Source organism: Limosilactobacillus rudii (genome assembly GCF_014145455.1).
Classification (GTDB): domain Bacteria; phylum Bacillota; class Bacilli; order Lactobacillales; family Lactobacillaceae; genus Limosilactobacillus; species Limosilactobacillus rudii.
In genome coordinates this window covers 170,721-259,248 of the sequence record NZ_JACIVB010000062.1, presented here as the reverse complement: position 1 = coordinate 259,248, position 88,528 = coordinate 170,721, and the positions used below count along the sequence as shown (strand labels likewise).

General features: G+C 38.1%; 94 protein-coding genes, 1 tRNA gene and 2 pseudogenes (1 of these 97 running past the window's edge). 7 read left to right on the top strand and 90 right to left on the bottom strand.

Annotated elements, in window-relative coordinates; translation table 11 throughout:
* The 22 genes and pseudogenes from ltrA to H5S39_RS10495 all read right to left on the bottom strand — a co-directional run.
* On the bottom strand, window positions 1-1,347 hold a 1,347-nt coding region (gene ltrA, locus H5S39_RS10600; RefSeq protein ID WP_182595404.1), incomplete at its 3' end, for a group II intron reverse transcriptase/maturase.
* 487 nt (window positions 1,348-1,834) lie between these two features.
* Window positions 1,835-3,376: an IS66 family transposase gene (gene tnpC, locus H5S39_RS10595; protein WP_182595405.1), complete on the bottom strand. Its 1,542-nt coding sequence runs from the start codon at window positions 3,374-3,376 to the stop codon at window positions 1,835-1,837.
* A gap of 66 nt (window positions 3,377-3,442) precedes the next feature.
* Window positions 3,443-3,799, bottom strand: a complete 357-nt coding sequence (tnpB, locus tag H5S39_RS10590; RefSeq protein WP_182595406.1) for an IS66 family insertion sequence element accessory protein TnpB — start codon at window positions 3,797-3,799, stop codon at window positions 3,443-3,445.
* On the bottom strand, window positions 3,789-3,977 hold the full coding sequence (locus H5S39_RS10585) for a hypothetical protein (RefSeq protein ID WP_182595407.1): 189 nt from the start codon (window positions 3,975-3,977) through the stop codon (window positions 3,789-3,791). The genes tnpB and H5S39_RS10585 overlap by 11 nt, the downstream gene beginning before the upstream one ends.
* A 325-nt stretch (window positions 3,978-4,302) precedes the next feature.
* Window positions 4,303-4,683, bottom strand: a pseudogene (locus H5S39_RS10580) (SDR family oxidoreductase); the annotation flags it as partial.
* 52 nt (window positions 4,684-4,735) lie between these two features.
* On the bottom strand, window positions 4,736-5,785 hold the full coding sequence (locus H5S39_RS10575) for an NAD-dependent epimerase/dehydratase family protein (protein WP_220477118.1): 1,050 nt from the start codon (window positions 5,783-5,785) through the stop codon (window positions 4,736-4,738).
* Between the two features lie 49 nt (window positions 5,786-5,834).
* Window positions 5,835-6,563, bottom strand: coding sequence for an IspD/TarI family cytidylyltransferase (locus H5S39_RS10570; protein WP_182595410.1), 729 nt, complete (start codon window positions 6,561-6,563; stop codon window positions 5,835-5,837).
* 39 nt (window positions 6,564-6,602) lie between these two features.
* Complete coding sequence (locus H5S39_RS10565; protein ID WP_182595411.1) at window positions 6,603-7,424, bottom strand: glycosyltransferase; 822 nt, start codon at window positions 7,422-7,424, stop codon at window positions 6,603-6,605.
* Window positions 7,425-7,525: 101 nt separating this feature from the next.
* Window positions 7,526-8,378, bottom strand: a pseudogene (locus tag H5S39_RS10560) (IS982 family transposase).
* Between the two features lie 118 nt (window positions 8,379-8,496).
* Window positions 8,497-9,462, bottom strand: a complete 966-nt coding sequence (locus tag H5S39_RS10555; RefSeq protein ID WP_182595412.1) for a glycosyltransferase family 2 protein — start codon at window positions 9,460-9,462, stop codon at window positions 8,497-8,499.
* A gap of 34 nt (window positions 9,463-9,496) precedes the next feature.
* A complete protein-coding gene (locus tag H5S39_RS10550; protein ID WP_182595413.1) occupies window positions 9,497-10,969 on the bottom strand; it encodes a flippase in 1,473 nt (490 codons plus the stop codon).
* A gap of 47 nt (window positions 10,970-11,016) precedes the next feature.
* Window positions 11,017-11,745, bottom strand: a complete 729-nt coding sequence (locus H5S39_RS10545) for a glycosyltransferase family 32 protein (protein WP_182595414.1) — start codon at window positions 11,743-11,745, stop codon at window positions 11,017-11,019.
* 20 nt (window positions 11,746-11,765) lie between these two features.
* Window positions 11,766-12,884: an EpsG family protein gene (locus tag H5S39_RS10540; RefSeq protein ID WP_182595415.1), complete on the bottom strand. Its 1,119-nt coding sequence runs from the start codon at window positions 12,882-12,884 to the stop codon at window positions 11,766-11,768.
* Window positions 12,884-13,870 (bottom strand): glycosyltransferase family 2 protein, encoded by a 987-nt coding sequence (locus H5S39_RS10535; protein WP_182595416.1) that lies wholly within the window; start codon window positions 13,868-13,870, stop codon window positions 12,884-12,886. Before H5S39_RS10535 ends, H5S39_RS10540 begins: the two co-directional genes overlap by 1 nt.
* A complete protein-coding gene (locus tag H5S39_RS10530) occupies window positions 13,863-14,681 on the bottom strand; it encodes a LicD family protein (protein ID WP_182595417.1) in 819 nt (272 codons plus the stop codon). Before H5S39_RS10530 ends, H5S39_RS10535 begins: the two co-directional genes overlap by 8 nt.
* A gap of 283 nt (window positions 14,682-14,964) precedes the next feature.
* The gene (locus tag H5S39_RS10525; RefSeq protein ID WP_220477117.1) at window positions 14,965-15,795 is read right to left on the bottom strand and encodes a glycosyltransferase; all 831 of its coding nucleotides are present in this window, start codon (window positions 15,793-15,795) and stop codon (window positions 14,965-14,967) included.
* A gap of 5 nt (window positions 15,796-15,800) precedes the next feature.
* The gene (locus tag H5S39_RS10520; protein WP_182595419.1) at window positions 15,801-16,463 is read right to left on the bottom strand and encodes a sugar transferase; all 663 of its coding nucleotides are present in this window, start codon (window positions 16,461-16,463) and stop codon (window positions 15,801-15,803) included.
* Between the two features lie 41 nt (window positions 16,464-16,504).
* Window positions 16,505-17,260, bottom strand: coding sequence for a CpsD/CapB family tyrosine-protein kinase (locus H5S39_RS10515; RefSeq protein WP_182595420.1), 756 nt, complete (start codon window positions 17,258-17,260; stop codon window positions 16,505-16,507).
* A gap of 18 nt (window positions 17,261-17,278) precedes the next feature.
* Entirely contained in the window at window positions 17,279-18,154 is an 876-nt protein-coding gene (locus H5S39_RS10510; protein WP_182595421.1) for a YveK family protein, read from the bottom strand.
* Between the two features lie 19 nt (window positions 18,155-18,173).
* Window positions 18,174-19,172 (bottom strand): LCP family protein, encoded by a 999-nt coding sequence (locus tag H5S39_RS10505; RefSeq protein ID WP_182595422.1) that lies wholly within the window; start codon window positions 19,170-19,172, stop codon window positions 18,174-18,176.
* 528 nt (window positions 19,173-19,700) lie between these two features.
* On the bottom strand, window positions 19,701-20,099 hold the full coding sequence (locus tag H5S39_RS10500) for a winged helix-turn-helix transcriptional regulator (protein ID WP_182595423.1): 399 nt from the start codon (window positions 20,097-20,099) through the stop codon (window positions 19,701-19,703).
* A gap of 109 nt (window positions 20,100-20,208) precedes the next feature.
* Entirely contained in the window at window positions 20,209-20,937 is a 729-nt protein-coding gene (locus H5S39_RS10495; RefSeq protein ID WP_231832832.1) for a hypothetical protein, read from the bottom strand.
* Between the two features lie 214 nt (window positions 20,938-21,151).
* Here H5S39_RS10495 and H5S39_RS10490 point away from each other — a divergent pair, with 214 nt between their 5' ends.
* Together H5S39_RS10490 and H5S39_RS10485 are read left to right on the top strand one after the other, a co-directional pair.
* Entirely contained in the window at window positions 21,152-21,730 is a 579-nt protein-coding gene (locus tag H5S39_RS10490) for an RNA polymerase subunit sigma-24 (protein ID WP_182595424.1), read from the top strand.
* Between the two features lie 9 nt (window positions 21,731-21,739).
* Window positions 21,740-21,976 (top strand): hypothetical protein, encoded by a 237-nt coding sequence (locus tag H5S39_RS10485; protein WP_182595425.1) that lies wholly within the window; start codon window positions 21,740-21,742, stop codon window positions 21,974-21,976.
* Between the two features lie 69 nt (window positions 21,977-22,045).
* Here H5S39_RS10485 and H5S39_RS10480 read toward each other — a convergent pair whose 3' ends face one another.
* The 4 genes from H5S39_RS10480 to H5S39_RS10465 form a co-directional block, all read right to left on the bottom strand.
* The gene (locus tag H5S39_RS10480) at window positions 22,046-22,546 is read right to left on the bottom strand and encodes a hypothetical protein (protein ID WP_182595426.1); all 501 of its coding nucleotides are present in this window, start codon (window positions 22,544-22,546) and stop codon (window positions 22,046-22,048) included.
* Between the two features lie 68 nt (window positions 22,547-22,614).
* Window positions 22,615-24,123 carry a glycerol kinase GlpK gene (glpK, locus tag H5S39_RS10475; RefSeq protein WP_182595427.1) on the bottom strand — a complete coding sequence of 503 codons (1,509 nt, stop codon included), beginning with the start codon at window positions 24,121-24,123 and terminating at the stop codon, window positions 22,615-22,617.
* A 135-nt stretch (window positions 24,124-24,258) separates the two neighbouring features.
* Window positions 24,259-24,444, bottom strand: coding sequence for a 2-hydroxymuconate tautomerase (thmT, locus tag H5S39_RS10470; protein WP_003663508.1), 186 nt, complete (start codon window positions 24,442-24,444; stop codon window positions 24,259-24,261).
* 81 nt (window positions 24,445-24,525) lie between these two features.
* The gene (locus H5S39_RS10465; protein WP_182595428.1) at window positions 24,526-26,355 is read right to left on the bottom strand and encodes a cation:proton antiporter domain-containing protein; all 1,830 of its coding nucleotides are present in this window, start codon (window positions 26,353-26,355) and stop codon (window positions 24,526-24,528) included.
* A gap of 136 nt (window positions 26,356-26,491) precedes the next feature.
* Here H5S39_RS10465 and H5S39_RS10460 point away from each other — a divergent pair, with 136 nt between their 5' ends.
* Window positions 26,492-27,895, top strand: a complete 1,404-nt coding sequence (locus tag H5S39_RS10460) for a C69 family dipeptidase (RefSeq protein WP_182595429.1) — start codon at window positions 26,492-26,494, stop codon at window positions 27,893-27,895.
* Window positions 27,896-28,086: 191 nt separating this feature from the next.
* Here H5S39_RS10460 and H5S39_RS10455 read toward each other — a convergent pair whose 3' ends face one another.
* The 8 genes from H5S39_RS10455 to H5S39_RS10420 all read right to left on the bottom strand — a co-directional run bounded on the left by H5S39_RS10455 (window position 28,087) and on the right by H5S39_RS10420 (window position 40,117).
* A complete protein-coding gene (locus tag H5S39_RS10455) occupies window positions 28,087-33,156 on the bottom strand; it encodes a mucin-binding protein (RefSeq protein WP_182595430.1) in 5,070 nt (1,689 codons plus the stop codon).
* Between the two features lie 740 nt (window positions 33,157-33,896).
* Complete coding sequence (locus H5S39_RS10450) at window positions 33,897-35,564, bottom strand: FAD-dependent oxidoreductase (RefSeq protein ID WP_182595431.1); 1,668 nt, start codon at window positions 35,562-35,564, stop codon at window positions 33,897-33,899.
* A gap of 13 nt (window positions 35,565-35,577) precedes the next feature.
* Window positions 35,578-36,141: an alkyl hydroperoxide reductase subunit C gene (ahpC, locus tag H5S39_RS10445; RefSeq protein WP_182595432.1), complete on the bottom strand. Its 564-nt coding sequence runs from the start codon at window positions 36,139-36,141 to the stop codon at window positions 35,578-35,580.
* Between the two features lie 100 nt (window positions 36,142-36,241).
* Window positions 36,242-37,123 carry an L-serine ammonia-lyase, iron-sulfur-dependent, subunit alpha gene (gene sdaAA / locus H5S39_RS10440; protein ID WP_182595433.1) on the bottom strand — a complete coding sequence of 294 codons (882 nt, stop codon included), beginning with the start codon at window positions 37,121-37,123 and terminating at the stop codon, window positions 36,242-36,244.
* A 17-nt stretch (window positions 37,124-37,140) separates the two neighbouring features.
* A complete protein-coding gene (gene sdaAB / locus H5S39_RS10435; protein WP_182595434.1) occupies window positions 37,141-37,803 on the bottom strand; it encodes an L-serine ammonia-lyase, iron-sulfur-dependent subunit beta in 663 nt (220 codons plus the stop codon).
* Window positions 37,804-37,871: 68 nt separating this feature from the next.
* On the bottom strand, window positions 37,872-38,564 hold the full coding sequence (locus H5S39_RS10430; protein ID WP_182595435.1) for a hypothetical protein: 693 nt from the start codon (window positions 38,562-38,564) through the stop codon (window positions 37,872-37,874).
* Between the two features lie 290 nt (window positions 38,565-38,854).
* The gene (gene rpsN / locus H5S39_RS10425; RefSeq protein WP_003667006.1) at window positions 38,855-39,124 is read right to left on the bottom strand and encodes a 30S ribosomal protein S14; all 270 of its coding nucleotides are present in this window, start codon (window positions 39,122-39,124) and stop codon (window positions 38,855-38,857) included.
* Window positions 39,125-39,265: 141 nt separating this feature from the next.
* The gene (locus H5S39_RS10420; RefSeq protein ID WP_182595436.1) at window positions 39,266-40,117 is read right to left on the bottom strand and encodes a metallophosphoesterase family protein; all 852 of its coding nucleotides are present in this window, start codon (window positions 40,115-40,117) and stop codon (window positions 39,266-39,268) included.
* A 278-nt stretch (window positions 40,118-40,395) separates the two neighbouring features.
* Here H5S39_RS10420 and H5S39_RS10415 point away from each other — a divergent pair, with 278 nt between their 5' ends.
* Both H5S39_RS10415 and ubiE read left to right on the top strand, forming a co-directional pair.
* On the top strand, window positions 40,396-41,619 hold the full coding sequence (locus tag H5S39_RS10415; RefSeq protein ID WP_510610100.1) for an MFS transporter: 1,224 nt from the start codon (window positions 40,396-40,398) through the stop codon (window positions 41,617-41,619).
* 21 nt (window positions 41,620-41,640) lie between these two features.
* Complete coding sequence (gene ubiE, locus H5S39_RS10410; RefSeq protein WP_182595438.1) at window positions 41,641-42,342, top strand: bifunctional demethylmenaquinone methyltransferase/2-methoxy-6-polyprenyl-1,4-benzoquinol methylase UbiE; 702 nt, start codon at window positions 41,641-41,643, stop codon at window positions 42,340-42,342.
* Window positions 42,343-42,470: 128 nt separating this feature from the next.
* On the opposite strand, the gene H5S39_RS10405 is transcribed toward ubiE, so the two are convergent.
* Complete coding sequence (locus H5S39_RS10405; protein WP_182595439.1) at window positions 42,471-43,382, bottom strand: prenyltransferase; 912 nt, start codon at window positions 43,380-43,382, stop codon at window positions 42,471-42,473.
* An 80-nt stretch (window positions 43,383-43,462) separates the two neighbouring features.
* Between H5S39_RS10405 and H5S39_RS10400 the strand changes: the two genes are divergently transcribed.
* Window positions 43,463-44,443 (top strand): polyprenyl synthetase family protein, encoded by a 981-nt coding sequence (locus H5S39_RS10400; RefSeq protein WP_182595440.1) that lies wholly within the window; start codon window positions 43,463-43,465, stop codon window positions 44,441-44,443.
* 46 nt (window positions 44,444-44,489) lie between these two features.
* Here H5S39_RS10400 and H5S39_RS10395 read toward each other — a convergent pair whose 3' ends face one another.
* Entirely contained in the window at window positions 44,490-46,406 is a 1,917-nt protein-coding gene (locus tag H5S39_RS10395; protein ID WP_182595441.1) for a sugar MFS transporter, read from the bottom strand.
* 162 nt (window positions 46,407-46,568) lie between these two features.
* Window positions 46,569-47,582 (bottom strand): LacI family DNA-binding transcriptional regulator, encoded by a 1,014-nt coding sequence (locus H5S39_RS10390; RefSeq protein ID WP_182595442.1) that lies wholly within the window; start codon window positions 47,580-47,582, stop codon window positions 46,569-46,571.
* A gap of 183 nt (window positions 47,583-47,765) precedes the next feature.
* Between H5S39_RS10390 and H5S39_RS10385 the strand changes: the two genes are divergently transcribed.
* Window positions 47,766-48,245 carry a hypothetical protein gene (locus tag H5S39_RS10385; RefSeq protein WP_182595443.1) on the top strand — a complete coding sequence of 160 codons (480 nt, stop codon included), beginning with the start codon at window positions 47,766-47,768 and terminating at the stop codon, window positions 48,243-48,245.
* Window positions 48,246-48,291: 46 nt separating this feature from the next.
* On the opposite strand, the gene H5S39_RS10380 is transcribed toward H5S39_RS10385, so the two are convergent.
* The 53 genes from H5S39_RS10380 to H5S39_RS10125 all read right to left on the bottom strand — a co-directional run.
* Window positions 48,292-49,119 (bottom strand): exodeoxyribonuclease III, encoded by an 828-nt coding sequence (locus H5S39_RS10380; protein ID WP_182595444.1) that lies wholly within the window; start codon window positions 49,117-49,119, stop codon window positions 48,292-48,294.
* On the bottom strand, window positions 49,119-49,460 hold the full coding sequence (locus H5S39_RS10375; protein ID WP_182595445.1) for a MazG-like family protein: 342 nt from the start codon (window positions 49,458-49,460) through the stop codon (window positions 49,119-49,121). Before H5S39_RS10375 ends, H5S39_RS10380 begins: the two co-directional genes overlap by 1 nt.
* Before the next feature lie 931 nt (window positions 49,461-50,391).
* On the bottom strand, window positions 50,392-51,351 hold the full coding sequence (locus H5S39_RS10370; RefSeq protein WP_182595446.1) for a GH25 family lysozyme: 960 nt from the start codon (window positions 51,349-51,351) through the stop codon (window positions 50,392-50,394).
* Between the two features lies 1 nt (window position 51,352).
* Window positions 51,353-51,826, bottom strand: coding sequence for a phage holin, LLH family (locus tag H5S39_RS10365; protein WP_182595447.1), 474 nt, complete (start codon window positions 51,824-51,826; stop codon window positions 51,353-51,355).
* A complete protein-coding gene (locus tag H5S39_RS10360; RefSeq protein ID WP_182595448.1) occupies window positions 51,810-52,229 on the bottom strand; it encodes a phage holin family protein in 420 nt (139 codons plus the stop codon). Before H5S39_RS10360 ends, H5S39_RS10365 begins: the two co-directional genes overlap by 17 nt.
* 122 nt (window positions 52,230-52,351) lie before the next feature.
* Entirely contained in the window at window positions 52,352-52,606 is a 255-nt protein-coding gene (locus H5S39_RS10355; protein WP_182595449.1) for a hypothetical protein, read from the bottom strand.
* Between the two features lie 2 nt (window positions 52,607-52,608).
* Window positions 52,609-52,794 (bottom strand): hypothetical protein, encoded by a 186-nt coding sequence (locus tag H5S39_RS10350; protein ID WP_182595450.1) that lies wholly within the window; start codon window positions 52,792-52,794, stop codon window positions 52,609-52,611.
* Window positions 52,787-58,693: a peptidase gene (locus H5S39_RS11680; protein ID WP_231832833.1), complete on the bottom strand. Its 5,907-nt coding sequence runs from the start codon at window positions 58,691-58,693 to the stop codon at window positions 52,787-52,789. Before H5S39_RS11680 ends, H5S39_RS10350 begins: the two co-directional genes overlap by 8 nt.
* Before the next feature lie 15 nt (window positions 58,694-58,708).
* Window positions 58,709-59,065 carry a DUF6711 family protein gene (locus tag H5S39_RS10340; RefSeq protein WP_079376042.1) on the bottom strand — a complete coding sequence of 119 codons (357 nt, stop codon included), beginning with the start codon at window positions 59,063-59,065 and terminating at the stop codon, window positions 58,709-58,711.
* A gap of 15 nt (window positions 59,066-59,080) precedes the next feature.
* Complete coding sequence (locus H5S39_RS10335) at window positions 59,081-65,290, bottom strand: lytic transglycosylase (protein WP_182595451.1); 6,210 nt, start codon at window positions 65,288-65,290, stop codon at window positions 59,081-59,083.
* Window positions 65,290-65,583, bottom strand: coding sequence for a hypothetical protein (locus tag H5S39_RS10330; RefSeq protein ID WP_182595452.1), 294 nt, complete (start codon window positions 65,581-65,583; stop codon window positions 65,290-65,292). The genes H5S39_RS10335 and H5S39_RS10330 overlap by 1 nt, the downstream gene beginning before the upstream one ends.
* 86 nt (window positions 65,584-65,669) lie before the next feature.
* Window positions 65,670-66,080: a DUF6096 family protein gene (locus H5S39_RS10325; protein ID WP_182595453.1), complete on the bottom strand. Its 411-nt coding sequence runs from the start codon at window positions 66,078-66,080 to the stop codon at window positions 65,670-65,672.
* A gap of 73 nt (window positions 66,081-66,153) precedes the next feature.
* A complete protein-coding gene (locus H5S39_RS10320; protein ID WP_182595454.1) occupies window positions 66,154-66,648 on the bottom strand; it encodes a phage tail tube protein in 495 nt (164 codons plus the stop codon).
* A gap of 4 nt (window positions 66,649-66,652) precedes the next feature.
* On the bottom strand, window positions 66,653-67,021 hold the full coding sequence (locus H5S39_RS10315; protein ID WP_182595455.1) for a hypothetical protein: 369 nt from the start codon (window positions 67,019-67,021) through the stop codon (window positions 66,653-66,655).
* Window positions 67,022-67,570: an HK97-gp10 family putative phage morphogenesis protein gene (locus H5S39_RS10310; RefSeq protein ID WP_182595456.1), complete on the bottom strand. Its 549-nt coding sequence runs from the start codon at window positions 67,568-67,570 to the stop codon at window positions 67,022-67,024.
* On the bottom strand, window positions 67,563-67,916 hold the full coding sequence (locus tag H5S39_RS10305; protein WP_182595457.1) for a hypothetical protein: 354 nt from the start codon (window positions 67,914-67,916) through the stop codon (window positions 67,563-67,565). Before H5S39_RS10305 ends, H5S39_RS10310 begins: the two co-directional genes overlap by 8 nt.
* Window positions 67,913-68,212: a phage head-tail connector protein gene (locus H5S39_RS10300; protein ID WP_220477122.1), complete on the bottom strand. Its 300-nt coding sequence runs from the start codon at window positions 68,210-68,212 to the stop codon at window positions 67,913-67,915. Before H5S39_RS10300 ends, H5S39_RS10305 begins: the two co-directional genes overlap by 4 nt.
* 28 nt (window positions 68,213-68,240) lie before the next feature.
* A complete protein-coding gene (locus H5S39_RS10295; RefSeq protein WP_182595458.1) occupies window positions 68,241-69,290 on the bottom strand; it encodes a major capsid protein in 1,050 nt (349 codons plus the stop codon).
* A gap of 14 nt (window positions 69,291-69,304) precedes the next feature.
* Window positions 69,305-69,679, bottom strand: coding sequence for a hypothetical protein (locus tag H5S39_RS10290; RefSeq protein ID WP_182595459.1), 375 nt, complete (start codon window positions 69,677-69,679; stop codon window positions 69,305-69,307).
* 18 nt (window positions 69,680-69,697) lie between these two features.
* Complete coding sequence (locus H5S39_RS10285) at window positions 69,698-70,357, bottom strand: DUF4355 domain-containing protein (protein ID WP_182595460.1); 660 nt, start codon at window positions 70,355-70,357, stop codon at window positions 69,698-69,700.
* A gap of 147 nt (window positions 70,358-70,504) precedes the next feature.
* Window positions 70,505-71,563 (bottom strand): minor capsid protein, encoded by a 1,059-nt coding sequence (locus H5S39_RS10280; protein WP_182595461.1) that lies wholly within the window; start codon window positions 71,561-71,563, stop codon window positions 70,505-70,507.
* Window positions 71,564-71,573: 10 nt separating this feature from the next.
* On the bottom strand, window positions 71,574-71,861 hold the full coding sequence (locus H5S39_RS10275) for a ribosomal-processing cysteine protease Prp (protein ID WP_182595462.1): 288 nt from the start codon (window positions 71,859-71,861) through the stop codon (window positions 71,574-71,576).
* Window positions 71,797-73,290 carry a phage portal protein gene (locus H5S39_RS10270; protein ID WP_182595463.1) on the bottom strand — a complete coding sequence of 498 codons (1,494 nt, stop codon included), beginning with the start codon at window positions 73,288-73,290 and terminating at the stop codon, window positions 71,797-71,799. Before H5S39_RS10270 ends, H5S39_RS10275 begins: the two co-directional genes overlap by 65 nt.
* A 15-nt stretch (window positions 73,291-73,305) precedes the next feature.
* Window positions 73,306-74,580, bottom strand: a complete 1,275-nt coding sequence (locus tag H5S39_RS10265) for a PBSX family phage terminase large subunit (protein ID WP_182595464.1) — start codon at window positions 74,578-74,580, stop codon at window positions 73,306-73,308.
* Window positions 74,567-75,424 (bottom strand): terminase small subunit, encoded by an 858-nt coding sequence (locus H5S39_RS10260; protein ID WP_182595465.1) that lies wholly within the window; start codon window positions 75,422-75,424, stop codon window positions 74,567-74,569. Before H5S39_RS10260 ends, H5S39_RS10265 begins: the two co-directional genes overlap by 14 nt.
* 63 nt (window positions 75,425-75,487) lie before the next feature.
* The gene (locus H5S39_RS10255; protein ID WP_182595466.1) at window positions 75,488-75,766 is read right to left on the bottom strand and encodes a hypothetical protein; all 279 of its coding nucleotides are present in this window, start codon (window positions 75,764-75,766) and stop codon (window positions 75,488-75,490) included.
* Entirely contained in the window at window positions 75,759-75,932 is a 174-nt protein-coding gene (locus H5S39_RS10250; protein WP_182595467.1) for a hypothetical protein, read from the bottom strand. Before H5S39_RS10250 ends, H5S39_RS10255 begins: the two co-directional genes overlap by 8 nt.
* A gap of 108 nt (window positions 75,933-76,040) precedes the next feature.
* Window positions 76,041-76,163, bottom strand: coding sequence for a hypothetical protein (locus H5S39_RS11675; protein WP_255316930.1), 123 nt, complete (start codon window positions 76,161-76,163; stop codon window positions 76,041-76,043).
* Between the two features lie 193 nt (window positions 76,164-76,356).
* Window positions 76,357-76,797: a restriction endonuclease subunit S domain-containing protein gene (locus H5S39_RS10245; RefSeq protein ID WP_182595468.1), complete on the bottom strand. Its 441-nt coding sequence runs from the start codon at window positions 76,795-76,797 to the stop codon at window positions 76,357-76,359.
* A complete protein-coding gene (locus H5S39_RS10240) occupies window positions 76,794-78,071 on the bottom strand; it encodes an N-6 DNA methylase (RefSeq protein ID WP_182595469.1) in 1,278 nt (425 codons plus the stop codon). Before H5S39_RS10240 ends, H5S39_RS10245 begins: the two co-directional genes overlap by 4 nt.
* Window positions 78,072-78,249: 178 nt before the next feature.
* Window positions 78,250-78,645: a hypothetical protein gene (locus H5S39_RS10235; RefSeq protein ID WP_182595470.1), complete on the bottom strand. Its 396-nt coding sequence runs from the start codon at window positions 78,643-78,645 to the stop codon at window positions 78,250-78,252.
* A 2-nt stretch (window positions 78,646-78,647) separates the two neighbouring features.
* Complete coding sequence (locus H5S39_RS10230; RefSeq protein ID WP_182595471.1) at window positions 78,648-79,277, bottom strand: DUF4417 domain-containing protein; 630 nt, start codon at window positions 79,275-79,277, stop codon at window positions 78,648-78,650.
* A gap of 119 nt (window positions 79,278-79,396) precedes the next feature.
* A complete protein-coding gene (locus tag H5S39_RS10225) occupies window positions 79,397-79,558 on the bottom strand; it encodes a hypothetical protein (protein ID WP_182595472.1) in 162 nt (53 codons plus the stop codon).
* A gap of 168 nt (window positions 79,559-79,726) precedes the next feature.
* Window positions 79,727-79,813 (bottom strand) — tRNA-OTHER (locus H5S39_RS10220).
* 646 nt (window positions 79,814-80,459) lie between these two features.
* Window positions 80,460-80,984 carry an ArpU family phage packaging/lysis transcriptional regulator gene (locus H5S39_RS10215; protein WP_182595473.1) on the bottom strand — a complete coding sequence of 175 codons (525 nt, stop codon included), beginning with the start codon at window positions 80,982-80,984 and terminating at the stop codon, window positions 80,460-80,462.
* Between the two features lie 97 nt (window positions 80,985-81,081).
* Window positions 81,082-81,225, bottom strand: a complete 144-nt coding sequence (locus H5S39_RS10210) for a hypothetical protein (RefSeq protein ID WP_182595474.1) — start codon at window positions 81,223-81,225, stop codon at window positions 81,082-81,084.
* 68 nt (window positions 81,226-81,293) lie between these two features.
* Window positions 81,294-81,599 carry a hypothetical protein gene (locus tag H5S39_RS10205; RefSeq protein WP_182595475.1) on the bottom strand — a complete coding sequence of 102 codons (306 nt, stop codon included), beginning with the start codon at window positions 81,597-81,599 and terminating at the stop codon, window positions 81,294-81,296.
* Window positions 81,596-82,009 carry a RusA family crossover junction endodeoxyribonuclease gene (locus tag H5S39_RS10200; protein ID WP_182595476.1) on the bottom strand — a complete coding sequence of 138 codons (414 nt, stop codon included), beginning with the start codon at window positions 82,007-82,009 and terminating at the stop codon, window positions 81,596-81,598. The genes H5S39_RS10205 and H5S39_RS10200 overlap by 4 nt, the downstream gene beginning before the upstream one ends.
* Before the next feature lie 13 nt (window positions 82,010-82,022).
* On the bottom strand, window positions 82,023-82,364 hold the full coding sequence (locus H5S39_RS10195) for a hypothetical protein (protein ID WP_182595477.1): 342 nt from the start codon (window positions 82,362-82,364) through the stop codon (window positions 82,023-82,025).
* Window positions 82,365-82,607, bottom strand: coding sequence for a hypothetical protein (locus H5S39_RS10190; protein WP_182595478.1), 243 nt, complete (start codon window positions 82,605-82,607; stop codon window positions 82,365-82,367).
* Entirely contained in the window at window positions 82,607-82,948 is a 342-nt protein-coding gene (locus H5S39_RS10185; protein ID WP_182595479.1) for a crAss001_48 related protein, read from the bottom strand. Before H5S39_RS10185 ends, H5S39_RS10190 begins: the two co-directional genes overlap by 1 nt.
* Complete coding sequence (locus H5S39_RS10180; RefSeq protein ID WP_182595480.1) at window positions 82,948-83,190, bottom strand: hypothetical protein; 243 nt, start codon at window positions 83,188-83,190, stop codon at window positions 82,948-82,950. The genes H5S39_RS10185 and H5S39_RS10180 overlap by 1 nt, the downstream gene beginning before the upstream one ends.
* A complete protein-coding gene (locus H5S39_RS10175; protein ID WP_182595481.1) occupies window positions 83,187-83,426 on the bottom strand; it encodes a hypothetical protein in 240 nt (79 codons plus the stop codon). The genes H5S39_RS10180 and H5S39_RS10175 overlap by 4 nt, the downstream gene beginning before the upstream one ends.
* Window positions 83,427-83,593: 167 nt before the next feature.
* Entirely contained in the window at window positions 83,594-84,061 is a 468-nt protein-coding gene (locus H5S39_RS10170; RefSeq protein WP_182595482.1) for a class I SAM-dependent methyltransferase, read from the bottom strand.
* Window positions 84,048-84,560, bottom strand: coding sequence for a hypothetical protein (locus tag H5S39_RS10165; protein WP_182595483.1), 513 nt, complete (start codon window positions 84,558-84,560; stop codon window positions 84,048-84,050). The genes H5S39_RS10170 and H5S39_RS10165 overlap by 14 nt, the downstream gene beginning before the upstream one ends.
* A 112-nt stretch (window positions 84,561-84,672) precedes the next feature.
* Window positions 84,673-84,951, bottom strand: a complete 279-nt coding sequence (locus tag H5S39_RS10160) for a hypothetical protein (protein ID WP_182595484.1) — start codon at window positions 84,949-84,951, stop codon at window positions 84,673-84,675.
* 123 nt (window positions 84,952-85,074) lie between these two features.
* A complete protein-coding gene (locus tag H5S39_RS10155) occupies window positions 85,075-85,536 on the bottom strand; it encodes a hypothetical protein (RefSeq protein ID WP_182595485.1) in 462 nt (153 codons plus the stop codon).
* An 11-nt stretch (window positions 85,537-85,547) separates the two neighbouring features.
* Window positions 85,548-86,240 carry a Rha family transcriptional regulator gene (locus tag H5S39_RS10150; protein WP_182595486.1) on the bottom strand — a complete coding sequence of 231 codons (693 nt, stop codon included), beginning with the start codon at window positions 86,238-86,240 and terminating at the stop codon, window positions 85,548-85,550.
* The gene (locus H5S39_RS10145; RefSeq protein WP_182595487.1) at window positions 86,237-86,530 is read right to left on the bottom strand and encodes a hypothetical protein; all 294 of its coding nucleotides are present in this window, start codon (window positions 86,528-86,530) and stop codon (window positions 86,237-86,239) included. Before H5S39_RS10145 ends, H5S39_RS10150 begins: the two co-directional genes overlap by 4 nt.
* Window positions 86,527-86,868 (bottom strand): hypothetical protein, encoded by a 342-nt coding sequence (locus H5S39_RS10140; RefSeq protein WP_182595488.1) that lies wholly within the window; start codon window positions 86,866-86,868, stop codon window positions 86,527-86,529. Before H5S39_RS10140 ends, H5S39_RS10145 begins: the two co-directional genes overlap by 4 nt.
* The gene (locus tag H5S39_RS10135) at window positions 86,865-87,191 is read right to left on the bottom strand and encodes a hypothetical protein (protein WP_182595489.1); all 327 of its coding nucleotides are present in this window, start codon (window positions 87,189-87,191) and stop codon (window positions 86,865-86,867) included. The genes H5S39_RS10140 and H5S39_RS10135 overlap by 4 nt, the downstream gene beginning before the upstream one ends.
* Window positions 87,184-88,125 carry a DnaD domain protein gene (locus H5S39_RS10130; RefSeq protein WP_182595490.1) on the bottom strand — a complete coding sequence of 314 codons (942 nt, stop codon included), beginning with the start codon at window positions 88,123-88,125 and terminating at the stop codon, window positions 87,184-87,186. The genes H5S39_RS10135 and H5S39_RS10130 overlap by 8 nt, the downstream gene beginning before the upstream one ends.
* 3 nt (window positions 88,126-88,128) lie before the next feature.
* Window positions 88,129-88,528, bottom strand: the 3' portion of a protein-coding gene (locus H5S39_RS10125; protein ID WP_182595491.1) for a PD-(D/E)XK nuclease-like domain-containing protein. The gene runs 425 nt beyond the window's last position; the window shows 400 of its 825 coding nt (coding positions 426-825); its start codon lies beyond the right edge, outside the window; the stop codon is at window positions 88,129-88,131.

Here is an 88,528-nt window from a genome sequence, read left to right as displayed (position 1 = left end):
ATTGATTAGTCCGAGGTGCTCCAATTTTCTATTTGTTAGAGAATAATTTAGGGTCTTACTGTGTGCAGTCCGCCAGTAGCCCTTACGGGTACTAGCGAATTTATACGCATCCTGATAAGACAAGCCTAACTTCTGTAAGTTAGTAACTTTAGTTTTGAATTTCTTCCATTGTTTCCAAATGTACTGCCTTATTCGCGCCCTCAACCATTGGTCAAGACGCTGAATAAAGCCAGTTAATTTCCCGATAGAATAGTATTGAAGCCACCCTCGCATTTTCTGATGAATCTCCTCAAATATTCTTGTTAGAGATACCCCACGATTACGCTTGGTTACTAACTTCAATGCTTGCTTCACACGCTTTTGCGATTGCTTAGCTGGTCGAGCGTAGGCACCATTCCGGTCTACACCTAGTGAGAAGCCAAGAAACTTCAATCTTAGGGGACTACCAACTTTAGTTTTATCTGGATTAACTTTAACCTTCAACTTTTTCTCAAGAAACTGAGTAATACTTCGCATTACTCGTTCTCCGGCCCGTTGACTTTTAACATAGATGTTACAATCATCCGCATAGCGCACAAAGTGGTGACCACGTCTGGTCAATTCTTTGTCCAACTCATTCAGATAAATATTTGCCAGTAATGGTGACAATGGTCCACCTTGCGGAGTTCCTTTGTCGCTTCTAGCGAATAGCCCATGGTCTAAGACTCCACTCGTTAGAAATTTGCGAATAAGTCTTAATGTCCATGGATCATCAATATATTGTTGGAGGTATTTAATCATTAAATCATGATTGACATTGTCAAAGTAGGCTTTTAGGTCTAGGTCGACTACTCGTCGATAACCCTGATTATATAGATCAACTACCCTTGTGATTGCGTCTTGGGCTCCCCGATGAGGGCGAAAGCCAAAACTATTATCGGAGAAAACACGTTCAAAGATGGGCGTGAGGACCTGGGCCAATGCTTGTTGGACCATTCGGTCTACAACTGTTGGGATCCCAAGTTTTCTTACTCCACCATTGGGTTTCGGAATTTCCACTCGTTTAACTGGTGCCGGCTTGTAACTACCATCACGTAGACTGGTGATTAATTCCGCCTTGTTTTCTCTAAGGTACCGCAGAAGGTCAAAGACAGTCATGCCGTCAATGCCCGCTGCTCCTTTATTTCTCTTAACTCGCAAATAAGCCTGATTAAGGTTATTGCGATCCAAGACTAAGTCTTGGATAGTGACACTCATACCTTTACCTTCACCATAATCGGTACTACGCGCCCTTGTGTACTTTCGGTTTTCCAAACCTATCCTCGACAAGCGGTCAGCTTGTGGTTCTGTTTTCTGCGATTGTCGCACCTGATTACACCTCCGATATAAGTTACAAGTTATTGTCGTTCAGTCCTTCGTCTGATTAATCAGACTACTATGACCTCGGCTGACTTCTGACTTACTCAACGCTACATCACTGCATCACTTGTTTCTGTGGAAATTAAGTTATTCCTCTTGTCGGAAACGTGTAAGCCAGACCTCCCCGGGTAAGAATATTAACTTTCGTACCATGTCACCGTTAGCTTTACTGAAAGTAACTTCGAGTAGTATCGGACTTTAGTTTGATTAGCAACCTTATCCAGTTACTTTCAGCCTTATAGCTACTTCTTGTTCATAGGTGCAGTACTTTGCCTTAGACTTCCTTCAGATTCCACCTCGCAGTGGACACCCTTGTCCTTAGCTCATGGTTCCGACTACTACGGCCCATGGCGGTAAGCAGTCGTTATTGATACGTATTGACAAAAAAGGCGCCCAAGGCTGAATCATTCTGATTTAGTCTTGGGTGCCTTCCACTTTATTCATGACAGTTTTCTTGAACTTGTTTTGCCCATGGTAAATAAGCCTCAAGTCCTTCGTTCTTGCGGTTGGGTAGATGATCAAACAAGTACTCAAAATACTTATAAAGATTCAAATGATTTAATTTTGCAGTGGCAGTTAAGCTGTAGAAAACCGCGCTCGCTTGCGCACCGCCAATACTTTTAGCGAATAAGCTATTTTTACGAATCAAGGTTGAAGGCCTGATCGTTTGTTCCACCGGATTATTAGTTAACGGAACTTGCCCATTTTCAAAGATTCGGTATACTCGCTCTTTAAGTTTCAAGGCATTATTAATAGCTGCTTTTAATTTTCCCTGGGGGAAATTAATCGCTTCAAGATAACAGTACAGTTGATCTACTAAGGGCTTAACTAACAACCTTCGTTGTTGAAGCTTTTCAAGTTGATTGTGATACTTTAACCGATTCTCGTAATAAAAAATCGGCCGCATCAATTTTAATACTTGATATGCTTTGGAATGTTTTAGTTGATCCTTTTTTAGTAGACGTGTTATCCGGTAGAATTCACGCCGAATGTGGACCAGACACGAGCCAAACTTTGCTCTAGGATATAGTCGATTACTATAACCACAATAACCATCACACATAATAATCCCGCCGTAATCATGCCCTATAAGTTTGCCGATTATCTTGCCTGAACGAGTATTAAAATAGTGAAACATCGCAATTTGGTGCTTACTAAATTCTTTCGTAGTTCTAGTTACCCAGAAATAGCTAGTTTCATTACGCTCGTCAATTACCTTAAATGGTGTTTCATCCATATGAACAACCGGTTCTTGTTTAGTTAAGTTAAGCAAATGTTGATATAGGGGTTCTAAATAGGTTTGACTTACCTTGATAATATTGGTTGCTAATTGACGTCCTTTTACTGGCAAACCTAAGGCTTGCCAGAGCTTTATTTGACGATGAAATGGTAATGCTAAGTTAAACTTGTATTCCGCTACTTTAGCTAAAATTGAACCGGAAAAATAACTATGAGGTAAGAGACTCTGTGGCATCTTACTACTAAAAATTTTGTCGCCACCTTGATGGCAACACTTATTGCAACGATAACTTTCCTGATAGTAATTTACACATAAAAGCTCTGCTGGCTTTAGCTTGGGTTCACGACTATACAGGTGTTTCCCAATTAGGTTCATTTCTTGGTGACAATCTGGACAAAGATTACTTTCGAGATGAATAACATGATTAACTTGAGGTAAAGTATTCAAAAAAGTAGTCCGCTGACCGCTTGCCTTGGGTTTGCGGTGACGCACTACTTTTCTTGGTGTCTGTTCAATCACTTCCGTGATTGATACGTCATTATCCTGGAGTTGTTCCAAGTCTTGGTCACTAAAAAGTGACTGTTGACCCTCAACTACTTTATCGATAACTTCAGTTTTTTTCCCAAACATTTGGTTTTGTTGAAGTTTAATGATTGCCGTTAGCTTATTAACCTGTTCCCTTAAAGCCTTAACTTGTTGCTTAAGCTCACGATTTTCTTCAGCTAAATCTTTATTCATTGTGCGTCACCTCCTTTGATGCCTTTGATATTATATCAAAGAACCATCATTTTAAAAAGGAGTGATTTAATAAAAACTACCAGGTTTAGCAGGTTTGATTTGCTTTACCGGAAGCGGATCAAGGCCTGCTAGTAGCCATTTAATTTGTTTATTGGATAATTGCTTTGCCTCCTGACTATACCTAGGCCACTTAAGTCGGCCATTTTCAAAGCGTTTGTATAAAAGAATGAATCCTTCACCATCCCAAAATAGTCCTTTGAATCGATCGTTCCTACTTCCACAAAAGAGGAAAAGTGAATTATTGTAAAGCTCTAAGCCATAGTTCTCGGCAATTACCATTGCCAAACCATCAATCCCCTTTCTTAAATCTGTTTTACCACATACCAGATAGACATAATCTGGAGCTGTCCAATTAATGAGCATAGCGAATAATTACCTTGGCTATCTCACTTACCAAACTGGGATTAGCTCCACGAAACGCAGTTAGTCTTATATCATTAACCTCCATTCTTACTGCAGGTCGTGAGGCCATATACTTTCCTTTATTAAGCGGGCTCTTATTCTTAAAAACTGGAGCAATAACTTCCGATTTTTCTCCCATTAAAAAATGCCTCCTATACTGGGATAACTTCAGTATAGGAGACAAATGTGGTAATTCATAGACGTGTTGTTATTGACTGCTTACTGTCAAATTTCATTATGATCTCCAATCAATTAGATATTTCCTATCAATAAAAGTCCTTTATTAAACGTATGTTCAATATTATGCCTATGCCGTATAGAAAGCTAGCTACACACTATTCTTCAATCTCACTCATAAACTGCTTTAACGCTCTCTACCAATCCATAATCTCAAACCCAAGCGTTCTTTGCATTCTTCAAGCTCATAATCAAATGGCTGGTTATTATCAATATGTCATTCAGCTAAATTGCTTATTTGCAACTATCAATTTACCATGATCCTTGGCAAGTCGTAACATAGTGTAAACAAAGTTCTTACTATACTTACCAAAGACCCAAGAAATGCGGATAATGTAGTAATCATCAAGAATTGTCTTAACCGCTTCTTCGCCTGCTAACTTGGCCTTACCGTATTCATTCTTTGGGTTGACCGGAGTATCAACCTCATATTCACCTTCATTAGTGCCATCAAAAACATAGTCCATACTAATGTATACCAGCTTAGCACCAACTTTTTTAGCAGCTTCGGCATTATCAACGGCAGTATAAACTGCACAATGGTAAATAACAGTAGGGTTCGATGAATCGATTCTTTCATTTACCATTGCCTTATCAGTAATATCCATCTACTTAAAATTAACAGATATCTCAATACCCCTTTTCTGTCATACATTCATATTAATAATCAAAGCCAGATTTAAGCCATTGAATTAACCTATTATATGAATCCACTAAATCATAAGAAGGTTTCCAACCTATGTTCATAAGTTTCTGACCACTAAGACTCATATGAACTTCTGGTGCATACCCCATATTTTCCTTAGGAATATCAATAATAACTTTTTGTTTGTCAGAGCCAAAATTATTTACTACTAAGTTAGCCATTTGTCTTATTGACATATGGTTTTGTTCGTTAACGATATTATAAGCTTGGCCTTTATCACCATTCAATAATAAGAATAGAATTGCATAAATAGCATCTGAAATATAAACATAGTTTCCTTCTGAATGACCCTCAGTATGTAAAACGATATTTTCTTCATTAATAATGCTTCTAGCAAACTGAGCAAACACTCTATTTTCTCCTGGCAAAACTCCTGCTCCAAAAGTTTGAGCCAATCTTGCAACTTTTACATTTAGGTTATATTGAGTAGCATATGCTGTACATAATGATTCGCATAATCGTTTGCTCTCTGGATATCCAGATCTTGGATTAGTTAAATCGATATAACCAAGCTTATCCTCAGTAGTTTTTTCAGAATCATCCGGTTGCCCATATACTTCCATAGATGAAAGGTATACTACCGAGTATACATTTTTTTCAGTTGCTAGTTTTAAAATCTTTTCGGTTCCATTAACCGCAGTTTCTAATGACTCTACTGGCGATTCAATTAGCAACTTGGAATTAGTTACAGCTGCAGCATGAATTATGTAATCAATATCACTATCAATTTTAATTAGATCTTTCCCTAAATCTGCAATTACATAATCTAAATTTCTTTGTGAATAATTTGCAAAAATTTTATCAGCTTTTCTTTTATTACGAACTAATGCGATAACTCTAACGTTTAAATTAACTTTTTTATTACAATATAAGAAGAACCTAGTTAGCATTGAGCCAACTAAACCAGTTGCCCCAGTTATTAAAATTGTCTTTCTTCGGAATATATCTATATTAGGAAATTCTTTTAAAATGTTGTTATAATCTTCAAGTAAAATATTATTCAATTTATACGTCCCCATTTCTTAATAAAAAAGGACTGAAGCTCATTCAATCCTACTCATCCAATCCATAAATTTGTGCATTTTCTTTTGCATCAAGCAATGCTCGCATTGTATAAAAATCATCAGGTGTTGTAATTTTAATGTTTTCCTGTGGTCCCTGTACCAAATATAACTTTTTGCCATAATACGTCATCATCGAACATGAATCAATAAAGTCAAGTTTCTTTTCCTTAACTGCTTTTTCATGAGCAGATAAAATATCATTTAAATAAAAGCTTTGAGGAGCTCTAGCTAATCGTGACTTAGACCTATCATTGACAGACTTAATTGCCTCATGATCATCAACAACTATAATAGTTTCCTTAGCCTTTACACTAGTTATAGCCGACCCATGCTCTTTAACACTTTTAATATTGTCATGAATTGTTTTTGAAGTAATTAACGGCCTTACTCCATCATGAATTAAAACAATATCACTTTTACGATCACCAATTAACTCGGCCGCTTTTAGACCATTATAAATTGATTCCTGCCCTGATTTTCCACCAGGAACTATCTTTTGAACTTTTTTCAGATTAAATTTAGAAACTAATTTGTTTAAATATCCAATATAATCACTTAAACATGATACAACAATAGCATCAACTTCTGAATTATCTTCAAACAGTTCAAGCGTATGAATTATTATTGGTTTGTCATGAAGCTTCAAAAATTGTTTTGGAATATCCTTCGAGTGCATTCGTTTTCCGACTCCACCGGCAAAAATAACTGCAATATTCAAGAAATCACCTTACCTATCTAAATAAATATATTATTAATATCAAAAACTCATACATAACTTTCTGTATTTACTAAAATCAAGTACAAACGATCCTACACCTTTTACAGATTTAGTTCTCTTTATAAGAGATAAAGATATGTGAATACAATACTTCATACAATCTACATTTGACATAGTCCATGGCTTTGCTTTTCCAACATAATGAATTACCTTTATAGGTAACTTAACTAGTTTCCTACTTAGATAAAATCCTTCATACGAAGCAAAAGTATTATACTCTTCACCAAGGTGTAAAGAAGGGCATTTACACCAGTTAGGATATGCTATATGCAATACATCTTGATCTCCAATATTATTTAATTTTTTTGACTCTATCAAGTTATTCATTAAATTGAATAGCCTTTTATCTTCTCCTTCTTTAGGTACTATAACCATAATACCAGAATTCAAATTTATCCAATTTGAATTTCCAGGAAACTTTCTTCCAGCACTAACAGCCGTTAAATTATCTTTTTCAAATAATTCATCTATATTCTGTTTAACAAACATATCCGAATCAAGAAATACTATTTTATCAAATTTAATCATTCCAAAAACAAATAATTTGCTGAATGTATTCTTCCAATACGATAGGTTATCATTATTAGTAATTTCTACATTAACATCAGGGATTTTCATGTGTTTTATATTATAATTATCCAAAATTCCAATTACATTATTATCTATATTATCAGTTGTTAATACAGTTAAAGGATATTTAGAGTCATTCTTTTTCAGCATATAATTTAGTGCTAAAGTTCCCTTTAAATAATTACTTGAATTTAATAATGTTAAATATGTATAATTCTCTTTATGTTTCATAAAATTCCTTTCTAATTCGAAACAAGTTCACTTTACCATATCTAACCTTTACCAAAACAAACATCTGATCAATATTCATTATTATCATAATACGCATGGTACTAGTGAAACTTTTCTAAGCAATATTCAATATTAGATGCTAGAATTGCTACTTCTAATCGTTCTTGAAAGCCTGCCAAACTTCGAGCGCGATTATTTTCGGCATTATAGTATTTAAATAACGAAAAATCTGTTTAATTGTTTGACAAATTGCTTTTAGTATTCAGAAGTTACACTCTTTAGCTCTAGCCATGTTTTAACGAAATGGCGTCCAAAGCTCATAGCCATTATTTTTAGTGCCATATGAAGTTGACGGCTAACATAGATAACGTCTACTAATAAAAAGTACTCAAGTGGCAGTGTATTTAAGATTAATCCTTCAGCAACTTCTATCATGAACGAAAACCTTAGTAACAATGTAATTAACCAAATCCCCATCGCTATTAACAATCATGTAAACTTTGAATCCATAATAATATTGTCTTTTCTTAGCGTTATATTCAATATTGGTACTACCCTGAAAGATCCTAGCTCAATGGTACGAATAGGATGATAAACTGGCACTGGAATGCTATCAATAATCAGAAATTGTCCATATAAATCAACTTCTTGATTTTGCTTTTATCTAATTAAACTAAGCAACGGTAGTAGTTGACAAGTGCGCCGGTTAAAACACGGCCGAAGAATGGAACCAAAAATCATACAAAAGCGTCGTTAAGACTCGATTTCCAACTGAGCTTGACAAATTATGAGAGCAATTAGAGTACTATCACCAACTTTAACTTGATTGATATTTGGTCGCCGAGAGAGCTTCTTTGGTGAATAAAGCTTATACCAACGATGGCAAGAACGTTTTAGTTAGGCAAAATTGACTTGTAAATGATGACAATAGTGGTTAGGCTTAAGAAGGTTCAATATGATTAGACTTTAAGTTTGATTACTTAATGTCTCATTATGTTGGGCTTTTTTGTAAAATCAAACACATTAGTTAAGTACTAGCATCACGCATATCATAATATTTATTATTTTAAGTTTATCCTAATTTTATTGCTTTATATCTAATATTATCAAAATAACAAATTAACCATGGTAGGAACAATGCCAATAATACTTTTAATTTTAGTCTAATTGATCCATTCATTATAATAAAAGTTAGATTATCCATTAATATTTTTTGACAAATACTTTTTTCTTTGCCTCTATAATCATTCAATAACGCTTTTCTATAGCAATTAAGTGTTAATACTATTAACTTTAACTTAACCAACTTTATTATATTATTAAATTTCACTTTACTTACTAGTGATAAAATTTGCTCATATGCCTTAATGACATTGAATGATCTTACAACATCATCATTTTTTATACTAAACAATGAACTCAAACTATTTCTACTATCTGTATAAAAATATTTTGATAAACCTGTTAAAAGAAATGTTCCATGACAACTGAGAGCATATGTAATACAGAATAAAGTATCTTCACCTAAAAATATATCATTTTTAAAATGAATTTTTTGATTTCTTATAATCTGCATATCAAATACTTTTCCCCATACACTACTATTAATTTTATCAGTAACTAAATCCTCAATAAACTCTTCATTAGTTTTATAAACTTTAGAAACACTATTTTTACCGTGTTGCTCACACATGCTTAATGAAACTCCCTTATGAAGCACGCGTAATAAGGCTTTGGTATAATCCGGATCTACATAATCATCTGAATCTACGAAAGTTACCCACCTAGTAATTACATTTTTTAAACCAATATTTCTTGCTTTTGAAGGCCCAACATGCGATGTCGTTATTAATGTTACGTTATTATTACAATGTTTTTTTATTATATCTACAGTTCTATCCACAGAACCGTCATCAACAAAGATTAATTGTGCTGGCTCTTCCTGTACTAATAAGCTTTTAATACAACGTTCTATCGTTAATTCAGAATTATAAGTAGGTATAATGATTGTTAATTTCAGATTACTTTTGTTGTTCATTTATTACTTACAACTCCTTATATTCTATAAAAATTCAGAATCTTCTTTTTACATAGTCAAAAAATAATTTAATGTCATCATCATTAAATATTAAAAGAATAACAATATATCCTATTAATGAAAGTACTATTGATACTATTATACAAAGGATAATATGTGTATATAGAAGTGATTGGCAAACATAACAAATTAATATTATAAAAATACACTCACTTAATATCACAATTAATTTTGATTTAACTACATTCATTATTGAACTTTTTATCAAAATATCTTTAGAATATAAACCATTTAATACCATACTTGTAAATTCAGAAATTACAGTACTTAAAGCTGTTGCATTAAAAGAAAACTTAGGAATTAATATAAAATTAAGAATTATATTCAACAAAGCTGTAATAATCGTACTTCTTAACACAAATTTTTCTCTTTTTGACGGTATTAGAATACAATCTGAAAATAACCAACTAAAAGTTGAAAATATAATTGCAAATGAAATAACTCTAAGAGCTACAACACCAGGCAAGTACTTCGCACTACCTAATATAATGATTATTTCTTTAGCAAGCATCATTAATCCAAAAGATGCTGGAACAGCTAACATTAAAAATAACTTTATTACATTACCCAACAAACTATAATATTTATCCATTAATTTTTTACCATATAACATTGCTAATCTAGGAATCATTACCGTTAGCATTGCAGTTAAGAGTCCTTCGGCCATTGTATATATTTTTACTGTTATACTATATATGCCAACGTCATAGTCCCCCTTTAACAGACCTAATATAGTATTATCAGAGGAAACATAAATAGTAACCGATACTGCCGAAGCGAATATAATCAATATAGGTTTTAAATGATATTTAAAATCTATATGCCTAGTCAAACGTATTTTTACTATTGACTTCGCATGAATAAAATTAAGTATATTTGATCCTACAGTAGAAAATACTGTAATCAAAGCATAAGCAATATAATCTGAAGAATCTTTGATAAATAAAAAGATTAAGATTACAGATATAATCTTAAAAGAGATACTTCTTAAAGTAATATAAGCATAATCTTCGTAAATAACATATAACCATTCAGTTCCAATAGTTGTAAAAATAAGTTGAAGGCTAAATACTAGAATACAATTGGCATAACTTCTTATGTTACTAAATAATATTAAACTAAAAATTAACAAACAATAAGAAAAAACAGTAGAAATAATATTAATAGTGAAAATTTGACTTGAAAATTCTGATAATTTTGATACATTGTCACGATATTTAGCACCCTCTCTAATAGCATAGGTGCTAATTCCAAGCCCAGCTATTAACAAAAAATAACTAATATAAGTATTTGAAAAATTATATATCCCAATACTTCTTACAGAAAGTACTCTGGATACATACGGAAAAGTAATAAGAGGAAAAATTAAATTTAAAGCATTTTTTAAACCATTTAATAATGCATTTAACCCTAATGAATGTTTATTATTCTTTTTTCTATTTACCATACATTCTCTCATCTATAAATATAATAATTAACTAAAAATAAATACTATTAATTTTTTACAAATTTAAACAATTTCTTTGCAAAAAGATAACTTGAAGGAAAATAAAAATACCATTTTTTCATGATCTTTTGTCTACAAGAAATTTCTAAATTTGCTCCCCAAGAATTTGCATAATAATGAATTCCCATAGTATTTCTTCTTATATGCCCACCTCCCCACCAGTGAAGTGGTGCAAAATAGCTAGAAGGTAAAATTAATTGATCACGGTCTAAAATTTGTTTACTATTTTTTGCCTTCAATCCATGTAATCTAAAATAATTAGTAACAATTGTCGGTGACTTTAAGTAATGCTCAGCATTCTTCTCAATAAACTTCATATTTAAATATATTTGGTAAATATTTTTTAAATCCTTATCTTGAGGTTGGGCCCCTATAATAAGTCCTGGAGCAATGATACCAGGTGCTTCCATAGCCCAAACACTAGAATATTTTGCTAGTTTATCTAAAGATGTTAATAATTTGACATCTGTATCTAAGCAAAACCCACCAAACTTATACAATAAACTTATCTTAGCCATATCACTTACAAATGCCCACATCTTTTGATTATACGCTTCTCTGGTAAAATCATAATTTTGCCATTTAAAATTATACTCATTAATTTCTATAATTCTATAATTAGGATTTAATTTTTTCCAACTCTCTATATTTTTCTTTACATTATCTGGCTTAGGTGCTTCCCCAAACCAACAGTAATATATTACATGAGGAATCATTATATATTTCCCTTCTTAATTTAAATATTTGTTATAAATTGGTTAAAGTAAGGAATTACATCGTTATTATTATGAGTAATCATAATAGTTGTTGCAGCAATAAAACAACATATTATACAAACATTAACAATCAACCTTAATGCTTTATTTTCAATTGTTGTTAGAGTCTTTGGATAATAAATAATCATTATAGGAGTTATTAAATATATAACTCTATACGCATTACCCGAAATAAAATAACTACTAATTAACAAAAGAATAACGCATAAATTAGCTAAAATATATGATTTAGCAGCTTGGTTTACTTGTACTCTTGCATAATTTGCAAAAATAATTATTAAAATTAAACTTACGCTATAACTTAATATCATTAAAAACGTCCATCTATAATGAAATAAAGAATAGGAATTATCTAAAAATTTTCCAAAAATGGTATACCTTAATATTAATTTAAATAGTGGTATGGCTAACAATATAAATGGCGAAAATAAAACTAATAGTATAGTATTTATTCTTGTAAAATTAAATTTTCTGAAGATGAAGAGAATTACTAAAAATATATCAAAAATAATAATTGATGGATGAATCAAAAAACTGATTATATTAAACGTAATTCCTATATAAAAATGGTGTTTACTATATAATAAATAAGCTATTAATAATACTCCCATAGCAATAAATTGCCTTACCATATTCATACTTACAAAGAAATCTTCCATTATAAAAAACATGAATAATGATAAATGAGGAACCTGTGATAACAAAACAATTGCTATAAAATAGGTAAATAATATAAAAAATGATGAAAGTATAAAAAAGCCTGAAGCAGTTAATCCAAATTTCGATAAAAAAATAAGTATGTTCTTAAAAAATACAGGTATTCCAATATAACCAATTGGATTTTTAGCCATTAAAACATATGACATATAGTCTGTACCAACATTAATTCTATACGCCGAAATAAAAAAAGGAAAAGCAAATGATAAACACATTAAAAATAAATACGGCAAACTCTTTATGCGCTGCAAATTAATAATGTCGCCTTTCTCATTAATATGTAGTTTATCAGCACACCACAAGAATAAGGTTGATAACATAATTATTATAAAGTATGTTAGTAGTGATTTTGCAATACTCACTAGTCGTCACTCCTCCGTTTACTATGTAGATAAACTAACCTATATAGTTTGGGACTAAGAAAAAAGAATATAAATTGTATTCTTTTACTTATCGTAAGATTATTATTGAAAAGCATTAAAAAAATATTAACATTACTTTTTTCTTTTACCAATTGCGTGCTTCTTAAATATACACTTTTGTTAACTGAACTCCTATGTAATAAACCAATAGCCTCAATAATAAAGCGCCCATAAGCTGCAAAAATAGACTTTCTATCTTTTAATCTTTTTTTTGCAACCTGTACAATCTCTGCAGCTGCTATAACACCATAAAAAAATTCTTCACCATTATCAGAATGTAAAATACTTCCAGGACGCTGGATATAATGATAACTAGCTTTATTTCCAATAGCAACTTTACCAGAATTAAGAATTAGCTTATAAGTTGTCCCAACATCTTCATTTAACATTCCTACAGGAAAAGGATACTTTAATAACGACTGGCGACTATATAGTTTTCCCCAAGCCATAATCGGAATTGTCTTTCCATAACATAAATATTGAAATGCCTTCTTAGATGAACACGTAATTTCTATGGGCGAAACAACAGTATTGTTTACGGAACCGTTAATTGACTCAGTAATATATCCTGAAATCGTTAAATCACTATCATACTTTCTTTTTAATTTTACTAAATATTCTACGTAATCTGGATCAACATAATCATCGCTATCAATGAAAATTATATTTTCATATTTTGCTTTTTTTACACCAAAATTCCGTGCATCTGATAATCCACCATTTTTTTTGTGATACACTTCTATAATATTAGACCTCTGCGCAAAAGTATCACAAAGTTCTCCACTGCCATCTGTAGATCCATCATCGATTAAAATTATCTCAAATTTATTATACGTTTGCTTCACTAAGGAGGTAACGCATTTTTTTAAATACTTTTTTACATTATAGACAGGTATAATTACCGATACTGTAATATCATTAATCATCCTTTTCTCCTTTAAAATATAAAATGTAATCATGATGAGGAATCCTCTTTTCTTTTGGAGGCAATGTATTCCAATTTCCATAATCATGTTCTAGCATTTTCTTATAATTTGTTATTACAGACATATCATAACCTTCAAACTTCAATGAAGTATAGGACTCAAACCATTTTTTAGGAAAATAATTTTTATTCTTATAGTCATGCCAAGTGCCGTCTACCAAATAATCTGAATGATTATTATCTACATATTTTACTGCTAGTTCCCATAATGCATTTCTTATTTCCCGATAATCAAAAATTTTTGACTCAATTTTTGATATACCATTTCTAATTTTTGATCTATTTTTTCCATCAATACCTGCAAGCATAATTTTAAGAAACCGTGCTTTTTTATTATATAAATACCATTTTTTCTTATTTAATGGCAGAGGGGTCATAGGAAAAATATCAATAAATGCACTACCTTGATCATTTGTCTTTAAATATTTTGCCTTTGTAAAAGAATCTTCCAGTTTAGAAAAGGGATAATAATAATGTTCACCAAATTTTTCCTCAGTTTGCAATGAATGTAATTGATATCGATTTTCTAGAGGAACATTATCCATTAATTCTAATAATTTCTTATAATCATTTATTGGCATTTCAATATCGATATCGTCATCCCATGGTATAAAGCCATGGTGCCTAGCTGCCCCGAGTAAAGTTCCATAAGCTAAAGTATAATGTAAATTATTTTTTTTACAAAATTCATCAAAATAGATTAAAATATCTAATATAATTTTTTTTGCTTGCAACGCATCTATCTCTTTCATATCTTTCCTCTTCCTACTTTTTTCGACACTATAACCTATTTTTATTTTTTACTTGATGATCACTAGAGGGTATAGAAATTGTAAAATTAATATCTCCTGCATTTTTAATTATTAAGGCACTTGTTTTTTGATTATTACTCAATAAAAAAGTTTATTAAAAATCCTGTGTTTTAATTTTGTCAATATAACACTATTTAATTTATAGATACACCTAACTTAATATACAAATTAAATATTTTGATGCTAATTCAAAAATTTATTAAAAATCTACTAAATAATACTATTATTTTTGTCTTTTTCTAAGAAAAAGTGAATATACTAACCTTCTAATATTAACAGGTAAAATAATATTTCCTGTCATTAATACATCAGATAAAACAAGAGACTTGATATTACCAATACCCATTTTATACCATTTCCATTTCATCAAAATATATTGACAAAGATATTTTACTCCCCCTCTTCTTTTATACATTTGCTTATTTACACGCATATTTACCAGATTGTATGGTAAATTAATTATCTCTAAATTGTTAACTAAAAATCTTATGCAAAGGTCATAATCTTCCAACACATTGAGCATAGGGTATCCTCCAATTAAATCCAATGCTTTTTTATTAAACATTAAAGTTGGATTATTAATTGGACTTCGATATCTAGCAAATTTTTCTATTTCCTTAAAACTAAGTGGAACTTCTCTTTTACCTGTTATATTTTGAGGCATATCTTGGAATTCTGTAATTTGTCCACCTATCATTTTTATATTATGGTTCTTTTCAAGAGCTTCTAATTGAAGCTTGAAACGGTTCTTATAACATATATCATCGGAGTCTACCCTTGCGACCCAATCAGTTGAGATATATTTCAAACCCAAACGTGACGCAAGTCCCCTCCCACGATTCACATTACTTTTAATTATCTTAAATTTATTTTTAAATTGTCTTTTATGAATTTCTATAACCCTTTCAAGTTCATCTGTAAGAGGACCATCCTCTACGAGTACAATCTCTTGGGGAAGTAATGTTTGCTCTTCTATACTACTTAAAGACTGGTTTAAATACTCTGGCTTTTCCATTTTATATACAGTCATTAATACCGAAAATTTATTATCCATATATTTCACTTACTTCTGCCTTCATGTACTCCTTTACTCCGTACAACATCTAATACAGTTTTAAAAAGAATAGAAAGATCTAATAATAAACTCATATTTAACGCATATTTACCATCATAAGCAGCTTTATTCTCATCTGTTATTTCATCACGACCATGGACTTGCGCTAGACCTGTTATTCCCGGTAAGATTTTGTTAGCTCCATATTCATCACGTAATTCTAAAACTTTTTTTTCTTTAGAGATTAGAGGACGAGGACCTATAATACTCATATCCCCCTTAAATACATTAAAAAGTTGAGGCAATTCATCTAAACTAGCTTTACGTAAAACTTTTCCTACAGGGGTGATAAATTTTTCTGGATTTTCAAAATTTTGAGTTGCCATCTCATGAGGAGCATCTTGACTCATTGACCGAAACTTTAGAATAGTAAATACTTTATCATTTTTACCGATCCTCTTTTGCCTAAATAAAATTGGTTCTTGAGGAGAGTTAATTTTTATAATCAAAGCAATAACCATCATTGGAATAGCCAACATAACTATTCCTATTCCACTAAAAAAAATGTCGAATCCCCTTTTATAAAAATCGCGATACCAACTAAATTGTTTTATTTGTGGATAATTCATATTTTGATGATGTTCTCTGACTTTTAATTTTTCATCCATAACGACTAATTTTTCCCCCCCCATTTATCTTCTAACATTTACTATTCTGTATTTTCTCTGTAACCATAGCCATAGCCGTAGCCGTAACCATAACCATACGCTGCATCACCGTCAGCGTTGACATCATTCATCACGTATCCCAGTAAATTAGCATGTGCCAGCTTTAATAACTCAACTGTTCGTTTAACAGCTAACTTTTGTGTCTGTTCTTGCTTTACTACTAAAACTACTGCATCAAGATGCCGTGACAAAATTTGCGTATCGGTAACCTCTAGCATTGGCGGTACATCGACAATTACCATGTCATAAATCGACTTAACAGTGTCTAGTAATGTCCGCATTCGTTGAGAATTTAATAATTCCGCTGGGTTTGGTGGAATTGGTCCAGAAGTTAAGATATCTAAATTCTCAACCCCACTTGATTGGATAATCTCCCGCAAGTCAACGGAATTATTCCCACTAGTTAAAATTGTGGTTAACCCCCGCTGATTACTCTTACTGAATGTCGCATGTAATGTTGGTCGCCGTAAATCAGAATCAATCAGTAATACCCTTTGACCAGTTTGTGCCCACACTACTGCAACATTATCAGTAACCGTTGACTTACCTTCAGAAACATTTGCTGAAGTTAACGCTAACGTCTTAATTGGCTTATCAATTGCCATGAAGTTAATATTCGTCCGAATCGTTCGGAACTGTTCCGAAATCGGGCTCTTGGGGTGAGCAACAGTAATCAACTTGGCTCCATTATCCATTGTATCAGTCGATTGTTTTTGTGTTCGATGAAATAATGACATATCTATTACTCTCCTCCCTTATACCCGGCGACTGCCAGATTCACGGCGCCGATTTTCTTGCTGATTAACTTTAAAGTTATTGCTCATGTTAATGTGGTTGACTTGCCCAAGATTGGTTAACCCTAATTCATTCGTCAAGTAATCATCATCATGGATACTGGTATCCATTAAGTCACCAAGCACGATGTACAAGAAACTTAGAATTAATCCAAGAACTGCGCCCGCTAACGCAAATAACTTCTTGTTCGGAAATGACGGCGAGTCAGGAGTACTTGCCCGGGAAACGATTGTCACGTTATTAACACTCATAATCTTCTTGATTTGTCCTTTGAAGACATTGGCTACCGTATTGGCAACGGCAGCTGACTTTTCCGGACTATCAGTCTTTACCTCTAATGAAAAGACCTGAGAATTTTGCTGGGTAGCAACATTGATAGCCTTCTTTAATTCTGCCGTCGACATATCATAGCTCTTACCACCCCGTTCAATCACGGCTGGTTGGGCTTCTTTAATCAAACGACGAGTACCATCGGCATTCCGCCGATATTCAGCCTTTTGAGCCGGTTTGATTACCTTAACCGGATTCTTTAGCTGTTTACTTGCCTTTCCCAGAATAACCTGGTTAGTAATAATATCCTTATAAGTATTGATCATTTGGATATCTGCTTGTTGGTTATTATAAGCTTGCCCATTATTATCATTAGTATGCTTCTGGTTAACCAGAATTTCTGTAGTGGCGGTATATTTAGGTACCACCACAAATTGGGCAACGACAAAACCTAAAATCCCGGCTAATAGGGTCCAGACGATAAGCATCTTAATATGTTTGCGACAAAGCATCATTAAGCGATGCAAGTCAATCGTATTATTTGCTGTTTGTTGTGAACTATTCACGACTTCTACTCCTCAATATTTAGTTTTTTAAGCTATTTTGTAACACGTCAGTAATTCGTTGTTGCTCACTAGTTGGCACAACTTCAAAGGCTTGACCACCTTCATTTTGACTCCGCCCCTGAGCATGGTCTTGGACAATATGTTCATTTGTATCACGATAACCTTGTGCTAACTTAACCATATCATTAAAGGTTAAGTCTGTCTGGGAACTATCGGAAACTGATCGTAAGAATGATTTGTTAAGAACCGTCTTATATGATACGGACTTCTTTAATAAGGCCATAATTACTAACCGTTGACGTAACTGCCGACCGTAATCACCATTCGGGTCTTCGTGTCGCATCCGGCTAAAAGCCAATGCTTTTTTTCCATTCATATGGTAGGTTTCACCTTTTTCAAAGCTATAACCTTCATAATCAAAGGTCAATGGTGACTTGACATCAACCCCGCCAACTTGGTTAATTGCTTTTTCAAGACCGCCCATGTTAACTAATACATAGTAATCAATCGGAATGTTGAAGTGTTCTTGGATCGTATTGATACTTTCCTTTACCCCCCCGTAAGTATAAGCAGCATTAATCTTTGCTGGTGAATACTGGGGGTAGTCTGGCAAGTTAACCTTCATATCCCGGGGAAGACTAACGATGGTCGTCGTCTTTGTCTTTGGATTCAAGGTCATTACCATAATTGTATCTGTCCGTCCCTTATAATCCCGACCAAGGGCACCAGTATCTGTCCCTAATAAGAGGATTGAGACCGGCTTCTTCTGGTCAAGCACCTTTTGGGCATCCCGGGACTTATTAGCTCCGGCATTGCTATACATATCATCAGTCGTAGACTTCAAATTATGCCATGCCATCCCCGCAAAGAAGAGGGCAATCAATACCAGTACACCAATAACGGACCAAAAGATCTTCCATCCCCGGTGTCGCCGATGATGTCGGTGGTGGTGATGGTGATGCTCATGTTGGTGAATATCTTCATCATTATTGAAGGGTTGATTATTTTCGTCTGACATAAATAAATTCTCCCATATAGTAGTTAGCACTAAATCTTTACACTGTCTAACTAGATAATTTGATAATTACTTAATATATTATTAAGAATGTAATCTTCTTAGTCAAGAATAAATTTCATAACTTTTTCACATTCTTGTCGAAAGATAAATTCTTTAATTAAGAAAAGTGCTGATTTATCAACTCTCACCAACGATTAGTACTAGCCTTTTACCCTCTCCCCGCTATTTTGTTTCATTTTAATTACAATTTCGACATTAGTTGTAACAAACGTTAAAGAGAGTGAGAAAAAACACCCAAAATCGGCTGACAAGCTGATTTTGGGTGTTTGTCTTCGAACCTCCGCAAGGATGGCTACGACGCGCAGCTAGCCTATTGGGGTGGGTCAAATGCTGATTTATCAGCGTTTGAACTGCCAGCCAGCTACTGCGCCTGTTGCATTCTTACTTTGTTAAAGGGCATTTCTGGCCTCTTTACAATGTCATAGTTCTCTCTCAATACAATAACTACGACAAGCTGCTAATCCCCCGTTACAAGTACTTGCCAAGCTTTTCATTGTACTTAATCAACTCGGCCATACTTGCATTTGCTTCTGGTTCGACAATCTGGGCTGAAGCTTTATCTGCGGAATCATCCATTTGCTGACGACCCCAGACGCCCATCGTCACTACCATATTACGGAGGTCATTGCCATCCTCCGTCAATGAATACTTGCCTTCATTATTTTTGACAGGGTTGACAATCCTTAAGTTCTGCAAGGAAGCTAGTTCGTCATTAAGTGCGACAGCTGTTAAATCCGGCAGCAGCTGCTGTAATTCATCAATGCTAAACGGCCGAAAACCAAGCCAATAGATGATCCGCGGTTGCCACTTATCCTCTAAAACATCTAATGTGTAGCCTACACCACACAGATCTTTCTTTTCAGTCATAATAACGCTCCATTCCATTACTTAAAGCTACATCTCTTCCTTTCGATTACTATTATAACAAGCTAATGGACTAATGTTTAATTATTGTGCATTTTTACTTAAAATTACCTCAGAAGCTATTTATCACCCGTTTAATCCGTTCCGCAAATTCAGGACTGATCTCTTCACCAAAGGTTTCTTCGTAAGCTGCATTTACAATGTATAAAATCGTTGCTAGCAATACTTCTTCACTTCGTCGTTGATGTGCCTGAATAACACAATAATCACTCTCATATGGTCGCTCCTGAACATTTCGTGAATTCACTTTTCCGTACTGGTAACGGCAATACTCGTAGATTTGTAATTGAATTTTTGCAACTTGATCGGCCGCTTCAACAATTCGCCGAAATGTCCGGTAACTCGTGTCGACCTGAACATGATAAGTCTCGTTCTTACCCTTTAAAAGCATCTCGACTCTCTTATCATCTACTAACTCAGCTGCATTATCTAAGCAATGAACCATGTAGTAAATAACTTGATCATTCGTTCGCCCACACGTCGGTACTAACCGGTAATGACCAGCAACATATCCCCGGGTCCGGCAGCCAACCAGTTTATAAAGGGCGTGCATTTCGTGACTATGGATCGAATTTTCACGGGCAAAACGAGCTAAGACGTCCCGTAATCGCCGTCGCAAAATGAGCTGTTCCCCGTCAACCGTCAAAATAAAGGTCTGTTCCTGATCATAAGCGGTAACTATTAGCGTATTATCCCACCGCACCTGAAAATTATCCGTTACGCCATCAATCCGCAAGTTCGCTACATCCGTCATATCAATCTTTCTTCTCAAGATCAACACTCCTCCACATAATACAAATTTTAAATTAGTCAGTACCGCCCGTAAAACGATTGACTTTTAACATGAATTATAAGATACTGGCTTATTTCACTCCTGTCAACGTCTTTTTACGCGACTTTTCGACTATTTTATCGTTCGCTAAGATATTCTCTCTACGATAAATTAATGGTACTCAAGAGCTCTTGAGAATATTTCTAAAGGATGTTCTCAAATTATGGATTATAAAAAAATTTCAGCAGGCTTATCTTTCCTGATGACTGATAAGCGGATCACTATTGTCCACGGGGTATTAAAGAGTCTTGGAATTTCGCCGCGCCGTGATGATTACGATGATTTTGTCCAGGAAGCATCGATTATCTTTGCCCAGGCTTATGCCGACTACCTTAGCAATAATGACGGCCACGTCAAAAATGAACGTGACCTAATGTGTTTTGCCTATCAACGAATCCGCTGGCGCTTACTTGATTCCTTGCGACGTCAGCAACTCGAAAGTCTACTCTTCACCTACTCCCTCGATAACGAAGAAACAGATAATGACTATGAGGGCATATTAGCAGATCCCCAGGCAGCTAACCCCTTTACCCACCTCGAAAATAGTGACTTCCTTGGCTATCTCTACCAGCATAGTACTATTAACCAGCAACGCTATTTGGTCGCAAAACTCAATTACCATCTTAGCGACTGTCAGATTGCTAAAGAATACGCCGTTACCCGGGCAGCTGTTTCCTATTGGCGCCGCGGGGTCATTACCCGTGCCCACCAGCTTCGTGCTAAAATGAAGGGAGAGTTTTGAGGTGAAAATGTGGAAAAACATGAGATTGACCGCCAGGCTAACTGGCTGCATATTAAATATGATGGTGAAGATCGCGATGATGAGTGTGTCAATGAGCTTAGTATTTATCAGAACGCTAATGACACTGAACTGCAAATGCTGGTGTCAAATATTGATTTTGATAATATCAGTCATGATAATACTTTTGCTTTAACTAAGGACGATGCTAAAATGCTCGTTGCTTACTTGCAAGATTGGCTTAAGTAAGGGCGCTGCTAGGAAACAATAAGGGACTGGTGAAAACAATGTATGTTTTCACCAGTCCCTTATTTTTATTTATGCTAATTCTTTATCGAGGGCATCCCCCATAAATTTCCAGTAATCCATAATCATCGCAAAATCAATTGGCCCCTGTAATTCGAGGTCGAGCTTGGTAAACTTACGGACTTCATTACCTAATAATACCCGAAAATCAGTTAATTTAATAACTGCATCATGCGGATACTGTGGTAGCAAGCTCAAAACATGGCTACTGAGGTCAGTAATTAAGCCCGCATAGAAGTTTGCAAGGTCAAGACTAGGCATGGCCGCTGGCTCCAGCAGGTCCTCGCGCTCATTATCAAAGACTTCATACCACCTCGTCATTGATGACCAATAAGCTTGGTAAAGTTTCTTACTTTGTTCATCAGCATATTCAAGCTGATAGTTGCTCAGGACTTTCCACTGTTCTAACAAATCAACGTATAGTGACTCATGAGGAAAAGCGACATCTTCGCGACTTTCCTTAATAAATTGTGCTAAATCATCAGTCATTTGAACTGGCGTCTTACTTTCCATTTTGCATTTTCCTTTTTATATTAGTTTGTTAAATGGTGAATAACTAGGGGTAGAGAAGCAAATATCTATTACTTCTTTTGTCGGCCATAAAACTGGGCTGCTGAGATTGCCTGCTGCCACCCCTGATAGAGTTTGTCAGCTTCTTTGCTGTCCATTTGCGGTTCAAATTTGTCGCCAATCCGCGAAAGCTTCCGCAGTTCTGCCTGGTCATCCCAAAAGTCAACGGCTAATCCGGCAAGGAAAGCCGCACCCAAGGCAGTCGTCTCTTCCATGGCCGCACGCTTAATCGGTGTTTGTAAAATGTCTGCTTGGAACTGCATCATAAAATTATTCCGTGAAGCCCCGCCATTAACGGTCAATGCTTGTAACGGTAAGTTAGTATCCTTAATCATTGTATCAACCACGTCCTTGGTCTGGTAAGCAATCGCCTCCAGAGTAGCACGGATGATATGTCCACGATTAGTACCACGGGTGAGGCCAAACATTGCTCCCCGGACCTCTTGATCCCAGTAAGGGGCACCCAAGCCGGTAAAGGCCGGTACCACGTAAACTCCGCCGGTCGTTTGTGCATCGACCGCCATTTGTTCAGATTCGCTCGCCTTATCAAACATTTTAAGGCCATCCCGGAGCCATTGAACAGCTGAGCCAGCAACAAAAATACTACCTTCTAAGGCATAATGAATCTGGCCATTAAGACCATAGGCAATCGTCGTCAGCAGGCCATTATTTGATAGGGTTGGCTTGCGACCCGTGTTCATTACAATAAAGGCCCCCGTCCCATATGTATTTTTGATTGACCCTTTATCATAGGCTGCTTGCCCGAAAAGTGCTGCCTGCTGGTCACCAGCAATCCCCGCAATCGGAATCTGCACCCCGTAAAAGTGGTAATCACCAGTGTAACCATAAATTGCCGAACTCGGCTTAACCTCAGGCAACATTGACCGCGGAATATCGAGTAAGTCCAAGATATCCTGGTCCCATTCAAGCGTGTTGATGTTAAACAGCATTGTCCGGCTGGCATTGGTTACATCGGTCGCATGGACACGGTGACTCGATAGGTTCCATAATAGCCAGGTATCAATCGTCCCAAACATCAAATCGCCATTTTTAGCTTTTTTACGCGCACCCGGCACATGGTCGAGGATCCACTTGATCTTAGTAGCGGCAAAGTAAGAGTCAATCACGAGGCCGGTCTTTTGATGAATCATCTCTTTATAACCGTCCTTAATCAATTGTTCAGCAATATCACTAGTCTGCTTTGATTGCCAAACAATTGCGTTATAAATCGGCTTGCCTGTATGACGGTCCCAGATTACGGTCGTCTCCCGTTGGTTAGTAATCCCGATTGCCGCAATTTTATAGGGCTTAATCTGAGACTTGATCATTACATTAGAGATTACTGACTGAACACTATCCCAAATCTCCAGCGGATCATGTTCGACCCACCCGGGTTTAGGAAAGTATTGAGGAAATTCTTGCTGACTGATTGCCACCTTGGTTCCCTGATGATCAAAGATAATGGCCCGTGAGCTTGTCGTTCCTTGGTCAATCGCCATAATATATTGTTGTTCGTTCAATTTATTTCATCCTTTCGCTGTTAATTGCGAGTAGTCTCTACCTATATTAATAGGAAGAAACTTGATGGATTTTAATGATATAAAAAAGCCATCGTGAAAAGACGCTTACTGCCCTCCCCGATGACTCTCTTGTTGTTACTTGTCGCTGACCATCTTACCAGCTACACTATAGCGGTCTTTGCGCATCTCATTCAACACGATATGCACCCGTTCGGCAGGAACATTGGCATCCTTTGAAATTGCTGCTGTAACATCCTTTACGAGAGCCTTTAACTGCTCATCGGTCCGGCCTTCAATTAAGTCAATATGAACTAATGGCATAATCCGTGCCTCCTTATAAATTCATTTAAAATCTTACCATAAGAGCGCTTTTACGGCAATTACATTGGTCAAATTCTTTAATTAATTTGGTCGCCGCAAATCTTCCCGAACTTGTTGAGCGGCTTTGCGATCCCCCGTAAAGAGAATGTGGTCGCCATATTCAATAATCGTATCACCATGCGGGTCAATTGGCTTCCGCTTCCGGAAAATTCGACTAACTGTAATATGGTTAATAAATGGTAAGGTGTGGAGTTCACGTCCAGTATAACGCGAATTGAGGACGGTTGCTTCGTATAAGCCCGCCTCTGTATCGGTCAACATCCGTAAAATTAATGGCGATTCAATGAGCGCCCGCAAGACACTGCTCTGCACATTATAACTATTGAAGATTTCTACCCCTTTATCACGTAAGGCTGTCACATCCTTCGGGTCAAGCCGCGGATTATTTTGACTGGCAATTACCCGTTTGACCCCGTGTTCCTTCGCAATTTGCGCTAACCGTGCTGATTTGTGATCATTTAAGAAACCAACCACCATAATATCGCAATCGAAATAGTGCCCCTCTTCAAGCGTTTCTGCTGTCAGGTTAGGTAGGTAGGTTAGGTCCTTAACCTCACTATTATACGTCTTGTAGTTATTTTCATTATCAGTTACCATCCGGACTTCATACCAGTTTTTATATAACTGCTGCGAGATAGGCACTGTTAAGGTATTGGTACCGATAAAGTTAACCTTTTGCTTAATCATATCAGCCTTTTCAAGCTTAAAGACGGAATTAAAGACAACTGGTGCAATAATACAAACAATGATCGCCGCTAAGGTAAAAGCATCCGACTGTGCGGTAGTAATGGCATGTAAATTTCGGGCAACTTGTAAGGTTGGTAAGACCAGCGTAATCGTTGTTACCACCAGGAAACTCCCGGCAAAAGAATTCCGTGGCTTAAAGCGCCGTCTGAAGATTATCATCGTCGGAAGCTTAGCAAGGATAAAACCAATAACTAAAATTGGAATTAAAGCTAGGGCCTGCCGGTTAGCAAAGAGGTTTTTCAAGTCGAGCCGGTCCCCAGTCATAATGAAGAAGAAGGGAATCAAGAAGCCATAACCAATCGAGTTTAACCGATCCTCCGTGGATTCACTTGGTTCAAGGAGTTTCATGACCATCCCTGCTAAAAAGGCCCCTAGAATATTTTCCGCCCCGACTGTTTCGGCAATCGTTACCAGGGTAAAAATAAGGAAAAAGGCCAACCGAATATCAAGTTGGGTCGTCGCCTTTGAAACCTTATTAAACCAAATAAAGGGTTGCTTAAAGCGGTGGAGCAGAAAGATTGCCGCTAGGAATAGAAAGACAATCAGCCATAAACGACCAGCATTGTTCCCATTAATCGACGCGTAAAAGGTCAACGCTAACATCGGGACAACTTCACCTAAGACAGCCGTCAGTAAGATCGTTTGCCCGACTGGCTTTTGCAAAATATCCTTTTCTTTTAAAGTTGCAATTACTACACCAAGGGCAATCGTCGAGAAAAGAATGGTCGCTAATAAAATATCATTAAATAAATGTAACTGGCTAATAATAATAGCAATTACAAATGAAGTCACAATTACCAGGCCAAATGCCTGTGATGCCATGATTACCGGTGAATTAGGGGATCGTTTCTTGCCGGGTGTCTTGCGAAAGAGGTCGAAATTAATCTCCATCCCCGACAAAAACATCAGCATAATCACCCCCATGGACGATAATAGGTTTAGCGTCCAATTAGGATTAACTACATTTAAACAACTTTTACCGAGAATAATACCGGTAAGGATTTCGGCAACGGCGGTCGGAATCGATGAGACTTTAAACCGTGCCATAATAATAGGAATAATTAGTGCTGCTAACATGACAATTAGCATCGATAATTGTTGCATATTATCTGCTCCTCTCCTAAATTTATACAGCAATATTATATACTTCTAAACATAAAATTAAAATATTCTGACTAAATCGACTTACTACTTTGTTCGCGGTACAATTGAACCAATACATAAAAGGAGAAAGTTATTTATGGGGAATAAATTAACTGCATGTACAAGTATCTTAATTGGGAAGAAAGCTAGCATTGACGGCACAATCATGATTGGCCGTAATGAAGATGCTAAGGCTGCCTGGCCGAAGCACATGGTTGTCCACCAACATGGTGAGATGCCGACTCGCTTCGTCTCTAAGGATACCCGTTTGGAACTTGACTTGCCAGCAGAAAGTGCGCGCTATACCGCAACACCGGAATGGACTGACAAGGACGGCCTATTCGAAGAGGACGGAATTAACGAATATGATGTTGCCATGAGTGCGACTGAAAGTGCCTACTCCAATGCGCTCGTTCTGGGCTATGATCCCTTAGTTGAAAACGGCCTGAACGAAGAAGCAATGATTACTGTTGTCTTACCTTATGTCAAGACTGCCCGAGAAGGAGTCCAACGGTTAGGAAATTTAATTGCTAAATATGGAACTGGCGAAACTAATGGGGTCTTATTCGCGGATAATGATGAAGCGTGGTATTTTGAAACCGGCGCTGGCCATTACTGGGTGGCCCAACGGATTCCCGATGATTGCTATGCGGTAGTTGCAAACCAATTAGCAATTCAAGAAATCGATTTTACCGATACCAATAATTTCATGTTCCACCCTGGTATTCAGGAGTTTGTTGAAAAACACCATTTAAATCCTGATCCAACGACCTTTAATTTCCGAAAGATTTTTGGGACCGCTGACCGTTCCGATGCTATTTACTCAGAGCCCCGCGTGTGGGCAGGTCACCAAATGTTTAGCCCTCTGCAGGCAGCTAATGAGACGCCAGAATCAACCGACCTGCCCTTCATCATGAAGCCAGACCACAAACTATCGATTTTTGATGCGCAACAGTATCTCAGTAACCACTTTGAAGGAACTGAATTTGATCCCCTTGGTCACGGCAAAAACGCCCATAAGTACCGGCCAATTAGTCTAGCCAAGACCCAGGAATCACATATATTACAGTTGAATCGCCCAGGAGCTAATATTCATTGGTTAGCAATGGGAGTGGCAGCTGAAAGTACCTATGTACCATTCTTTAACGGGATTACTGACACGCCCGCACCATATAAGCGTGGTAAACTCCCGGCACAACTCAACTCTGCCTACTGGATCTTTAAGCATGCGAGCGTATTAGTAGATAGTCACTTGCACGATTTCCTGCCATTATTGCGGGACGTCCAAAAAGAACGAAATACTGCGGCGATTAAGATGATTGCCGAAACTGATCGTAGGTTACCGAGCTTGAAGGGGGCTGCCCGTGATACGTTCCTTACCCGACAAAGCGATGGATACGCGACAGATACCCTAAATGCATATAAGAAGCTGAGTCTAGAATTGATTACAAAGATGACAGATTACTGTGAACTGAACTTCAATACTGATGAAAATCTCTAAATAAAAGTTAAATTACTAAGCTACTAAGGCATGATTTCGGTATTTTATCGGAATCATGTCTTTTATTATTAGTGTTTGTAAATTTACCCCATAGAAAAAGCGTCCCCCGCTTATTAGCCTTTTCGCCAATAATTGGAAGACACTTTTTTCATGTTCTCTCTATAAGAAGCCGAGAAAATACTTTTTAAAAACTATTTTACTTTTCTCTTTCTACCAAGGACTATTCCGAATAGACCAAGGAAAGCACCAACAATCACCTGCCACAAACTACGGTGTTGATTTCCTGTTTGTGGTAACTTTTGGTTTGTTTGCTGGGCAGGTTGTGCCGCGCTATTCTCTACTGGTTCAGCTGTTGCAGCATGAACAGTAACCGGTACAATCTTTTCTTCACTTGCCGGATGTGCTACGACAGGTTCTTCTTGAACATTCGCCGTCGATGCAGCTGGCACACTTGAAGCAGATTCTTCAGAAGAATTTGACACGCTCGCTGAGAAAACCGGAACTGCCGAACTAGCTGGTTCTGCCAGCTGATTAGAATCCGCTGGACCGTCCGAACTTGGTCTAGCTGACGATTCTGGAACACTCGCTGATGAAGCCGGTGTCTCCGAGCTTGGCACCTGACTCGGCTCAGCAGGAGTATTACTTGTGGCTGAACTACTTGATGTTGGTACCGTCGGCTGTGGCGTTGCCGGCGTAACTGGCTGCGTTGGTTCCTCCGGTGTAGAATGCGGTACTACCGAGTTCTTTGAGTACATGACAATGAAGTGCAGATCAGCACTGCCTTCGTTTACCAGTTGCTCGTCAATCTGCGCAACTGACGGACGATATCCAGCAACACTAGGCGAGACAACCGCCTTAAATTCCGCACCGGCTGGTTGCCAATTCTGCCATTCGGTTTTACCGGTAACTTGATCGATTTCCCCATTCCGTGTGAACTTAATTGGCGCCGCTTCATATGTCGGGGCCGCCGTTCCGCCATCGACAAACTGATACTTAACTTCTTCATTTACCGCGTGTTCATCAGTTACTTGCTTTATGCCATGGGTCAAATGAATAACAAGATCTTGATCATGACTGGCAAAAGCAGTCGGTAGCGTGTCCTGACTAACCAGCTCATAGCCTAACTGCTCATAATGTGCTGGAACACTATTGTATTCATGACCTGTCTTTACAGACAATTGTTCATCAGTAAATCCTTCTGCCAGGTAATAATGATTAATCAGCGTTAAACCAGTCACATCATCAATTACAGAATACGTAAGCCGATGTGGTTCAGTCGTATAATTAACCGTTACTTCAATTGGCTTTTGATTATGAACAGCAGCAATACTATTTACTACTAGTTGATCCGCGGTATAGTCGGAAATACTTGGTGAGGTTACCGCCGCAAATTGACTATTTACATCATTCTTAATTGTTTGATTATCATTAGCTGTAATTGATGAAACTGCCTGCCAATCACCATATGTCTTTTGCTTAGTCACTTCGTTAGTCATCACTGGACGTTCAAACGTAACACGCTGCCGCACATCCCCGGCTGCTCGTTGGCCGTGGCGTGGCCCATTAGCATAGATATAATGGATAATCCGTTCCGCAGTTGATTGCTCCGTTCCGGTTTCATGACGTGCTCGGTAGTACACTTTCACACTCTCGTTTGGTGTGGCAGCGGTTGGTTCTACCGCTCCAACAACCGGATAGGCTTTACCTGCTTCATTTTCTGCCGGACCATATCCATAGTAATCTAAATCAGGATTTGGTGAGGCAACCCAGCCATTACCAGCCATAATCCATGCCTGATCAGCATTCTTCACAGCAACTTCAACAAGATAATTGCCATTGTGGTCGCGCTTGCCATCAAGGTTGTATCCTACCAATTTTTGCTCAGGGCCAACCACAACACCATGGCGAACAAACTTGGCTTGTTGAATTACCGGATCAGTGATGCCATCAATCATGATTTGCTTTCCCGTATCACGGTCATAATAAGTAATCGTGCGAGTCGTCAATTGCTGATCAGTCCGTAATGCATTCTTCATTAGTAAATGAATAATTACGTTCTGATCTTGGTGGGTAAATAATCCCGGCAGTTTATCTTGACTAACAATGGTATAACCAAGATTCTGGTAATGCTTTACAACGGCTTGGTAGTCATCACTAGCACTTGCAGGCACCTGTTCACCGGCAAAACCGTCGACTAATGACTGGTGGTCAATTAGGGTCTTGTCAGTTGTGTCATCAATTACCGTATACGTAACTGCATTAGGTGCCGTCTTGTAAATAACGGTAACCGTCGAATCTTGATCAGCTGGATCGACCTTCACTGCCGCTACCTGGGTTTGGCTAGGCGTGTAATATTCAATTGCAGGAGATTTTACTGCTGCAAAGCTATCATTACTTGTTGTCCACTCACTATAAGAAACATCATTCGTCACCTGGTTAGTCCGCTTATCACGTTTAAACGTCACCGTTTGCTTAACACTTGGTGCTGCTTCTTTACCCTTTTGTGGGCCATTGCCATAAACATATTTAATGGTTCGGATAATCGTACTATTTTCTGGTGATACAACTACTTTTTCAGGATAGAATACTTTAACTTCTTCATCGCTAGAATCATAAGTTGGCTGGCCTACTGCTACTTGTGGATAAGCTTGCCCTTGTGTATCTTCAGCCAGGCCATAGCCGTACTTGATTAATAGTGGGTTAACCGCTGATCCCCATTTACCAGCGGTTTGTTGCCAAGCACGGTCACCATTAGCAGTAGACAATTCGAGGAGGTAATTACCATTTTGATCCTGCTTACCATCAAGATTGTAACCCAGAACCTTGCCATCAACCCCACTAGTTACCGCATTTCGTGCAAATGTAACGGTCTGCTTAACTGGGTCGACACCCTTAATTGCAATTTGCTTACCAGTGTCGCGGTCATAATAAGTAATCGTCCGGGTAACCTGACGACTTTCCTTCTTTAATTGATTCTTCTTTGCCACATAAATAGTGACGTTTTGGTCAAAATCATCATCAGAATCAAATGTCGCAGGTAATTGGTCGGCCTTAACCAGATAATATCCTTGATCAAGGTAGCCCTTAATAATTTGCTGGTAGGCAGTTGCCGTCTGAGCGGGAATTTTTTCATTACTATTACCCTTTACTAGTGGCACCTTATCTTCTAATATCTGGTTAGTATCATTATCAATTACCGTATAAGTTAATAGTTGTGGGTCAGCGACGTAATAAATGGTCGTATCAATATCGCTTGAGTTATGGTCCACTTCAACCGCTGCCACTGCCTTCACCGCAGTGCCGGCATTATCAACTGCATGATAGCCCGGAACAACTGGGACCGTTACTTGTTCAAATGTATCACTAGCCGGCGTCCAGTCTTGCCAGGTCCCGTTTTGATTAATTCGTGCAAACCCGAGCTTTTTAGTATAAGTTGGGGCCGCTTCTTTACCAGTATCCTTAAAGAGATAGTGAATAGTTTCCTTAACCTCACTATTTTCAACATTATTAACTGTGCCATTAAGAATTCCACTATTAGAAACAGTATCATCACGGTAAGTATATGGTTGTAAGTAATAACCAGCATTAGCATTATAAAGGTCTTGTCCATTATCATTGGTAACTTTTAATGACCACGAGTGTTGTGCTAGGAAGTTTTGCAAAGCACTGTTTTGAAGCATTACCCCTTCATACCAGCCGTCATTAATCATCTTGTCTTCTACTGGACTATTAATATTTTCAGGTGGCAACACGTCGGTCGGATTCTTTGGCCGCCAGTTAATTAAAGCAATTCCTTTATCTTTTCTAAAACCAGCATAATTATTAGCAACCGTGACCGTATAAGTCCGAGTTAAACCATTATTACTATCAGTACTAGTGACGTTAATATCAGGAACAGGAGTTGTCACCAGTTCTCGTGTGACATATGTGTCTTTTACCCCATTAACCGGGTCAAGGTCATAGTTGCGGTAGTTAGCAACCATACTTTTTTCAAGATCAGCCTTCACATCGGCATCACTGGCAAATTGATAATCAACGTATTCATTATCAGCTGGCTTGGTTACCGTAATTGTAAATTTATTTCCTAATTGGGTACCGTCTTTTGTTTTACTTGCTAGTGCAACCGCTTCGGCATGATCGGGGTAGCGAAGTGCTTCATCACCTTTTCCCCACTTACCAGTGTTCTGGTCATAATACCAAGTATGGGTAGCGTATTGACTAGAACTTTCTGGTATGACTGTTTGATTAAAGTTATCTTGATAATCAGCCTTAGGCATTACCTTAACCTTTAGTCCACTAGTAAAACGCTGGTTACCAATCAAAATATCATTTTGCGGGGTGTAATCAACGGGGGTAGTCGCGTTAGCCGAATAAAGATGGAAATAGCGAGTATCAATTGGCGCTTCATCAAGGTTAAAGCCGGTGATATTATGCCATGTCAAATTAAAATGCATCCGGGCAAGTGATAAATTGGCATCACCATATTGCTGCTTAATATTTTCTAACTCATCATTAAAGACAATTTGATAACTGTCATTTGAGCCCCCATTACCATCACTCGTCAATGTATTTTTATTCTGCATTGATTGCCATTTTACATTTTCAACGTTATCCACTGGGTTTTCATGCCCTGATACCGCATAGGCACGAGTGTTAGTCGACACTGGACGCATATAGCCAATCACCGCGGAATGATTTTCCCCGGTTACGGTGTTGTAATTAATGTTGATTGCCATCGGCTCACTTGCACTACCACCATAAGCCAAAGTATGCTCTTGATCATCGGCTGTTAGCTTATAGGGAATTCCCATTGAAACATTGAGGTAGTCACCCTTATTGATTGTGTGATGAGCAACGTCAATATTCATATCAAAAGATAAGTTAGTTCGCCCAATCCGATCGGTGCCATTTCCCGGCTCTGAACTAGCGCTAACATTCGTGATGGTATATGCTGATGGATCGACTGGTGCAGTAGCCTTTACTTGTTCATCAGCATTATTATTAGTTGCCGTCAAAGTCGTAATAGTCGAAGCTGCTGACTGACTTGCCGCTGAGGTTGGGACAGGCAGCTGTTGCGTTGGCACTGATTGGTTTATGTCAGTATTAGAATCAGCAGAAGCGACCTTACCATTAAGTCCCATCATTATACTGGTACCTAATAATACCGAGGCAACACCAACGCTCAACTTACGTAATGCAAAGCGCTGCGTTAAGGGCATACTCTTGGTTAACCGCTCTACTTGATTATTTTTTGAAGTCAATTTAAACTCCTCCCACATTACTGAGATGTCACTTCACTCAAAGTTGACTAATCATCTCATTAATAAATTGTGGCTAATTTGACATTAAACGTACCCTAATAGTAGGCACTTATTAATGGATAGTTGATATAAGTGGCTTATACATCAATTCAGCAATATAATAAATCAAATTAAATATAATTACAAGATGATAAATGAATTTTATATCTAAAAAAGAGAACTCACGACACCACTATCGTAAGCTCTCTTTTTAAATACAATGCATCGAGTATTGCTGTAAGTAATTAAGCAAGCATTGCATAAGTGTTAAGTCATTGCAATAAACCTTTGCTCTCAGCATTGTTATCTTATAATTACCATGTGATAAATTATATATAACTTATCTACATTTATAGAATATCAGGATTTGAATAAATATCAATATATAATTAAAACTTTTCGCCTTTTTTCAGCAATTAATGGGATTGAAGGTTCCCTTAACCTTGATAAATAAAACTTTTTAGAAAAATTATCAAAAAATTTAGATTTATTTTCTTATTCAACAAATGATAACTATTTCATGTATTGGCCAGTAAAATTTATATTAGGCTGTTTTATCAATTGATATATGTTTACTTCTATATGTGGCGCTGTTATTATTCGTTGCTCAACCTTGCTTAATTTTATTTATTAATTATTTTACTTATTGCCTTTAAATAAAAAAGAAGACCCTCGCTTTAGGATCTTCTCACGATAAACATTTATTTTTGATGGTGCTTCTCAACAGCTGCCACTAATTCATCTAATGACTGGCTCCCAAAAATAACGGGATCATCACCAATCATTGTTGCGGGAACGCTCATGATTTTCTTTTCCTTACGTAAATCAGGAAAATGCTGTAAATCAATCATTGTTGCCGTGATGCCAGGGTTTAGTGAAGCCATCCGCTGACAAGCGGCAACTACATCTGGACAAAAGTGACAAGTTAGCGATACACCAATCCGAATATTCGTAGCTGGTAATTGCTTAATTCGTTCAACCATGTCTGGGGCAATCGTCTGACCAGGACCCGCAACATTGTATACCCCCAGCACGAGTGAATTTAATTCGTGACCTGTTGGGATTCCAGCATAATGGAGTCCCGTATCATTTCCTGCCGCATCAATTAAACGTAATTGCGGTAAGTATTGAATATCTGCAGGTGCTGGCTTACTTTCGAAATGAAGATGCTTATCAAGCGCGGCAAATTCATTTACAAAACTAACCAATTGATCGCTAAGTTGGGTGCCGTTAGTTAAGACCTGTAGCTGAACATCCTTAGTTAACCGTGCAAAAATCGGCTTCAACTGTTGGTCAATTTCAGCCGGCAACCAATTACCCTCATGAGGGGCCGCAACCTCCTGCTGATCAAGATTACTAGTTTGTCCGACAGGCTGGGTAGGCTGCTTATCCGTATCAGCGTGAATTGGTACTCCTTGTCGTTCCTTTTGAAGCATTATATACCGCTCGGCTGCTGTTGCTGCTACTGCCCCGTCAGAAGCCGCTGTTACAATTTGACGAAGGTTCTTATGGATAACATCACCGGCAGCATAAATACCCTTAATATTAGTTTGACCATCTTCATCAGTCTTAATGTAACCACGATCATCTAAATCAAGGATTCCTGTTAGTGACTTAGTTGCTGGCTGGGTACCAACATAGATAAACATGCCAAAGGTTTGATCACCGTCATCGACATGATACACGGTTTCCTTACCGGTCTTGTTGTTAATGAAAGTAGCAGTAGTAAGGTAATCATCCCCGTCAACTTTCTTAACTTCCGTATTATACTCAACACTTACTTTGGGATTATCAATAGCACGCTTAGCCGTCAATACCGGACACTTGAAACGATCACCACGAACGATAACCGTTACATGCTTAGCGAAACGACTTAGGTAATCTGCTTCTTCGGCGGCCGCATATCCGCCACCAACAACAAAGACTTGTAATCCTGTAAATAATTCACCGTCACAGGTTGAACAATAAGCAATTCCCCGTCCACGAAATTCGTTTTCACCAGGGAAACCAACTTTTCTTGGATTAGCACCGGTGGCAATAATCACACTGCGCGCATGATATTCCTGCCCACTCTTACCTGTCAGCTTCTTGATCTCGCCGTCAAGGTCAAATGCTTGAATTTTATCATGCTTAATTGCGACCCCAAAATCCGTAACTTGTTTTTGCATCTGGTTCATCAGCTGAGTACCATCAATCTTTTCAACAGCTGGATAATTATATACTACGGAGGTCGTTGTTACTTGTCCGCCAACTGTATCTCCTTCGATAATGAGGGTATCAAGGGTAGCCCGACCAGCATATAAGCCGGCAGACAACCCCGCTGGACCAGCACCGACAACAATTAAATCATATAAATGTTGCTCTGCCATCTAAATCACCAGATTAAAGTTTACCAACTAAGTCAAGGCTTGGTTTAATTGAATCTTGACCAGGCTTCCAGTTAGCTGGGCATACGCGGTCACCATGTTCACGAACAAATTGGGCTGCTTGAAGAGTCCGCAAAATCTCATCAGCGCTCCGACCAATTCCCATGTTGTTAATAGTATATGATTGGATAATACCATCAGGATCAACGATAAATACACCACGGTATGCTTGACCAGCATCTTCATCAAGAACATCAAACATCCGGGCAAGCTTACCTGCTGGGTCCGCTAACATGTGGTACTTAATTTTACCAATCTTTTCAGAAGCTTCAGCCCATGCCTTATGAACAAATTCAGTATCTTCTGAAACAGAATAAATGTCAGCGTTGGCTTGCTTAAATTCTTCGTACTTATCTTGTAATGCCTCTAATTCAGTAGGACAAACAAATGAAAAATCTGCTGGGTAGAAGAAGAAAATACTCCACTTACCTAAAACATCCTTCTTTGATACTTCAGTTGTTTCACCATCTTGATAAGCATTTACCTTAAAGTCTTCAATCTCGTGTCCAACAAAATTCATATATATCCTCTCCTTAATTAGAATCATTCTTAACTACATCTACAGTATAAACCTTTCATTTAAACTTGCAAGGGTTTTATTAGAATTATTCTAAAAAGCTTTAGATCGGTTTGCCAAAAATACGCGTCTTGATTGCCTGACCAGTTGGCGTGCCCGCTAACCCGCCAATTCCGGTTTCGCGTAATTCTGTTGGCATCGAACGGCCAACACGGTCTAGTGCCATAATACATTCATCAGCCGGGATTTTGCTCACACATCCCGCTAGTGCCAAGTCTGCAGCGATTAATGCATTACCAGCACCAATTGCATTCCGTTTAACACATGGGATTTCAACAAGTCCCGCAATTGGATCACAAACTAATCCTAACAGGTTGCTTAATGCAATTGCTAACGCTTGACTACTCTGTTCAGGAGTTCCACCAGCTGCCTCAACAGCAGCCGCAGCCGCCATTGCTGAAGCCGAGCCAACTTCTTCTTGACAGCCACCAGTTGCTCCTGCGATTCCCGCGTGATTGGCAATAATTAATCCAAAACCACCGGCAGTAAACAGGAAGCGAATCATTTGTTCTTCTGTTAAATTTAACCGTTTTTCTAACATAAATAGCGTTCCCGGTAAGGTACCTGATGAACCAGCCGTAGGAGTCGCACACACTACCCCCATTGCCGCATTAACTTCATTCGTTGCGATCGCATTTTCAACGGCCGCCATCATTGCATCCCCTGCTAGTGATTTGCCGCTTTGCCGATACTTCTTTATCTTGATTGCTTCCCCACCGGTTAACCCAGTTGGCGAATAGGCTCCTTTACCACTTTCGCCATGCTTGATTGCCTGGCGCATTGTCTGTAAGTTTACCTGCATACGCTGCCATACTTTATCACGGCTTACTCCTGAATCATGACATTCCATTGCTATTATTAACTCTGACAACGGCTTTTTACGATTTTCTGCAGCACTCACTAATTCTCTTACACTCTCATACATCGTTAATTCTCCATTTTCTACAGGCATATTACATTAGGATATTTTTCTTCAAAGTACGCAATAGTTGCTGGTTGCATTTTATTTTGAATATCATAAACATAAATATCACAATTTGACGCACGCAATACCTGCCGCCTGGTAAAAGGGGCCTTATCTTCTAAATCATTATTAATCGCCAGTGCATTAGCCATTTTCTTGCTATAATCACGAAAAATTACAATTGGCAATGGTCCGGCAGGTAAAATTTCAACGCCTTCCAAGTTAATTTCACGAATTTCAACTGCGCCGCCCCCAATTGAACAACCAGCTACCCTAATCTGTTTATTATCATCTGTCATTACTAGTACCGCAGTATTAGGATGGTGAATTGGACTGTCACCATTTTCTTCAACAAAGCGTAAGTCAACTCCCTGCTTCCGGGCAATCTGCGGTGCAAGTGGCACTCGTGAGTCATGCGGTAAAAAGCCTAAAATTCCAGCTGCAATTGCATAATCAGTCCCATGTCCACGATGGGTTTGAGCAAAGGAACCATAATAATGAACAGTTACTTTGGGTGGGATTTTACCAAACAGCTTATTGGCAATTCGACCTATTTGAACCGCCCCTGCTGTATGGGAGCTTGATGGTCCAATCATAATTGGCCCGATGATATCAAAAACACTCTTATATTTATTGCTCATAATTTATCCTCGTAAAGTTTAAAATTAAAAAGGAGTAGGACAGGCTTGTCTTCAACTCCCTATTATAATTATTTTTGCTTTTTATGAAAACCAAGAAATGACCAAAAGCCATGTAATCCACCAGACTTTTTCTTATTGGTTTCCTTCTTATTCTTATGTTCTCGTGCCGCCTTTTCAGCAAGTGCCTTTTGTTTAGCAAGGACTGCTTCGCGCTTTTTCCGTTCTTTTTCTGCTTCTTTACGAGCCGCAATTGCTTTCTTTGCCCGTGCTGCACGTTGCTGAGCTGCCTCTTTAACCAATTGTGGTCGCATCTGCTCCATTGTATCAAACATCGTCGCAACTTTAATCGCCGTCTTATTTGCTAATGCTTGGTCAGTATTAGAGGCAACATCAATATTATGAGCTGCAGCAATCTCTCGTTCCCAATACTGCTGAGTCTTGATAGGAAGACCGGTAAATTCCTGACTACGCAAGAATTGTCCAGCTCGTGATAGTTGCATCTGTAATGAATGCTTATCAGTATGTTGACCATTTAACGCTTTTCGCGAGTTATAAATTGCTTGATCAACCAGATCAACCATCGCCTGCGGTTCATCATGTCCTTCTTTATGTTCTTTAAGGACATCTTCACCCATCCTAATAGCTTCATCATAAAGCCCTTTAGAGCGATCCGTACCATTAAAGTACTTATATGTCTGCCTTACTCGTGCTTGATCAGCAACATCCTTATTCAGTTGATCAAAAACTACTTTTTCATTCATTAGATTTCCACCGCCCGATTTTACTCGTCATACTAATCATAGTATAGCAGTTATTGACACCAAACGACGCGAAAAAATCGATTTTTTTGTAAGATTATTAATTTTTTAGTGTCAAAACTGATTATTTTTGCCTAATATTTAGCTTTCAGCATATAAAAGTTAGCGATAAATTAGTTAATTGGCAACCGATCTTTATCGATATACTATTTCGATATTATACCAATATTCATTCATAAAAAATAAGGACAGAGATTTTTTTCGCTTTCTCTGCCCTTAGCTTAATAACATTATTACCAACTTGCTTTGCGAACGCCAGGAATCTGACCCTTATGTGCAAGTTCACGGAATTTAATTCGTGACATTCCAAATTTACGCATATAAGCATGTGGACGACCATCATAGCGATCCCGATTGTGAAGACGAACCGCACTTGAATTACGAGGTAGTTTTGAGAGGCCAATATAATCGCCCTTGGCCTTTAATTCTTTCCGTTTTTCAGCATACTTCTTAACTAAAGCTTCTTGGTGATGTAATTTAGCAATTTTTGATTTTTTTGCCATTCAGTAGTTCTCCTTTTAATTTATAAACTTTATCGACCATTACTACTTATTAATTAAAACATCTGCGAATTCTTTTCATTATATTATTATCACTGATACTTACAAAAAATACAAGAAATATGCCTTGACTTTTATTTTTCCTTAACTATTAATTTTCTTGGCGTAATTCCGATACTCATCCGCGTAATTAAACTGCTTATTATATTTTGTTAATAGTTCATCATCATGAGTATAAGCACGACCGGTTACCATCATTTTTTGATAAAGCTCCTTGTAAGGGACATCACTCTGCGCAGCAATTTCTTTTTCTCGTTCCCGATTATACGAAACATGGCGGAAACTTGTTTCTGCTAGCCCGGTTTCATCTACTTCAAGCATCAAATAATGGGCACGTAAATCGCGCTGCAGCGGTTGCCAGTGATTAAATGGCTCCCCAACTGCTCCTGGGTTTAGTATCACGCGTTCATCGCTAGCATAACGTAAGAGGTCATGATGAACATGAGCATAAATTGCAACATCGACAGGTTCACCAGCAATGTTAAAAAGCTTGTCAAAGTTTGCAGTTTCCTGAGTTGGAAACAGGGCCTGCCCCATATTAAGCCATGGCAAATTATGGGAAACCCCAAAATTTAAAGCACCAACTCGTTTTGTGACATGTAACGGCCAGCTTGCAATCGTATTAATTACCGTGGGTGACACATGTTCAGCAACGTATTGCGCCAGCCGGGCAAAATAAATATGCGATGGACGCTCCATATCCATCATCCCGCGGGCTCCCCGAACAACAAGGTCATCCCAATTACCACGGACAACTACCGTGGGATTCATTTTTTGAAAAATATCCCAGATCGCTTCAACACTTGGACCAGGCATTAATAAATCACCAATAAACCAGTATTCTTCCGCGTGCTGCTTAATACTATCTTGATACATTGCTTGAAGTGCGCTTAGATTACCATGTATATCTGAAAATACCGCAATTCTCTTTCTCACGGGCAAGATCCCCCTTCCTATTCCCTTAATAATATAGCAGAGTTTTGCTAAGAAGTGCTAAACTATTTTATGACTTTATTTCTTGGTACAGCCTCTAGTAGTTTTTTAATTACCGGCTGAAACTTGAATTAATACTTCTATGCAGTGACAGTAGCGTCTCATTTTATTTAAAGTAAGAACTAATTTTCCCATTATTGTTCGACCAAAAGTAAACAATTAATTTTTTTGTTATAATAAGGTTTTATTTATCCAAACTAACTCAGGAGATGATAATTTATATGGATTCAGAAGTCGAAAACGGTAATTTTCCTCGTGGGTGGCATCGAACTTTTTACACCCTTTGGTTAGGAGCATTTATTACGGGAATGGGGTATTCAATGACAATGCCATTTATTTCCCTCTTTATTGCCGAACTTGGTAATTTTACCCGCTTTCAACTAAATATCTACTCTGGACTTGCCTTTGGAGTTACTTTCATTAGCCAGGCAATTGTATCCCCGTTTTGGGGCAGCCTAGCTGACCGTAAGGGACGAAAATTAATGTGTATGCGTGCTTCTGGCGTAATGGCTTTGACTATTTTTTCAATTGGATTTGCCCAAAACGTTTGGATGATTATTGGAATGCGCTTTTTGCAAGGAGTCTTTTCTGGATATATCAATAATGCTACAGCGATGATGGCCGGAGAAACTCCCCATAGTCGCTCCGGTTGGGTGATGTCAGCAATGACAACTGCCGGGGTAGCAGGTAACCTCGTTGGTCCATTACTCGGCGGTGTATTATCCGGTGCTTTTGGCTACCGAATTCCATTCTTTATTACCGGATTCCTCATGTTCTGTGTATTTCTCAGCACATGGTTTTTAACGGTTGAACATTTCATGCCCATTAAAAAAGAAGCGATGAAGCCAATGAGAGAAATTATGCATAACCTAGAAAACCCACCGTTAATCATTGTAATGTTTTTAACTACGATGATTGTTACTTCTTCGACAATGTCTATCGACCCCATCATTAGTTTATATGTCCGGCAGCTCATGGATGGTCACGGAAATATAGCACTGGTTGCCGGGATTGTTGCTGCTACCCCTGGACTAGGAACGATGATTGCCGCTTCTAAAGTTGGTCATACAATGGATCGCATTGGCCCGGAAAAAGTTTTACGAATTGGTATAATGACTGCCTTTATTCTTTTTATCCCCATGACCTTCACTCACTCGCCATGGGCACTGGCATTTTGGCGTTTCCTTCTCGGGTTAGCAAACGCTGCCTTAATGCCAGCCACCCAGACAGTCTTAACGTTAGATGTACCAACCGAAGCATTTGGACGGATATTCAGTTACAACCAGTCCTTCCAAGCAGCTGGAGCAGTTCTTGGATCAATTTTAGGCTCATTTATTTCAGGAATTTCCAGTTACCAAATGGTCTTTATCATCACCGGCTTAACACTTCTTATTAACTTTATCTTAGTAATGCTTGTTAAACCAAAGAAAACACTTGCAGAATAATTAAAAGAAAGAGAAAAAATTATGGTTCAAACAAATAAATTATTAAATGAACACCAGGTTAATGCCTTGTTTTCACGAGTAGCTCCCAATTACGATCTTTTAAATAACGTCATCAGTCTTGGAACCCAGAAATTATGGCGAAAAACTCTTTTTAATCAATTAACGATTAATCCACATGCCAACGCTCTTGACGTTTGTTGCGGCACTGGCGACCTGACAATTGAGTTAGCTAAACGAATTCCCCGTGGCCGAGTTACTGGATTAGATTTCAATCAAAAGATGCTGGAATTAGCATTTGAAAAGACAAAGTCAATTGGTAACCTCTTCTTAATTCAAGGGGACGCCATGAAGTTACCATTTGATGACAATAGCTTTGATATTGTTACAATTGGCTTCGGGTTACGGAATGTTCCCGATGCCGACCAAGCCCTTAGTGAGATTTACCGGGTATTAAAACCAGGCGGGCAATTCGTTAGCCTTGAAATGTCACAACCAACTAATCCGATAATTAAATTAGGCTGGAAGGCATACTTTACGGCTTTCCCTGTCATGGCATCACTAGCTGGCGGCCATTTTAAAGACTACCAATACTTAAAGAAAACCAGTCAGCAGTTTGTTTCTGCCCATCAATTAGCCAGAATGATGAGGGCGGTCGGCTTTAGGAAAGTCCATTACCAGCCATTAAACTTTGGCGCAGCTGCTCTGCACTTTGGTGATAAATAAAATGAAGAGCAGTTTATATTATCAAAACTGAAATGAGCTCCAGTGTATCGGCAACACTGGAGCTCACTGTATTTGCAAGAGCGTGAAAAAGAAGCTATCTTCTACCATGCTCTTTTTTACGAATAATATTAAGATATCCTAAAAAGTAACCCAATTGCATAAGTTACTACCTGCACCAACGAACCAATAAACAAGATTTTAATCGCACAAGGAAAAGTTTCTTTTTTGACTTGCTTTGCAAATAATAACCGGGTTTGCTTAATAACAAATGGAATAATGAATAATGTTAATAATACCGTCCACGGTGCAAGGTGAAGGATTGCGGAAAAAATAATTGCTAGAAATGCTAGAACGTTCTTAATGGCAAATGAATACAACCCATTACGCTGCCCAATAAAGTGAATTATCGTATGACGATGATTATCTTCATCCTCCCCCGCATCACAGATATTATTAGCTAATAGTAAATTAGAAATCCATAACTCATCCGGCAAGGCAACTAGAAAGACAACACCAATATTGGTCCATGTCCATGCAAACTGTTGAAACGCATTAATATAGACTGAAATTAAAACGATCATAAAACCCATCGTAAATCCAGAAGCAAATTCACCAACCGGTAACCCGGATAAGGGAAACGGCCCCGACGAATAAAAGATCCCAACAGCAAAGCAAAAAATTCCCATCCATAAGAGCGGCAAGCCAACAATTGTTACCAAGTAAATTCCAATTAAGCCAGCAACAGTACTAAAAGCCAGCAGTAACCCTAATACTAACCGTGGCGATATGTTTTCCCGACCAATAATATTGGTATTTTGCTTATAATCAACTGTATCCACCGCATGATTATAATCATTATAGTTATCCATCATGTCAACAGCCATATTAAACAGCAGCATGGCAATAAAAAAAAGAATGGAATTTACTATACTTAAGGAATGAAAATAGTATACACTAAGACAGACCCCTAGTAGCATCGGTAAAATACTAGCAGTTTTGGCCTTAATTTCTACCAATTCTAAAAAAACATTTAATGACATTTAGTAAATTTTCCTTTCATAATTTGTTAGATATTCGGTACAATATAAATGGTACACCATAACAAAGGAATTATCGATTAATGAAACAACATTTTTTCCATGCTTATCCAGCAATTGATCGTGCACTTAATGAAGTAAACCAAATTATCAATAGCCGGATAACTATTAACAATTCTTCTCTCAACAATGCTCTCCAACAGATGGCCTCTAATGGTGGAAAATATTTACGTCCAGCTTTCTTTTTATTATTTGCTGATATTAATAATAAGCAATCTGAGGAGCGCAACCAGCTTATTAAGATCGCTGCATCCCTTGAAATCCTCCACATGGCCACCCTCATCCATGACGATATCATTGATGATTCGCCTAAGAGACGAGGAGCGGTTAGTATCCAGTCAGCTTTTGGAAAAGATACCGCTGTCTATAGTGGTGATTTTCTCTTCACTATTTTTTTCAGCTTACTAGTTGAAACGATGAGGACAACCCCTTATCTTGCTCGTAACGCTCAAACAATGCGAAAAATTTTAACAGGTGAATTAGGACAAATGGCTAATCGCTTTGATCTTAACCAGTCACTACTCGACTATTACCGTAACGTTAACGGTAAAACAGCGGCACTCTTTAGCCTCGCTGCCGAAGAAGGAGCTTACTTTGGGCAAACATCACGACGGACAACTGCCCTAGCTAAACGCATTGGGCAAAATATTGGAATTAGTTTCCAAATTCTTGATGATATTTTAGATTATTCTGGTGACAAACACCTCAATAAACCCGTTCTCGAAGACCTTGCAACTGGTGTTTACTCCCTCCCATTACTGCTAACCCTTCAAAATCATCGTGATGAGCTTCAACCGTTACTCGACAAACGCCGGCAAATGACAATCGCTGACATGGAAAAAGTCCAGCGCCTAGTAATTCAATATGGAGGCGTTCAAGAAGCACAGCAAATTGCTGAAAAGTTTACGAAAAAAGCCCATGAAGAAATCCAAGCATTGCCAAATTCAAAATCAAAAAGATTATTAGCTAAATTAGCACAAAAATTATTAACAAGGGTAAATTAAAAGACTGCTGAGAAATTTCTCAGGAGCCTTTTTATTTTAACCTTATCTATTTAAATTCAACCGTTATTACTTCATCGCCGTGCTTAACTCCTTGTCCCGGAGTAAAGGCTGAAACCTGATCAATATCATGCGGTTGAGCGAAGAAAGTAATTACCCAGTCTTGGTGTCCCTCTTGCTTAATAAGGTCGCGATCAAAATCAAAGAGGAGCTGTCCTTTCTTTACCTGTTGACCATCAATATAATGGGCATTAAGGCCTTCACCGCGCATCTTAACGGTGCCAACTCCAATATGAACAATTAGCTCTAAGCCATTAGCCGAGGTGATTCCAAACGCATGACGTGTTCCAAAGGTAAAATTGATTTGCCCGTCAAATGGTGCGTACAACTTATTTGATGACGGCTTAATGGCAAATCCCTTCCCAGGAAATGGTTTACCATCACTATCAACAACGTCTGTCATTGCCATTAATTGGCCATCAACTGGTGCGTAAATTATTTCCTCTTTAGTTTCTGATGAAACCTCTGCGTCAGCTTGGTCACCATTAGCAAGTTTATCCTTCAATTCTTCAACTACTTCGGCATGCTTTCGTTCACTTAGTTTAACCTTAAGAAGAAAAACAAAGATAGATAAGACTGCTAATACGAGCGGAATATAGAAAGCCATACCATCAAACGTGCGGATATCATGATTAGTCATATCAGCCGCAGTAGCGCTACCATTCATCCCAGCGGCAATCGCAATATAACCGACTAACCCATTTGAAATTGCCCCAGTTAATTTATCAATCATTGGCCGCACAGCAAGCACAACCGCTTCATTCCGTTGTCCAGACTTTAATTGTCCGTATTCAATTGCGTCAGTTAAGGTAAGGACAGTAACTAATTGGGCAAAGTTAACGTTAAAAAGGATTAGGCCAAGGTCCATTACAAGTATATTCGACCGGAAAAAGATAAAAATGATGTAGGCCACAGCCATGGAAACCTGCCCGCCGATAAATAACCATTTCCGTGGAATAAACTTATTTAAGATAGGAAACAGCGGATTAGTACAAAAAGCAACAATTGTAGCAATAACCCCAACAATCCAAAACTCACTAGGCTTACCGATAACAAACTTATAGAGGTAAAAAAGAACCCCATTGGTGATGACATTGGCACAAGAATATAACAGGTATGCCAAACTTGGCCATAAAATTTGATCATTATGAAAAATAGCAGAAAAAACTTCTTTAATCGTTGTTTTATCCTGAGCGGAGTTACGAATTATATTATGCTTCTCTTCAGTCCCTGCACATACAGCAAACGCACTAAGCAAGGCGACAATTGATACAACCGCCGCAAAAGCAAGCCACCCAATGGGACCCTCCTCATATTTGCCCGTTGAAAGAAAAGTGAAGTAAGTAACGATGGGGACAACGATAATTGTTATCCCGTTCCACCCAATTGTTCCTGCAAAGGCACCAAGTGAAGTATAAATCCCACGTTCAGCAGAATCCTCACTAATCGCTGGCACCATTCCCCAATAAGATACATCAGACAAAGAATAGAAAACATCAAAGGCAATAAAAATAATAACAAACAAAATCGCAAATAAAACCCAATTGTATTTTGCTAACCCAAAGATGCCAGTAAATAAAACCAAGAGTAAAATCACACTAACAATATTGCCGATCATTATCCAGGGCTTGAATTTTCCCCACCGTGACTTCGTATTATCAACGATATTTCCTAATAACGGGTCAACCAATAATTCAAGAATCCGCACCCCAACAATTAACCCCGTAATCAAGCCAATTAACTTTGTCGAAATTGCTTTTGGCAAGCCACTAAACATTCCACTAGTTACAAAGATAATAAAATAGGTACTCATCACCCCATAGAATGCCGAATGGCCAACGTTACCAAAACAAAATGCTGCTCGAGATACTATTTGATTCTCAGTGAGCTTATGACTTCCTGCCATATTTAAATCCTCCAAATATTTGCATTTCTGTAATCGCTTACAAAGATATTATAATCTTTTATTTTTATTTAGTAAATATTTATTTAAAAAGTAAATGCATTACTAAAAAGAAAATAAAAAAGCTAACATCACTTAAACCTAGATTTAGCAAGTGATTGTTAGCTAATTAGTATTTGGAAAACTTTTGCGGTAAATAATATTGGTATTTACCTTCAAGTGGACATGAGGCCGATCAGGATGAATTATTAAATCTTGAAGAAGCTCAATTGCCATTCGGCTAAGCGTCTGCTGGTTAATATTGTAGGACGTTAATGGTGGTGAAACGTACCGCGCAATCTCACTATTGTTAATACTTATCACTACTGCATCACGGGGGATGAGGATGCCAGCTTCATTAAATGCTTGAAGAACGCCTACACTCAAAGTATCTGAAGCAATAATAAAGGCTTCGGGGAGCCTCTCTTTACCTTGCTCAATTACCTTTTTACCAAGCTGATAACCATTTTTAACATTAAATGGTCCCTTAACAAACATCGGTGCTTCTGTAACGTCTTGAAGACTAGTAAACTCACGAAAAGCAATTTCCCGTGCATCTGGTTGTTGAATATTATCAAGCTTTAACCCTGTCCCACCAATAAAACCAATTCGGTGATACTCAGCTTTAATTAACCGCTGAATCGCATCCTGAATTGTTAATTCAAGATTTGGTTGAACTGAATCAAATAGCCGTGGAGTAGGATTAATATCAGCAAAAACGCCATTAGGCAAATGTTGATGTAATTTAACTAATTGGTCGTACGTCACGCGATCTGCCCCTACGCCGATAAAGCCTTGAAACGATTTTGCTGCTGCAATTAAACTATTAATACTATTAAAAACTTCAATTTGTAACCCAGCCTTATCTGTTTCTTCAATAATTTTGTCGCGTAAAGAAGTAAAATACTCATCTTGGAGCTGTTCTTTACCACTAACACGATATAATAGAGCAATATTAGGCCGAATAGGATTTTTATCACGCTTTTGACGATTATTCCAATAACCTAGTTCATTAGCCACTGTCATGATCTTATTACGAGTCGCAGGGCTAATTGATAAATTTTGGTCATTATTTAATAACCGTGACACTGTTGCCGGTGAATAACCAGATTTTGCCGCAATTTCTTTAATTGTTGCCAAATTATTTCACCTCTTTTAGTAATGGATTTAGTAAATATTATACTACTTTTGCAAAGAAGAAAAAAACTACCTTGATTGAATAGGTCTTTTAAAGAATAAAATTCATTCTTTATACTTGTTTATTTTCTGCAAAATGCGCATAATTGAAGATGTTATATTTATATATATGAGGAGATTTAGACCATGCGTAAAATTTCAAAGGGTCTAGTACTTGCTATTACAGGAATCACCGTTGGTACAAGCGCCGGACTAACTACTAATCTTTTTCAACCATCGACAATCGCTTACGCTGCGGAAATGACTAAGGAAAAGAATGATTTAGCTAACCGTTATATTGCAGACTACCTTGGCAATTGCCAGCAATATGAACAAAATGATAAGACTTTTAAGGGCTTTTCATGTATTAAAGATATTACCTATACTCGTGACAATAAAATTAAAATTGATGTAAATGATGATATCTATCAATTGCCTAAAGCTCGTCGATCATTATTAGTTCAAAATTTACAAAATGGTGTTTATGGCACTCTTGCTGACAACGATTTAAAGAAGTTATCTGAAAAGGATATTCAAAAGGGATGCAAAACAACCATTTACCTTAACGGACACGTTATTGGTCATAGCGCTAATAACGACACTCGTCACATCATTTGGAATAAATAAAATAAGAGATTATGAATCGCCAAGTTGGTTCATAATCTCTTTATTTTTATAAATCAATATCTAATTCAATCGGCGTATGGTCACGACGTTCACCACTATCAATCATCTCTGAAGACTTAATCTTATCGGCTAAGCGGTTACTTACCAACCAGTAATCGATTCTCCAGCCCGAATTATTTTGCTTACTTGTGATTACTCGTTGTGCCCACCAAGAATAAGCCCCCTTTTCATCTGGATGAAGGTGACGAAAACTATCGGTGAAACCAGCAGCTAATAACTTCGTAAAGTGTTCGCGTTCCTCATTAGTAAAGCCAGCCGAATGATGATTGTTAGCTGGGTGAGCAAGGTCAATTTCTTCATGCGCAACATTAAAGTCTCCACTAGCGATAACTGGCTTTTGTTGGTCAAGACCTTGTAAATATTTCCGATAACAATCATCCCATACTTGCCGTTCATCAAGCCGCTTTAACCCGTTTCCTGAATTTGGTGTGTACACCTCTGTTACAAAGAAGGTTGGAAATTCGAGAGTAATAATTCGTCCTTCATCATCCATCGGTTCTGGTGCCCCAATCTGCGGATAGGTAACAATTGGCTCATATTGCTTTTGGTATAAGTACATTGTCCCTGCATATCCTTTACGGGCTGGCTCAACTGAACTCCGCCAAGCAACCTCATAATCAGGAAATAGCTCTTGAAGAACTGCTAAGTGCTTTTTTGTTGGTCCATTCTTAGACAACTTTGTTTCTTGAATTGCAATTACATCTGGGTCCTTCGCAGCAATTTTCTTTAAGACTTCCCTTGTCTCGCCCGCACGGACTGAAGTTCCTGTTAATGCCGCATTAATTGAATCAATATTCCATGAGATAAACTTCATTATGACTTCCTCTTTTCATCATTAATCATTTTTAAATCTTTTTTCTTTATAAAGACCCCATCGTCAGTTGTCATTCCTGTTCGTTGAGCAATTTCATGATAGGCTGATGTCATTGCCTGATAATGATCTACCCCGACCAACTTACAAAATATTAACAATGCAATTTGAAGGTCACCAATGCTATCAATTAATTTTGCACGGTTTTCTTTGTTATATGCTCCAGACAGCTCACCTAATTCTTCAGTCATTTTCATAAATTCAACTCGTGGGTCAGCCTGATCAATTTTTCGCTCGCGGGCCCACGCTATTATTTTTTGAAATAATTCTTCATAATTTTTCATTAGCTCACCTCAGCTACCGATTTCTACACTATTTTTACTATAAGGTAAAAGAGAAAAACGAGCAATGAATTTCTGACAATAATTTACCAAAAACCTACCATATCAGAGCATTTTTTATGCTCCTTTTTAGTTCCAATAATGAATTTAAAAATAAAAAGAACCCTTGATACACAAGGGCTCCACACTACTAGTTATCGCGGCGACGTTCAGCGATACGAGTAGCCTTACCAGTACGTTCACGAAGTTAACCGTGTTATTCAATGAATATTCAGCACATATTCATCAAATATCTATATTCCTATTTAAATAGGAAGAAAACCATTAAGTGTTCATTTAATATTAACTAAAAGTCCAAATTTCTGCTAACATTCTGCTAACAAGATTATGCTTAACGGCACCCCTCACATAAGAGATGCCGTTTTAATATTGAACCACTCATTTATATGTATTGTATCATTTAAAAACTAAAAAGAGCGCTTATTAGGCGCTCAGTTTACCGGTACGGAACAAGTAACCAACTGATTCCATTATGCACTCGGTGTATATTTCAATTGTTTTGACAAATATATTATAACATTTAAAAAGCAAATGACAACATAAGTATGATACAATTATTTTTGCACTTGGTGAAGTCTAACCAGCTTCAGTTGTGCAGAAGGAGGTGTCTCCTTTGAACGTCAGTATATTTCTGATTGTTTTGATCGTGCCGAATAGGCTCGTTAAGCAACTGCTACATTCCGTAAAAGTTGCAATTAAAAAGGCTCTTAAACGCCTAATTGAGGAACTGCTTGGTTAAAACCCATTTTGTTCCAATATAGGAGGTGTGCAAGATGTTATTTCAGCGGTAGTTTTGCTATCGCTGTTTTTTTATTATATAACAAAAAGCCCTAGTGGTAGTTACAGAAAATGTAACAACCGCTAGGGTTAATTCTTATTTAAATGTTCCAAGCGGCTGATTATTATTCGCATCACGACAAACAAGATAACCATATTGATTATTTGGTCGTGGTTGACGTAGCCATACATATCCATCGTGGCGTGACCAAGCGTCATACTTAACTTCACTGTTGGCTGGTAATATTGCAATCAAAGCACTATTAGCCTTTGCACCCCACCGCAAGTTGATTGCAGTGCTAGTAATAAATGTTCCACTTTCTGCAAACCAACGATCACCTAAATCATCTACCCAGTGGTTAGAAGGTAATTCAGTCTTAATGACTGGCTTTTCTTGTTCAATTGGTTTATTCGGTTCTGGCTTAGCTGCATCACTTGGATTAAACAGCTTAATGGCATTATCAGTTAAAATAACTGAACCATCAACGTTATAGCCAAGTAAGTTATCGGTATGTTGCCACATATCAACATAGTTTGCTGATGGGAAGTAATTGAAGTCTGGATTCTTTCCAGCTGGCTTACCATTAGCTAACGGATAAGCCGCTAACCAGAACATGTCCATGTGTTGATGAATTGATTCTAAACCAAAGTTAGGCAATAAGTATTTATAAGTGTAGAAGCCTGTATGGAAACCAGCATTCCGTACAGTGTCAAGGAATACATTTACTGATGACGTTGGCATGTTGGAAATTTCCGCATCCAAGATCATCAACGTACCAGGTTGAACGTTAGCTTGTGCCTTTGAGTTAGCAATAAAGTAGTTAGCTTCGGCTACTGCTTGAGCATCGTTATGGAAGCGGCCAAAGTGGTAGAAAGCAAAACCTTTAACTCCGCCGCCAGCACTACGATCAATCAATGAACGGATATATGGGTTAACATAGTTTGTACTTTCGGTTGTCTTGACGATAGCATAATCAGCACCAATGTTTTTGTAATCATTAACTGTTAAGTGGCTTTGAAAGCTAGCTAAGTCCAGTGCAGTTCCATATACTGTCATATTACTTTTCCTCCTTGTTGTCGGTAGTTTCTACTTTGCCTGTTGTCAGTTCCTCTGCTTTTATATCTTTAATCTTATCGTTAGGAATAAAAGCGCCTTTTGCAAAAGAAATATTGTCAGAGTCAAGGTACGAACGTGATTTACCAGTCGCTTCCGATAATTCATAAGCCGCTTGGACTGCTGCTTGTACTTGCTTCATATCAATGTTGATACCTTTGCTAGCAAGATAAGCTTGTACCTGAGTAGACGCTGTAATAAGCTTCTTTTCTCCACTCATATCTTTACCAACAAGTGAATTAACCACAGTCATAGCCACTTGTTCAAGCAAGGTCCATGCTTCTTTTTGCTGTACTGTTTTCGCATGTTTAATCTTATTTTCAATCCAAGGCTTGCCAAATGAAAAGGTAAAACAAAAGAGCCATATAAGCAGCCCAGATTGAAAAATCCAATTAATCACATCATTTGCGATTTTCATGTCTCATATTCTCCTTATAATCATCACTTAACTTATAGATATATTTCTTTATCCAACTCGGGAACGGTACTCCCATCTGGCCTAAGTTTTCAATAATAGAAACACTGTAGAATAAACAATAGAAGCTAACAAAAGTGTCCGCCGCCGAATTCATACCGTTCGCGTCTAGCATTGGATACAAAGTCAGCATAATCAGAAGCAGTACACCATGTTTAATTAAACCAGTAGTACCCTTACGTGAAGTTGTATGATGAGTAACAATGCTTTTAGCAAATCCTGTAATGATATCAATGATTATCACCCAGACAAATAGCCAAATTAGACGGTTATCTTCCATTCCTTGAAAATGTTGCAAATATACTTGATGGTATGGTGGCGGTGGTGTTGCCATTAATAAGTGCATTAGTATTTATTCCCCCTAATCAAAGCCGCCCATAAGAAAAGCGTACGATTGCGTTAGATTTTTTAACGCTTTTTCGTACGCTTATTTATGTATTGTGTATTTCTATGGCGACAGTTAATTAATTATTCAGTCTTTTCAGTGTCTTTAGTACTATCTGCAATTTCATCTTGTGCTTCATACATTAGATTTTGGAAGTCCTGGCTGTCTTTACGAACTACTTTCTTATTAGCGTCATAAAGTTCCTTATTAGCGATAAACGTATTGAAACTATCACTACCCGCATCATCGTTATATACATTAGCAGTGAAGTTAGCGACTACTTGATTATTAACGGTTGACTTACCAGTTAAGGTGATTGCTTTAGTTGTTTCTAACATAATTACTTAGCTTCCTTTCCATCCTTTTGCTTCTTGAGTTCTTCTAGTTGTGACTTTAATTGATTATTTTCTTGTTCCAATTGGGTTGCCTTAGCTTCCCATGATGCTGCTGTATAGTTAGCCACCATAAGTTTTTGATTAAGGCTTTGCGCTACTAAATTCATATCGATATTATTTGTATTATTCATTTTGATTAACTCCTTTTACTATTTCCATTCGATCGTTTTCGTATCCTTTACGCTTGGCCTTAATTTCCCAGGCAAAGTGAATATTAGGTTTACTTGATTTCACAACAAAACAATTTGCAGACCGTGAAGTAATCCAGACATTAGCGTCACCATAAGATGTTAAAAAGACTTGATATGGTACTACCGTATTAACAGTTTCTAGGAAGAATGGATCAATCATCACGGTAATTATTCCATCACTATTAGTCTGAGCTTCTCCGATGTCGCCGAAGTAATATTCGGCTGTTTCGTAGGCATTGATGGCAGCCATACCACGTGAAGTTGGAACAATGGCGTTTTTAGAACCAGAAACAGATAAATTACCACTAACGTTAAAATCGCCTTTAACTCCAGGCCATATACCGCCAACCGAAATGTATTTATCACCAGCCGTTAAAGTAGCACTATTGCTATCCGCAAAAAAACCGTTTTCCCCGTTTAAGCTTCGCAACATCACCGAATTATTTTCTATGGATAATCCTCCAGCAAGAGTCCCATTGGGACTTGTAAAACAATAGCTTGAAAACGAACCATAAAGTTGTGTTTCTCCATTATTGTTATAAGCCCCATCTAATAAAAGGTGTGGCAAAGTATTAATCTTTCCAGTAGAAACAGGTGAGCCGGCGTATAAAAATAACTGTTTGTTAGCTGCTAACTGCATAAATCCACGCTTATCGCCAGATATTCCACTTCCAACAATAGGATTGCCGGCCATACGACTGAGGACTCCATTTTCCCAACCATTAGTTTTTAAGAGGAAACCATCAGTCCCGGTAAGGCTTAATCCATTAGTACCAAATCCTAAAACGTTATCCGCTTTTGTTATACTTCCATAGTCTGCAGAGAGTACTCTATCAGTTAATCCCATTTTTTTGTTGAGGTGAATTTCACCATCACGAATATCTACGCTGGAATCATTACCATAAGCACTGACGCCACCCTTTTTAATCCAAACGTTATTTCCGCTGTTGTCGTAGTCATGAATACCATTTTGATCTATCCAAGCATTATGATTGTCTTGCCAAACATGAAGCGAACCACTATCCAGATAAAATTCACCGTTACTTCCTCTTAACGTACCAGCAGTAATATTATTCGCATTCAGATTAATAATGTTCACGTTCGCCGCATTCAACGTCCCGGTGGTAATCTTATCCGCATTTAGTGAAGTAATTGCTGCACTAGGGATAAATGCATTACCAGAAAAGACCGTTGAAGAAGCGTCCATGTAGATTTTATCGTTCTGGATTAGGGTCGTGCCGGCGGACATGTTGATTTGAGCCATGATATTACCAGCAGTTACAGTCCGTTGCCAGCCAGACCAGGAACCATTATAAGTTCTGGTATAACTAAGATTAGGGTCATTATCAGCGGAAAGAGTTTGCCGTAATCTATCGCCGGTTCCTTTTACATTAACTACTAGCCAGTTACCAATCGGTGAATTAGGATTGTTCATTGCTCTGATAATGTAATTACCTTCAGTGCGTAGATTATTAATATCCTGTGCTGAGGTATAAGTTTTAGTAGTTACATTAGGATTCATATAGATGTCATAAGGATTGGCAGTATATGGGGTAGCAATTGTACCTTTTTCAATTTTTAGATTAGAAATTTTAGCATTATTACATTCAATCTGAATGTATCCTCGATTCTCGCCAATTGATTTAATCTCTTTATTAGGGATTGTAGATGTTGCATATATTCTTTGTTTTCCATTAACGGTTGTAGGTCTTAACCACACTCCTGGATAATCAGACGATGAACCATCTTTGTAATTTAATTGCATTTCCCAGCCAATTCGATTGTTAGGCTGACTATTACTCGTACGCCAACCATTCCACTCAACATCAACCGATATGGTAATAGTCTGCCCCCGTAATTCATTAACTTTTTCAACAGTTAATCCACCGATATATCCATCTTGACCAGAGGTCCCACTAAATGAAACATTGTTGGTACCATAGGCTAAATTTACACCGCCACCGGCAGTTGCTTTTTGTAAGTTAACATTAAAGTTATTAGCTTGTAATGTCATCTGACTTTGTAACTTATTGACTTTATCAGTAATTTCATTTCTAGTAGTTTGGTTAGTTTGAGTGATTGTGTTTTGAAGCTGACCATAATTACCGGAGACTGTGGACTTTAGACCATTAATAGTTGCATTAACTTCATTAAAAGCTTGCTCAGTATCTTCGGGTGCAGGTGACCAATCGGTCATTTTACTTCCGATTTCAATTTTTGCATGGCTTGCTTTACCAGATCCGTTAATACTTACGTAACCACTGTGACTATTATTAATAACCGTAAAGGTAACTCCCGCTGGTAACGCGTATTGAGTAGAAACTCGTTCTCTTCCCTTTGAAGTAGTTGGATTTTTCCAGGCTCCAAGCCAATAATCATGGCCATCACTTCCCTTAGCACTTAGTTCAAACCCTAAACGGTTTTGTTTACTACTGTCGCTTTTGAAATTACTCCACTCAACATCAACTGATACAGTAATAGTCTTACCCGCTAATGCATTTAACGTTTCATTACCAATTGTTCCAAGGTCTTGGCCCCATCCAGTTATGGATTTATTGGAATTCCTTAAATAATTCCGCCCACCAATCTGAATAGCGCCGATCTTAGCATTTAATCCATCGGCAGTTGAAGTAAATTGATTTTGAACTCCCGTAATTTTATTAATTAAGTCTGTTCTTACAGCAGATGAGCTTTGGCTAATTTGGGATTGAAGATTACCGTAATTACTACCAACTGTTGAACGCAACCCTTCCAATGATTGCGATAATTCAGAAAACGCAGACTGTGTAGCTAAATCATTAGGTGCAGGAGACCACGAAGTAGCTACCTTGCCCTTTTCGACTTTCAAGTTAACCCATTGAATATAACCACCCTTAGCACGATCAATTCGGAACTGTAAGTTAAGATAATCATTTTTTAACGCATCATTATTTATCTGAAAACTCCATTCAAAATGACCACCATGCCAACCAGAAGTAGTTTGAAGTTTCTGCCAGTTTCTTCCAGGCAGTACATCATAATTCCAACCCGTTTTATTACCATTCGCTTGAACTAATATTTGCGGATTAGTCCCTGTTAAATCTTGATATTGATAATTAATATGAAGAGTTACCCAATCACCAGCATTTAATCCATTGAGATAAAACTTACCAATATCTTTAGTCTGATTTTCTCCACCATTAAGATTAGTCCATGAGGCACTCCAAGAGTTACTAGTTCCTCGAACTAAGTTAATTCCACCACCACTAAACATCGGAATAGTAGTTTGTTGCACCTTCTGCAGAAAGCCATCAGCATTTTGCAAGAAGCCTGAATTGGTAAGAATATTACTTAATCCATGCCAATTGCCATCATTTTTAATCGAATTAATAGCATCATTTTTGGCAGAATTAGTTTTATTGTCAGTCTCAGACTTCGTGTAATAGCTACTAAATTGTTGACTAGTCGCAGTAATACGAGCTGACAATTCACTTAAGCTATGTTCAGTGTCTTCTGGGGCTGGGCGATAATCCGAAGCAATTGTTCCTAGTTCTAATTGTGGATGATGATAAGTCGTGGCAAAGTTTTTACCTTGAGCAGTTCCCATTGGCCCTGCATATAATCTTACTTGGTAGGGAATCCCGTCATCTGGCGTAGTGAATGTAAAGCTATGACGTTTACTATCAGCATTACAGAACCATGCCTTGACCTCTTTATTTACGTACTTACCATTATAATTATCACAGTATATTCTTACTGATGCTTGTTGAACATTATTAGTATTAGTAGCAGAAACTGAAAAAGTGTAGGTTGTATTATTTTTAAGATTATTAAAAATAATCTTATTATCCCATTCTGGATATGGGTCAGTAGTCTTCGATTCAACCACAATATCTGTTTCACTGTTTGGAATTAAATTTCGTCCGCCAATCTTCAAATTATTCATTCGATCGGTGACACTATCAATGTTCAACTTCAACCCATTAGCCGTTGCCTGCAAATCAGCCGTCTTAGCGTAACCGTTTAAGTCACTAGCCGTTAACTTAGCCTGTAATGCTTGATTAGTCAGGTTAACAAAATTGGTATAAGTTGAATTATCAACTTTACCTGCTAATAATGTTTGCAAGTTCTGCGTCGTAGCCTTTAATTGGACAATATCGCCACTAGCATTGCCAAGTGTAGTCTGAATGCCCTTTACATCAACCTTAGTAGAATTAACATCCCCTAGCAGGTTAGCGTAATTAATATTCAAGCCATCAACCGTCTTAGTGACATCAGCGATATTCTTGCCTTGTTGTTGAGCCTGCTTGGTTAAATCGGCAATGCTATTTTGCGCTGAAATATACTTCTGCAAAGCATCCGATACATCGTTAGTCACTTTGGTTAAATCAGGAACAATGTTGTTATCGTACTGACCTTGTAACTTAGTAATGCTGTTGCTTAACTTTTGTAGGCTATCATCAGCAGTCTTCTTATTATCTTCAATTGACTTATTCAGATTTTCAATATCGGTATCAGCTTTTTGCTTATTGGTGATGATGTCGGCTTTGGCTTGGTTAAGGTCAGATTGGGCTTGCTCAACCATTTTTCTAATCTCACCGTCTGATAAATCTTTCCTTACCCACTTTCCAGTACCATCATCTTGTTTTTCAAAGACCCACAACTCAGTAGCATTACCGTTCTTTCTAAACCAAACATCATTGAACTTAGCGTTGGTTGGTGGTTCTGTTACGCTTGGCGGAAACACAACCGTCCCATCTGGTAATCTTCTAAGTTGTAATTCTTTAATTGTTTGAGCAACACTACCTTGCCAAGGAACCATTTGATCAGAAGAAGTTGTCTGATCAGCTTTTGAAGTTGCAGAAAGCCCACCATTAAAATCAAGTGTGTAACTACTGTTTGGAACAACAAAAGAATTTCCCTGTTTATCTTCTAGTCGTAGCCAATCCCCCGCTTCAACAGCAGGATTACCGAACCAATTCAGACTAAACGGGTAAAAAGTCAAGTCTTTCAATTGCTCCCAAATATCATTGAGCCGTTTTGGTGTCATGATATTATTTTCGAGTTTGATTTGAGAACCAGTAGTATCCCCAGCTTGATAAGTCTTGGTTTCCTCTGTACTCTCACCATCACGAGTTTTAGTGGTAAGCGTGACTTGGCATTGAATACCATTAATCTTATAGGCAGCTTCATTCTTCGTTAGTCCTGCTTGTTCATATTGACTAGGATCTAATTCATAGTTTGGTTCAGAAATTGTCCGAATTGTAAATAAACCTTGTCGATCAAACAGAGCATAACCAACATACAATTGAGCAATCCAGCCAAGTGCTTTGCGGTAGCTCTGACCAGTGATTGGAGCTGGCAAATCTGCTTGGTGCAGAAGACGTGCTAAATCATCAGTATTAGCCTTAACACCTGATTGAGCACAGATCTCCGCAATGACATCTAATACTTTAGCTGGGTACGTTAGTTTAGATACATAAGTTCCCTCTAAGCCACAGAAACGATCACTAGCACTAACAGTCGTAAGATTATTATTTCGGTCCATCTTGATTTCACTGGAGATAATAAAAACGCCCAACGGTTCATAAACATAACCGCTAGATGTTTTTATTCCAATGCTAGGATGAACCTCCATTCCCAGCTTCAATCCCTCAATAAGGTGAGAGAATTCAATCTGAACTGTATTTGAATACGTAGACCCAATTGCAAACGTATCACCGCTATAAGCTCCCGAATCATATTTCAAACTATTAACATCAGTTGCACCATATGTTTTACCATCAATCGTAACTTTAATATCCAAAGTTCGCTGTGAAGCTCGCCAAGCATTTTGAACTTCTTTTGATTGTGTTAACACTAATTAATCACCTCCTTATTGCTCAATCAGATCAAAAGACAAACCTTTCCAAACCGGTAATGATCCTACAAATGAATAAACGGGCGCTGTCCGATCACCAACATAAAACGTCCCTGATCGAACTTGCCCGTCTACTGGATCTAAATATTCAACACTAAAAAATTCAGCCTTAACAGAATCTAGAATCTTTGAACATTCGGCTACTGTTAAAGCACCAAAAGTTAATGTTATTTTTCTTTTAGTTGCTACTCGATCACGATGTAAAAGCCCTTGCGCATCACGGGTCGCCTTTGCATCAATATCTTGAATAGCAACTTGCATTGTTTGTGGAGCCGGATTAACCACTGTCCCAGAAATTTTTAGAGAATACAAACATTCATCTCCTCCTTAGATATTTAACATATTTCGACCATTCTTTTGATTTACCGCGTTAATTCCTTTGATAGCATGTTCACCAAAAGATTCATCACCAATCTTAACGGTTAAGTGTAAATCAACTGGTTGGTTACTACTATTAGTGGTGTTTTGCATTTGCAATGCTTGAACAATGGCATTTACTAGGTTGGTACTCATTTCTTTGAATCCGCCATTTTGCATTGTTACATCATTGTTTGATGAAGATTCAGCATACATAGAATTTGGAGTAATTGCATTATTTGAGAGAGCTGTTGGAAGTTGTAATCCTCCGCCAAAGTTCCGATTCATAAATGCAATTGCTTCGTTAATCCGTTGCATACCTAACGCTGGATTGGATAAAGGAACAACCATTTCTGGCATGTTATTTTCAGCAACTTCAATCAATTGATTTTCGGTCACTAAACCACCATTTGCCATCATCTTATGACCTGTGGGACCCCAACCACGTCTAACTCCAATTGGTGCTAAATCATTTCGCCAGTTAGAGTCATTTAAAACTGCCATCGTCTGATCTAAAGCAGAATAAATGTTCTTATGACCTGGAACGGACCAAGAATTCCATGTACCTACTTTATATTGATAAAGCCCAAGTGGGAGACCTGTTCCATCGTGATCATCATATCCGCCACCTTGTGCAGGATTCACAGTAGATTCATCCCAAGCTTGCCAATACAAGCGGTCCATATCTTTCGATGATAGTTTTTGGTGCATGAGTAAAGCAGCTTTACGAGCAGTTCTTGCAAACGCACTTTTACTCATAACTCCTTTCGGCAAGTAAGCCGATACTGAACCACCAAACTCTTCAATAGTTCTCTTAGCCCAATTTACCATGCCTTTCTTTTCAGTGTTAACGGCACCTTTAGCAAGTTTAAGTGGTGTTTCACCTACTCCCCAATCATAAGTGACAAATTTATCTGCAATGTAGTTAATAAGTTTTTCTGGGTGAGCAATATCATCGGTTACATTAGCTAACTCATCCATTGCGCTATCAAATACATCACTAATCCCACCAAATAAGCCACCTAAGTTCAAACTACTAAGCGCGCGACTAATTCCACTAAAGTCAAAATTAAAGCTACCGATCCCACCAGCATACTTAGGAATCATGTTTGCAAGTTCATTAGCAGTATTTGTAGCAGTCTTGACCTTTGTACCAGCTGGCAAATAAGTTAAGAAATTACGTTTAGCAGGGAATAGTCCTTGCTCACCATTTGGCAACTCGTAACTTTCTCGGTAAATATCGCCTTCTTGATCATTAACTAATGCTAATCCACCCGGATGATTTTGTGTCCCTGTTTTGTAGGCGTTCCAGTTAAAGTAACCCCAACCAACAGAACCGCCACCAAGCTTACCTAATACCCAGTTAATTCCTTCGCGAATTTTATCGGTTGCTTTTTGAACCGGTCTAACAATAGCATCAACAACTTTACCAACAGCACTACTAATATTATGAAGTCCACTAGTAATACCGCCACCAATAGTGCTACCAAGTCCACCAGCCCATGAACCGAGAGTTCTTGAAACGTTACCTCTAAAGTCAGAAACCCAACTTCCAAGGCGTTCACCAGCATTCTTAGCGGCACCATAAGCGCCACCAATTCCGTTACTAATATGACCACCTAGACCGCTAGCCCAGTTGGAAATACTCTGATTTGCATTTCCAAAGAAACTACGGGTCCATTCAGATAACTTGTTACCAGCATTAACAGCACCAGAGCGTGAAGATTCAGAACCGTTATTAATGTAGTCGCCTAATCTTTCAGCCCATTGGCGTACAAGACCACTAGCTGATTCTCTAAAGTCAGTTGTCCAACTTTTTAGTTTTTCTCCGGCATTCTTTGCCATTGATTGCCCTTGCTCAACACTATTGTTGATATTAGAGCCAATTTGTGAAGACCAATCATGTACTTTCTTCTTGGCATCACCAATGAAATCAGTGGTCCATTCTTTGATTTTGCTACCGGCTTTTTTAGCAAATTTCTTGCCTTTTTCTACATCGGTATTGATGTTAGCACCAATCTTCTGGGCCCAAGCCTTAGTATCTTTTTTGGCACTAGAGATGAAGCCAGTGGTCCATCCTTTAAGCTTATTACTTGCAGCAATCGCAAGTTTTTTACTTTTTTCAACATCCTTGTTGAAGTTAGAACCAATACCAGAAGCCCACTTCTTCAATGTCTTCTTAGTACCTGAAATAAAACCAGTAGTCCACTTACCAAGATTTGAACTAGCCTTTTGAACATCTTTCTTTCCTTTGGTGATATTCTTATTGATATCTTTACCAACGGATTTAGCCCACGAAGTAAAGTTGTCTAAAATCTCATGAGCTTTAAAGCCAATTGCTTCAACCCAATCTTTAGGCTTCTTACCTTTACCATACTTAGACCAGCCATCGCTAAACTTAGCAGCACCAGCGCCACCCCATTTACCAATAAATGAGCCGATTTGTTGTCCAATTGCAGCACCTAATGGTCCACCGAAGAATAAACCGATACCACCACCGATGGCACCACCAATTCCAGAACCAAAGCTTTTGAACTTAGTTTCCTTATTCTTAGCCTTAATACCTTTGTAAATATCAATTCCGGAAGTTACCGCAATCATGGCACCAGACAATCCAAGACCTAGCTTCTGACCAAGTTTCATTGGTTCGCCAGACTTGATGGAAGCACGGGCTGATTTAAGGAAGTCAGTTTTAGCAAGATTGGTGCTTTGCCACTTCTTGTTGACCTCACTCCATAAATCTTTAATTTTAACAGCGCCAGTTTTGAAGTTATCAAATTTAACTTTAGCAAGTTCCTTGATTTTGGTAGTTGGATGTTTATTAAAATCAATCACTTTACCTAATAAATCATCAGCCCACTTTGCACCTTTTTTGATATTATCAAATTTATACATTGTGAGAATTCTAATTGTATCAGTAAAGCTCTTAATGCTTGAAATAGTTTTACCAGCAACTTTAAGGCTAAACAGTGTCATTAAGGTTGTGGTCATTATCTTAACAGCCGTTTGGTGATGGTCTATCCAGTCTGATAAGAGATTTAAAGCTCCTGTCAGTAGCTTTAATGCACCAACAATGGCAAAACCTGTTATCTTTGCTAGAGGTTTAAGAAAACCATCAAAGAACCATTCAAATACCGGGCCACCTGCTTTGATTACGCTGTGTACCACTTTAAGAGCAGCTGCTAGTAGATTGAAAAAGTCTGGAAGTAAATCGGTGATTGTAAATTTATCTAAGGGAAGCAAAACATTCTTATAAGCCCAAGCTAAGCCATCCCAAACATCTTTGGTAACTGGTCGAATGGCTTTAAGTAGCCTATCAATCGATTGTAGTAATGGTGTAAAATCCATCTTTTTAGCCCATTTAGCTGTGTAGTTTGCCATATCGCTCAAAGCACTAAGCATATCGTTAACCATGCCTAATAATGTTTTGAAAATAGAGGTTCCAACATTGCCATGCTTCCACGCTTTATCAAATTGATCGTCCATATTAGCGCTTGTATTAGCAACACCCGTTATAAGTTTAATAATGTTTTCCCAAATTGAAACACCTAACTTTGAGTGATTCCAAGCCTCATCAATAGAGCCAGTCATATCTTTTAAAACTTTAAGTGCATTGTTGATTGCATTAAGAATAGCTTGCCACATCTTCGTGCCGTTATTGCCGTGTTGCCATGCTTCATCAAAAGCTTTCGCAATGTCGCCAATAAACTTAACTAAGTTGGTAGCCAAATCTAGGAGATTAGCAAAAATCTGTTTACCAAGATCACCAGTATTCCATGCCTCTCTGAATGACTCAGCTATATGGTGGATAGCAACAAGAATATTATTCAGCGAATCAAAGATAGTCTGAATAAACCTTGTTCCTCGTCCACCTTCTTCCCATGCTTCGGCAAACGCCCTCGCAATGTCACCAATAATGTTCAGCATATCTGCTAACAGTTGAAGCAGGTTCTCCATTACTTTTTGTCCGGTACCATTATCCCAAACATGTAAGAATGAATTACCTACATCACCTAACAGACGTTTAATTTCTTCCCATGAATACTTAGCAGCATCAACAACATCTTGGCCTTTTTCGTCCCAAGCTTTTTTCATTGGATCAAAGATTTCACCTAGAACCTTTTTGACCTTGTTAGCTGCGTCAATAGCATTTTGGGAAGCTTCTAGTGGTACATTCCAGTCAAGGCCTGGGTCTTCATCTCCACCAGTACCACCATCATCAACACCCGGATCATCAAAGATTGGTGTATCTTGCTTCTGCTGTGGTGTGAACTTTTCTAATGGTTGTGCTTCAAAGCTGCCATTATCTTGACTGTTCTTATTGCTATCAAGCACATTCAACTCATCAAAGCCCATTAAAGAAGCTTGGAGGTCTTCATTTGCCTTCTTGGTGTCCTCAAAGGCTTGCTTTGCCTGAGCGTTAGCAGCCTTAATCTTTTCATTTTCGGCTGCAACTGCCGCCGCACCTTGACGATTAGCTTCTGCAATTTGTTGGTTAGCACGCTGAACAGCCTTAGCTTGCTCTTGTTGTTGCTTCTTAACTGCATCGTTAGCCTTGCTTGCCGCCTTAGAAGTATCGTTCATAGCTCGTACTTGACTGTACAAACCTTGAGCGCCACTTCTAGCGTGAGATAGGCTCATACCAGTTAATGCAGAAGTAAACTGAGCAAGCCAGCCTGTTGCTTTTTTAAGAGCATTCATCAAGGAGTTAATAGCTGGCAAAACAAAGCTGTAAATTGGATAAAAAGCAGTTAATAAGTTGACCTTAATCGCATTAAAGCTACTTGCAAACTGCTTATTGGTCATTAATGCTGAACCCATACCTTGAGCCAACATCATGATTCCTTGATATAGCAATGTAAAGATAATTAGCTGACTAGCTAGCATACCCATTGCTGTTTTCATGCCTTTAATCCGCTGGCTAAGCATTGAAGCGCTAGTACTTGCTCTTCTCATGGAAGAACTGCCACTATTACCAACACGTCTAAAAGATGAGTTAATCCCAGATAATGAATTCCTTAACCGATTAAATCTGGAACTAAGCCCAGAAACGGTACTTCCTTCTTGTGATAGTGCTGTGTTCACTCGTGCAGAACTATTTCTCAGTTCATCCCCACGTGCGCTAACATAAGTGTATGCCTTAGCTAACTCATTACTTCTCGCAACAAGACGCCTATATTCTGCCTCAACTTCTTTAAGCTCTTTGTTGCTACCAGAAGATCGTCCAAGAATAGCATCATTAGCCTTTGTTTCCGCAATTGAACGTCTAATCCGCTCAATCTTTCCTTCTGTCTGGTCCATTTCTCGCTCAATCTTTTTGAGTGATGATGGAATTGAGTTAAACTCCTGCGACATTTCCTGTGCAAGAGCTTTAGCTTGATTCTGAAACCTTTCCATCTTGATTTGAGCGTTAGCAATTTGATCATCAAGTCGCATTGCTCTAACCTGACTACCTTGCTTACCCATATCAAGATTATTTTTACTTGCAGTTAACGTAGCTATCTTCCGTTGCATGGATCGTACTTGCTCCATCTTGTCATTGATGTGCGTTACTAATCCATCAACTTCTTTTTTAGCTCGTGACACCTCTGCTTGGATTTCATCATCAATTCCTAAATCGACCGGACGTTTAGGCATATAGCTTTGAATACGTTTTTCTTGGTAATCTTCAAAACTTGAGTCGGCTACTTTTTGACGTGGCCGAGAAGTAGCTCTTGTTTGTTGCTGTGGTTGAGGCTTAGAAATATCAGCTACTGCTTCACGAGCCGCCCTTGTTTGCTGAGCGATTCGTTGTTGCATATTAGAAGCTTCCTGCAATCGTGCAGTTAAACTATCCAGACTTTTCTCGGATTCGTTTACCGCTTCCTTAGAGCTTTCCGCTTGTGCTTTATTTCCTTGAATAACCTTATCTGTAACATCATTTTGGGTGTTAAGGGTTTGCTCAAGGGACTTTTGTTTAGCAAGTTCAGCCTCGTTTCGTTGACGAACTTCTTCTTTAGCAGTCTCATTAGCCTTTGATGCATTATCTGTCATTGACTGATTGAGTTTTTCCAAGTTATTTTGAATTTTATACTGCATGTCACCAGTCTTTTGGCCAATGATATTAGTTAGTTCATCAATCTTCTGGATAACATCCCCATAGTTAGCACGAAACTTTAACTCAAGTTCTTCCAGATCCATTAGTTTCCACCTCCTTTATCTTTGTTGAATTGTCTAATCCTTTGCGCTTGTTGCATCAGTAGCAATTGGTCTCGTTTCCATTCCGGTTCGTCTGACGATCGCTGCTCTGCTTGTGTGTTCTCATCCTTAACGAACGGATAAGCTTCTTCAACCTTTGGCATCTTAGCAGGATCATTAAAGGCAAAGGCAATCATCTCACTTAGTCGATGATCCATATATGCCTTAGCTCGCATATCCTCCAACCGTCGTTTCTCGTTAGCAGCTATCTGCGTCATGATTTCATCAAAGTCCATGTCCCAGAAATGGTCAGCATCGATACCAGATTCAACAGCGATTGGGTATAACTGTTTGAATAAGTCTGAAACTGTATCACACTTTTCTACATTAATTCGTCCTTGTCCGTTTCCGTTGGGTCCAGAGTTTCCTCGTCCGATTCCGTATTGGTCTTCGAACCCTTCTTCTTTTTGCCGAAAAAACCAGAAGCATCAAGCAGGTCCATCAATTCGTTAAATAATTCCATTGTTGTGTTGCCATCGTCTAGGTATTTTTCAAAAGCTTTAATTACTCGCTTATCAGTAACACCATGATTTTGATTAGCTCCTTGAAGGACAACTAAAATTTCGTTGGCAGGTGGTAATTTTTGACCACCCTGTGAATCCATAAAAAGTGACATAATTGACTTACCTAAACGGCGTTCGATCTTAAATACTTCACGACCACCGAGTTTTAAATCAAGTTCAAGGTCGCCTAGTTGAATTGTTTTAGTTGCTTTCTTAATTGTTGTTGCCATAAATAAAAACTCTCCTTTATTGGTAATTTGCTATAAAAAATAGACGTGGGAATCGAACCCGCGCCTATTATCCCTATTCCTGCTTTGCGGTATCTGTTGTAGGTGCAGCTGTAAAGTGTGGACCATCAGATACAGTAATTGTAATCGTATAACCTAATGCTCCGTTAACTGCAACTGCTGCAAACTTGATGTTATATGAACCCCGCATGGTTGAGGTCATACCATCTGGATACGTAACTTTCCATTGGTATTGTTTCCGATTACCTGCTCCCTCTAGTACCTTCTTAAATCCTGCACCCTTGTATACAACTTGGAACTGAACATTTGAAGCATTTTGAATACCTTCTACTTGCTTTCGCCGGTCATCAGCTAAAGTAGTTACATCTACTTTTTCAGTATCACCACCAAGTTCAGGAACGGTTTTAATGTCCGCAATCTCTTCCCAAGTTGAACCATCTTCTGAACGTTCAAGTTTGGTACCAGTACCAACCAAACCCTCTGAACTATCAATAGCAAAACGTTGTAGGTCTAGTTTTAATGCATCGCTATATAATTTTACATTTTCCATAATTTCATCCTTTCTGGTATACACGTTTACTTGTGTTATCTACAATCCCTGTAAAAACAAGTACAACACGTGTTACTCCATTCAAATCTTGATCACCAATGCTATTAGAAAAGCCCATTGCTGAAAACTTAGCAATGAGCTTATTTTTTATTTGAGTTAATGATCCTTTATCATTGTACAAATCAATTGTGATTTGCCACTCGGTATCTGTTTCTTCCTGCTTATTATTACGAACATAAGAAGCTTGAGTTGTCTTATAGATGGCAGTTGGAAATGTCGTAAATTTATCAGGATAAGATGTTGAAACATAACGCAACTCTGGAATAGATTTCAGTGTCTTAAAGGCCAAAGCTTTAACATTGTAGATTTCCATTTAACCACCTAACTTATCACGTAATTCTTGGTCAACTACATTCTTAATGATGTTCGGTGCTTCTCTAGCAATCCGATTAGCAGCAGGAGTCATAAATTGCCTTGCCGGTTGTCCACTAGTTCGATAAAAGTACTTTCCCTTAATCTTCATTTTGGGAATACCGTATATCTTAGTAAGGTCAATATCGACTTCATCAGCTGGAATATACCAAGGAGTTTGCCGATAGGTAATCGCTACGTTAGGCGGTAATTGTTTGTCAGATTGTTCACCAACTAAACCTGTACCGAACTCACGGAAAATAGCGACCATTGATGAATTCCACCAACGACCAATAACTTCATCGCCATCAGTCTTTACCTCGTGTTTAAAGCTTCGAGCAAGTTCACCAGTAGAATGCTTCACACTGGATTGTAACTTTTGAACTGCGTAGGCTTCGGCTTGTTCAATTGCCGTTTCTTGACCATTAACGGTTGCGTCTGCCATAACTTGAGGTAGTTTCCGTAGCTTAGCCCTTAACTCATCAAGTCCGTTAATTTCAACCTCAATCATTTTGCTCATCCCTTTTAATTCGCTCCAAAGTGATGTTCTTATGAGTAGAGAATTCCTGAATCGCCGTAATCTTATAATCCGGATCAGCTGTAGATGGAACCTTCAAGCACACGCCATAACCTTCACCGTGCCCTTCATAGAGCAGATTACCTTGATACTTACATGTTTTAATGTATTTAATATCTTTCCCATAGAGCTGAGCATTAACCGCACCACCGGCAGACTGAATATTCATTTTGACTAGTTGAGGATCACCCCAGCCAGCAATGTTGTAGCCCTCATCATCTTGGGTATTCTCCGGCTTCTTGATATAAACAGTAATTAAATCACTCTCTTTTAATCTCATAGCCTAGTCACCTTTGCTATTCGATAATGATTTAACCCTTGTCGAATGTCCTTGGGAATACCAATTTCAAGATAATTGGTAACGCCACCTTCTGAACGTTGTGTCTCACCCTCTAAGCCAAGACGATTATAGTTGATAATTGCTAGCTTCTTAACATAGATACTCATGCTACCAATCAACTTTTTCTGACCGGTGTAATCTAGCACCTGTATCTCTGCCTCTTTGAGAAGGTCTGTTAACAATTCATTATCCGTAACATTCAAGCGTTTAGCTATGGATGAAACCATTTCGGCCATTTGATCCACATTAAGCACCTCCAATTAATTAAAGTACCTTTGCCTGGAAGACATCGTCGGCACTGGCAAATGATGGAAGCATAGTTGCTGCTGCTAATACCCATGTACCAATTGGATCTTCGCCAGTTTCATAAACCTTAGCCATTACATTGCCAACTTTAGAAACTTGTGCATTGCTGGAAACTAAGCGGTTCTCTTCTGGTGTTGGACCATAGATCTTTTGTCCGGGCGCTTCGTCATTGAAAAGCACAATCCGATCTTCTGGGAAGTAGCGTTGAGTTGTTAACTTGCCCTTGCTATCTTCTTCACGGTACTTCCCATCGTAAGCACGGATAGTTGGCAACCCTTGTGCAGTCATCCATTGGTCTAAGTCTGATTGACCAACTACCCGACCGGTGTCCTTACCAAAGATCGCTTCCTTAATTTCCGTACTACGCATTAATGTCCGCAATACCTTCTTGGATGTTAAAGCACGAGTTGGTGTGATATCTAATGCATCAGACCAATCTTGGAGGTTTTCAACAATAGAAGCACTGCCGCTACCCCACACGTTATTGCCGGTTAATGAAGCTTGATGTTCCTTTGGTACACCGTAATCAATAGCAATGCCATTCTTTTTATCGGTAATCTTACCAGTGGCAAACATTTCCATTGTCATCTTTTCGCCACGTGCCATTACCGCTTGAACCATTGCATCAATATCATCAAAGACGTATTGCTTTAAGTAGTTTTCTTCGGCAGTGTTACGTGGTGACTGTAACTTAATCAACATTTCTTCAGTAAGCTGCATCTTACGCTTTACGTATGCTAATTCAGCAGTCATCTTCTTAGCGTCACGACTACCAATTTCGGCTTCGGTATCGAATGCTGAAATGTTAGCAATCGTAGGTACTCGACTACCAGCTTTTAGAATATCAACTTCAAGAGTTGGTACTTTAGTTGCTGGAAACAAAGCATCACCGAGCATTTCTGGATATTGCCGATTACGAGTATAGTCAAGCACTGTACTTTGACTAAACATGTCAAGAATTGGTGTTGCAAACCGTTGTAAATCTAATTTCAACGTTTTAGTTTTCATTTACTTCTTCCTCCTTATTGTTTTTCCTTAGGATCAGACGTAGGAGCGGTATTTTCTTCTGCGTCTAAGTCCTTGAAGTGGATAGCGGACATTGCCTTAATTGCATCAGCAGTAGGTACTGGATTGAGACGTTGACTTAATACCCAACCTTCACGCATTACCGCAACCATTTGGTTAGTACCATCTTCTGGTACATAGACATCATTAACAGTAATACCAACAGCCTTAGCATCATTAGTTGGGTACACTGTCCCAGCTGGAATATACCTACGTCCTAAATCATCAGTTTGGACGTTGTAATTGTCCTTGTTGATTGTTTCCGGGAAAGCAGTAAACTTTTCTGAAGCTAAGAAGTTTAACTGTTTTCCATTTTGAAATTGTGTATACATCTGTTTCTATCTCCTTTCTTATTTCCAAAAGTCATCCTTAGATTTGTTAGCGTTATTAGCCTTTTCAGCAAAAATCTCACCAGCTGACTTTTGTTCTGAATTATTATCTGCACTCTTTGGAGGACGTGCGCTTTGAGCTAGCCGTGTTTCTACTGCATCATGAACAGCGCTACGAAATGCTTCACTTACCCGTTCGTATGTTTCGTTCATGTTATCTTCATTAGCTAGAACATCATCAAAAACATCAGCCAATCCAGTTGGCAACCCATCATCAACCAAACGAGAAGCAAGCTTACTCTTGTTCTCCCGTTTAGTGACTTCTGCTTCACGATCAGTTAAAGCTTGTTCACGTTGCTTAAGATCATATTCTTGTCGCTCTTCTGGTGACATCTTCTTAAGGTCTTTAGCTTTTTTAGCCTTGTCATCCTGTTCCTTTTCCCAGTTAGAACGGGCCGTACCTAATGCTTTAGACAGCTTCTTATCGAAATAGGAATCCAGTTCAGATTGAGTATTGAACGTCATAAACGGTTTGCTTTGTTCATCAGGATTATTACCCGTATTAGCATCTTCATTTTCTGTATCTGTTGCTCCATTATCACCGCCTTCACCTTGTCCTTCGTCTGCAAATCGTTGCAAATTAAGACTTAACAAATTACTGTAAAACCTTACTTTTTCCATTGATATAATCCTTTCTACCCATGCACACTTGAATTTAGTACTGCACGAAAAAAGCCACCCCATATTCCTACACGGTGACTTCAAGGTGTGCGGTGACAAGCCCACATACGCATTTAATTATTGAAGTAGTTTAATGACTTGCTTAGGTCAATTTCCTAGATAAATTACGGGAACGGTACGACAGAAAGGATGCAGAGGTGGCATGTTCTTACCAACAACTGCATCTTTTACATCGAATATTTTGTTATTCATCTTTCGACAAATCTTACTAGTACGACTATCAAGCACCGCAATTAGTTGATACTGCTTTACGCCACGTTTTCGCCAATTATCCAGTTTTGTTTTAGAGTAGAAGTAATTTGCTTCCGTCCTGATTAAACGACTAGCGTTAAATTTACCCACACTGAATTCTTCTTCGATTCGTTTAATCATTTCCCTTTCTGACATATTACTTAGTTCTTTAATCGTGAATAACTCTTGTAAACGTTTAGCTAATTTATCAGTGTTAGACCAGATACGTGATGAGAAGTTCTTTCCTTGCCAACGTGTATTCAATGCCCGTTCAACATAACGATTAGGTATCTTAGTAATTTTTGACTTAGGAACATCTTTCTTCATCGAAACATTTGCAACCTTTTTGCCTGTCTCAGAATTTTTTATAACGATCTTGCTTTCCTTAGCTTCTAAAACAGGTGTTGCCTTATGATTAGGTAACTTATAATCAGTCGCCGTGTCATAGACAGCGCTTTGTTTTTCAGCCTCAGACCACGCTCGCTTCATTATGTCAGTATGCAATTTAACATTCTGGTCCAGTTCTGTTGCACCTGCTGACTTTGCGACAATATAAGCTTTAACTTGCATTTCTTCCAGTCGAGTAATTCGGCTTTTAGCAGCAAGCCTACTCAAATAGTCATCAACAGCTTTCTTGCTCTCTTTATCAGTAATATTAGTTGCTAACGCTTTGATTGTTACCAACTCAGAGGGAGAAATATGTGATGACATGATAGTTGCTACTTCATTAGCAGTTATATCAGCATAAAAATAGCGACGATAAATTCTGTGAACCTCGTCGCTTAGATATGCTTGTGCTTTTTGATAGGCAATATTGATTATTTTTAATCGTTTAGTTGCTTCATCCTGATTCTTTTGCTCGTCCTGCAAGTCCCGTAATTGCCAATAGTTAAACTGGCTCTTATCAACTTTCATGGGCTTTCACCTACAGAATAGTAATGTATTGATCGTATTGTTCGACAAGCTCATTAACAGTGTTCTCAAACGCATCAAGTAATGTTTTATTTTCAATACGTTTACTATCTGTGAATACAGCCTTCAACACCCCATTCTCATCATTCACAGTAACATCAGTACAATTATTAACCGTATGAGTTAGAAGCGTAGAGAACGAAGCACAAACAATATCTGAACCTTTAACGCTATACTCAGCGTGTCCGCTTGCTATGACCGTTGTCTTGTTCGGTTCCTTCTTGATTTGTACTTGAATCATCTTGACTATCCTCCACTTCTAATCGGTCTGGGTCTTGCTCTTGCAATGCTCGTTGATTTTTTCTAACGTTTTCTGCATCCTGTTGGTCCATTTCATCAATAACTTCTTGTGGATTATCAACGTCTGGCAACCAACTATACGTATACTTACGAGGAATAACCCCATCAGCATTCTTAATATTGTTAACAACGTCAGATAAGTTAACTGGGATATTAGCCGTAAGCGAGATATCACAACCACTAACATCATCATTGGCACCTTTGATGTTTACAATGGTTTGAATTAGATTTAATCTTCGTCGCAAGCCATCAAAGAAGTATCGTTGCTTAATCGACAAAAGGTTCTCTAAACCAAACAGCTTAAACTTCATTGCTTCTCCAGAGACATTACCCATAAACTTCTCATCATTCATATTTGGAACGTAGGATATCTTATGAATATCATTCTCAACTGATTGGCTAAGTAAATTAACTTGGGTTTCATCAAAGCTCTTTGTTAACCATTCAATGTCAGCACCTTCTTCACGAGGAGGAGCTTCAATTGCGCCACGTTTTAATCGTTGAATATCATCCTTGTCATCCCCTAAACCAAAGCCAAACGTAACAAGCAATGCATCAACAAAGGCTTCCTTGTCAGAAATCCGGTCTGTTTGCAGTAGGTTGTATGCATCAATTAAGGAGATAAGCTGTTCAAAGTCGCCCTGCCGTTCTTCATTGTTACGGTACTCAATCAAAGGAACAGCGCCAAATAAGCTTTCACTGTCATAAACAATTGGATCATCCGCTGACAGGTTTGCTGATAGCTTTGAACGGTACTCTACTACCCGTTTAGGCATGTAGACAGTAACGCTATAACCATCAGTAATTCCACTCAAGTCCTTCTTTTCTTGAACAAACACGCCGAATAATGGTTCATGTTCTACTGTATCATCAGTAACCACGATCGCTGCTCTAGGATCAACTACTTCAACCCGTAGCTCAGTATTCGGAGTGAATTTTTCATTACCCATTCTATCTACCGTAGTAATTGGATCTGTTTGCTTTAAGTACAGTAATTCATAACCATAACCAAACACCGATAAATCTTTCTCTAGCTCAATATCGTGTTTATGGATATCAATATTTTTGAGTACATCTAGCACCTCATCAATATTTTTACCCTTATCTGCCGTATATTTAACTGGATTACCAGTCATAAAACCCACGTTCATATCAGTAATGTACTTAGCGTGATTAACCATAACATTGGAAGCCTTGACATTAGCGTTTTCAAACTCATGATTTTCTACTTCCTGCTTACCGTTGTAGTAATTAGCTAATTTATCTAGCCTGCTTTTACGACTTCGTAATTCTCTAATTGCATAGTTAATCGCTTCAATGTTTGGCTCATTCAAGTCGCCAAGCAAATCCCTATCAATCGTAACTGCCACATAAACACCTTCTTTCTATAACCCACGAACATGTGGACGTTTAGTAATCTTTGCAGTGAAGCCTTTATGGATAACCATGTAAACGAAATAACGCATAGCATCGCAAGCATGATCATGTTCTTTCACTGGTTTATCTTCACCACGTTCAGCTGCTTTTTCATCCCATACATAGCTGGATAATTCTTTAAATAAATTAGGACATTGATTACTAAATAGTATCTTGCCCTCGTTCATTGCCGTTTGGGTAACACGAATACCATCTACCACATCATTTTTTGCCTTTTGCACTCGGAAACCATTATTTCTTAATACAGCAATAAAAGAAGCAGCAGATGGGTCAATGATAATCTTTGCATGAATATTACCAAGAAACTTCTTAAGCTCTTGGCAATACTGCTCATCTGTCTTTTGATGAGCAGTCGCACGTCCTGAATAGTAATATTCCTTAACTAAGTACCAAGTGCCATGATTACGTCCCCACAATAAAAATACTGTTGGGTTTTGTGTACCGTAGTCGCAAGACACATAATACTTTTCAAAGTGACGAGGCAATTCATTAACTACCATCATGTCTCGATCGAAGTTGTCATAGATAACACCTTCTGACATTACCCACAGTCCTAAGATGTAACGCTGATAGAACACACCGGAATACATTCGGTTATAACGATCAATGGTTTCTTGTGCCAATGACGGATTGTCCTGCATCATAAAATGGAGTCGTAACGCTCGCTTATCTTTCATTTGGTCAATCCATTCAAGTTTGAACCAGTGATATGGCCCTTCTGGGTTACAGTTAAACCACATTTTTGCACCTGTTATCGAACACCGAGCCGTTGCCTGATTAACAAATGACTGTGGCATCAAAGCAACTTCATCAAAAAAGAACCCAGCCAAAGTAATACCTTGAACCAAGTCCTGTGAAGCTTCATCTTTACCACCAAAGATAAAGTAATAATTTGTATGCCCATTCTTGCTAATGGTTAGCATATTATCTGAACGAGAGTCCCTAATTAGGTAGCCTTCACTCTCTAACATACTTCTTAGAGGTCTTAGCACGTTACGTCTGAATGATCCGATCGTTTTTCCAGCCATGCCAAATTGCTGATTATTAAACTGTGTCATAGACCATAAAACGTACGATAAAGACATGACTACTGTTTTCCCAGCACGAACAGAGCCATCACAGATAATAGCTTCATAGTTTCTCAAATCATCATTTAACCACCAGCTAAGCACCTGTAATTGTTTACGACTGAATGGAGTAAATTGAAATCTAACTGTCTTCATTCTTATTCTCACCCCATACTTTCTTCATACCGTTACTAAGTGCTGCAAGCAATGAGTTAGTGCTATCATCGCTAACTTCTGGTTCAGGTAACCGATCAAGCAGGATTTGCATTGCTTTTTGACGGTCTTCCATTTCAACCACTGGCTCACCTTTATCAATACGAATATTCTTGATATTTGATGTATCAATCTTGCTACTGTCTTTCAGTTCTACGATGTTTTCGTAGTAATAGGCTTGTTCACCTGTTTCTGGGTCAATCTTTGGAACATAGCGGAAATGACCGCCACCATCTTCATAAGGACCTTCCTTATCGCGTACCTTGTAGTAAGCTAGATGCTTCTCAGTCCTGAATGAAAGAACATCGGTAATATCACCAGTTGCTTGATGTAAGTAACGCAATAAAATATCATTCGCAGTTGCAAACAGCTCTTGTGATTGTTGCTTCTTCAACTCAGTAAGATAAGATTTTATGTCAATATTTGTCAATAACAGAGAACCTAGCCGTCTAGCAGATTCATAACTTCCACCATACGCTTTCTGATAAGCCCAAGTTGCGTTATATCGCTGTAAATAGTACAAACAAAAGGCTTTCTGCTTATCATTCAGTTCATTACTATCTGGCAATTCTGGTGGTGGCAAAGACGGTGCAACCTTTTCTTGCTTTGTACGCGTACTTTTTGATTTTGTATGCATACTTTTTTTCTTGGTTGCATTCTTTCGTTGCCACTTATTCCTGGTCTTCCACGACTTAACCGTACTAAGGGCAACACCATACTTAGCAGCGATGTCCTTATACTTCATCCCTGCTAAGTAATCTGCCTTAGCTTCTTCTATTTTGCTCATGGCATATCACCACACCACCTTTCTGATTGCAAAATAAAAACGACTATCAAAACTGACAGTCGTCTATAATACTTTGTTCAAATAGTCTCGCAATTTTTCAGCATTCTTTTTAGATAACCTAAATATTGTTTGTTGGTCATCTTGTTCTCGTGTTCCTTGACGCATATTAGGATAATAAAGGTTAGTTAATAAGATATCAACACTATCTGGTTGTTTCAAAAAGCTAATCTCTGCTTCCATTCCTAAATGATCATCAATCTTATCCTTATACATTGCGTTAAACCAACCATCATCAACAATCAAAGAATTATCTTTTACATTTTTAAATGATTTTCTATGCATTGCTCAACCTCTCATCAATTATCTTACGCAATTCTTTCAAATCATCATCTGTTGCTAAATCACGGATAAACTTACGAGCATATGAACGGTAACGATATACTCGGTTCTTATCTTTGTTTTTATCGTCCCACTTCTTCTTTGCTCGTTTCTGTGCTTCACTAACCATAACATCGACCTTCTAGCATTAATATGGTATACTGAATATGCAAAAGGACAAGAGCTCCTAACCTCTCGTCCCCTTGCGATCCGGAAAGTATTTAATGCCTGCTAGTCGCTACTTGCGATTAGCTTTTTTTATTATCGCATATGCAATCGCAAAGTTAATGCTTGCGACTGATATTGCTACAAGAGCATTAACGATAATGGCATCCTCATATTTCCAGATATACTCTTTCATCCATTGAACTCGCCTCCATCCGGATAGAAAGGCTGTCGCCGGATCGCTGTAGTCATTTCAGGAGTAGCTAATTCCTTTCCTGACTACATTTTCATTATACCTTATTAACATATAAGAAACAATAGAAAAACAATTTTTTGAATATAAGCTAAGCTGACAAGTAATAACTTGTTGGCTTTTTTATTACGCACTATTAAATCAACATGTTACTTAATAAGTTCTTCTTCAAATTATTTAAGTTATCAATATCTTTTTGTATTTGTTGCTCTTCATTATCCATAAAATTAAAAATCTCAACAATTGCCTTCTGAGTTTCTAAGTTATGCAATTGGATTGGAAACTTGCCGACTTCACTTTCCTTAATATTGATACCTGTTGCATACTTACGCATAAACTCATCAATATTCTTATGTAAGATAATATTAAAATATTTAGGATTGATACCAGCTGACGGAATAATCGCTACATCCTTAGTTGCAACCTCGCCAGGCTCGTACAAATATCCCAACTGCCCTCTAGTTGCAGATATTTGTAATGTTGATGTCCCGATTGGATAAACATGATACTTCTTGGCTCTGCCGTACTCGGCCACATCTTCTAATCTCACATTCTCGAAAGTATGAAAATCAATCATAACAAACTAAGTTGCTCCTTTCTCTTTGGCTTACCTATTCCATATTTATCAACCCAATACTTAGTAAATTCCTTAATTTCTTTATCCGCATCTGGATTAGTCCCATGAAGCTCTTGCAGCATGACGGATAGTTCTTGCTTAGTATGCTCAATCTCACTATCAAGTTCTTTCATCTCTGCCATAATTTCATGTAATGGTTTAACTGGTTCTGGTTCAAATGTATCAACGTAGCGTGGAATATTTAAGTTGTAATCATTCTCTTTAATTTCACCCAGCGTTGCTACATGAGCAAATTTTTCAATATTACTCCTCTTATAGTAGGCATGAATTATTCTATTTATGTGTTTCTCTTCTATCTTGTTATGTGCCTTATTCTTAGTAAATTCTTTTGATGCGTCAATAAATAAGACATCCCTATTCTGCCGTTTCTTCTTAAGGATAAGAACAACAGTAGGAATGTCTGTATTTAGAAATGCTTTTTCTGGTAAACCAATCACCGTATCAAGATAATTCAGATCAATTATCTTTTGCCTTATCTTACCTTCTGCATTACCACGAAATAGAACACCGTGAGGCAAAATAATAGCCATTGTGCCATCATCATTCAGATTATCTAACCCAGTTAAAATAAATGCGTAATCTGCCTTACTCTTAGGTGCTAGAACATTGAAGTTTTTAAAGCGTGGTTCTTTTAGCATCGTATCTTGTGGTTCCCACTTAAGAGAATATGGTGGATTCATTATAACTGTATCAGCCTTATTCTCTTCTAAATTTCTAACTTCTTCTAAACTACTAAACGCCTTACCTTTTGAAAGGTGATAAATATGTTTAGTTTTACGAGTAAGAGAATCACCATGAAAGACTATGGCATCGACATTGCGAATCATTAAATTAAACAGCAAGAAAGGCATTGCACGGTCAGAAAACTCTTCACAATAGAACTTGCCATTATGGTTTTTAGTCCATCGCTTTATTGTTAATCCACCAGTTCCAGCACAAATATCCATATTAGTAGCAAAATCACCAAGTAAGGAGCTAACAAGCTTAACAATACCATCAGGCGTAAAGTCTTGTTTCTTATTCTTGCGGTCTGAATGTTCTTCCTGAAAGTAATCTGTGAACCAATCAAATGACAAGTCACTCTCTTTTTCTAAGAATTGATTGAACAATTCAGTCCGTTTATTACTATCATTTAGAATTGATTGTAATTTGATTGGTGCTTTATAGCTCTCATCAATTCCAATTAAATTATTAATTGTTTCAACTGATAGCATGGTTAAACCCCTTTCCTAAATTTGAGCACAAAAAAAGCACCTGCTAATTGCAGATGCTAAAAATGAGGACGGTCGGAATTGAACCGACACCTCCGACCTTTATACGTGCTCCAACCTCTTTCAATTAGAGTTCACAATAATGTATAAGGCCTTGTTCTCCCTGTTAAACTACTGGTCCTCAGTGCCTATTATTCCATATACGTTTTACTTTATCAATAAGTTCTTGTTCCGACTTAGTAACTCTTTTTGTACCACCAGTTTCTTCATGGAAATATCCAAAATGAGTATGAGGCAAGACTCTTTCACCATCGATTATATGAGGTCTTCCAGTCACATCAATTTGTTTAACTCTTTTACCACTATCATTATAAAAATCGATTGACTTAATCTTTTCTTCATCATTAATAGTTACGTAGATTCGCTTTTTCGTCATTGTTTCCATTGGTGGTGTTGCTGATTTACCACCATTAATCGAGACAAACTTAATGTTTTGGTATTGAAGCAACGTACGGTATTCCGTTCCATATTTCTTACCTTTCATATTCACACCCGAAGCCGCGCCTCGTCCGCCCATCTTTATAAACCCCTCAATCGCTCAATGTTATTATTCTTGTAATACACGATTTCAATATCTTCTGGAAAGATGAAATCAACCTCACCGCCGTAAACTAATAATTGTTTGGGGTGAAGTCGCCTAATCATTTCTAAAACTCCTCGTTGCCACATCCTATTAGCCTCATTGCTTTTCTTCACACCAATTGTACTAATAGATAAAGTACTCCGTGAAGGCAATCCATCAAAGCAGAAATCAAATGACCGTTTATCAGCCCATGATACAGTTGGAATAACGGTAAGCCCTTGCCGCTGCATGAGTTGTCCTAGCAAACGTGAACGATATATATTCCATATCATCATTGATAGTGGCATATCACGATACAAGCTAAAATCAGGAGTTAACACGCAATCAAATTGTTTGAGTTTGTCAATATAGTAAGCAGGCCTCTTCCATACTCGTTCAAATTGGTAATCATCAAGATAAAAGTGAACACCAGCGGAATGATTAGCCACATTCAACTGATTAAAGCCAACCAGCTTCTCAGGTTTGTAGAATGTTGGATAAATGGTAGGCATATCATATTTGCCAGCTACCATGTCCGGAACATAATATTCAAGATTGTACTTGCTGATTGTTCTTTGACTTCCCATGTTTTGTGTAGCTACTCTCCATTCTGACCTTCTTGTACTTTAATGTCCGTTCGGCTCGACACAGCATTAAGTATTCTTGCCTACTTGCTACTAAGCCAAATCTTTTAGTCTGAAACATTTTATAAATGATCCTCTAACATGTATGTCACTAAATAGATAATCAAGAATTCAATAATTAATGACAGAATAAATAAACCAACACCGATAAGTGCCGGCTTGATTAATAACGTTCCAATGAACATAACTGGAATTATTAGCATCGCTAGAATTTTCATAAACAATTAAGCTCACCCTTTCCAAATAAAAAAGGCCAGTCGTCAAGACTAGCCTAAGGTGAAAATATATAGTTTGACGTCATTTCAGACGTTCAAGGCGATTGGAAGAAATACCAAAAGTAAGTAGGCATTCCTCCTTTCGTTGATTGTTGTTAAAAGTAGGTTTGCCTTGAATGCTGATGGGCGGAATCGAACCGCCGTATTACCGAATCAACGGAATACTTGCCAACCACTGGCCCACATCAACTGGCCCACATCAGCAGAAAATCACGGCTTTGACAAAAAAAGTTATATTGAGAGGAGCGTTTCATCTCCTTAAATTTAGTTGCCGTGATAATAGCCAAGAGCCGGAATCGAACCGGGCTTCATGCGTGTATGTTGTGGTTGCAGTTCTAAAAACATACATGCTCTCACCAGAGAACGTTGGCTAGCAGTATAGCTGTAGTTCTATACTGCAAAGCGAACACTAGGAATCGAACCTAGCAGGTAGTGAACGGGATTTATTCGCACTTATGACCTTCTCACCTGTTCCAAATATTCGCATAAAAGACTGACACTCTATTGAGGTTTTATTTTGAGAAATTCGCACATCATTGTTGTAAGCACTCCATCTTGTAAATCGTTACTGTAATACATAGAAGGTAAGTGTCAGTCTTAAACATAAATCATGATTTACTGGGAATATTGCTGTTTCCATAAGCAACTTCCCTATGTGGATTATGGAACTTGCATCCATCAGTCGGCTTTATCCGATCCACACGGTCATTTAACAGACCAAATTGCGGTACACATGTGAGTATGTACATACATCTAAGCAGTTAAAGGCTTGCTCAGGCACATAACTTGTAAATTAGGAGCGTGCAAAGCCTTATTCGTTAACTTTGCGACAATAACATAATAAGGCATTTCACTTCCCGTTCGCTTCCTGTTTTTCTCCCGATTTGTTCCTGTTTTCTTCCCGTTTACTTCCCGTTTTTGCGTGGAGGTCAGGAATAATAGCAGGATCAACATTAAAACGTTCGCACATTGCTTCCAAACAATCAGCAAATTCTAAACACGCGTAATCATCAGCACGCTGATAGGTAGAATTGCCAAACTTATTTATGCGTTCCTTAATCGTTAATAGGTCTAACCCCTGAATATATCGGTATTTAATAATTTGTTGGCTAGGATGACGATAACTGCTGCTGCAACCAACAATCGCATTGTCAACGGCTCGCTTAGCCTGTACATATTCAGCGTAATCAATCATATTCCGTTCAGACGAATTACCATGCCTTGATCCGTGAATACCTGTAACATCGTTTTGCGGTGATTTAAGACCCCAATCCCCCGATCTCCGTCGAATGGTTGGATACTCATTTTCGTTTAGAAAAAAGTCTTGTACCCGTTTAATCGTCGCTTTACGATTACCACTTTCTAGTAATTCCACTATTAGCACGCTCCCTGTGATATAATGAATTTGCTATTTTTTATATCCAAGGGGGCGTTCTCACAGTAGAGCGTCTTTTTTTTACGCTTTTAACGTTTTACAACACGCTAATTATCCAATGCCATAAAAGGAGATTTGCCGAAATTAATCCACCAAGTATCAAGCCCACGATACTGCCACAAAGTATAACTACAATTAAAGCAACAAAAGCTCCCCACGCTGTTTTAACTTTGTCTATCATTCTGTAGCTCCTTCTTCAACTTATTTTGTGCTCGCCGTTGACGTTTCTTGCGTCGGCGGTTTTTACTTTTACTTTTCGATTTTGCCATGCTTGATTACCTTTCTTGGTAGCAATACAGCTCGTGGGTGAGTCATTACATAATCCTGTGCATCTGCTAACCATTCAAACACCTTTAAAACATCTAAAATGCCATAATCATCGGCTACTTGATCTTTAATAACATACACAGTGCCATAATCTAATTTCTTTTCAATTTCACCATCAATAATTGCTTTAATTGCTGTTACCTGTGCTTCGTTAAACAGCATTCGGTTATTAACCTTAATTTTGCCGTCCGACTCTGAATAGACAACACTGCCATCGTACTTAATCATTCGTTTAACTCCTCTACTTCAATCTCAATTCTTGGGTGTTCACTGTAATACTTCTCTGCCACCAGTTTCACAATATGTGCATCATCTTCCCACAACAGCCCATTTAAACCGTCTAATGTTGATTTAATATAATTATCCGTATCAGGTTTAACAATTGGCCTGTGTACTCCTGTGAGCCGTAATTCACGCTCTTTTTTTGATAGGCTCTTCTGGATATGTCGGTAGAATTTCAATGACACAATTAACTGGCCTGACAATGGTTGTTCTTTGTACTGGAATTTGCACATCATCGCTAGTTGTTTCTTGTAGACTGATACCTTCTTAGGATCATACAGCCTAATGCCACGTCCCATTCTGGTCGCTCGTGGTCGAGCCTGTTCTACTGGTTCAATATCAAAGACTAATTTCATGTCTACTCCTTTTTTAATTCAAAAAGTCTTTAATTATTGAAGCGATAGGCGCACACGCGTGAGTAATATTCAAACATAATGCCGTCAATAAGAAGACACTCACTGTTCCTCCAAGCGTTGCTGTCATCGCAGAAACAAAATCATAGCTATCATGATGATCACGATGTTTCTTAAAGAAGAAAACTGATAGCCATATAGTTCCGATTAACGCTGCAACGAAAAGTACACCACACAGAATTGATAAAACAATTGCTGACATTTGATACTGTTGAATCATCGTCTTAGCAACAGCTGGCAAATCCTTTAATTGCCCGTTGAGTGTTTTCAATAGTTCTTGCTCTGCCTCACGTTTCATCTAATCGCACCTCTCATAAGTTTTTTCAAAAATATCCGGAGCAATAGCCCAGTGCTCTCCCTCAACGCCAGTAGCAATGTAATCACCAATATGCACATACATGGGTCCCTCTTTGGTGTGAAGTATGTATTGAGAAATAAATATTGTTACAGAAGCTTCAATATCATATTTTTCAATCATTTCATCTGACCCATCGAACTGTTCAGCTTGAATGGTTGCTGTCTTTCTGTATTTGTGTAGCATTACAATCGCTCCTCAAGCTCATCAATTCGTTGTAGAAGTACATCAGCATAAACTTGCATAGCGTTATACTGGATAAGCATTAAACGCTGTTCTTTATCACTCAGGTGTCTGTACTCTTCTGTATCCATGAACTCATCTAACCGATTAATTCTGCCTGCAATTTCTGCATTCTCTTTTGATAATTTATTAGCTAATTCAAAATTGGTTGCAGTCTGTTTATCAGCAATGTCAAAGCTAAATGATTGAACATTGTCTCTATTGCTTCTGCATACATTAATAATTTGGAAATGATCCCACTTTACTTTTTTGATAAAATCATTGAATATTTCTTCTTTTGTCATTACTTTTCCTCCTGATAGTCACAAATTAACCTAAAAAGCTCTTGCAAAACGTCTTCTGCTACTTCTGTTGATTGAGGGCGACAAAATAAATTCAAAACTCGCTCTTTAACAAGAACTTCCGCAAAACACATATGATTACACGTTTTGAAAATGTTAATTAACATACGGTGGTCCTCACGTTGCTTAGATGCGTAAACGCCATTTAAGTCATTGACTTTGCTAATAAAATCGTCTGTTGTCATTCCTCTTCCTCCCCGTCTAATGGACGTTTGCAAAACGGACATCCATTAATAACTTGTCCATCAACTACATAGGATAGAAATCCAATGTCTTCTGGATCACCATTGCCCTTAATCATTAATCTGTATTCGCCGCCGTCCTCTTCAATTTGTAGAAGAATCTCACCTCTGAATAACGGGATGCTTTGAAATGGAGCATGACAGTACAGACAATCCTTTTGCTTCTCAGTCAGTTTCATTTAATTTATCCTCCTACGAAGTCCATACAATTACTATTAAGAAAATTATCACTGCAACAAGTTCAATTAACATTCCCATTATGTTGTTGAAAATAATCATAAGAGTCAATCCGATTATTAAAGCAACGCAGAAGAACGTGAATGTCAACTTAATTAGTAATTCTCGCTTATCCATTCTTAATGAACACGCTCCATTTCGTCTTTGATCGCATATCACCTAATATCGGTTGCTGGCCGAACGCTTCAAAAACTTTCTTAATCGGTATCTGATCTTCGTTCCATTTGAATAACATTATTCCAGTTGGTTTAAGCACTCGCAGTATTTCTTGAAATGCACAATGAAAATCATGTGGCCACCCCATTAAATCAAGGGTTCCATACTTCTTAGCAAGCCAACTTGTTTTGCCTGCACGAACCAAGTGTGGCGGATCAAATACGACTAAATCGAATGTTTCATCATTGAAAGGTATATGTTTCCAATCAGCTTGAACATCAGGACTAACTTCAATCTTGCGCACTAGGTCACGGTCTTTTGCCGTATATACAGCCTTACGAATATCCATGTAAGTTGTGTGCGGTTCTTGTTTGTCGTACCAGAACATCTTGGAACCGCAGCATACATCAAGAATTTTCATTAGCTAGGTTCCTCCCACAAAACGGACAGTTAGAGATTTTTATATAGCCAGTCTGATTATGACAGAGGAAATCATTATAATCTGTGAGAATGTAACTATTTTCTCTATTATCAAATGCGATACATTCGTTTTTTTTGAGTTGACCATATTTCCATGTTTTGCCAACGCCATTTAGCATAGAACAATAAGGACAATTGTAACTTTTGATTGTTTTTTTCAATCTAGCTGCTAACTCAATTACCGCTTGTGGGTAAGTCCAAGTTAGTAAATGTAATTCATCTATATAATCTTCGTCCCATCGTTCGGGTGCCCAAACGTAAGTTTTTACTAAAGACGGATATTCATTAGCATCACCTGCCTCGTAGTCTTCGTTAGGTTCAACTTCAAAATCAATCTTCCAGCCACTAAAAATGGCCGAAGTAATTAAATTTTGAGCCTTAGTGAAATGATCAATGTGTGTCTCAGCCTTGTATGGCTTTTCTAATTCTTTGAGTTTCATCTCTTCCACCTCTTCGGCTTTCTGGAGTTACTGTGCCACCATTGACTGTATTCGTAGCCTGCCTTATCCATAAACTTAGCTCGCTCTATCTGACGTTTGCGAGTTCGTTTAATCACTCAATCCCCACCTCTTTTAGCCTCTGGTCTACCATGACTTCAATGCGCTTATATCCACTATCGATTTGCTTAGCTAGTTCTCTTAACGAATGAATAGGCTTACCAGCATCAACTTTCTTTTCGTAGAATTTGATAGCTTGACCGTATGTCTGGAACCACCACTTCTCACCAGCAGGTGTGCCGTCTTTACGGGTTTTGCCATTCTTCTGAATAAGATTAATTACTTCACCATCGCTAACGATTGTGTACTTACTATCTAAATCAATCCTCATCATTTCTTTCACCTCTTTGGCTTTCTAGCCTTGAATAGTGTGTTATTGTGCCTCGTCCTGCCGGATTATCAAGAACAACTCCTACCCATGTGTAATCATTATTAAAAAAGATTTTTAAACATGGTTTCATTTATCATCCTCACCCTCCACAAGTTCCTTCATTGCATCAATCGCAGGTGCTAGGCGTGGATTATCGTGTTTGAGTTGTTCTAACTCTGATTCAGTCAATGCAGTTGGTATAAATCCAATAGGGTTAAAGCCCCACACACCATCGTTAATATTCAGATAATTTTTGCAACCTTTGATGTCATCAATCCATCGCAGACGATACTTCTTTTCTGGAAAGCGATCTTTAACTGGTGTTCTAAGAAATTTTCCAATAATTCCAGCAAGCTGAGCCTTGATATCATCTGGAAGCTGTAAGTATGAATCTGTAATGAATTTGCAGTCAAACATGTTCTTTGCTCTATATGGTACTTCTACAACTGATAATCCATTCCAAGAAATCAAAATCATACTAAGGCGTTCATGTGCGCCAATTAAAGTATTTATAGCTCTAATCCTGTTTCCTAATTCATTAATCTTCATGCTGGTACCTCCTAAACAATCGCTAATTGAGCATTAGTCTGTTGAATTTCTTGTTGTAACTCAAACGGTGGGTACCAGTTATTAACAAAATCAATTGCTTTATCAAAATCCTTCATCGGCAAGTCATTGTATCGGTCTTGGTCGAACGTTTCACGATACGAACTGAACAAAGCACGGTAGGTTTTTGCTCTGATATTCTTGTCACAGTATGCGTTGGAATCCTTGCCACCAAGAACGTTGATAATCTTTGCGTTACGCTTCTTAGTAAACGTGTGGGCCATATTGCCAGGTAGCCCCATGCGATCTTTGATGTCCTTAACGTCTGCTGAAAGACTTTCGTAGCCCTTAGCAATCAAGCTAATCTGTTCTGGTAAGCTAAGTGGCTTCTGCTGTTGAAGTTGCTTCTCCATCTGGTTGAAAGCATCGATGTACTTTAGCTTGAATTGATCCGCCTTAGCACCAGTAAAACCAAATGCAATAAATGTAAACCCATCACGATTCATGTAATACATTTTGTTAGTCTTGCCACTAGCATCGGTATAGGTTCCAGCTGTAAACATTCCACTCACCCCAAAATTGGGGTCAGTCATTTTAGTGTCAATTGCCCTAATTACCCGATCATGTCTCTTCTCAAATACCTTTGCTACTTGCAAGCTAGTAGTTACCGCTTGACGGTCACGCATGATTACTAATTCTTCTGTCATTCTTTAATTCCCTCCGCTTCGTAGAAATCTAGGACGGCTTGTTTGACTTCCGGTAGTTTACTAATCAAATCAAAGTCACTAAGATCAACATGAAGGTCCATAAAACGAACACTAATAGAAATGCACTCGTCGGGGGTCACTCTTTCTTCGTCCATCATAAGACGAACCCCAAAAGTTACCCATCCGTTCATTTCTTCGTAATACTTAAAACCCAACTTCTTCATGTGATGCTTCAATGATTCAAGATTTGTTCGTGTGCTTGCTGGCAATACTTTTACTTCTGTACTCATTGTGTTACCTCCGCTTGTTTCCTAAATTTGATTGGCGTATGTGCGTACTTGCTAATAAACTCAATTAATGGCCAAAAGCCTTTACTTTCTAAGTCGTCTGCATCTAAGTCTTCTCGTTCACATAATTCTGATAGACTTTCGATGTCAACAGGAATCATCATTAGCCACATAGGCTTACGCTCTTCCTCGTCTCGTGCGTCCTGCCATGTACGGTAAACATAGACATACTTGCCTCGTTTAACGGCAAATGGTCCCATTGCATCGCCTCTGTCAATTTCTTTGCTATGGTTTATCGTGTAGACTAGCTCATCGGTTGTTACATAGCTGTTTGCATTCATGCTGTTTTCTCCTCTCGGTTCCATTTCGGATACGCTTCTTCTCGCAACAAATAACACTGGTGACACCATTCAGTGGCTTTTTGCACCTTGTCATTTGCGGTAGGCTTTGCCAGTGCCCACTTCATCTGATTACCGGTGAACGGCATATTGTACTTGCTACCATGCTCATCTAGCTGTGACAGATAACTAATAGCAATTTGCAGCTTAGTCTTGATAACAGCTAAAGAACAGTCTTCTGCTGTGTTACAGTTTTTCTCATCATCGGTTAAGGCAATCATCCGCTTAGCAACAGCCCACTTAGCTTTTACTTCGTCTTTAGTCATCTGGCATTGGCACCTCACTTTTGTCTGGCAGTTGATCCATCCAGTTGCCCTGATCAGACTTACCCTGCTTCTTCCGCTCTTGCTCACGCTTATACCACTCTGGTATTGGTTCATTGATTGGTGGACGCTTATTGCCATAGCTAGAATAGTGCTGTTTTGGCTTCTGCTCTTGTCGATGCTTTTCAGATAATTGTTCAGCCTGCTCAACAGTGCGCACTGAATTAGCCTCAAGATTCTTGAGGACAGTTTGCAGATATTGCCAATTAGGATGTGCTGCATTATCAGCTGTCTTACGAATAGCCCAGCAGACTACAGGCTTACCCAGCACTTGGACGAATTCAACAAAAACTGGTAGATGTAGTCCAGAGTTAACGTTAATATTTGCTTGGCTTGCTAGTGTGAACGGGTCTTCATGTACGGGTTCGTCATCGTCTTTAGTTGATGATGTAGTCTCTTGGTAATCTGATGGTAGTCTATTGGTATTGGTTGACTCATTATCGGACATACCATTGTCTGATTCTTGGTCACTGCATGTGCCATTATTGGACGCTCCATTGTCTGATTCTTGGTCACTCGTTGACTTATTTTGATACAATCGTTGTTCAAAATCCGACAACGCTTGATAATCAATCCGATACCACTTTGTCTTATCGAATTTTGCTTTATTGAAATTGCCAGTGATAATTAATCCTCGTTTCTCCAAATCATCAAAGTATCGTGATAATGTACTGCGAGATTTAATCCAAGGGAATTGTTTAAGCCATTCCGCCATACTGTTATAAACCCACTTATTGCCATCACTTTGAACTCGGGTAGTTCTTTGAAGCCAATAATGAAGTTGCTGAAAGACAATTGCTTCGTCTGCACTTCCTAAAGCAACAGCTAAACTTGGCTGGCATTGTAACGGTCGCTCATCAATTAGTAGTTTGCTCATGTTCTATACCTCAATTTCACTCGCGTGGATAAACCCACTTAACATCTTCGTCTCACGACAGTAATCACACTTGCCACAATGTGCCGGCTCCTCTTCGCCAGTCATAACTTTCCAGAAACGCGGTTGTAGTTCCCTTACCTTGTCTAAATCAGCGTCCATCTGGTATTGATCATCAACACCATTAAAATCAATTGCCATCTTATCAGGTGGTGTCTGCTTGCTGATAGCAAAGATAAATGGTTGACACTCTTTGCTAAAGGTTTGCTTGATTAGCTCACGGTATACAGCCATTTGCAGGTCATATTCCCTATCTTGGATAAACGGCACGTATCTGTGTTCATCAGTGTTCCAATGCCCCTTGTGGATGTCATCAACTGTCTTCAAATCACAGAAATAGCCTTTA

What these genes read in the sequence shown, in the direction of transcription:
- tnpC (WP_182595405.1), bottom strand. Translation starts at nt 3,376, where the DNA reads ATGAATAAAGATTTAGCTGAAGAAAATCGTGAGCTTAAGCAACAAGTT.
- tnpB (WP_182595406.1), bottom strand. Translation starts at nt 3,799, where the DNA reads ATGCTCATTAATTGGACAGCTCCAGATTATGTCTATCTGGTATGTGGT.
- H5S39_RS10585 (WP_182595407.1), bottom strand. Translation starts at nt 3,977, where the DNA reads ATGGGAGAAAAATCGGAAGTTATTGCTCCAGTTTTTAAGAATAAGAGC.
- H5S39_RS10565 (WP_182595411.1), bottom strand. Translation starts at nt 7,424, where the DNA reads ATGAAACATAAAGAGAATTATACATATTTAACATTATTAAATTCAAGT.
- H5S39_RS10555 (WP_182595412.1), bottom strand. Translation starts at nt 9,462, where the DNA reads ATGAACAACAAAAGTAATCTGAAATTAACAATCATTATACCTACTTAT.
- H5S39_RS10550 (WP_182595413.1), bottom strand. Translation starts at nt 10,969, where the DNA reads ATGGTAAATAGAAAAAAGAATAATAAACATTCATTAGGGTTAAATGCA.
- H5S39_RS10545 (WP_182595414.1), bottom strand. Translation starts at nt 11,745, where the DNA reads ATGATTCCTCATGTAATATATTACTGTTGGTTTGGGGAAGCACCTAAG.
- H5S39_RS10535 (WP_182595416.1), bottom strand. Translation starts at nt 13,870, where the DNA reads ATGATTAATGATATTACAGTATCGGTAATTATACCTGTCTATAATGTA.
- H5S39_RS10530 (WP_182595417.1), bottom strand. Translation starts at nt 14,681, where the DNA reads ATGAAAGAGATAGATGCGTTGCAAGCAAAAAAAATTATATTAGATATT.
- H5S39_RS10525 (WP_220477117.1), bottom strand. Translation starts at nt 15,795, where the DNA reads ATGGATAATAAATTTTCGGTATTAATGACTGTATATAAAATGGAAAAG.
- H5S39_RS10520 (WP_182595419.1), bottom strand. Translation starts at nt 16,463, where the DNA reads ATGGATGAAAAATTAAAAGTCAGAGAACATCATCAAAATATGAATTAT.
- H5S39_RS10515 (WP_182595420.1), bottom strand. Translation starts at nt 17,260, where the DNA reads ATGTCATTATTTCATCGAACACAAAAACAATCGACTGATACAATGGAT.
- H5S39_RS10505 (WP_182595422.1), bottom strand. Translation starts at nt 19,172, where the DNA reads ATGTCAGACGAAAATAATCAACCCTTCAATAATGATGAAGATATTCAC.
- H5S39_RS10500 (WP_182595423.1), bottom strand. Translation starts at nt 20,099, where the DNA reads ATGACTGAAAAGAAAGATCTGTGTGGTGTAGGCTACACATTAGATGTT.
- H5S39_RS10490 (WP_182595424.1), top strand. Translation starts at nt 21,152, where the DNA reads ATGGATTATAAAAAAATTTCAGCAGGCTTATCTTTCCTGATGACTGAT.
- H5S39_RS10480 (WP_182595426.1), bottom strand. Translation starts at nt 22,546, where the DNA reads ATGGAAAGTAAGACGCCAGTTCAAATGACTGATGATTTAGCACAATTT.
- thmT (WP_003663508.1), bottom strand. Translation starts at nt 24,444, where the DNA reads ATGCCATTAGTTCATATTGACTTAATTGAAGGCCGGACCGATGAGCAG.
- H5S39_RS10465 (WP_182595428.1), bottom strand. Translation starts at nt 26,355, where the DNA reads ATGCAACAATTATCGATGCTAATTGTCATGTTAGCAGCACTAATTATT.
- H5S39_RS10460 (WP_182595429.1), top strand. Translation starts at nt 26,492, where the DNA reads ATGGGGAATAAATTAACTGCATGTACAAGTATCTTAATTGGGAAGAAA.
- H5S39_RS10450 (WP_182595431.1), bottom strand. Translation starts at nt 35,564, where the DNA reads ATGGCAGAGCAACATTTATATGATTTAATTGTTGTCGGTGCTGGTCCA.
- ahpC (WP_182595432.1), bottom strand. Translation starts at nt 36,141, where the DNA reads ATGAATTTTGTTGGACACGAGATTGAAGACTTTAAGGTAAATGCTTAT.
- sdaAA (WP_182595433.1), bottom strand. Translation starts at nt 37,123, where the DNA reads ATGTATGAGAGTGTAAGAGAATTAGTGAGTGCTGCAGAAAATCGTAAA.
- sdaAB (WP_182595434.1), bottom strand. Translation starts at nt 37,803, where the DNA reads ATGAGCAATAAATATAAGAGTGTTTTTGATATCATCGGGCCAATTATG.
- H5S39_RS10430 (WP_182595435.1), bottom strand. Translation starts at nt 38,564, where the DNA reads ATGAATGAAAAAGTAGTTTTTGATCAACTGAATAAGGATGTTGCTGAT.
- rpsN (WP_003667006.1), bottom strand. Translation starts at nt 39,124, where the DNA reads ATGGCAAAAAAATCAAAAATTGCTAAATTACATCACCAAGAAGCTTTA.
- H5S39_RS10415 (WP_510610100.1), top strand. Translation starts at nt 40,396, where the DNA reads ATGGATTCAGAAGTCGAAAACGGTAATTTTCCTCGTGGGTGGCATCGA.
- ubiE (WP_182595438.1), top strand. Translation starts at nt 41,641, where the DNA reads ATGGTTCAAACAAATAAATTATTAAATGAACACCAGGTTAATGCCTTG.
- H5S39_RS10405 (WP_182595439.1), bottom strand. Translation starts at nt 43,382, where the DNA reads ATGTCATTAAATGTTTTTTTAGAATTGGTAGAAATTAAGGCCAAAACT.
- H5S39_RS10400 (WP_182595440.1), top strand. Translation starts at nt 43,463, where the DNA reads ATGAAACAACATTTTTTCCATGCTTATCCAGCAATTGATCGTGCACTT.
- H5S39_RS10395 (WP_182595441.1), bottom strand. Translation starts at nt 46,406, where the DNA reads ATGGCAGGAAGTCATAAGCTCACTGAGAATCAAATAGTATCTCGAGCA.
- H5S39_RS10385 (WP_182595443.1), top strand. Translation starts at nt 47,766, where the DNA reads ATGCGTAAAATTTCAAAGGGTCTAGTACTTGCTATTACAGGAATCACC.
- H5S39_RS10380 (WP_182595444.1), bottom strand. Translation starts at nt 49,119, where the DNA reads ATGAAGTTTATCTCATGGAATATTGATTCAATTAATGCGGCATTAACA.
- H5S39_RS10375 (WP_182595445.1), bottom strand. Translation starts at nt 49,460, where the DNA reads ATGAAAAATTATGAAGAATTATTTCAAAAAATAATAGCGTGGGCCCGC.
- H5S39_RS10370 (WP_182595446.1), bottom strand. Translation starts at nt 51,351, where the DNA reads ATGACAGTATATGGAACTGCACTGGACTTAGCTAGCTTTCAAAGCCAC.
- H5S39_RS10365 (WP_182595447.1), bottom strand. Translation starts at nt 51,826, where the DNA reads ATGAAAATCGCAAATGATGTGATTAATTGGATTTTTCAATCTGGGCTG.
- H5S39_RS10360 (WP_182595448.1), bottom strand. Translation starts at nt 52,229, where the DNA reads ATGCACTTATTAATGGCAACACCACCGCCACCATACCATCAAGTATAT.
- H5S39_RS10355 (WP_182595449.1), bottom strand. Translation starts at nt 52,606, where the DNA reads ATGTTAGAAACAACTAAAGCAATCACCTTAACTGGTAAGTCAACCGTT.
- H5S39_RS10350 (WP_182595450.1), bottom strand. Translation starts at nt 52,794, where the DNA reads ATGAATAATACAAATAATATCGATATGAATTTAGTAGCGCAAAGCCTT.
- H5S39_RS10335 (WP_182595451.1), bottom strand. Translation starts at nt 65,290, where the DNA reads ATGGATCTGGAAGAACTTGAGTTAAAGTTTCGTGCTAACTATGGGGAT.
- H5S39_RS10330 (WP_182595452.1), bottom strand. Translation starts at nt 65,583, where the DNA reads ATGGACTTTGATGAAATCATGACGCAGATAGCTGCTAACGAGAAACGA.
- H5S39_RS10325 (WP_182595453.1), bottom strand. Translation starts at nt 66,080, where the DNA reads ATGGCAACAACAATTAAGAAAGCAACTAAAACAATTCAACTAGGCGAC.
- H5S39_RS10320 (WP_182595454.1), bottom strand. Translation starts at nt 66,648, where the DNA reads ATGGAAAATGTAAAATTATATAGCGATGCATTAAAACTAGACCTACAA.
- H5S39_RS10315 (WP_182595455.1), bottom strand. Translation starts at nt 67,021, where the DNA reads ATGGAAATCTACAATGTTAAAGCTTTGGCCTTTAAGACACTGAAATCT.
- H5S39_RS10310 (WP_182595456.1), bottom strand. Translation starts at nt 67,570, where the DNA reads ATGATTGAGGTTGAAATTAACGGACTTGATGAGTTAAGGGCTAAGCTA.
- H5S39_RS10305 (WP_182595457.1), bottom strand. Translation starts at nt 67,916, where the DNA reads ATGAGATTAAAAGAGAGTGATTTAATTACTGTTTATATCAAGAAGCCG.
- H5S39_RS10300 (WP_220477122.1), bottom strand. Translation starts at nt 68,212, where the DNA reads ATGGCCGAAATGGTTTCATCCATAGCTAAACGCTTGAATGTTACGGAT.
- H5S39_RS10295 (WP_182595458.1), bottom strand. Translation starts at nt 69,290, where the DNA reads ATGAAAACTAAAACGTTGAAATTAGATTTACAACGGTTTGCAACACCA.
- H5S39_RS10290 (WP_182595459.1), bottom strand. Translation starts at nt 69,679, where the DNA reads ATGTATACACAATTTCAAAATGGAAAACAGTTAAACTTCTTAGCTTCA.
- H5S39_RS10285 (WP_182595460.1), bottom strand. Translation starts at nt 70,357, where the DNA reads ATGGAAAAAGTAAGGTTTTACAGTAATTTGTTAAGTCTTAATTTGCAA.
- H5S39_RS10280 (WP_182595461.1), bottom strand. Translation starts at nt 71,563, where the DNA reads ATGAAAGTTGATAAGAGCCAGTTTAACTATTGGCAATTACGGGACTTG.
- H5S39_RS10275 (WP_182595462.1), bottom strand. Translation starts at nt 71,861, where the DNA reads ATGATTCAAGTACAAATCAAGAAGGAACCGAACAAGACAACGGTCATA.
- H5S39_RS10265 (WP_182595464.1), bottom strand. Translation starts at nt 74,580, where the DNA reads ATGAAGACAGTTAGATTTCAATTTACTCCATTCAGTCGTAAACAATTA.
- H5S39_RS10260 (WP_182595465.1), bottom strand. Translation starts at nt 75,424, where the DNA reads ATGAGCAAAATAGAAGAAGCTAAGGCAGATTACTTAGCAGGGATGAAG.
- H5S39_RS10255 (WP_182595466.1), bottom strand. Translation starts at nt 75,766, where the DNA reads ATGCATAGAAAATCATTTAAAAATGTAAAAGATAATTCTTTGATTGTT.
- H5S39_RS10250 (WP_182595467.1), bottom strand. Translation starts at nt 75,932, where the DNA reads ATGGTTAGTGAAGCACAGAAACGAGCAAAGAAGAAGTGGGACGATAAA.
- H5S39_RS11675 (WP_255316930.1), bottom strand. Translation starts at nt 76,163, where the DNA reads ATGAAAGAGTATATCTGGAAATATGAGGATGCCATTATCGTTAATGCT.
- H5S39_RS10245 (WP_182595468.1), bottom strand. Translation starts at nt 76,797, where the DNA reads ATGATTGATTTTCATACTTTCGAGAATGTGAGATTAGAAGATGTGGCC.
- H5S39_RS10240 (WP_182595469.1), bottom strand. Translation starts at nt 78,071, where the DNA reads ATGCTATCAGTTGAAACAATTAATAATTTAATTGGAATTGATGAGAGC.
- H5S39_RS10235 (WP_182595470.1), bottom strand. Translation starts at nt 78,645, where the DNA reads ATGGGCGGACGAGGCGCGGCTTCGGGTGTGAATATGAAAGGTAAGAAA.
- H5S39_RS10230 (WP_182595471.1), bottom strand. Translation starts at nt 79,277, where the DNA reads ATGGGAAGTCAAAGAACAATCAGCAAGTACAATCTTGAATATTATGTT.
- H5S39_RS10210 (WP_182595474.1), bottom strand. Translation starts at nt 81,225, where the DNA reads ATGATAGACAAAGTTAAAACAGCGTGGGGAGCTTTTGTTGCTTTAATT.
- H5S39_RS10205 (WP_182595475.1), bottom strand. Translation starts at nt 81,599, where the DNA reads ATGATTAAGTACGATGGCAGTGTTGTCTATTCAGAGTCGGACGGCAAA.
- H5S39_RS10200 (WP_182595476.1), bottom strand. Translation starts at nt 82,009, where the DNA reads ATGAAATTAGTCTTTGATATTGAACCAGTAGAACAGGCTCGACCACGA.
- H5S39_RS10195 (WP_182595477.1), bottom strand. Translation starts at nt 82,364, where the DNA reads ATGAAACGTGAGGCAGAGCAAGAACTATTGAAAACACTCAACGGGCAA.
- H5S39_RS10190 (WP_182595478.1), bottom strand. Translation starts at nt 82,607, where the DNA reads ATGCTACACAAATACAGAAAGACAGCAACCATTCAAGCTGAACAGTTC.
- H5S39_RS10185 (WP_182595479.1), bottom strand. Translation starts at nt 82,948, where the DNA reads ATGACAAAAGAAGAAATATTCAATGATTTTATCAAAAAAGTAAAGTGG.
- H5S39_RS10180 (WP_182595480.1), bottom strand. Translation starts at nt 83,190, where the DNA reads ATGACAACAGACGATTTTATTAGCAAAGTCAATGACTTAAATGGCGTT.
- H5S39_RS10175 (WP_182595481.1), bottom strand. Translation starts at nt 83,426, where the DNA reads ATGAAACTGACTGAGAAGCAAAAGGATTGTCTGTACTGTCATGCTCCA.
- H5S39_RS10170 (WP_182595482.1), bottom strand. Translation starts at nt 84,061, where the DNA reads ATGAAAATTCTTGATGTATGCTGCGGTTCCAAGATGTTCTGGTACGAC.
- H5S39_RS10165 (WP_182595483.1), bottom strand. Translation starts at nt 84,560, where the DNA reads ATGAAACTCAAAGAATTAGAAAAGCCATACAAGGCTGAGACACACATT.
- H5S39_RS10160 (WP_182595484.1), bottom strand. Translation starts at nt 84,951, where the DNA reads ATGATGAGGATTGATTTAGATAGTAAGTACACAATCGTTAGCGATGGT.
- H5S39_RS10155 (WP_182595485.1), bottom strand. Translation starts at nt 85,536, where the DNA reads ATGAAGATTAATGAATTAGGAAACAGGATTAGAGCTATAAATACTTTA.
- H5S39_RS10150 (WP_182595486.1), bottom strand. Translation starts at nt 86,240, where the DNA reads ATGACAGAAGAATTAGTAATCATGCGTGACCGTCAAGCGGTAACTACT.
- H5S39_RS10145 (WP_182595487.1), bottom strand. Translation starts at nt 86,530, where the DNA reads ATGAGTACAGAAGTAAAAGTATTGCCAGCAAGCACACGAACAAATCTT.
- H5S39_RS10140 (WP_182595488.1), bottom strand. Translation starts at nt 86,868, where the DNA reads ATGAATGCAAACAGCTATGTAACAACCGATGAGCTAGTCTACACGATA.
- H5S39_RS10135 (WP_182595489.1), bottom strand. Translation starts at nt 87,191, where the DNA reads ATGACTAAAGACGAAGTAAAAGCTAAGTGGGCTGTTGCTAAGCGGATG.
- H5S39_RS10130 (WP_182595490.1), bottom strand. Translation starts at nt 88,125, where the DNA reads ATGAGCAAACTACTAATTGATGAGCGACCGTTACAATGCCAGCCAAGT.